General features: G+C 63.1%; 107 protein-coding genes (2 of these 107 cut by a window edge). 82 read left to right on the top strand and 25 right to left on the bottom strand.

The features are described from left to right. The 8 genes in view from tssH to tagF are tightly spaced (at most 34 nt apart) and all read left to right on the top strand, a layout consistent with a single transcriptional unit that may run on beyond the window. A protein-coding gene (gene tssH / locus PQR08_RS09625; RefSeq protein WP_250487328.1) for a type VI secretion system ATPase TssH crosses the window boundary here: on the top strand, window positions 1-203 show its 3' end. 2,392 nt of this gene lie to the left of the window's left edge; the window shows 203 of its 2,595 coding nt (coding positions 2,393-2,595); its start codon lies off the left edge, out of view; it ends in the stop codon at window positions 201-203. A gap of 10 nt (window positions 204-213) precedes the next feature. Then, window positions 214-603 carry a DUF4280 domain-containing protein gene (locus PQR08_RS09630; protein ID WP_250487329.1) on the top strand — a complete coding sequence of 130 codons (390 nt, stop codon included), beginning with the start codon at window positions 214-216 and terminating at the stop codon, window positions 601-603. A gap of 15 nt (window positions 604-618) precedes the next feature. Beyond that, window positions 619-2,625: a type VI secretion system Vgr family protein gene (locus PQR08_RS09635; protein ID WP_250487330.1), complete on the top strand. Its 2,007-nt coding sequence runs from the start codon at window positions 619-621 to the stop codon at window positions 2,623-2,625. A gap of 20 nt (window positions 2,626-2,645) precedes the next feature. Further along, the gene (gene tagH, locus PQR08_RS09640) at window positions 2,646-3,992 is read left to right on the top strand and encodes a type VI secretion system-associated FHA domain protein TagH (protein WP_250487331.1); all 1,347 of its coding nucleotides are present in this window, start codon (window positions 2,646-2,648) and stop codon (window positions 3,990-3,992) included. A gap of 19 nt (window positions 3,993-4,011) precedes the next feature. Continuing rightward, window positions 4,012-5,352, top strand: coding sequence for a type VI secretion system baseplate subunit TssK (gene tssK, locus PQR08_RS09645; RefSeq protein ID WP_250487332.1), 1,341 nt, complete (start codon window positions 4,012-4,014; stop codon window positions 5,350-5,352). A gap of 32 nt (window positions 5,353-5,384) precedes the next feature. Next, a complete protein-coding gene (locus PQR08_RS09650; RefSeq protein ID WP_250487333.1) occupies window positions 5,385-6,686 on the top strand; it encodes a DotU family type VI secretion system protein in 1,302 nt (433 codons plus the stop codon). A 34-nt stretch (window positions 6,687-6,720) separates the two neighbouring features. Continuing rightward, window positions 6,721-10,131, top strand: coding sequence for a type VI secretion system membrane subunit TssM (tssM, locus tag PQR08_RS09655; RefSeq protein WP_250487334.1), 3,411 nt, complete (start codon window positions 6,721-6,723; stop codon window positions 10,129-10,131). Continuing rightward, the gene (gene tagF, locus PQR08_RS09660; RefSeq protein ID WP_250487335.1) at window positions 10,131-10,706 is read left to right on the top strand and encodes a type VI secretion system-associated protein TagF; all 576 of its coding nucleotides are present in this window, start codon (window positions 10,131-10,133) and stop codon (window positions 10,704-10,706) included. The genes tssM and tagF overlap by 1 nt, the downstream gene beginning before the upstream one ends. Here the strand turns inward: tagF and PQR08_RS09665 are convergent. The 6 genes from PQR08_RS09665 to PQR08_RS09690 form a co-directional block, all read right to left on the bottom strand. Further along, the gene (locus PQR08_RS09665) at window positions 10,703-11,530 is read right to left on the bottom strand and encodes a PP2C family protein-serine/threonine phosphatase (RefSeq protein ID WP_250487336.1); all 828 of its coding nucleotides are present in this window, start codon (window positions 11,528-11,530) and stop codon (window positions 10,703-10,705) included. The genes tagF and PQR08_RS09665 overlap by 4 nt on opposite strands. A 40-nt stretch (window positions 11,531-11,570) precedes the next feature. Beyond that, window positions 11,571-12,959 (bottom strand): serine/threonine-protein kinase, encoded by a 1,389-nt coding sequence (locus tag PQR08_RS09670; protein ID WP_250487337.1) that lies wholly within the window; start codon window positions 12,957-12,959, stop codon window positions 11,571-11,573. A 1-nt stretch (window position 12,960) separates the two neighbouring features. Then, on the bottom strand, window positions 12,961-13,839 hold the full coding sequence (locus PQR08_RS09675; protein ID WP_250487338.1) for a Tll0287-like domain-containing protein: 879 nt from the start codon (window positions 13,837-13,839) through the stop codon (window positions 12,961-12,963). Beyond that, window positions 13,836-14,726 (bottom strand): FecR domain-containing protein, encoded by an 891-nt coding sequence (locus PQR08_RS09680; protein WP_250487339.1) that lies wholly within the window; start codon window positions 14,724-14,726, stop codon window positions 13,836-13,838. Before PQR08_RS09680 ends, PQR08_RS09675 begins: the two co-directional genes overlap by 4 nt. Window positions 14,727-14,851: 125 nt before the next feature. Next, entirely contained in the window at window positions 14,852-16,387 is a 1,536-nt protein-coding gene (locus PQR08_RS09685) for a hypothetical protein (protein ID WP_250487340.1), read from the bottom strand. 52 nt (window positions 16,388-16,439) lie between these two features. After that, a complete protein-coding gene (locus PQR08_RS09690; protein ID WP_255503495.1) occupies window positions 16,440-16,574 on the bottom strand; it encodes a hypothetical protein in 135 nt (44 codons plus the stop codon). Window positions 16,575-17,017: 443 nt separating this feature from the next. Here PQR08_RS09690 and PQR08_RS09695 point away from each other — a divergent pair, with 443 nt between their 5' ends. The 4 genes from PQR08_RS09695 (at window position 17,018) to PQR08_RS09710 (ending at window position 21,961) form a co-directional block, all read left to right on the top strand. Continuing rightward, the gene (locus PQR08_RS09695) at window positions 17,018-18,598 is read left to right on the top strand and encodes an isocitrate lyase (protein ID WP_250487341.1); all 1,581 of its coding nucleotides are present in this window, start codon (window positions 17,018-17,020) and stop codon (window positions 18,596-18,598) included. Between the two features lie 278 nt (window positions 18,599-18,876). Then, window positions 18,877-19,974 (top strand): transglutaminase domain-containing protein, encoded by a 1,098-nt coding sequence (locus PQR08_RS09700; RefSeq protein ID WP_250487342.1) that lies wholly within the window; start codon window positions 18,877-18,879, stop codon window positions 19,972-19,974. A gap of 424 nt (window positions 19,975-20,398) precedes the next feature. Continuing rightward, window positions 20,399-20,887: a helix-turn-helix transcriptional regulator gene (locus PQR08_RS09705; protein WP_250487343.1), complete on the top strand. Its 489-nt coding sequence runs from the start codon at window positions 20,399-20,401 to the stop codon at window positions 20,885-20,887. Between the two features lie 258 nt (window positions 20,888-21,145). Next, entirely contained in the window at window positions 21,146-21,961 is an 816-nt protein-coding gene (locus PQR08_RS09710; RefSeq protein ID WP_250487344.1) for an AraC family transcriptional regulator, read from the top strand. Between the two features lie 21 nt (window positions 21,962-21,982). Here PQR08_RS09710 and PQR08_RS09715 read toward each other — a convergent pair whose 3' ends face one another. Together PQR08_RS09715 and PQR08_RS09720 are read right to left on the bottom strand one after the other, a co-directional pair. Further along, entirely contained in the window at window positions 21,983-22,312 is a 330-nt protein-coding gene (locus PQR08_RS09715; RefSeq protein ID WP_250487345.1) for a protease inhibitor I42 family protein, read from the bottom strand. A 48-nt stretch (window positions 22,313-22,360) separates the two neighbouring features. Continuing rightward, a complete protein-coding gene (locus PQR08_RS09720; protein ID WP_238289249.1) occupies window positions 22,361-23,128 on the bottom strand; it encodes a C1 family peptidase in 768 nt (255 codons plus the stop codon). A gap of 264 nt (window positions 23,129-23,392) precedes the next feature. Between PQR08_RS09720 and PQR08_RS09725 the strand changes: the two genes are divergently transcribed. Further along, complete coding sequence (locus PQR08_RS09725) at window positions 23,393-24,910, top strand: P-loop ATPase, Sll1717 family (RefSeq protein WP_250487346.1); 1,518 nt, start codon at window positions 23,393-23,395, stop codon at window positions 24,908-24,910. Between the two features lie 564 nt (window positions 24,911-25,474). Here the strand turns inward: PQR08_RS09725 and PQR08_RS09730 are convergent. Continuing rightward, window positions 25,475-26,161, bottom strand: a complete 687-nt coding sequence (locus PQR08_RS09730) for a helix-turn-helix transcriptional regulator (RefSeq protein ID WP_250487347.1) — start codon at window positions 26,159-26,161, stop codon at window positions 25,475-25,477. 659 nt (window positions 26,162-26,820) lie between these two features. Between PQR08_RS09730 and PQR08_RS09735 the strand changes: the two genes are divergently transcribed. From PQR08_RS09735 to PQR08_RS09745, 3 genes are read left to right on the top strand one after another with little or no spacing between them, the layout of a single operon-like run. Continuing rightward, a complete protein-coding gene (locus tag PQR08_RS09735; protein ID WP_309297513.1) occupies window positions 26,821-28,125 on the top strand; it encodes a M4 family metallopeptidase in 1,305 nt (434 codons plus the stop codon). A gap of 30 nt (window positions 28,126-28,155) precedes the next feature. Then, a complete protein-coding gene (locus tag PQR08_RS09740; RefSeq protein ID WP_222946346.1) occupies window positions 28,156-28,389 on the top strand; it encodes a hypothetical protein in 234 nt (77 codons plus the stop codon). A gap of 46 nt (window positions 28,390-28,435) precedes the next feature. Further along, complete coding sequence (locus PQR08_RS09745) at window positions 28,436-28,780, top strand: hypothetical protein (protein ID WP_250487348.1); 345 nt, start codon at window positions 28,436-28,438, stop codon at window positions 28,778-28,780. A gap of 97 nt (window positions 28,781-28,877) precedes the next feature. Here PQR08_RS09745 and PQR08_RS09750 read toward each other — a convergent pair whose 3' ends face one another. Together PQR08_RS09750 and PQR08_RS09755 are read right to left on the bottom strand one after the other, a co-directional pair. Continuing rightward, window positions 28,878-29,180 (bottom strand): protealysin inhibitor emfourin, encoded by a 303-nt coding sequence (locus tag PQR08_RS09750; protein ID WP_238211749.1) that lies wholly within the window; start codon window positions 29,178-29,180, stop codon window positions 28,878-28,880. A 175-nt stretch (window positions 29,181-29,355) separates the two neighbouring features. Beyond that, window positions 29,356-31,536, bottom strand: coding sequence for a TonB-dependent receptor (locus PQR08_RS09755; protein WP_250487349.1), 2,181 nt, complete (start codon window positions 31,534-31,536; stop codon window positions 29,356-29,358). Between the two features lie 273 nt (window positions 31,537-31,809). On the opposite strand from PQR08_RS09755, the gene PQR08_RS09760 reads away from it, so the two are divergent. From PQR08_RS09760 to PQR08_RS09815, 12 genes are all read left to right on the top strand, one after another. Further along, on the top strand, window positions 31,810-32,088 hold the full coding sequence (locus tag PQR08_RS09760; protein WP_250487350.1) for a DUF3253 domain-containing protein: 279 nt from the start codon (window positions 31,810-31,812) through the stop codon (window positions 32,086-32,088). A gap of 155 nt (window positions 32,089-32,243) precedes the next feature. Beyond that, complete coding sequence (locus PQR08_RS09765; protein WP_086968128.1) at window positions 32,244-32,747, top strand: MaoC family dehydratase; 504 nt, start codon at window positions 32,244-32,246, stop codon at window positions 32,745-32,747. Between the two features lie 175 nt (window positions 32,748-32,922). Continuing rightward, window positions 32,923-34,269, top strand: coding sequence for an MFS transporter (locus PQR08_RS09770; RefSeq protein ID WP_284509228.1), 1,347 nt, complete (start codon window positions 32,923-32,925; stop codon window positions 34,267-34,269). Next, entirely contained in the window at window positions 34,266-35,666 is a 1,401-nt protein-coding gene (locus PQR08_RS09775) for an MmgE/PrpD family protein (RefSeq protein ID WP_187603526.1), read from the top strand. The genes PQR08_RS09770 and PQR08_RS09775 overlap by 4 nt, the downstream gene beginning before the upstream one ends. Window positions 35,667-35,693: 27 nt before the next feature. Then, window positions 35,694-36,878, top strand: coding sequence for an acyl-CoA dehydrogenase family protein (locus PQR08_RS09780; RefSeq protein ID WP_250487352.1), 1,185 nt, complete (start codon window positions 35,694-35,696; stop codon window positions 36,876-36,878). Further along, entirely contained in the window at window positions 36,875-38,065 is a 1,191-nt protein-coding gene (locus PQR08_RS09785; RefSeq protein WP_035498054.1) for a CaiB/BaiF CoA transferase family protein, read from the top strand. Before PQR08_RS09780 ends, PQR08_RS09785 begins: the two co-directional genes overlap by 4 nt. 71 nt (window positions 38,066-38,136) lie before the next feature. Beyond that, window positions 38,137-38,886 (top strand): GntR family transcriptional regulator, encoded by a 750-nt coding sequence (locus tag PQR08_RS09790; protein ID WP_250487423.1) that lies wholly within the window; start codon window positions 38,137-38,139, stop codon window positions 38,884-38,886. Window positions 38,887-38,905: 19 nt separating this feature from the next. Continuing rightward, window positions 38,906-39,715, top strand: a complete 810-nt coding sequence (locus PQR08_RS09795) for an HpcH/HpaI aldolase/citrate lyase family protein (protein WP_250487353.1) — start codon at window positions 38,906-38,908, stop codon at window positions 39,713-39,715. A 24-nt stretch (window positions 39,716-39,739) separates the two neighbouring features. Then, window positions 39,740-40,489 carry an electron transfer flavoprotein subunit beta/FixA family protein gene (locus tag PQR08_RS09800; RefSeq protein ID WP_250487354.1) on the top strand — a complete coding sequence of 250 codons (750 nt, stop codon included), beginning with the start codon at window positions 39,740-39,742 and terminating at the stop codon, window positions 40,487-40,489. Next, window positions 40,489-41,421 (top strand): electron transfer flavoprotein subunit alpha/FixB family protein, encoded by a 933-nt coding sequence (locus PQR08_RS09805; protein ID WP_250487355.1) that lies wholly within the window; start codon window positions 40,489-40,491, stop codon window positions 41,419-41,421. Before PQR08_RS09800 ends, PQR08_RS09805 begins: the two co-directional genes overlap by 1 nt. Beyond that, window positions 41,418-41,948, top strand: a complete 531-nt coding sequence (locus PQR08_RS09810; RefSeq protein ID WP_250487356.1) for a DUF2889 domain-containing protein — start codon at window positions 41,418-41,420, stop codon at window positions 41,946-41,948. Before PQR08_RS09805 ends, PQR08_RS09810 begins: the two co-directional genes overlap by 4 nt. Before the next feature lie 8 nt (window positions 41,949-41,956). Further along, window positions 41,957-42,886, top strand: a complete 930-nt coding sequence (locus PQR08_RS09815; protein WP_250487357.1) for an alpha/beta hydrolase family protein — start codon at window positions 41,957-41,959, stop codon at window positions 42,884-42,886. A gap of 36 nt (window positions 42,887-42,922) precedes the next feature. On the opposite strand, the gene PQR08_RS09820 is transcribed toward PQR08_RS09815, so the two are convergent. From PQR08_RS09820 to PQR08_RS09830, 3 genes are all read right to left on the bottom strand, one after another. Then, entirely contained in the window at window positions 42,923-43,411 is a 489-nt protein-coding gene (locus PQR08_RS09820) for an Hcp family type VI secretion system effector (protein ID WP_035498061.1), read from the bottom strand. 138 nt (window positions 43,412-43,549) lie between these two features. Then, window positions 43,550-45,013: a beta-1,3-glucanase family protein gene (locus PQR08_RS09825; RefSeq protein ID WP_250487358.1), complete on the bottom strand. Its 1,464-nt coding sequence runs from the start codon at window positions 45,011-45,013 to the stop codon at window positions 43,550-43,552. A 263-nt stretch (window positions 45,014-45,276) separates the two neighbouring features. Continuing rightward, window positions 45,277-46,113: a FadR/GntR family transcriptional regulator gene (locus PQR08_RS09830; RefSeq protein ID WP_250487359.1), complete on the bottom strand. Its 837-nt coding sequence runs from the start codon at window positions 46,111-46,113 to the stop codon at window positions 45,277-45,279. A gap of 213 nt (window positions 46,114-46,326) precedes the next feature. Between PQR08_RS09830 and PQR08_RS09835 the strand changes: the two genes are divergently transcribed. From PQR08_RS09835 to PQR08_RS09865, 7 genes are all read left to right on the top strand, one after another. Next, entirely contained in the window at window positions 46,327-47,535 is a 1,209-nt protein-coding gene (locus PQR08_RS09835) for an ABC transporter substrate-binding protein (RefSeq protein WP_250487360.1), read from the top strand. An 84-nt stretch (window positions 47,536-47,619) separates the two neighbouring features. Beyond that, the gene (locus PQR08_RS09840) at window positions 47,620-48,480 is read left to right on the top strand and encodes a branched-chain amino acid ABC transporter permease (RefSeq protein ID WP_062253968.1); all 861 of its coding nucleotides are present in this window, start codon (window positions 47,620-47,622) and stop codon (window positions 48,478-48,480) included. Beyond that, entirely contained in the window at window positions 48,477-49,499 is a 1,023-nt protein-coding gene (locus tag PQR08_RS09845; RefSeq protein ID WP_408161269.1) for a branched-chain amino acid ABC transporter permease, read from the top strand. Before PQR08_RS09840 ends, PQR08_RS09845 begins: the two co-directional genes overlap by 4 nt. Continuing rightward, window positions 49,496-50,263 (top strand): ABC transporter ATP-binding protein, encoded by a 768-nt coding sequence (locus PQR08_RS09850; RefSeq protein ID WP_035498072.1) that lies wholly within the window; start codon window positions 49,496-49,498, stop codon window positions 50,261-50,263. The genes PQR08_RS09845 and PQR08_RS09850 overlap by 4 nt, the downstream gene beginning before the upstream one ends. Further along, window positions 50,260-50,961, top strand: a complete 702-nt coding sequence (locus tag PQR08_RS09855; RefSeq protein WP_250487362.1) for an ABC transporter ATP-binding protein — start codon at window positions 50,260-50,262, stop codon at window positions 50,959-50,961. The genes PQR08_RS09850 and PQR08_RS09855 overlap by 4 nt, the downstream gene beginning before the upstream one ends. Window positions 50,962-50,997: 36 nt before the next feature. Beyond that, entirely contained in the window at window positions 50,998-52,269 is a 1,272-nt protein-coding gene (locus tag PQR08_RS09860; RefSeq protein ID WP_250487363.1) for a Zn-dependent hydrolase, read from the top strand. Further along, window positions 52,266-53,747, top strand: a complete 1,482-nt coding sequence (locus PQR08_RS09865) for a M81 family metallopeptidase (protein WP_250487364.1) — start codon at window positions 52,266-52,268, stop codon at window positions 53,745-53,747. The genes PQR08_RS09860 and PQR08_RS09865 overlap by 4 nt, the downstream gene beginning before the upstream one ends. A gap of 34 nt (window positions 53,748-53,781) precedes the next feature. On the opposite strand, the gene PQR08_RS09870 is transcribed toward PQR08_RS09865, so the two are convergent. The 3 genes from PQR08_RS09870 to PQR08_RS09880 form a co-directional block, all read right to left on the bottom strand. Then, window positions 53,782-54,237: a RidA family protein gene (locus tag PQR08_RS09870; RefSeq protein ID WP_250487365.1), complete on the bottom strand. Its 456-nt coding sequence runs from the start codon at window positions 54,235-54,237 to the stop codon at window positions 53,782-53,784. Between the two features lie 78 nt (window positions 54,238-54,315). Next, entirely contained in the window at window positions 54,316-54,837 is a 522-nt protein-coding gene (locus tag PQR08_RS09875) for an SRPBCC family protein (RefSeq protein WP_250487366.1), read from the bottom strand. Further along, a complete protein-coding gene (locus PQR08_RS09880) occupies window positions 54,815-55,252 on the bottom strand; it encodes an ArsR/SmtB family transcription factor (RefSeq protein ID WP_250487367.1) in 438 nt (145 codons plus the stop codon). Before PQR08_RS09880 ends, PQR08_RS09875 begins: the two co-directional genes overlap by 23 nt. Window positions 55,253-55,362: 110 nt before the next feature. Here PQR08_RS09880 and PQR08_RS09885 point away from each other — a divergent pair, with 110 nt between their 5' ends. From PQR08_RS09885 to PQR08_RS09915, 7 genes are all read left to right on the top strand, one after another. Further along, on the top strand, window positions 55,363-56,169 hold the full coding sequence (locus tag PQR08_RS09885; protein ID WP_187603509.1) for an enoyl-CoA hydratase/isomerase family protein: 807 nt from the start codon (window positions 55,363-55,365) through the stop codon (window positions 56,167-56,169). A 72-nt stretch (window positions 56,170-56,241) separates the two neighbouring features. Next, entirely contained in the window at window positions 56,242-57,114 is an 873-nt protein-coding gene (locus PQR08_RS09890) for an AraC family transcriptional regulator (protein ID WP_061173616.1), read from the top strand. Window positions 57,115-57,395: 281 nt separating this feature from the next. Further along, complete coding sequence (locus PQR08_RS09895; protein ID WP_250487424.1) at window positions 57,396-60,395, top strand: xanthine dehydrogenase family protein molybdopterin-binding subunit; 3,000 nt, start codon at window positions 57,396-57,398, stop codon at window positions 60,393-60,395. Continuing rightward, window positions 60,392-61,207: an FAD binding domain-containing protein gene (locus PQR08_RS09900; RefSeq protein WP_250487368.1), complete on the top strand. Its 816-nt coding sequence runs from the start codon at window positions 60,392-60,394 to the stop codon at window positions 61,205-61,207. Before PQR08_RS09895 ends, PQR08_RS09900 begins: the two co-directional genes overlap by 4 nt. Beyond that, window positions 61,204-61,767 carry a (2Fe-2S)-binding protein gene (locus PQR08_RS09905; RefSeq protein ID WP_408161270.1) on the top strand — a complete coding sequence of 188 codons (564 nt, stop codon included), beginning with the start codon at window positions 61,204-61,206 and terminating at the stop codon, window positions 61,765-61,767. Before PQR08_RS09900 ends, PQR08_RS09905 begins: the two co-directional genes overlap by 4 nt. After that, a complete protein-coding gene (locus PQR08_RS09910; RefSeq protein WP_250487369.1) occupies window positions 61,760-63,283 on the top strand; it encodes an AMP-binding protein in 1,524 nt (507 codons plus the stop codon). The genes PQR08_RS09905 and PQR08_RS09910 overlap by 8 nt, the downstream gene beginning before the upstream one ends. A gap of 90 nt (window positions 63,284-63,373) precedes the next feature. Continuing rightward, complete coding sequence (locus PQR08_RS09915) at window positions 63,374-64,732, top strand: MFS transporter (protein ID WP_035498085.1); 1,359 nt, start codon at window positions 63,374-63,376, stop codon at window positions 64,730-64,732. Between the two features lie 41 nt (window positions 64,733-64,773). Here PQR08_RS09915 and PQR08_RS09920 read toward each other — a convergent pair whose 3' ends face one another. Next, complete coding sequence (locus PQR08_RS09920; RefSeq protein WP_250487370.1) at window positions 64,774-65,442, bottom strand: TetR/AcrR family transcriptional regulator; 669 nt, start codon at window positions 65,440-65,442, stop codon at window positions 64,774-64,776. A gap of 327 nt (window positions 65,443-65,769) precedes the next feature. Here PQR08_RS09920 and PQR08_RS09925 point away from each other — a divergent pair, with 327 nt between their 5' ends. The 28 genes from PQR08_RS09925 (at window position 65,770) to PQR08_RS10060 (ending at window position 94,043) form a co-directional block, all read left to right on the top strand. Continuing rightward, on the top strand, window positions 65,770-66,471 hold the full coding sequence (locus PQR08_RS09925; RefSeq protein ID WP_250487371.1) for an HAD family hydrolase: 702 nt from the start codon (window positions 65,770-65,772) through the stop codon (window positions 66,469-66,471). 13 nt (window positions 66,472-66,484) lie between these two features. Beyond that, window positions 66,485-67,612, top strand: coding sequence for a branched-chain amino acid ABC transporter substrate-binding protein (locus PQR08_RS09930; protein ID WP_238211789.1), 1,128 nt, complete (start codon window positions 66,485-66,487; stop codon window positions 67,610-67,612). Window positions 67,613-67,663: 51 nt separating this feature from the next. Further along, window positions 67,664-68,998, top strand: coding sequence for an aspartate aminotransferase family protein (locus PQR08_RS09935; protein WP_250487372.1), 1,335 nt, complete (start codon window positions 67,664-67,666; stop codon window positions 68,996-68,998). Window positions 68,999-69,005: 7 nt separating this feature from the next. Beyond that, window positions 69,006-70,814 (top strand): IlvD/Edd family dehydratase, encoded by a 1,809-nt coding sequence (locus PQR08_RS09940; protein ID WP_250487373.1) that lies wholly within the window; start codon window positions 69,006-69,008, stop codon window positions 70,812-70,814. A 10-nt stretch (window positions 70,815-70,824) separates the two neighbouring features. Beyond that, window positions 70,825-71,595 carry an SDR family oxidoreductase gene (locus PQR08_RS09945; RefSeq protein WP_250487374.1) on the top strand — a complete coding sequence of 257 codons (771 nt, stop codon included), beginning with the start codon at window positions 70,825-70,827 and terminating at the stop codon, window positions 71,593-71,595. A 135-nt stretch (window positions 71,596-71,730) separates the two neighbouring features. Next, complete coding sequence (locus tag PQR08_RS09950) at window positions 71,731-72,183, top strand: DUF2000 domain-containing protein (protein WP_250487375.1); 453 nt, start codon at window positions 71,731-71,733, stop codon at window positions 72,181-72,183. Beyond that, the gene (locus PQR08_RS09955; RefSeq protein WP_284509234.1) at window positions 72,183-72,914 is read left to right on the top strand and encodes an enoyl-CoA hydratase/isomerase family protein; all 732 of its coding nucleotides are present in this window, start codon (window positions 72,183-72,185) and stop codon (window positions 72,912-72,914) included. Before PQR08_RS09950 ends, PQR08_RS09955 begins: the two co-directional genes overlap by 1 nt. Beyond that, the gene (locus PQR08_RS09960) at window positions 72,907-73,629 is read left to right on the top strand and encodes an NAD(P)H-dependent oxidoreductase (RefSeq protein ID WP_250487377.1); all 723 of its coding nucleotides are present in this window, start codon (window positions 72,907-72,909) and stop codon (window positions 73,627-73,629) included. Before PQR08_RS09955 ends, PQR08_RS09960 begins: the two co-directional genes overlap by 8 nt. Continuing rightward, window positions 73,626-74,459, top strand: coding sequence for an AraC family transcriptional regulator (locus tag PQR08_RS09965; RefSeq protein ID WP_250487378.1), 834 nt, complete (start codon window positions 73,626-73,628; stop codon window positions 74,457-74,459). Before PQR08_RS09960 ends, PQR08_RS09965 begins: the two co-directional genes overlap by 4 nt. A 148-nt stretch (window positions 74,460-74,607) precedes the next feature. Next, window positions 74,608-75,102 (top strand): MOSC domain-containing protein, encoded by a 495-nt coding sequence (locus PQR08_RS09970; protein WP_250487379.1) that lies wholly within the window; start codon window positions 74,608-74,610, stop codon window positions 75,100-75,102. Window positions 75,103-75,219: 117 nt separating this feature from the next. Then, complete coding sequence (locus PQR08_RS09975) at window positions 75,220-76,053, top strand: class II glutamine amidotransferase (protein ID WP_187603492.1); 834 nt, start codon at window positions 75,220-75,222, stop codon at window positions 76,051-76,053. A 163-nt stretch (window positions 76,054-76,216) separates the two neighbouring features. Continuing rightward, on the top strand, window positions 76,217-76,468 hold the full coding sequence (locus PQR08_RS09980) for a DUF3563 domain-containing protein (RefSeq protein WP_250487380.1): 252 nt from the start codon (window positions 76,217-76,219) through the stop codon (window positions 76,466-76,468). A gap of 247 nt (window positions 76,469-76,715) precedes the next feature. After that, a complete protein-coding gene (locus tag PQR08_RS09985) occupies window positions 76,716-77,759 on the top strand; it encodes an NAD(P)-dependent alcohol dehydrogenase (protein ID WP_238289168.1) in 1,044 nt (347 codons plus the stop codon). Between the two features lie 33 nt (window positions 77,760-77,792). Beyond that, window positions 77,793-78,107 (top strand): hypothetical protein, encoded by a 315-nt coding sequence (locus PQR08_RS09990; protein ID WP_250487381.1) that lies wholly within the window; start codon window positions 77,793-77,795, stop codon window positions 78,105-78,107. Between the two features lie 2 nt (window positions 78,108-78,109). Beyond that, complete coding sequence (locus tag PQR08_RS09995; RefSeq protein ID WP_250487382.1) at window positions 78,110-78,286, top strand: hypothetical protein; 177 nt, start codon at window positions 78,110-78,112, stop codon at window positions 78,284-78,286. Window positions 78,287-78,496: 210 nt separating this feature from the next. Beyond that, window positions 78,497-80,167 carry an aromatic/alkene/methane monooxygenase hydroxylase/oxygenase subunit alpha gene (locus PQR08_RS10000; RefSeq protein ID WP_187603488.1) on the top strand — a complete coding sequence of 557 codons (1,671 nt, stop codon included), beginning with the start codon at window positions 78,497-78,499 and terminating at the stop codon, window positions 80,165-80,167. Window positions 80,168-80,227: 60 nt separating this feature from the next. Continuing rightward, complete coding sequence (locus tag PQR08_RS10005) at window positions 80,228-81,271, top strand: NADH:ubiquinone reductase (Na(+)-transporting) subunit F (RefSeq protein ID WP_250487383.1); 1,044 nt, start codon at window positions 80,228-80,230, stop codon at window positions 81,269-81,271. Between the two features lie 41 nt (window positions 81,272-81,312). Continuing rightward, entirely contained in the window at window positions 81,313-82,398 is a 1,086-nt protein-coding gene (locus PQR08_RS10010) for an aromatic/alkene monooxygenase hydroxylase subunit beta (RefSeq protein WP_250487384.1), read from the top strand. Window positions 82,399-82,433: 35 nt separating this feature from the next. Then, window positions 82,434-82,787: an MmoB/DmpM family protein gene (locus tag PQR08_RS10015; RefSeq protein WP_250487385.1), complete on the top strand. Its 354-nt coding sequence runs from the start codon at window positions 82,434-82,436 to the stop codon at window positions 82,785-82,787. Window positions 82,788-82,845: 58 nt separating this feature from the next. After that, entirely contained in the window at window positions 82,846-83,871 is a 1,026-nt protein-coding gene (locus PQR08_RS10020; RefSeq protein ID WP_250487386.1) for an amidohydrolase family protein, read from the top strand. Continuing rightward, entirely contained in the window at window positions 83,868-84,647 is a 780-nt protein-coding gene (locus tag PQR08_RS10025; protein WP_250487387.1) for an iron-sulfur cluster assembly protein, read from the top strand. Before PQR08_RS10020 ends, PQR08_RS10025 begins: the two co-directional genes overlap by 4 nt. After that, a complete protein-coding gene (locus PQR08_RS10030) occupies window positions 84,625-86,262 on the top strand; it encodes a molecular chaperone GroEL (protein ID WP_250487388.1) in 1,638 nt (545 codons plus the stop codon). Before PQR08_RS10025 ends, PQR08_RS10030 begins: the two co-directional genes overlap by 23 nt. Window positions 86,263-86,471: 209 nt before the next feature. Next, window positions 86,472-88,529: a sigma-54-dependent Fis family transcriptional regulator gene (locus PQR08_RS10035; protein ID WP_250487389.1), complete on the top strand. Its 2,058-nt coding sequence runs from the start codon at window positions 86,472-86,474 to the stop codon at window positions 88,527-88,529. A 186-nt stretch (window positions 88,530-88,715) separates the two neighbouring features. Next, window positions 88,716-89,600 carry a LysR substrate-binding domain-containing protein gene (locus PQR08_RS10040; RefSeq protein ID WP_250487390.1) on the top strand — a complete coding sequence of 295 codons (885 nt, stop codon included), beginning with the start codon at window positions 88,716-88,718 and terminating at the stop codon, window positions 89,598-89,600. A 138-nt stretch (window positions 89,601-89,738) separates the two neighbouring features. Next, window positions 89,739-90,980, top strand: coding sequence for a CaiB/BaiF CoA transferase family protein (locus PQR08_RS10045; protein WP_187603479.1), 1,242 nt, complete (start codon window positions 89,739-89,741; stop codon window positions 90,978-90,980). Next, window positions 90,977-91,753 (top strand): enoyl-CoA hydratase-related protein, encoded by a 777-nt coding sequence (locus PQR08_RS10050; RefSeq protein ID WP_250487391.1) that lies wholly within the window; start codon window positions 90,977-90,979, stop codon window positions 91,751-91,753. Before PQR08_RS10045 ends, PQR08_RS10050 begins: the two co-directional genes overlap by 4 nt. A 30-nt stretch (window positions 91,754-91,783) precedes the next feature. After that, window positions 91,784-92,605, top strand: a complete 822-nt coding sequence (locus PQR08_RS10055; protein WP_250487392.1) for an enoyl-CoA hydratase-related protein — start codon at window positions 91,784-91,786, stop codon at window positions 92,603-92,605. A gap of 64 nt (window positions 92,606-92,669) precedes the next feature. Further along, on the top strand, window positions 92,670-94,043 hold the full coding sequence (locus PQR08_RS10060) for an MFS transporter (RefSeq protein ID WP_250487393.1): 1,374 nt from the start codon (window positions 92,670-92,672) through the stop codon (window positions 94,041-94,043). 49 nt (window positions 94,044-94,092) lie between these two features. Here PQR08_RS10060 and PQR08_RS10065 read toward each other — a convergent pair whose 3' ends face one another. Continuing rightward, the gene (locus PQR08_RS10065; RefSeq protein WP_250487394.1) at window positions 94,093-95,469 is read right to left on the bottom strand and encodes an NAD-dependent succinate-semialdehyde dehydrogenase; all 1,377 of its coding nucleotides are present in this window, start codon (window positions 95,467-95,469) and stop codon (window positions 94,093-94,095) included. Between the two features lie 164 nt (window positions 95,470-95,633). On the opposite strand from PQR08_RS10065, the gene PQR08_RS10070 reads away from it, so the two are divergent. After that, complete coding sequence (locus tag PQR08_RS10070) at window positions 95,634-96,620, top strand: AraC family transcriptional regulator (RefSeq protein WP_250487395.1); 987 nt, start codon at window positions 95,634-95,636, stop codon at window positions 96,618-96,620. 132 nt (window positions 96,621-96,752) lie between these two features. On the opposite strand, the gene PQR08_RS10075 is transcribed toward PQR08_RS10070, so the two are convergent. After that, window positions 96,753-97,847 (bottom strand): LacI family DNA-binding transcriptional regulator, encoded by a 1,095-nt coding sequence (locus PQR08_RS10075; RefSeq protein ID WP_250487396.1) that lies wholly within the window; start codon window positions 97,845-97,847, stop codon window positions 96,753-96,755. Between the two features lie 627 nt (window positions 97,848-98,474). On the opposite strand from PQR08_RS10075, the gene PQR08_RS10080 reads away from it, so the two are divergent. The 10 genes from PQR08_RS10080 (at window position 98,475) to PQR08_RS10125 (ending at window position 107,417) form a co-directional block, all read left to right on the top strand. Further along, complete coding sequence (locus tag PQR08_RS10080; RefSeq protein ID WP_238211820.1) at window positions 98,475-99,188, top strand: ABC transporter permease; 714 nt, start codon at window positions 98,475-98,477, stop codon at window positions 99,186-99,188. 133 nt (window positions 99,189-99,321) lie between these two features. Beyond that, a complete protein-coding gene (locus PQR08_RS10085) occupies window positions 99,322-100,266 on the top strand; it encodes an ABC transporter substrate-binding protein (protein ID WP_250487397.1) in 945 nt (314 codons plus the stop codon). 25 nt (window positions 100,267-100,291) lie between these two features. Then, the gene (locus tag PQR08_RS10090; RefSeq protein ID WP_250487398.1) at window positions 100,292-100,816 is read left to right on the top strand and encodes a MaoC/PaaZ C-terminal domain-containing protein; all 525 of its coding nucleotides are present in this window, start codon (window positions 100,292-100,294) and stop codon (window positions 100,814-100,816) included. After that, window positions 100,813-101,664 (top strand): ABC transporter ATP-binding protein, encoded by an 852-nt coding sequence (locus PQR08_RS10095; RefSeq protein WP_250487399.1) that lies wholly within the window; start codon window positions 100,813-100,815, stop codon window positions 101,662-101,664. Before PQR08_RS10090 ends, PQR08_RS10095 begins: the two co-directional genes overlap by 4 nt. A 33-nt stretch (window positions 101,665-101,697) precedes the next feature. Beyond that, on the top strand, window positions 101,698-102,492 hold the full coding sequence (locus tag PQR08_RS10100; protein WP_250487400.1) for an enoyl-CoA hydratase/isomerase family protein: 795 nt from the start codon (window positions 101,698-101,700) through the stop codon (window positions 102,490-102,492). A 15-nt stretch (window positions 102,493-102,507) separates the two neighbouring features. Next, entirely contained in the window at window positions 102,508-103,281 is a 774-nt protein-coding gene (locus PQR08_RS10105) for a hypothetical protein (RefSeq protein ID WP_250487401.1), read from the top strand. Then, on the top strand, window positions 103,278-104,129 hold the full coding sequence (locus PQR08_RS10110) for a fumarylacetoacetate hydrolase family protein (RefSeq protein WP_250487402.1): 852 nt from the start codon (window positions 103,278-103,280) through the stop codon (window positions 104,127-104,129). The genes PQR08_RS10105 and PQR08_RS10110 overlap by 4 nt, the downstream gene beginning before the upstream one ends. 25 nt (window positions 104,130-104,154) lie before the next feature. Next, window positions 104,155-105,777, top strand: a complete 1,623-nt coding sequence (locus tag PQR08_RS10115) for an acyl CoA:acetate/3-ketoacid CoA transferase (RefSeq protein ID WP_250487403.1) — start codon at window positions 104,155-104,157, stop codon at window positions 105,775-105,777. After that, window positions 105,774-106,577 carry a shikimate dehydrogenase family protein gene (locus PQR08_RS10120; protein WP_250487404.1) on the top strand — a complete coding sequence of 268 codons (804 nt, stop codon included), beginning with the start codon at window positions 105,774-105,776 and terminating at the stop codon, window positions 106,575-106,577. The genes PQR08_RS10115 and PQR08_RS10120 overlap by 4 nt, the downstream gene beginning before the upstream one ends. 24 nt (window positions 106,578-106,601) lie before the next feature. Next, complete coding sequence (locus PQR08_RS10125) at window positions 106,602-107,417, top strand: IclR family transcriptional regulator (protein WP_238211829.1); 816 nt, start codon at window positions 106,602-106,604, stop codon at window positions 107,415-107,417. A gap of 57 nt (window positions 107,418-107,474) precedes the next feature. Here the strand turns inward: PQR08_RS10125 and PQR08_RS10130 are convergent, their stop codons facing one another. The 3 genes from PQR08_RS10130 to PQR08_RS10140 all read right to left on the bottom strand — a co-directional run bounded on the left by PQR08_RS10130 (window position 107,475) and on the right by PQR08_RS10140 (window position 112,259). Further along, window positions 107,475-109,082: an acyl CoA:acetate/3-ketoacid CoA transferase gene (locus tag PQR08_RS10130; RefSeq protein WP_250487406.1), complete on the bottom strand. Its 1,608-nt coding sequence runs from the start codon at window positions 109,080-109,082 to the stop codon at window positions 107,475-107,477. A 156-nt stretch (window positions 109,083-109,238) separates the two neighbouring features. Then, window positions 109,239-110,165, bottom strand: a complete 927-nt coding sequence (locus tag PQR08_RS10135) for an aldo/keto reductase (protein ID WP_250487407.1) — start codon at window positions 110,163-110,165, stop codon at window positions 109,239-109,241. Between the two features lie 588 nt (window positions 110,166-110,753). Next, the gene (locus tag PQR08_RS10140; RefSeq protein ID WP_238211832.1) at window positions 110,754-112,259 is read right to left on the bottom strand and encodes a DASS family sodium-coupled anion symporter; all 1,506 of its coding nucleotides are present in this window, start codon (window positions 112,257-112,259) and stop codon (window positions 110,754-110,756) included. Window positions 112,260-112,758: 499 nt separating this feature from the next. Between PQR08_RS10140 and PQR08_RS10145 the strand changes: the two genes are divergently transcribed. Further along, window positions 112,759-113,349 (top strand): BPSL1445 family SYLF domain-containing lipoprotein, encoded by a 591-nt coding sequence (locus PQR08_RS10145; protein WP_187603461.1) that lies wholly within the window; start codon window positions 112,759-112,761, stop codon window positions 113,347-113,349. A gap of 317 nt (window positions 113,350-113,666) precedes the next feature. On the opposite strand, the gene PQR08_RS10150 is transcribed toward PQR08_RS10145, so the two are convergent. Then, entirely contained in the window at window positions 113,667-114,542 is an 876-nt protein-coding gene (locus tag PQR08_RS10150; protein WP_187603460.1) for a lipid A biosynthesis lauroyl acyltransferase, read from the bottom strand. Between the two features lie 624 nt (window positions 114,543-115,166). Further along, on the bottom strand, window positions 115,167-115,343 hold the 3' portion of the coding sequence (locus PQR08_RS10155; RefSeq protein WP_238211834.1) for a hypothetical protein. The gene runs 84 nt beyond the window's last position; 177 of the gene's 261 nt are visible here — the last part of the coding sequence; its start codon lies beyond the right edge, outside the window; the stop codon is at window positions 115,167-115,169.

Genomic DNA, 115,343 nt, shown 5'->3' on the forward strand with positions numbered 1-115,343 from the left:
CCTGGGACGACGCGGTGGTCGCGCAGATTGCGCGGCGCTGCACGGAACTCGCGAGCGGCGGCCGCATGATCGACGCGATTCTCACCAACACCGTGCTGCCGCGCGTGAGCACGGAATTTCTGAGCCGTCTCGTCGATGGCCGCAGCGTGGCGAAAGTCGAAGTCGGCGTATGCGACGGCGAGTTCACCTATTCGTTCGATTGAGGAGCCGGTCATGCCACAACAAGTCGTCATGGGCGCGACGCTGCAATGCTCGTTCGGCATGACGCCGTCCGCGCTCGTCGTGCTGCCCGTCAATCGCGTGCGCTGCGAAGGGTCGATTGCCGCGAACATCATGGATCACGAGCCGCTCGTGAACATCATGCCGTTCGGCATGTGCACCTCGCAGGCGAACCCGCAGGTCGCCGCGGCCACCGCCGCCGCGCTCGGCACGCCGACGCCGATGCCCTGCGTGCCCGCGACACTCGCGCCCTGGGTGCCCGGCGCGGTCACGGTGCTGCTCGGCAATCAGCCGTCGCTCGACAACGTCTCCAAATGCCTCTGCAACTGGGGCGGCGTGGTGACGGTCGTCGATCCGGCGACGTGCGAAACGCAGATTCCCTGAACGACGAGGCCACCGATGATGCTCACCGACAACGATCGCATCGCGCAGGTGACCTGCGCGCTCGGCACGAACGCGCTCGTGCTCTATCGCATGCGCGGACGCGAGGAACTGGGGCGCCTCGCGCAATGGGATCTCGAACTGCTCGCCGATCGCTCGAATCTCGACATCGCGAAGATGCTCGGCAGCGACTTCTCGCTGTCGCTGGCGATTCCGTCGGGCGGCACGCGCGAGTACAACGGCATCGTCACGGCGTTCGAGCTGGCGCGGCCCGCGAGCACGCAGCCGAATCGCCCGGCGCTGTATCGCGCGACGGTGCGCCCGCGCCTGTGGCTGCTCACGCGCGCATCGCATTGCCGCTTCTTTCACCGGATGACCGTGCCCGCGATCATCGGCCGCGTGCTCGCGGACTATCACATCGACTTCGAGAACAAGTGCTCGGCGAGCTATCCGAGCCTCGAACATTGCGCGCAGTACCGCGAGACGGATTTCGATTTCGTGAGCCGGCTCGCCGAGCGCGAAGGCATTTACTACTACGTCGAGCATCGGGGCGGCAAGCATCGGCTGATTCTCACGGATTCGTCGCAGGTGCATGGCGCGACGCCGCATTGCAACGCGCTGCCCTTTCGCGCGCAGACCGCCGCGCCGCACGAGCACGAGTGGGTCTACGCATGGTCCACGGGCGGCGAAGTGGCGACGGGCATCGTCGAGATCAACGATTACGACTTCGAGAAGCCGTCGCAATCGGCGCAGCAAGGTCTCGTCGCGCGTGCGCATCGCGTGAAGCGCTTCGATGAGCCCGTCTACGCGATGCAGGAGCACGCGCCCGGCTACACGCGCCACGAGGATGCCGAGCGTCTCGCACGCGCGCGCGTCGAGGCGCATCAGGCGGGCAATGTCTGCGTGAACGCGCGCACGACTGCGCGCGCCATCTGGCCGGGCGGGGTCGTGCATCTGAGCGATCATCCGCTCGCGCAGCACAACGGCGAGTATCTCGTCGTTTCGGCCGAGTATGAAATCAATTCGGATGACTATATTTCCACTTTCGATGCACGCGACCGGCCGCCCGTGTTCGATTGCGCGTTCACGGCGTTGCCGCGCGACGCCGGATTTCGCGCCGCACGCAGCACGCCGCGCGCGTGCGTCGCGGGACCGCAGACGGCGGTCGTCGTCGGACCGAAGGGCGAAGAGATTCATACCGACAAATACGGCCGCATCAAGGTGCAGTTTCATTGGGAGCAACTCGAACCGGAGGCGTCGCGCGAGTCGCTGCAGCGCTGCTGGGTGCGCGTCGCGCAGCCCTGGGCCGGCAAGGGCTACGGCGCGTTCTTCCTGCCGCGCATCGGACAGGAAGTGCTGGTGCATTTCATCGAAGGCGATCCGGATCAGCCGCTCGTGATCGGCAGCGTCTACAACGCCGCGCAGACGACACCTTACGAACTGCCCGCGAAAATGGCCCGCACCACGCTCAAGAGCAATTCGACGAAAGGCGGCAACGGCTTCAACGAAATGCGTTTCGACGATACGAAGGATGCCGAGCAACTGTTCTTTCACGCCGAGCGCGATCTCGAAACCTGGGTGAAGCACGACGCGCTCACGCGCATCGGTAACGAGCGCCATGTAATCGTCGAGCAGGACGATTACGCGCGCTGCGGCGGAAATCGCAGCGAGGAGGTGCAGGGCGCCCAGCGCACGCGGGTCGGCGGCAAATTTTCCCTCGATATCGGCGGCGATACGCATCACAAAAGCGGGGCGAATATTTCGGTGGGGGCGGGTGTTAACGTCGATGTGAAGGGCGGGGCGAACGTCACCATCGAGGCCGGCGTGACGCTCACGCTCAAGGCGGGCGGCAACACCATCGTGCTCGGACCGTCCGGCATCGCGATCAGCGCGGCCGGGCCGGTGTCGATCGACGGCGTGGTCGTGCAGATCAATTGCGGCGGTGGAGGCGGTGGGGCCGGCGCGGCGAACGCGTCGCCCGATGCGCCCGCCGCGCCCCGCCAGGCCGATGACGGTTCCAGATGAACGAACGCGAAGGAGACTCCATGTATCTCACGCTCACGGTGGAGAGCTATCAGGGCAGCGCGCCCGATGCGCCGCTCGCTTGTCGCTTCGGCGCGGCGGGCGGCACCATCGGACGCGGCCCCGGCAACGTGCTGACGTTGCCGGATGCGGCGAAGACCGTGTCGCGTGTGCATGCTCGGATCGACTGGAGCGAGGACGGCTGGCGGCTCGCCGATCTCGGCAGCAATCCGAGCCGGGTCAACGGCCGGCCGCTCGCGGGCGGCCAGCCCGCGCCGCTCGGCGATGGCGACGTGCTGGAAATCGGCGGCTACCGGCTCGGCGTGCGCACGATGGCGCGCGCACCCGCCGCGGCTTTCGACGCGCCGCTCGGCGTACACGACCGTCGCGGCTTCGATCCGCTGGACGCGGCGAGCGTGCACGAAGCGGGCGCGGTGCAGGCGTTCGCGCACGATCCGCTCGCCTGCGCGGCGGTGCTCGCGGATTCGCCGCTGCCGGGTCCGCGCTTCGATCCGCTCGGCGGTGAACAGGAAGCGCTCCATCGGCTCGACGGCCATGCGGCGTTCGTCGGATCGCAGAGCGATCACGTACCGCCCGAGCAGGTCGCCTACGTGCCGCCCGTGCGCTCGACGCCGCATGCGCCGGCGGGCGGCATTCCGCACGACTACGACCCGCTCGGCGACATCGCGCTTGTGCCTTGCACGAGCGCCCCGGAGCTGCCGATTCACACGACGGTCGCGGCGAACGACGCCATCGCCGAATCGGCCTACGCGGCGCTGCTCGACGGCATGCGCATCGATGCCGCCGCGCTCGGCACACGCGATGCCGCCGAGATCGCGCGTCTCGCGGGCGCGATGCTGCGCACGGCGGTGCGAGGCGTGGTGGACGTGCTGCTGTCGCGCTCGGTGATGAAGCGCGAAATCAGCCTCGACACGACGATGCTCGTCCAGCGCGACAACAACCCGCTCAAGTTCTTCCCCGACGGCGACGGCGCGCTCGGGCAGATGCTGCGTGGCGCGAGCGCCGGCTATCTGCCCGCGCAGACCGCGCTCGAAAGCGCCTTCGACGATATCCGCCGTCACGAACTCGCGGTCCTCGCGGGCACCCGCGCGGCGATGCAACATCTGCTCGGCCGCTTCGATCCTCAAGCGATAGCCGCTGCCGACACCCGACGCGGCTGGTTCGACTGGCTGCCCGCGTGCCGCAAGGCGCGTCAGTGGGAGCGTCTGGTGGCGCTGCATGCCGAACTGACGCGCGCAAGCGCCGACGACCTTCAGGCGCTGTCCGGCAGCGCTTTCAACGACGCATACGAGCGGCAGGCGAACGGTTTCGCCGATGCGAAGCCGCTCGCTCCTTCCATCCTTCATTGAATCCAAGCGCGAGGCGACGATGTCCAGGAACAACAAGGTGATCTGGTCCGAAGGCATGCTGCTTCAGCCGCAGCATCTGCAGCAGCACGACCGCTATGTGCGCGCGCAGATCGACGCGCGCTGCGCCGCCTTGCGGCCCTATGCGTTCGGCTTTTCGGAACTGGAGATCGATGTCGAGCAACTGAAGCTCGGCCGCATCGCGCTGAATGCGTGCGCGGGCGTGCTGCCCGATGGCAGTCCGTTCCGGCTTCCCGCCGACGATGAACTCCCGCTGCCGCTCGCCGTGCCCGAGGACGCGCGCGATCTGACGGTCGTGCTCGCGCTGCCCGTCGCGCGTCACGGCGCGCCCGAAGCGGCGTACGCGGCGCACGCCGGTCACGATGGCTTCGCGCGCCACCGCATCGCGGAAACGGAAGTGCTCGACAGCAACGAGGGCGCGACCGGCGCCGCGCTCGTGCAGGTCGGCAAGCTGCAACTGCGCCTCGCGTTCGAGGAGGACGTGGCGCACGCGCATACGTCGCTCGGGATCGCGCGCATCGTCGAGCGTCGCGCGGACAACAGCATCGTGCTGGATGCCGCCTACGCGCCGCCGTGCCTCGACTATCGCGTGTCGCGCCGGCTGTGCGGATTCGTCGACGAACTCACGGGCCTCATGCATCAGCGCGCCGATGCGCTCGCCGCGCGCCTCGCCCAGCCCGCCGCGACCGGCGCGGCGGAGATCGCCGATTTTCTGCTGCTACAAGTGCTCAACCGGGCCGAGCCGTTGTTTGCGGGGATTGCGTCGACGACCGGTCTGCATCCGCACGACCTGCATCAGCACGCGTTGCAACTGGCGGGCGAGCTCGCCACCTTCAGCCTGTCCGGCAAGCGTCCGGGCGCGTTCCCGGGTTATCGCCACGAACGGCTCGACGAGACCTTTACGCCGATCGTCAACGCGCTGCGCGCCGCGCTCGCAGCCGTGATGGACCCGCACGCCGTGCCGATCGCGCTGGAAGAGCGCAAGTACGGCCTGCGCGTGGCGATCGTGCCGGACCGCGAGCTGTTCCGCTCGGCGAGCTTCGTGCTGGCGGTGAAGGCCGATCTCGCGCCCGCCGCGTTGCTCAACGGCTTTCCGCAGCAGGCCAAGCTCGGGCCGGTCGAGCGCATCCGCGATCTCGTCAATCTGCAATTGCCGGGCATCGCGCTGCGTGCGCTGGCGGTCGCGCCGCGCCAGTTGCCGTTCCATGCCGGCTTCACCTATTTCGAGCTGGAACGCGGCGGCGATCTGTGGCGGCAGTTCGCGACTTCGGCGGGCGTGGCGCTGCACGTCGCGGGGGATTTTCCCGGTATCGAGTTCGAGTTCTGGGCGATCCGCCCGTGAATCCCCCGCTTCATTCGACGAAGGAACGCATCGTGAATGCACCCGCTTTGCCGCAAGCCGGCTTCGACCCGGACGACACCATTCTGATTCCGCAGCCGGGCGGACGCTTTGCAGAGCATGCGCGCACGGAAGACGCACCGCGCGCCCCGGCGCTGCCCGCCGCGAGCGGCCTGAACCCGCTCGTGCGCGCGGCGAATCCGCTCATCGAACTGGCGTTGCCACTGCGTCAACGGGCCGCGATGACCGATATCGAAGCGCTGCGAGGCGAACTCGTGCGCATGGTGCGCGCCTTCGAGCACGAGGCCCGCGCAAGCCGCATCGATACCGAAAAGCTCGCGGCTGCGCGCTATTGCCTGTGCACCTGCATCGACGAGGCGATCTCGGGCACGCCGTGGGGCAGCGGCGTCTGGGCGAGCCGCAGCCTGCTCGTGACCTTTCACAACGAGGCGTCGGGCGGCGAGCGCTTCTTTCTGATCCTGCAGCGGCTCGCGCAGGACCCGGCGCGCAACATCGACGTGCTGGAGCTTCTGTACGTGATCCTGTCGCTCGGTTTCGAAGGACGCTATCGCCTGATCGACGGCGGACGCAGCCAGCTCGACTCCGTGCGCGAGCGGCTCGAACGCATCATCCGCGACCAGCGCGGCGCGTTCGAGAACGAACTATCGGTGCACTGGCGGCCCGCCGAACGCGCGCGCCGGCCGCTCGGCCAGCGCATGCCGCCGTGGGTCTGCGCAGCACTCGCGGGCGTCGTGGTGGTGGCGACGCACATCGCGCTCGCGATGAGCCTGAATCGCACGTCCGACCCCGTGTTCGAAGCGCTCGATCGCATTCGCGTGAGCGAGCGGCCCGCCGCGCCCGCGAGCGTGATCGCGCCCGCCGCGATGCCCGCCGCCGCCGCGAATCTCGCGGCCTTCCTCGCGCCCGAGATTCGCGAAGGTCTGGTTTCGGTGCGCGAGGCGGCCGACCGCTCGATCGTCACGATCAACGGCGACAACCTGTTCGCCTCCGGCAGCGCGACGCTCGATCCCGCCTACGACACGCTGATCGGGCGCATCGCGCAGGCGCTCGCGGGCGTGCCCGGCAAGGTCGTCGTGACCGGCCATACCGACGATCAGCGGCTCGTGTCCGCGCGCTTCCCGTCGAACTGGCATCTGTCGCAGGCTCGCGCCGATAGCGTGCGCGCGATGCTCGCGTCGCTCACCGGCACGCCCGCGCGCTTTTCGGCCGAAGGGCGCGGCGACGCCGAACCGCTCGCGTCGAACGACACGCCCGCAGGCCGCGCAAAAAACCGCCGCGTGGAGATCACGCTGCTCGCGCCCGGCGCGTCGTCGTGACGCGTCCGGGACACAGATCAGCATGGAGACATCGATGAAAAAGATCGCAGGAACGCTCAGGACGCCGCAATGGCTCACGCTCGCGGGCGTGCTCGCGTTGCTCGTCGTCGTGTGGTTCGAAGGGCCGCTGTTCGCGTTCGATGGCCACGCGCCGCTCGAGACGCCACGCAGCCGCTGGATCGCGATGGCCGCGCTCGTCGCCGTGTGGGGGCTCGTCTGGGGCGCGCGCCTCGTCGCCGCGCGGCTCGTCAATCTGCGCTTCATGACCAGCATGGCGGGGCGGGGACAGGCGGCAGCGGCCGGCAGCGCGGAGCTCGCGGTGCTGCGCGAGCGCTTCGAGCAGGCGCTCGCGATCCTGCGGCAGGCGCGCATGAAAGGCGTCAACGGCCGTCAATGGGTCTATCAGTTGCCGTGGTACATGTTCATCGGCGCGCCGGGCACCGGCAAGAGCACGGCGCTCGCGCATTCCGGCCTGCGCTTTCCGCTTCGCGAGACGCTGGGCGAGGACGCGATCGGCGGCGTCGGCGGCACGCGTCACTGCGACTGGTGGTTCACCGACGACGCCGTGCTCGTCGACACGGCCGGCCGCTTCACGACGCAGGACAGCGACGCACAGGCCGACGAATCCGCGTGGACGGGCTTCCTGCAACTGCTGCGCAAGTACCGGCCGCGGCGGCCGCTGAACGGCGTCATCGTCACGCTGTCGGCGGCGGATCTCGTGCGCGAGGACGACGCCGCCCGCGATGCGCACATCCGCACGATCCGCAGCCGTCTCACGGAACTGAGCGAGCGGCTCGGCGTGCGCTTTCCGGTGTATGTGGTCGTGACGAAGTGCGATCTGCTCGCGGGCTTCACCGAGTTCTTCGACGATCTTGGCGAAGCGGAGCGCAACCAGGTCTGGGGCATCACCTTCGCGCTCGACGAATCGCCGGGAGCGAGCGCGGCGCTCGGCGCATTCCCCGCCGAATTCGATGCGCTCGGCACACGGCTGCAGGCGCGCGTGCTGCATCGCATGCAGCGTGAGACGGACGTCGCGCGGCGCGCGCGCATCTATGGCTTCGCGCAGCAGTTCGCGGGGCTGCAACCGGCGCTCGGCCGTTTTCTCGACGGCGCGTTTCGCGGCACGCGCTTCGAGGCGTCGCCGCTTTTGCGCGGGGTCTATTTCACGAGCGGCACGCAGCACGGCCGGCCGATCGACCGCGCGATCAGCAGCATCGCGCAATCGCTCGGCTTGCGTCGCGACGCCGCGTATAACCGCGATGCGTCGGGGCGCGCGTATTTCATCAACCGGATGCTCAAGGACGTGGTGATCGCGGAAGCCGGGCTCGTGGGTGCGAACGCCCGCTTCGAGCGCTGCAGCGCGTGGCTGCGGCGCGGCGCGCTCGCACTGGTCGGCGTGACGCTCGCGCTCGCGCTCGGGTGCATGGCCGTGAGCTATCAGCGCAATCGCGCCTATGTCGCCGAGTTCGAGCGCGCGACGCAGCATGTCGGGCAACTGGCGCGCGAGGCGAACGCGGCCGCCGATCCGCTCGCGGTGCTGCCGCTCCTGGACGCGGCGCGCGCGCTGCCCGGCGGTTATGCGGACGCCGGCAAGCCGGTGCCGTGGCTCACGCGGCTCTGGCTCTATCAGGGCGACAAGCTCGGTCAGGAGGCGCGCGTGACGTACCGGCGACTGCTCGATCAGACCTTGCTGCCGCTCGCAGTCGGCAAACTGACGCAGGAATTGCACGATGGCGCAACGGGAAACGGTTCGTCATCCGAAGCGTATCGATATGAAGCGCTGCGCGCCTATCTGATGCTCGGCGACGCGCGCCATTTCGACGCCGCCGCGCTGCGCGCGCATCTGGTTCCGGCGCTCGCGGGCGACGCGAGTCCCGCGCAGCGCAGCGCGCTCGACGCGCATCTCGCCGCGCTGTTCGACAAGACGCACTTCGATCCGTCGCTTCCGCTCGACGACGCGCTCATCAAGGCGGCGCGTGCGCGCCTGGCGGAGCTGCCGCTGTCGCAGCGCGTCGGCAACCGGGTGGACGGCGAACTCGCGCAGGGCAACATCGCCGCGTTCAGCGTGAGCGCCGCGGCCGGACCCAATGCGCCGCTGTTGCTGCGGCGCACGAGCGGCGCGCCGCTCACGGCGGGCGTCGCGGGCGCGTACACCCGCGCCGGCTACGCACAATACACGCGCTTGCGCGACGCCGCGCTCGCCAATGTCGAGAAGGACGCGTGGGTGCTCGGGCGCGAAGACGTCGCGCTCACGCACGACGGCATCGCCGCGTTGCGCGCCGCACTCGACGAGCGTTACTTCGACGCGTATATCCACGCATGGGACGCACTGCTCGACGATGTGACCGCCGCGCCCGTCACCGGTCTCGCCGATGGCGCGCGTGTCGCGAACGAGCTGTCCGCGCCCGACTCGCCGCTCAGGAAGTTCATCGTCGCGGCGGCGCGCGAGACGACGCTCGGCGCGAATTCGCCGACGCGCGTCGATGACCACTTCCAGCCGCTGCATCAGCTCGCGGGCAAGCCGGGCGACGCCACGGCGCTCGATCGCGCGCTCGCGCCGCTCAAGGACGCGGCCGTCTATCTCGATGCCGCCGACGCCGCGCGCCGAATGGGTCAGCCCGCGCCCGCCGGCGATGCGCTCGGCAAGCTGCGGCTCGCGAGCCAGACGAGCCCGGCGCCGCTCACGCCGGTCGCCGCGTCGATCGCAACGGCGGGCACGGCGCTCCTCGAAGGCGGCGAGCGCGCCCGGCTGGATGCGCAGTGGAACGCGAACGCCGGCCCGCTGTGCCGCCGCGCGCTCGATGGCCGCTATCCTTTCGTGCGCGCGTCGACCCGCGACGTCGCCGCCGACGATTTCGGCAAGCTGTTCGCGCCGGGCGGCCTCATCGACGATTTCTTCCAGAAGAACCTCGCCGCGCTGGTCGATACGAGCGGGCCGGTCTGGCAATGGCGCGCCGGCACGCCGCCGGCGGGCATGCCGCGCGACGCCCTCGCGCAATTCCAGCGCGCCGCGCAGATCCGCGATGCGTTCTTCCACGACGGCAGCCGCGACATGTCGATCCGCTTTCGCGTGAAGGCGCTTGCGTTCGATCCGGCGCTGACGCAACTCAATCTCGACATCGACGGGCAGCAGCTTGCGCTCAGACAGGACGGCCTTCAGTCGATGCTGTTGCAGTGGCCGAGCGGCAAGAACACGGGCCGCGCGAGCGCGCAGTTCGATCCGGCTTCGGCGACGCAAGCCGCGCCGCTCGACGCGAGCGGTCCGTGGGCGCTCCTGCATCTGATCGATGCGGGCAGGCTCGACGCCACCGCCCAGCCGGACCGCTACAAGCTCACGCTCGATTCCGCCGGACGCAAGGCCGTGCTGGAGCTGGACGCGACGAGCGTCGTCAATCCGTTCCGGCGCGCGCCGCTCGAACAGTTTCGCTGTCCGGAGCATCTGTGATGGCATCGCCGGGTGTCGCCGGATGCTTCGGCAAGCTGCGCGGCAACGGCGATTTCGTGACGCGGCGTCTGCCGCAAAGTTTTGTCGGTCCCTGGGACGCGATGTTGCAGGCGGGCCTGCTCGCGGGCCGCGCGGCGCGCGGGCGTGCGTGGCTCAATTCGTATCTGACCGCCCCGCTGTGGTGCTTCGCGCTCGGCGGCGGCGTGCTGGGTGCGGATGGCTGGGCAGGCGTGCTGATGCCGAGCGTCGACAGCGCGGGCCGGCATTTTCCGTTGACGATCGCCGCGCCCGTCGAACCGGGCGCGTGGTCTATCTGGCGTCCGTATGCGCACGCGTGGTTTGCGCGTTGCGGCGCGCTCGCGCTCGCGACGCTCGACAAGGGCGCAAGTCTCGCGGATTTCGATGCCGGATTGCTGGCGCTATCGCCAGAATATGACGCGAATGAGGTTTCGACGCCGTCGCATGCGGGAGGCTGGGGAACGAGTGTCTGGTGGCACGCGGAATCGGCGCGCACGAGCGCAGGTCTGCCTGATCCCGCGTTCGTCGCGGCGCTCTTCGATGACCGTGCCGGTTAGCAACCGTCGAAGCAGGCGATGACCGCCGTGATGTTGTCCTTGCCGCCCGCATCGAGCGCGAGCGCCACCAGTTGCTCGCAGGCGTCGTCGATGGTTTGCGGCGTCGTCGCTGCGAGGACCGTTTCGATTTCGCCATGCGGCACCTCGCCATGCAGCCCGTCGCTGCACAGCAGATAGCGGTCGCCGGGCAGCCACGCATGCGCTTCGACGACGGGCGCGATCGACGGCAGCGGGCCGAGCGCCTGCAGCAACACATTGCGCGGTGGCAAATGTTCGATGACGCCGCGCTCCAGCGCCTGCTGATAGAGCGTCTGGTCGCGCGACAGTTGCGTGAGCGCGCCGTCGCGATAGCGATAGAGGCGGCTGTCGCCGATGTGCAGCGAAATCAGCCGCGCCGAGCCGGACGGCTGCCAGATGCCGGTCAGCGTGGTGCCCATCGAGCGGTGCGCGAGACCTTCGCGCAGGTTCATCGCGTGAAGCGTCGCGTTGGCGTGGTCGAGCGCGTCGGCGGCGGCGCGCATCGCGCATGCCGAGGCATCGTGCACGGTGGCGTCGGGATCGTCGGAGTGCGAGATGCCGGCGTGAGCGCGACAGGTCGTATCGGCGGCGAGCCGCGTGGCGATGCAGTCGAGCGCGGTCGCGCTGGCGCGCGCGCCGCAGGCGTGGCCGCCCATGCCGTCCGCGACCGCGACGAGGTTCAGCGCCGGATCGATCAGAAAGCGGTCCTGGTTCTCGCGGCGTACGCGGCCGGGGTCGGTGAGGCCGGACGCCGTGCATGCGGCAAGGCGGACTGGCGCGCGGCGGATGAGCGTGTCGGGATTCATCGGTCGTGCTCCTTCGGATGCGTGTCGTGGTGAACGGGCGCTACAGTCCGGCGTCGCGCTGGAAACGCGCGCGGTCGTGTTCATCGGAGATCGCCACCGCGAGCCGTTCGTACAGCGCGCGCAGGCTGGCCGCACGAGCGGCCTCGCGTTTCGCGATGATGGTGGCGATCGGCCCGAGATAAACGGCGAGCTTGAGCGCGGCGGCCCGCACCTCTTGCGCATCGAGCGATGAAGAAGGCGATGTCGCCCCTTGCGCCGTGCCCGTCCCCGACCCGTCCGCGAAGGCGGCGACGAACTGCGCGCGGCCGCGATCGGAAGGCACATGCGGCGCGAGCAGCGCGACGAGCGCGGGCAGATCCGGCGCATCCGCGATACGCGCCGCCGCACGCCGTACAAGCAGACGCGCGACCGGCCCGATCTGCGCGGCAAGTCGCGCCTCGACCGAGGCGAGCGTGGCGGCGGGCCACATCGTGAGCGATGGCAACGAATCTCCGCGCCATGAGCCCGTGCCCGATGATGCGAGCGGAGGGGCTGGCGTCGCCGTCGGCGCTTCGAGAATCGTGCAGTCGTCCGGGGTTGCGGGCCTGCCGTCGGAGACATGCTGAAGCGCCTGCCGCAGCGCATCGGCCGTCTGAAAGCGTGCGGCGGGACGACGCGACAGCGCGCGCATCAGCACGTCATCGATTCCGGGCGGCAGCGCCGGGTTGCAGACGGACGGCAAGCGCGGCGTCTCGTGCATGACTTGCCGCATCACTTCCGCCTGCGATGCGCCCGCGAACGGCCGGCATCCGGTGAGCATCTGATAGAGCACGATCGCGGCGGAGAAGAGGTCGGAGCGCCCATCGACGGGCTCTCCCGTGAACTGCTCGGGTGACATATAGCAAGGGGTGCCGATCATCGCGCCCGCCAGCGTCAGCGTCGACGATTCGACATGCGCGACGCCGAAGTCCGCGACCTTCAGCCGGCCTTGCTCGCTGACGAGCAGGTTCGCGGGCTTGATGTCGCGATGCACGACGCCGTGCTCGTGCGCGAAGCCGAGCGCGGCGAGCAGTTGCGCGAACCAGTCGAGCGCGGTCGCGAGTGCGAGCGGACGGCCCGCGTCGAGCAAGGGCTTCAGTGCGTGTCCGCTGACGAGTTCCATCGCGATATAGGCGGTGTCATCGGCTTCGCCATAGTCGTACACGCCGACGATGTTCGGATGCGCGAGCCGTCCGGCGGCCTGCGCCTCGCTGCGCAGGCGCGTCATCAGACTCGCGCGCTCGCCGGTTTCGAACAGTTCGCGGCGCACCGTCTTCAACGCGACATGCCGCTCGATGTGCGGATCGAAGGCGCGATAGACCACGCCCATCGCGCCCGCGCCCAGCACCGCGTCGATGCGGTACTTGCCCAGTTGCGCGATGCGCGGCGGGTCCATCGCGGCGGCTTTCACCTCATGCCTCGATCATCTTGAATGCTTCCACGAGACTCGTCTTCATGCGCGCGAACGACGCGGCGAGCGAGGCGATCTCGTCGCGGCCGCGCTCGGTGAAGTTCGCGCCGTCGAGTTGTCCGAGGCTGGCTTCGTCGGCGGCGCGCGAGAGGGCGCGGATACGCCGCGTGACGAGCAGATGCACCGTTACGTTCAGCGCGATCAGCAACAGCACGAACACGGCGAAGAGCGAGCCGAGGAAGGTGCGCAGGACAGCATCGCTGCGCGCGACGGGCAGCGCCATCGGCACCGAGACGAAATCCGCGCCGATGACATCGTGCATCGCCCAGTTGAAGCCGTTGTTTGGACCGTATTTGTCGATGAGCGTTTTCGGGGCGCGCGAGGGCACGCTGTGACACTCCATGCAGGCGGCGTCATTGATGCGGTTCGGGCGTGCGATATACAGGTTCTGCCCGGTCGGCGTGTCGCGCAGTCCGACGATCTCCTTGAGCTCGGGCTTGTCGTGCAGATGGCGGATGACATCCGTTTCCCAGTCCGAGGGACGATCGCGCGGATTGGTCGGGTTCAGCATCGTCGAGCGATAGGAGTAGCCCGCGAGGCGCTTTTCCAGCGTCATCAGCGTTTCGACCGCCGAGAAGGCCGGCACCGATTGCGGCACGAAGCTGTATTTGAGCTGCGTCTGCAAAAGCGGCGTGACTTGCGTCGCGGTGTAGTTCTGCGCCGCGCTCGCCGCTTCCATGAGGACGCGCGCATTCTGAACGGTCTCGTCGATGGCCGCGCGACGCAGCAACTCGCGCGCGGCGAACCCGGCCGACACGAAGCCGACGACGAAAACCGCGAGGAACACCAGATTGAACTTGATGGCGAGCGACAGTCTCATGACTCCACCTCGGTTGATTGGTTCTGCGCGGGCGAGACCGCGCGCCGGCGCGGCATGGCGGGAGGCGGACACAGCACGCGCCGCCATTCGGGAAGATTGCGCAGGTTCTGCCGCACCTGGGCGCGGAACGGTTCGCCCTGCGCGAGCGGCCGAAAGCGTGCGACGAAGCCACGCCGGATGGGCAGCGGCGCGCTCAGCCAGTCGGCGATATCGGCATACGTTGCCGGGCGGCCCTGCGCGGGCGCGGCGGGCTTCGCCTTCGCGGGCGTCGCCGATAACGCGAGCGGATCGCGGAAAGGCAGCGGCATCGCGGCGATGAACGACGTCGCCGGGCGCGTGCCCACAACGAGCGGCTTGCCGGTCTCGCGTTCGGCGTAGTGCTCGCCGTCGAGTTGCTGATGTGCGTCGGCATGGTCGGGCAGGGCGAGCGTCATGCTGCCCGCTTCGATGAAGAGCGAAGTCATGTCGCGGCTCGCATGCAGCACCGCCGAGCCATCGCGCAGGCTCGCGTGCAGCGCGGGTGTGTCGATCGACAAGGGATCAAACGCGCCCGCGTGCGGACGTGCGATCTTGATCCAGCCTGAAAGAAGCGCGAGTGCATTGCCGTGCGGCGCGGCATCGATGGCGACGCGCGTGTCGGCGCCAAGCGCGATGATCGTGCCGTCGCCGTCTTCGATTTGCGCGCCGCCGTGTACATCGGTGGCGAGCAGATCGCCCGGCTGAAGCGCGATGGGCATATCGACGTTGAACGCGGTCGTCGCGCGGATCAGCGAGACGGTTCCTTCGGGCAACAGCATCGTCTGGTCCGCTTGCGCGTCGTGAAGCGCGCACAGACATGCAAGGGCGACGCTCAAGCGGAGAGTGTGCAGCAGGGTTCGGGCGTTCATCGCGGCGATGCCTCGGAGCGTGAAGGTATTGCGACGAAAACAGCCGTGCGCCGGTTTCTATTCCACATGAATTTCCCCTATATCGATGGAACAAAAACGGCGCCGGTCATTTCATGCGCGAAGGGCTATCCGTTCAGAAAGCCGAGCACGGCCTTGCGCACCTTCAGGTCCCAGGTCTGCTCTTCCGTGTGGCTCGTGGCGAGCGTGAGCAGACCTTTGATCATCGCGTCGTCGGAATTGAACGCGAAGCCCGCATCGCCCAGATAGTCCGATCCCCAGACCTTGAGGCTATCGACGTACTTGCAGCCGGCCGTGAATTCCGCCTGCGTGACGATGTTCTCGTCGTCCTTGAACATCGCGAGGAAGTGCATCTTGTCGCCGCAAATGCCGGAGTTGAGCGCCAGCACCGAGAGCGCCGGAATCGGCACCGCATAGCGCTTGAACCAGCCGTTGAAGGCGATCGGCCGCGTATGCAGCGCGTCGCGTTGCATGCGTGCTTCCCAGTAGCCCTTCGCCTGCTCGCAAAAGCGCTTGATGCGCTTGATCTCCACGATCTTCCAGATGACCTTCGCGAGCGTTTCCATGATGGACACGACCGCATCGATGATGGTCGACGCACCCTGGCTCGCGAACTGCAACCCGAGGCTCGCGCCGCCTTTCACGAGGTCATAGACGCCGGAACCGATGCTCAGCTTCATCGCGCGCCTGATCGCTTCCACGATGGTGCCGGGATGCCCGGTCAGCAGTTGCACGTCGCGGCCTTGCACCCATTCGCGATACTTGGTGATGCTGCTGTCGACGGTATTGGCGATGCCCTTGGCGATATCGAGGCCCGCGCCGATGAACGGCGCGAGCGTGGCGAGCAGCTTGCCGCACAGGAAATCGACGAGCTTGCGCAGGAGCGCGGGCATCGTGTCGAGCGCGAAACCGCCGGGATCGTTACGGATGTCCGCGACCTTTTCGCGAATCATGTCCCACAGTTTTCTCGCCCCTTCCTCGACTTTGGCGCGGATGGCCTCGTACAGCCGCTGCGCCGCGCTGCTCAACGCCGGCAACGTGAGCGTGGCGTTGGTGAGCTGATTCGACTTCGTGAGCGTCGGTTCCTTGTGCCTTCTGATCTTCTTCTGCACCTGTTCGAGCGCGAGCGACGCCGATTTCTGCACGACGCTGTTGTCCAGCACCGCGGATGCGCGCGCCGCCGCGACATTGGTGTCCGGCGCGAATCCGAGGCCGACGTTCGTGATATCGAAAGCGCCTTCCAGCAGCACCTGAAACGTGTCGTCTTCCAGTTCCAGGTTGCCGAAGAGATACAGCACGCCGAGGCGCGCGTTGATGAGCGCCGGCGTCATGAAGTCCTGCGCGCCTGCCGCGGCGTCCGTGTCGCCGTTGCCGTGCAGTTGCTGATCGAGCAGCGTGAAGTACTTCGAGCCGTTGCGCGATGCGCTTCTCCAGGCGTCGTCGGGACCGGCCGAGAGTCGCCAGCGCTCGAACGCCTGCACCAGCGCGTGAAACTGATGAACCGTCCGGTTGCGGTGATACATGAGGATCTGCTGATCCAGATCCTTCAGCGCGGCGCCGCGTACCTGAAGCAGCGCCGAGGTTCCTCTGAGCCATTCATCGTGGGCAACGATGTCGGGCAACTGGGCATAAGCGTAGGGCATGGAGAGGTCTCCTCGAAAACCTGAGGTGGTGATTGACTGTCGGGGAGGCGTCCTAGCACCAGGCGATATCGTTCAGCTTCACGTAGCGGCTTTCGATCAGGCGGCCGCTGCGGCTGCGCAGGTCCACCCGATAGATGCAGCCGAAACTGAAGAAGTTGTGTTCGAGGACAAAGATTTCGCGGTGCATGATGCCTCCTGTCGGGCCGGTTCGCTGAGCGAATCGTGGCGATCGTGGTCGCCGTGGGATGTCGCGACCGTCGAAAGCAAAACAGCGGGGTGGGAGGATTTGTTCCGCGTGCGAGGGGGACTTTATTTGCGGGCGAGAAAGGAATAAACGCGGCGCTGAAGTGTCGCGGCCACCACTCAACATTCGAAAGCACATTTCACATTGCGGGATCTTCCGGCAATTTGCGCAGTCGTGCTTTTTTGCCGCTTGAAAACGGTTTTTGCATCGCAAAAACTGCCGTGTAACCCATTGAAAATTAAGCGTAATTTATGTCTTATGTCTTATATAAGACTTCACTCAGAGCCGATAAACGGCGGTACTATTAAGTCATGCAGTTCGCTTCGACAAACGTCGCGACACGCCAAACCGTTTAGTTAACCGCGCTTTGCTCTCAGGAGAGTCACATGGCCCAATATCAAGAAGACATCAAGGCAGTTGCTGGTCTGAAAGAAACCAACGGCAGCGCCTGGAACGCCATCAACCCCGAGTACGCCGCTCGGATGCGTGCCCAGAACAAGTTCAAGACGGGTTTGGACATCGCCAAGTACACCGCGAAGATCATGCGTGACGACATGGCCGCCTACGATGCCGATCCGTCCAAGTACACGCAGTCGCTGGGCTGCTGGCACGGCTTCATCGGGCAGCAGAAGATGATCTCCATCAAGAAGCACTTCAACAGCACCGAGCGCCGTTACCTTTACCTGTCTGGCTGGATGGTTGCCGCGCTGCGCTCCGAGTTCGGGCCGCTGCCGGATCAGTCGATGCACGAAAAGACTTCCGTCAGCGCGTTGATCCGCGAGCTGTACACGTTCCTGCGTCAGGCCGATGCCCGTGAACTGGGCGGCCTGTTCCGACAGCTCGACGCGGCCGAAGGCTCTGCGAAGGCCGCGATCCAGGAAAAGATCGATAACCACGTCACTCACGTCGTGCCGATCATCGCCGACATCGACGCGGGCTTCGGCAACGCGGAAGCAACGTATCTGCTGGCCAAGCAGTTCATCGAAGCGGGCGCATGCTGCATCCAGATCGAGAACCAGGTGTCCGACGAGAAGCAGTGCGGCCACCAGGATGGCAAGGTCACCGTGCCGCACGAGGACTTCCTGGCCAAGATCCGCGCGATCCGCTACGCGTTCCTGGAACTGGGCGTGGACGACGGCATCATCGTGGCGCGTACCGATTCGCTGGGCGCAGGCCTCACCAAGCAGATCGCCGTGACTCATACGCCGGGCGATCTGGGCGACCAATACAACGCGTTCCTCGATTGCGAGGAACTGTCGGCGGACGAACTGGGCAATGGCGACGTCATCATCAAGCGCGATGGCAAGCTGCTGCGTCCGAAGCGCCTGCCGAGCAACCTTTTCCAGTTCCGCGCCGGTTCGGGCGAAGCGCGCTGCGTGCTGGATTGCGTCACCGCGCTGCAGAACGGCGCCGACCTGCTGTGGATCGAAACCGAAAAACCGCACATCGCGCAGATCAACGGCATGGTGAGCGAGATTCGCAAGGTCGTCCCGAACGCGAAGCTGGTGTACAACAACAGCCCGTCGTTCAACTGGACGCTGAATTTCCGCCAGCAGGCGTTCGACGCGATGAAGGAAGCGGGCAAGGATGTGTCGGCGTACGACCGCGCCCAGTTGATGAGCGTGGAGTACGATCAGACCGAACTGGCGAAGCTCGCCGACGAAAAGATCCGTACCTTCCAGGCCGACGCATCGCGCGAAGCAGGCATCTTCCATCACCTGATTACGCTGCCGACCTATCACACTGCCGCATTGTCGACTGACAACCTCGCCAAGGAATACTTCGGCGATCAGGGCATGCTGGGTTATGTGGCTGGCGTGCAGCGCAAGGAGATCCGTCAGGGCATCGCCTGCGTGAAGCATCAGAACATGTCCGGCTCGGACATCGGCGATGATCACAAGGAGTATTTCAGCGGCGAAGCGGCCCTGAAGGCGGCGGGTAAAGACAACACCATGAACCAGTTCTGATAAGCAGCGACACTTCGAGCAAAACGCCAACCCATGCGGGTTGGCGTTTTTTTTAAGTGTGCGGGTGACGCCAACGGATATCGTGGGTCTGTCGGGTAGCAGGCGTCATGTGCGGCTTGTGGCCCTCGTCCATCAAAGATGATTCCTCGCTTAATCAATGGCATAGAACGACACGGCGAATTGGCACGTCCCATGCAATGTTGGTGTCGAGCCAGCGTTGCCTTGCGCGGAATGACGTAGTACGGCATCGGGAGGCTTCGAAACACCGGAGTCAACCCATGCTGCTCGCCCGACTGCTTCTCTGCTTTCTCCGATGCACGTTCGCTGCGGCAGTGCTTTTGCCGTTCGTCGCGGGCGCCGCGAGTCTGCCAGCCGCATCCCACAGTTACGAACCCGGAACGCGCGAAGAGGATTCCAGCGCTTCGGCCATGCCTCACGCGCTGAAGACCGGCATCGAGCGTCTGCGTACCGGGACGTGGTGGGAAGCCAACCGGAAGATCCGCCCGGAACTCGCGCAAGTCGGCGACCTGATGTTTCTCTTGCCGCTTGCCGACAAGAAGCTCGAACCGTCGTCGGATGCGATCGGCCGCGTGCAGCGCCTGCGCGAAGCGATGCGCAGCCACCAGACGCGCCAGCCTGCCGGCTGGAGCCGCCTCGTTGCACAGGTGCGGGCCGAGCGCGCGAAGGCCGGCGATGCGTCGGCCGCGCTGCTCGCCGATGCGCTCGTCAACGAGGTGCGCTACCGCGACGGAACCGATGGCAGCTACTACGCGCCGGCACGGTTCTTTGCCGAAAGCGGCGTATGCAAGGACTTCGCCGTCGCCAAGTATCTGCTGCTGCGTGACGCGGGTTTCGATATCGCGCGACTGCGTCTCGTGTCGCTCGCGCCGCGCTACAACAACACGCCGGACGACTGGCACGTCATTCTCGTCGTGCAGATCGACGGCGCGAGCGAACCGCTCGCACTCGATTCACCGAGCGCGCCGACCGTGAAGCGATCCGACGATACGGCCAACGGTCCGTCCATGCTGCTCGGTGCGATCCTCGCCGGCCGCAAGCCCGCCGACGCGGTGTTGCGCGCGCCCGCCGGACCGCTCGCTACGCCGCTCAGTCTGTCAGGCCAGGCGCGGCGGCCCATTGCGACCGTGTTCAACGAAGAGGGCAGCCGTTCGTTCGAACGTGCCGCGCCGGGCGCGCTGCGACACGCGTCGGCGGTTGGGCGAAGCGCGAGCGCGATGTATGTCGATGAAATGGGCGATCCGTGGAAAGTCGATAGGTCTGGGGTGTTTCCGAAATGGCGCGTTGCTGTTGAGCAGGTTGAAGCGGTGGAGAAGGCGGAGCAGGCGGCAAGGTTGATACGTGTGGCGGGGCGTTGAGTGAGGCGTCGAGGTGATTTTGTATCGGCTTGAGCGCAGGCTCTTGTCGCGAGCGTGACTCGCATACCGAGACGGGGGGCGGGCTTATGCAAAGCATCGCATGAGGCGATGTGGTGCTCGGAATAATCGCGAAGACGTCATGCCTTGCGTCCGCTACGGGCGGCTTTAAGTCGACGTCTCGTGCCTCCTCATTGAGCGCATACATGAGCGGCCTTCAGTCCATATCGGCAGCACGAATTCAAATTCCTGGATTCCAGTCGTCTTTTGATCGCGATGTACGTCTGCGCGACCCTCTCCCGGCGACCGGCTCGTTTTCGATCCTGCTTCCGTTCGATCGAACTGCTTCGCGCATGGTTCGTCGTGGCCGCGCGTCGACGCTGCCATCACCCTCATAGCCCGTTCACCCGTTTGTTGAAGGTGCTTCATGAGCACGACTACGCGACAGGAAAGCACCGATGACCTCTTGTCCGACGACGACATCGGACCGGCATTGTCCGATCTCCGGTTGTCCTGTCAGAAGCCGGTCTGGTTCGCGCAGATCGAGCAAGAACAGGAAAGCCAGAAGCGCACCTCACCCGCGATCCGGCATGTTCGGGAGAACTTCTCCCGCAGGATCGCGCTCAAGGAGGTGGCGGATCTGTGCCGGCTCAGTCCGTCTCAGTTTTCGAGAACATTCAAGGTGGAACAGCATCTGAGCTTCGGGGAATTCGTGCTTCGATTCCGGCTCTGGATGGCGCTGCATCGCCTGACATCGAACCGGGAGCTGGTGAAGGAAGTCGCTTATGCGGTGGGATTCAACGATATGTCGTATTTCGCGCGCTCATTCAAGCGCTATTTCGGCACATGCCCTAGCGAACTGAAGACGATGTCGATGCATCGCGTCGATGACTCGCACGGCGCTCAGGACGGGTAGCCTTCCCGCCGATACGTCACGACTGGTAGTCTAGCGTAAGGATAACTAAATTATTATCGACAGTACTCCATTGAAGAAAACCATGCGGTGGTTGAAAAGAACCCTGCGCAAGTGGGGACCGCAGTCCCGCGAAGCGCGGGTTTCAAGAAACGCCCCGAACGTTCAAAGTACGGATCAGGCAGTGGTTTGATCCATTGCATATCGGGCCAGTCCGAGGACGGAAAGTTCTCTCGACGGCTCAACGAAGGGGCGGCAATCATGCGGCAAATGCAGCAGCAGATTCGCGTTTCTGACGGACACGCGTTCGTCTGGATCGACCTCACGAAAGAACCATCCTCGTCCGTCGCGCATTCGATAGCCGGTGAATTCGAGTTCAGAACGGTGCGCGAACCGCAGCATATCGTCGGAGCTATCGAACACTGCGCGCCGCCCTTCATCTGCGTGGAACTCGCGGAAGAGAGCGGCGGCGACGCCGGTCCGAAGAGCATCGACATGCTCAAGCGTGTTAGCGAGGCCTGTCCCGATCTGCCCGCACTCATCGTCGTCGGGCACGGCTCGTCGATGGCGGCGCTGTGTGCCATACGCCTGCGCGTGTGGAACGTGATCATCAAGCCGGTCAGCGCAACGGAATTGCACAGGACGATTCGTGCGATGGTCGCGACGTTTCAGCCGGGCGGGTCACGGGAAGCGTGGCCCGCGGTCGCCGGGAAAGCCGATGAGCGACCGGGCATCGTGCGTACATCGTCGGCGATCTCTTACGTGGCGAGCCACTACATGGGCAGGATCACGATCAACGATGTCGCCGCGCAATGCAGGCTCAGTCCTTCGCAGTTTTGCAGGACGTTCAAGAAGGAGCATCACATGAGCTTCGGGCGTTACCTGCTTCGCTATCGCATGGATCGTGCGCGCGAGCGGCTCAGCCTCGCCGATGTGCTCGTCGGAGAAGTCGCCTTTGAAGTCGGCTTCAATGATCTCTCGTACTTCACGCGATCATTTCGCCGGGAGTTCGGATTGTGTCCGACCGAGTTTCAGGCCGGCGCGATCCGACAGCAGGCATCACCGATGCCTGCGTAAAAGGGCGGCGCGGCCGCGATCTCAGGGGCGAGGAGAAACATCGACGTCAAGCTCGAAGGTCGAGCAGGGCGAAGGATCCTTTTCCCATGCGCGTACGCAGTTCAGCACGATCCGCGCGTTGCCCGCGCCGCTCGCAACGAAAACCCATCTCGCCATGCCGCCCGCACCGGGCGGACCCTGCCCCGCGATGTAGCCGGACCCGCGCGACGTCAGCACGCCGTCGGCGCTTCTGGCGAGCGTCCAGCGAAAGCCCGTGGCCGGCGTCTCATCGAGCTCGACGATGAGTTCATCATCGAACTCGAGTTCGACGGTACGGCCCGAGTCCGTTTGCGTGACAGTCGTGCTGCGCATGGGCGTGCTTGCTCCGGATCTCGATGCGTGATCTACGGACGCGACCGTTCAGGCCGCGACGAGGCGAATCGTCCAGAAATCGGACGACAGGTCCGTATCGGTGAGGTAAGCATAGGGCATCGTGCAGTATCCGTTCTTGCCCCAGCTCTCGCCCCATGAATTGCGGACGATGAAGCGCTGCTGCGCGTCGTCATAACCGACGGCGACGACGCAGTGCCCGCCGAGCAGCTGTTCCTGAGGCGAGGGCATCGGAACGATGCCGGTCTGCGCCACCTCGGCGCTCTCGAAGCTCTCGTAGACGCTGAATCCGAACACGATCGGATAGCCGTCGGCGAGACATCCCTTCATCTGGTTCAGGTTCTGCACCAGGCGCGAGTACTGCACGACCTTGTATTTCAGCGCTTCCGTGTAGCAGTTTTTCGGCGGCTTCGATCTGAACTGGCCGATGTCATAGGGCCAGCTGGTTTCGGGGCAATCGCCTTGCTTCGCCACGGACTTGAATCCGTCGCGGATCATTGCGCCGCTGTCCGAGTCGACCGTGTGCTCGATGACGCGCTCGTTGTAGTAGATGAAGAGCCGCGAGGGATTGAAGGGCGGCTGGAGGTTCTGCTTCATGCGGTCGAACTGCAGCGCCGCGGCGATACCGTTGGCCGTGCAACTGCCGAGGCTGCCCTGGTCATAGACCGGCGGACATTGGGCGGTCAGGTCGACCTTGGCGGGCAGCGCCGCGAGCCGCGTGACGGGCGCAGCGTAAAGATGGTCCCGGTGGTCGGGCAGGTCTCGCACCCATCCGTAGTGCTTGGTCTTGAATGCCATGTCAGTCTCCTTTGGAAGTCGATCATTCGAGGTCGCGCGCACGCGGTCGACGGTTCGCGTGCGATGTTCATCGCGACCGTCCGGCGGCTGCACGGCAAAGAATACGGCGGCACGCGCGGGCCGCGTTAGTACGATCCTGCTGGATGAATAGGAGAATCGTGCTGCCGATGCGATGTCGGGTGAATCGCCACGTTGCCGGGGACAAGTGCGTGGCGTATGCTGCGTGAACGGGCCGGTTCACATCCGAGCGGGGCGCATGAAGTCATGAGCAATTCGACGCCTTCAAGCGGCAGCGACACCACCGAGGTTCAGATCAGGCTGAACGACAGGACGTTGTTCGGCAATGACGCGGGTGAAGACGAAAACATCGATGTCCTCACTTCGTATTTCGTGAACCAGCCTGCCTTCGGTGAGTTCCTCGACCCGAACGTTCGTCTTCAGGTGGCGCGGGCGCGTAAAGGCATGGGCAAATCGGCGCTGCTCGCCAAGTTCGCGCACGACCTCGCTGCACTGCCGTGCAAGCCGCTCATCGTCAATGTGGTGCCGTCCACGCTCGCCGGCATGCTGGCACCGCCGGACAGCGACACTGCGGTGATGCTCGAGAACTATTGGAAACAGGTGATTTGCCGCGCGATCAATTTCGAAATCGCCAAGTCGATCGGATTCGCCTGGCGCGACGACGACATCACGCTCGTCGAGACCGCCGAGCTGGCGGGGTTCAGAGGCAAGAGCCTCGTCGGGGCGCTCACGAGCCGTCTGCTCGGCAAGATCAGCCTCTTCGGCGCGATCGAGATCACGCAGAAGTCCATCCCGGTGCAGAACCATGACCAGATGCTCAAGCGCATGCAGGATGCGGAGCGCGATGCGCGGGATGTCTGGTTCCTGCTCGACGACATCGACACCCGGTTCAGAAACGTGCCCGCTCAGCAGGCTTATGTTGCTTCGTTCTTTTCCGCGTGCAGGAGCCTGATTCGTGAGATCAACGGCATCTCGATTCGCGCCACGGTCAGGAGCGACGTATGGTCGGGTCTGACCAGCGTGGAAGATCTCGACAAGTTCGAGCAGTACATTTGCGACATTGCGTGGACCACGAACCAGCAGAAGGATATCGTCGTCAAACGGATTCATGCCTATGTGCAGCGCGAGTATCCCGCCTGCAGCATCGCGAAGAACTGGACCATTGCGGCCGACGCCGACGCGCTCACCGAACTCGTCTTTGCCCGCAGATTCAAGTGGGGCAGCGAAGGTGTTCCGCCTATCAACGTGCTGCGAATTTTCGCCGGTGGCAGACCGCGATGGATGGCTCAGCTCTGCCGGCTCGCCGGCAACAGGGCTGTGGTGAATAACAGCGCCCGGATCGGCGTCAATGAGATCAACGAGATCATGCCGGAGTTCGGGAAACGGCGGCTCGCTGATCTTTACAACGAGCACGGACACCAGTTCGCGGACCTGCGAAAGCTGATCGAGATTTTCAGCAATGGCGAGCGCAGTTACACCACAACGGAACTCGGCCGCAAGATCACGCAGGCGTACGTCCGCACGAAGAGCGCCAAGTCCATTCCCGACATCGACGGCGCTCCTTACCGGCATTCGATGCAGATCTCCCAGTTCCTCTTCCGATGCGGCTTTCTCGTGGGCCGTGCGGCGGAGGTCGGTCCTGACGGCGTCGCGTTCGTGACCTACGAGATGCGCCCTGATCTGCTGCAGGTGGACGCCAATCCCGACGACGGCATGGACTGGGAAATACAGGCGCCGTACAGAAGGGCGTTGCGCATCCGCTGAACCGCAGGTTCGCGATATGCGCGGCCCGGTGTGAAATAACTTCAATGCGCATCGCATATGTTCGGCTGCCGACCGAGCAGGCGTAGCCTCATATCGTGCGCAACGCGGGCGAACATATGGCACTTCCCCACGCGCCGCGGATGCGTGATGATAGTCCCCATTGTCGAGATGACCTCGCGATCAAAACGTGCGACGAGTCGGGAGACAGAGTTTTAAGGAGAGCAAAATGTTTGCGACACGAGTCTTGCTAAGGCCTAATTCGAGCCGACTGCATGAAACCGATGGCGCCCGTGAAGGAATTCGGGCAGGGCGCCATGTCGGCACCCAATGGCCCGGCAGTTTTGCAAAGATGCAGAGCAGTTGACAGATGGCGCCCCGTGCCGCCATCTTTTCTGTAGCCATCTCAATGGCCTGAGGAAGGAACATTAAAGACGGTGGCATGCGTGCCTGAGAAGGTCACGAAGAAGTTGTCGGCCATATCGGCGGCGACATTTGTCAATTCACACACGCGGCAAGCAGGACACTCGAAGCGACGAGAGCCTCATGCTCTCGTCGCTTTCTTGTTTATCCCGCGCACTTCTCCACTTCCTTCTCCGCGAGTTCATTCACGCGGATCGCGGCCTCGGTGCGGTTGCGCACACCCAGCTTGTCGTAGATCGCACATGAGACCTGCCTGACGTGGCCTGGGCTGATGTCGAGCTCACGCGCGATTTCCTTTCCCGACAGGCCGCGCCCGATACGACGCGCGACCTCCCATTCGCGCGGCGACAGTCCGTGCGGATTGCGCATGCGCTCGTCGAGGCGGGTGCATGTGAGGCGACGCAGGACGGCATCGGGAATCCAGAGGTCGCCGGCGAGGATGCGTCGCAGGCCGTTCAGCGTATGCCGATGATCGTTGCGTCCCACCAGAATGCCTTGCGCCGCGTGATCGCCGAGGCACGTGCGTATGGTTTCGACGGCCTGATCGTCGATATGCCCGTGCGTCATCCACGCGGCGACGGGAACATTGTGCCGGTTGTGAGCCTGAAGTTGTTCGAGGGTGCGGGCGCCACGCGGCGCGTCGTCGAGATCGAGATCGAGAAACACGAAGTCGGGGGGTGGATCGCGGGTCAGTTCTTCGATCGCACGCGCAAATGTGAAGACCGGCACGACCTTGATGCACGCCATGCCGAGCTCTTCCGCGTTCAGTTCAAGATAGTGCGCGAGCGCGATGCAGTGAAGCTCGTGACTGTCTGCCCACACGATTTTCATTGCCGTTTCTCCTGCCTTCCATGTGCTGCGAAAGAACTGCGAAATCCGTAGCGCAAGCAACGCGCCGGTTTCAGGCAAGCCTGGCCGAATGCACGTGATAGCGATCATAAAGTCGCCGACCAAAAACGCAATCCCTTCTGAAAGAGGGAGCCAGATCGAGGGGGCAAGGTGCGAAAGTCGATTATCCATAGCTTTTCAGTCTGCACATACCGAAAATTGAGGCATTGGCACTCAAAGAGATAAAAGCACAATAGTCATAGCGAGTAGCATGATTGTTATAACGGAACCGCAAACGCTTCCATTACACTGCGCTTAAGCAGAGTCCAGATGAAAGCGTTTAGTCATCCCAACGAGATTCCAGATATACGAGTGAAACGACGAGATCCGGAGGAATAATGCCGGGGCCGAGATACGTGCGCGTTCGGAAGCACCTGAAGGGCTGCCGCACGTTCAAACACCAAGCTTATTTCCCAAGGCGTGTGGCACGCCCTGGAGTAATGCGCTGTTTCATTCCAATTTGAATATTGAAAAAGCAAGCACGAGGGAGCATTAGCCGGGCCGGCACTCCAGCGCGTTCGTCGCAAGGGGAGTTGAGTTCCGAAAAATGTCGGCAGTTTCGTTCAGGTCCATTTGCACTACCGCTCGACCAAGGAGGCAGTATGAAATGCGATGACCCAGTGGCCCACGGCCAATATCGATGCAGATGCGGCATTGTTCCGCCTCATATGCTCGAGGCGATTATAAAGAACGGCGATGCGGAGCAGCGCATTGCCGCCGCGCAAACATTGCATCTGACCGAGCAAATGCGGCTGGAGCGCCTGAGTCTGGTAGGCGAAGCGGGCCCCGCTCAGGCTGCCGATGAAACTGCCGGCGCCGCGCATAAAAGCCGGAAAATCTATACCGCCGCCAATGGCACGGGTCTCCCCGGAAACCTCGTCCGAAGCGAAGGACAGGGAGCATCCGGCGATGCGGAAATCGACGAGGCATATAACGGTCTCGGCGCCACGTTCGATTTATATAACAACATCTTCCAGCGCAACTCGATCGACAATGCCGGAATGGATCTGATCGGAACGACCCATTACGGAGTCAAATATAACAATGCGTTCTGGAACGGTTCGCAAATGGTTTTCGGCGACGGCGACGGCAAGCTGTTCAACCGATTTACCATCGCCATCGATGTGATGGGGCACGAGCTTACGCATGGCGTGACGCAATACACCGCGAAGCTCGTTTATAGCAACCAGTCAGGCGCCTTGAACGAATCGGTCTCGGACGTCTTTGGCTCGATGGTGAAGCAATACGCGCTCGGGCAGACATCGGCGCAGGCCGACTGGCTCATCGGAGCGGGTCTGCTGGCCGCGGGCGTGAAGGGCGTTGCGTTGCGGTCGATGAAGGCTCCCGGCACGGCTTACGACGATCCGGTTCTGGGGAAAGATCCTCAGCCGGATCACATGAGCAAGTATGTCAATACGACGTCGGATAACGGCGGGGTGCATATCAATTCCGGCATTCCGAACAAGGCGTTTTATCTTACGTCGATTGCACTGGGTGGAAACTCGTGGGATAGGGCAGGCCATATCTGGTACAACACGCTGCTCGATAGCCGGCTTTCCGCCTCCGCGCAATTTCAGGATTTCGCGAATCTCACCGTCGACAACGCGAACAAGCTTTACGGCGCGACCGTTGGCAATGCTGTCGTGCAGGCGTGGCAGCAAGTCGGCATTAATGTCGCGGCGATCGTGTCATGGCAAAACAATAAAGCGGTTTTGTCGACCTATACCAGCCCGCACTCCATGAACGCCTGGGCATACATCCAGGACAACGGCTGGAGAAAGGTTCAATCCCTGACGCCGGACGGTGTCACGAATACCTTCGCCTTGCTGGTCGATGCGCAAAGCGTCAACGCCAGGGTGAACGTGTACCTCGATGGCACGACCATCTATCAGGCTTATTCCGTGTAAGTAACGAGTATAGTGAAAGGAGGATTTATCATGGCATACGTGAACTTTTCCAACGTCAAGGTCAGCATGACTTTTTGCAGCCCGCATTCGATGAACGCATGGGCTTTGATCGAAACGCAGCCCTGGAGAAAGCCCCAGCCGATCAGCACGGACGGCGTTTCCAATATGTTCGTCATGCTGAATGCGGCGAAAATCAGCGGACGAACGGTGTCGGGTTCATACGACGACGCCACGGGGCAGCTCTATACGCTATATCTGAACTGAACCCGTAAAGACGCTCGCAGCGTTGCATGAAAAGGAACCCATTCTCATGAACCCATCATCCATTACGATCAAGATTGAATTTGGTCAGGACGGGAGTGGCACGACTGTCAAGGATATTTTCGGGGGAGATGCCGCTCCGACTCCTTCTTCCGACGCAGTCATGCATACCGGCTTGAACAGTTCGATTCCTTTCCCGGATATGAAGTCGCGCGCGGCCGGTGCGCACGAGGAAATCCCGACTCCATTTTCTGGCGGCGCTGGATTTCTGGAAGCAACGTCGGCTCCGCCGACCCCGGATTTGAATCCGGCGGGGCTTTCAGGAGGCAGTGATGAAGCGCCGCCGCCCCATCCTGAGGAGGCGCAAACGGCTGGAAAGAAAGGCGCGAAATAAGATCGCGTTTCAAGAAACTGGCGCCTGGATCAGGCGCCAGTTTTATTTTGATTCGAGCCGAGCTGTCGATGCTTTAAACCGGCTGTCGCTTCCATCCTTATCGATGCCCGTGCTCCCTGATGAAATGCATCAGCGCGCAAAATTCAGGCGGCGGCGACGGATCGGCCGCGCTGAGCACGGTTCGCGCATCTCCATCGACGATCACGATTTGGTGGTTTTGGCCGTCCGGGATCTTCGTGCTTTCTGTCGCGATCGATCTCTCTGCGCGGGCAGCCGCGACCAGCCTGGCGAACGCGTCGTTTTCGCCAGCCGAAAGCTCTGTCTCGTTCAAAACCATCGGCTTCGCCAGGCCGGGAACGCCGGCAGTCCAGCCACCGTCGGTTGTCAGTTCCGCGTGCATCGCGTGCTCCCTTCAGGTTCACTTGTGCGTTTGAAAAGCTCCTTTCCAGTATAGAAATGCCGGGCGCGTTTTGTCGGGTATCGGGGCCCTTTGCTGTTTGCGGCCCTCGTCGCCCGCTTTTTGGTTGGCCGCCACCTTCGCGTCATGACGGCGAACCGCAATACACAGATCGCAATCAGAAATCAATCTGCGCGGAAAGCAGCAACGTGCGCGGCGCGGCATTCATCACGTACGTGCCTTGCTGAATCCAGTATCGGCTACCGAAAAGATTCTCGATGTTCGCGCGGAACACGACGTCCTTCTGCGCGATCCGCATTCCGTAACGCACACCGACGTCGTAACGCGTCCACGCCGGCAGGCGCAACGTGTCGCTCGAATCGTAGTACTGCGCGCCCGTATGGATGATCCGGCCATTGACGCTCAGCCCCGCAACCCACGGCAGGTCGTAGTCTGCGCCGAGGTTGAAGGCGAATTTCGGCACGCCGCCCGGATCGTTGCCGTCCTGCGTGCCGCCCGCCGTGCCTGAGACCTTCGGATCGTAGAACGTCGCGCTCGCCATCATGCGAAGGCCGCGATATACCTCGCCGTAAGCGGCCAGTTCGAGCCCGCGCACGCGCGTCTTGCCGTTGTAGCCGTAGATGTTCGTCGTCGGATCGGTGACGGCGTTCGGCTGCGAGATCTGGAAGATCGCGGCCGACGTCATCACGCGGCCCCAGTCCGCCTTCACGCCCGCTTCGTACTGATTCGACTTGTACGGCGCGAATGCCTGTCCTGCATTCGCGGTGCCGGCCGGCGCGGTGCCGCCATTGCTGAGACCCGACGTGAAGTTGCCGTACACCGAAATGTTCGACAGCGGCTTCACCACGATGCCCGCGAGCGGCGTGATCGCCTGCTGATCGATCGAGCTTTGCTGCGTGCCCGTGGTCGGATCGTAGTTGTCCTGCCCGATGGTCTGACGGCGGAAGCCGCCCGTGATCAGCACGCGATCGTTGAGGAACGACATCGTATCGATGATCTGCTGACTGTTCAGGCGCGTCTGGCTGCTGCGCTGCATGTCGCCGCGCGGGATGCCCACCGGTGCGAGCGGCGTCGGACTGTAGAGATTGGACGCCACCGAATCCGACGACAGCGCATAGAAATAGCCGATCTCCTGGTTCAGGCTCGTGACGCCGGTGACGAGCGTGTGCTTGACGCCGAAGGTATCGAAGTGAAAGCGCAGGCCCGCGTCGACGGTCTTCGTGCGGGTGTACTGATCGTAGTAACCGTTCGCGACGTCGAAGGCGCCCGCGGCCGTCATGCCGCTCGCGAACGGGAAGTTCTGCTCGGACGTGCCGTAGTGTTCGCCTGCCGCGCCGTACACGGTCACGTACTTGTTGATGTCGTACTCGGCGCGCGTCATGACGGCCGAATCGCGCAGCTTCAGCTTCGAGCCCGGATAGAGGTTGTTGTACGCCGACGGCACCGCCGGCACGGCCGTCGCTGTGCCGAAGCCGATTTGCGAACGGAACTCGTCGGTGTTTTCGGAGACGTTGTAGGCGTCGAATGACCAGCGCAGTTGCTTGCCGCGATAGTCCAGCCCGATGGCGCTGTCGCCCTGAAGCTGATTGCCGTGCGCGATGCCCGTCTGTCCGTCCTTGATCTGTCCGTTGAAGCGGATGCCCCACTGGCCTTCGTCGCCGAAGCGGCGGCCGACATCGGCGGCGATGCCGAACTGGCCTTTGGTCTGAAACAGCGCCGTCAGACGCGTGAGCGGGGTATCGTCGGCGCGCTTGGTGACGATGTTGATCGCGCCGCCGACGCTGCCGCCCGGTCCCATGCCGTACATCAGCGAACCCGGGCCTTCGAGCACTTCCACGCGCTCGAGCAGATTCACGGGCACGCGCGCCGCCGAGACCATGCCGTACAAACCGTTGAGCGCGACATCGGTCGGTTGCACATCGAAGCCGCGAATCTGGAAGACATCGCCGAAACCGCCGCTGCTCTGTTCCGCGCGCACCGAGGCATTGCTGGTGACGACATCGGCGATGGTGCGCGCCTGTGTGTCACGGATCATCTGCTCGGTGTAGTTGGTGGTGTCGAACGGCTGGTTCATCACGTTCGATGTCCCGAGAACCCCGATGCTGCCGCCTCGCGCAACTTGTCCGCCCGCGTAGGGCGCGGGCAGGTCGCCAGCCTCGGCGGTGCCCTTCACCACGATGGCGGGCAGCGCCGTCGATTGCGATGCGGTACCGTCGGTGCCGTCGGCCGGGCTCTGCGCGTAGGCGTTCGCCTGCAGTGCGGTTGCGGCGATCAATCCGACGAACAGGCGGTCGACCGCCCATGACACCGCAGTGCGCCGATGAGTTTCTTGGTGCATTCCCCGTTGCGACATAAGGCCAGACTCTTCTTGGTTGGGTTGTAAGCGAAAATATGTAAATGCGAATTATTCGCGATTGTAGGCCAAGAAATTAAACGAACGGTACATATATCGATTTGTCGTATCAGAAAGTGTTGTGGCGAGGCGACGGGTGCAAAGCAGTGCCCAAAGAACTGATGTCGACCCTCGCGATTGACTCGATCATTTCAAACGGCCATGTTCCTGGACGGTGCTGTAGAACAGGACCGTCAGTCACGAGAGCACGAGACAGCCATGACCGTAACGAACGTCGACATCGAGAAATGCATGCTGGAGCTGCTCGGCAGGCGCGCTACGACGGCCTCGATTTGTCCATCGGATGTCGCGCGTGCTTTAGTTCGCGATGAAGACGGATGGCGAGCATTGATGCCGTCGATAAGGCAAGTCGCTGCGAGGCTTGCGCTTGAGGAGCGGATCCTGATCACGCAAAGAGGAACGCGATTGAACCCCGAGTCGAGGATTCATGGCCCGATCCGGTTGCGACGTGGACCGAAATTCATTGCGCCGGAATGAACGCGATCGTTGCTGACTACGTCCACCACTGGCCGAGCCGTCGCCGTTCCGATCGCAGGAAGGGTTTACCGCTACACATTCCAACTTGACGCTACCGCCGTCACAAACGATACTTTGTCCGTACAAAGCAACGTTTAAGACAGGAGGCGTGAAGCATGCATTCGGACAGAGTGGGCAAACAGCGTTACCGGGCCAGCTACGGTCGTTATCTGGAAGAGTTCACCGTCGGCGATATCTACGAGCATCGCCCGGGCCGCACCATCACGGATGCGGACAACATCCAGTTCTCGCTGCTGACGATGAACTTCCACCCGATGCACTGCGACGCGCATCACGCTTCGAAGAGCGAGTTCGGCAAGCTCCTCGTGAGCAGCGGCCTGACCGTCGCGATCGTGCTGGGCATGTCGGTGAACGACGTGAGCGGCAAGGCGATCGCCAATCTCGGCTGGAAGGAAATCCGCCTGACGGGTCCCGTTTTTGCGGGCGACACGCTGTATGCGGAGTCGGAAGTGCTCGAAGTGCGCGAATCGAAATCACGCCCGACGCAGGGCGTCGTCACGGTGCATACGCGTGCATTCAATCAGGACGGCAAGCCCGTCATGGACTTCATCCGTACCGCGCTGATCGCAAAGCGCGGCCACGGCACCGCCGAAGACTGAGTTCGCAGACCTGGCCCATTCCGCCGGCGCCATGCCGCCGGCGTTCCGTTTCCGTTTCGCCTACAAGACCGCTCGGCAACGACGACACGCGGCGGCGCGACGGTTCATCGTCACAGTACTGGAGACAACTGTGAGTCATTACGTAAGCTCGGGCGCCCGGCTAGACCGGCTGCCGATGTCGCGTTTTCACTGGAAGATTCTCGGTCTCATCAGCGCGGGCGCGTGCCTCGACGCATTCGATGTCTATCTCGCGGGCGGCGTGTCCGCCGCGATGCTGAAATCGGGCTTCTCGACGCTGCAACTCAACGCGCTGTTCGTCTCGTCGGGCTTTCTCGGCATGGTGATCGGCGCGGGCCTGTCCGGCTATCTCGGCGACCGCTTCGGCCGCCGCTCTTCGTATCAGTTCAATCTCGCGCTCTTCGGCTTGATGTCGTTCGTCGCCGCATTCGCGCCGAACATCCAATGGCTGATCGGCGCGCGCTTCGTCATGGGCATCGGGCTCGGCGCGGAACTGGTCGTGGCGGCGGGCACCTTGTGCGAATTCATTCCGCCCGCGTATCGCGGACGCTGGATCTCGCTGCTCGGCCTCATCGTCAACTCGGGCCTCGTGATCGCGACGAGCGTGGGCTATGTGGTCATTCCGCATCTCGGCTGGCGCTGGATGTTCGGCATCGCGGGCATCGGTGCGGTGATCGTGTGGGCGCTGCGTCATCGCATGCCCGAGTCGCCGCGCTGGCTCGAATCGGTCGGACGCACGCAGGAAGCGGAAGAAACCGTGAGCGCCATCGAAGCCGAAGTCGCCGCGCGCAAAGGCCCGCTGTCCGATGTCCCGCGCACGCAGAACCTTCAGGTGCCGAGCGTGCCGCTGTCGGCGCTGTTTCGCCGCGGGATGATCGGCCGCACGCTCACGGCGGCGTTGACGGCGGTCGCGGTGAACGTCGCGGTGTACGGCTTCGTCGCGTGGCTGCCGACCTTCTTCGTGCGCGAAGGTCGCGACATCGTGACTTCGCTCGGCTTCACGACGCTGATGTCCTTCGGTGCGCCCTTCGGCGCGGTGCTCGGCTACGTGACCGCCGATCGGCTGGGCCGCGCGAAAGGACTCGTGTTCTTTAGCGTCATCACCATCGTGCTGGGCTTCGTCTATCCGCAGATGACGGCCAATGCCGCGATCGCCGTCGTGGGCTTCACGCTCGTGAGTTGCATCTTCGGCATCGTCACGCTGGGTCTGTTCGGCTATGTGCCCGAACTGTTCCCGACCGCGCTGCGTCTGCGCGGCACGGGCGTGGCGGGCGTATGTGGACGCGTCGCGTCGATGCTCACTTCGTATGCGGCGGTCATCCTGTACGCGCAACTCGGGCTGTTCGGCGTGCTCGGCATGGTCGCGGGCGTCCTGATCCTGCTCGTGATCGCCGTGCTGAGTCTCGGCGTGGACGCGAACCAGTTCTCGCTGGAAGACGTCTCGCCCGATGAGGAGCCCGCCGCCAACGATCTGTCGCTCAACCATCAGGGAGCCGCGCGATGAATGCACGCAACGAGATTCAGCAGCAGGCACAAACGGTGTCGCAGCGCCTGGCTTCCTTTACGACGCATCTGCAACTGAGCGACGTGCCAGAGCGCGTGCGCGAACGCGCGAAGCATCTGATCCTCGACAGCATCGGCCTCGCCTATGCGACGCTGAAGCTGCCGTACGCAAGCTCGACGCTCGCCGCGATGCAGGAACTCGGCAGCGGCGAAGCGACGGTCTTCGGACACGAGCAAAAGCTCGCCCTGCGCGATGCGATGCTGCTCAACGGCCTGCTGATTCACAGCCTCGATTTCGACGACACCCACGCACGCGGCGTGATTCATTCGACGGCGAGCGCGTTGCCCGTCGCCTTCAATCTCGCCGAGCGGGAGAACGCGAGCGGCGCGGATCTGCTCACCGCCTATCTCTGCGCGATGGAGGTATCGACGCGCGTAGGCTCCGCCGCGAAGAGCGGCTTCCATAACGCGGGCTTTCATCCGACGGGACTCGTAGGCGCGTTCGGCTGCGCGCTGGGCGCGGCGCGTCTGCTCGGTTTGTCGGTCGAGAAGGCGCAGCATGCGCAAGGCATCGTGCTGTCGATGGCATCGGGCAATCTGGAATTTCTGCAAGACGGCGCATGGACCAAGCGTCTGCATCCGGGATGGGCCGCGGTCGCGGGCGCAACTTCCGCGACGCTCGCGAAGCATGGTTATATCGGTCCGGGCGCGGCGTATGAAGGCCGCTTCGGTCTCTATGCGCTCTATATGAAGCAGTCGCTCGAAGCGGGCGATATCGACATCGCGACGGCGGGACTCGGTGAAACATGGGAAATCGACGGCGTTGCGCTGAAGCCGATTCCCGCGTGCCACTTCACGCATGCATCGTCGGATGCGGCGATCGCGCTGCATCGCGCGCATGGTTTGAAGGCGAGCGATATCGAGCGCGTGATCGTGCGCGTGCCCGGCCCGACGATCCCGATCGTCTGCGAGCCGGTCGCGCCGAAGCAGAACCCTTCGAATAGTTACGACGCGCAGTTCAGCATTCCGTACATCGTCGCGACCGGGCTGCTGCATGGCCGCTTCACGCTCGACGATCTCGAACCCGCAGCGCTCTCCGATGAAACCGTGCGCGCACTCGCGGCGCGCGTCGTGCACGAGGCGGACCCGGACTCGACGTACCCGCGTCACTACACGGGCGAGGTGATCGTGCATACGCGCGACGGCCGCACGCTGACGCATCGCGAGTCGATCAATCGCGGCTCGTCGGACAAGCCGCTCACCAACGACGACATCGTCGCGAAGTTTTTCGACAACGCGCAGCGCAATGTTTCGCGCGATGCCGCCGAACGCATCTGCGAAGCGGTGCTTTCGCTCGACGCGCATCCGGCACGCACGCTGGCGCACGCGCTCGCGTAAGACGTACACACGAATACAGGAGAAGCAATGGCCACCATCGACACCGATCAACAGCAGGACATGAGCGACTACGCAGAGAACGAGACGCTCATTCTCGACATGCTCGACCGCTTCCTCAAGACGGAAGTCAAACCGTATGTGCACGAGCTCGACGCGAAGGACGAGTATCCGCATGAGATCGTCGAGAAGATGAAGGACATGGGGCTGTTCGGTTGCCTGATCTCGCCCGAGTACGGCGGCCTCGGTCTGACGACGGCGACCTACGCGAAGATCGTCGATCGCATTTCGGCGGTGTGGATGTCTGTGAGCGGCATCATCAACTCGCACCTCATCATGGCGATGACGATCCAGCGTAACGGCACCGAAGCCCAGAAACGCGAGTTCCTGCCGCGCATGGCGACCGGCGAACTGCGCGGCGGCATCGGCCTGACCGAGCCGGATTGCGGCACGGACCTTCAGGCGATCCGCACCGTCGCGCGCCGCGAAGGCGACGAGTATGTCGTCAACGGCAACAAGACATGGATCACGAACAGCAAGTACGGCAACGTGCTCGCGCTGCTCGTGAAGACCGATCCGGACGCGCAGCCGCGTCATAAAGGCATGAGCCTCTTGATCGTCGAGAAGGGACCGGGTTATGAAGTGAGCCGCCAGTTGCAGAAGCTCGGCTACAAGGGCATCGATACCTGTGAGCTAACCTTCACCGATTTCCGCGTTCCGGTGTCGCGCGTGATCGGCGGTCAGGAAGGGCTCGGGCTCAAGCAGATCCTGAGCGGTCTGGAACTCGGCCGCATCAATGTGGCGGCGCGTGGCGTCGGCGTCGCGCAGGCCGCGCTCGATGAAGCGGTCGCATATTCGCAGCAGCGCAAGACCTTCGGCAAGCCTATCTGCGAGCATCAGGCGATCGCGCTCAAGCTCGGCGAGATGGCGACGCGCGTGGAAGCCGCGCGCCTTCTGACCGACTCGGCCGCGCGCGCCTATGACAAGGGCCTGCGTTGCGACATGGAAGCGGGCATGGCGAAGTACTTCGCCACCGAAGCGGCTGTCGAGAACAGCATGGAAGCGATGCGCATCCACGGCGCGTACGGCTATTCGAAGGAATACAACGTCGAGCGGCTGTATCGCGATGCGCCGCTCCTGACCATCGGCGAGGGCACCAACGAGATGCAACGCCTGATCATCGCCAAGATGCTGATTGCGAGGAACCCTGCATGAGCCTGCCTCTTTCCGGCGTACGTATCGTCGCCATCGAACAATACGGTGCGGGTCCGTTCGCGACGCAGCATCTCGCCGATCTCGGCGCCGAAGTCATCAAGATCGAGAACTTCCGCGAAGGCGGCGATGTCGGCCGCAACGTGGGCCCTTATTTTTTCGGCGAGGGCGACAGCCATTTCTTCGAGGCGTTCAATCGCAACAAGTGCAGTCTGACGCTCGATCTGAAGAAGCCCGAGGGGCGTGAAGTGCTGCTCGATCTCGTGAAGACGAGCGATGCGGTGTTCAACAATCTGCGCGGCGATCTGCCCGTGAAACTGGGGCTTACCTACGACCAGCTGAAGGACGCGAATCCGGCGATCGTCTGCGCGCATCTGTCGGCTTATGGACGCACCGGCAGCCGCGCATCGTGGCCCGGCTACGATTATCTGATGCAGGCGGAAGCGGGGTATCTGTCCGTGACCGGCGAGCCTGACGCGCCGCCCGCGCGCTTCGGCCTCTCGATCATCGATCTGATGACCGGGACCACGGCCGCGATGGCGCTGCTCGCGGGTCTCGTGCAGGCGCGCACGACGGGCATCGGCCGCGACATGGACACGAGCCTCTTCGATGTCGCGCTGCATAACCTCGCGTATGTCGGCACATGGTATTTGAACGGCGGCACGGTGACCGGGCGCGACCGTCGATCGGCGCATCCATCGCTCACGCCGAGCCAGTTGTACAAGACGAAGGACGGCTGGATCTTCCTGATGTGCAACAAGGAAAAGTTCTGGGGCGTGCTGGCCGAGATACTCGACAAGCCGTCGTGGATCACCGATGAACGCTTCTGCAATTTCAAGGCGCGGCTCGCGAATCGTGATCTCGTGGAACAGGAACTGGATGCGGCGCTCTCGCGCGCGACGACGGCCGAATGGCTCGAACGCCTGGGTGGCCGCGTGCCTGCCGCGCCGGTCTACGACGTCAAGCAGGCGCTCGACAATCCGTTCGTCGCGGAGCGTCAGAGCGTGACGGAAGCGGAGCATCCGCGCTTCGGCAAGGTCCGCAACGTGGCCGCGCCTGTGCGCGTGAACGAGACGCTGGCGGCGCGCGCCGCGCCCGAACTCGGGCAGGACAACGCGAGGCTTCTGGCCGAACTCGGTTACGATGCTGGACGGATCGCTCATTTGCGCGAAAGCGGCGCGGTGCAATGATGATGCTTGCACCGGATGATGTCGCGCGAATGGCGGGTCCGTCCGTCAATCCTTCATCGTGCGTGCAAAAGATGGTCAACGTGCTCGGTCAGCAACCGCGTTATCTGCAACTGGCGCAGACGCTCATCAACGAAATTCAGGCCGGACGCTTTCCGGTGGGTTCCACCATTCCCACCGAATTCGAATTGTGCGAGCAGTTCGGCGCAAGCCGCTCGACCGTGCGCGAAGCGGTCAAGCAGCTCGTGCAACTCGGCATGGTGGTGCGGCAGGCGGGCATCGGCACCACCGTCAAGGCGTTGAATTCGGAAGGCAGTTATCGGCAGGTCATGCAGCAACTGAGCGATCTGCATCGCTATTCCGCGGACACCGCGCTTCAGGTCCTGAAGAAGGAGACCGTCGAAGTGAGCGATGCCTCGCTGTGCGCGATGTTGCAGGCGAAGCCTGGCGAAACGTGGCTGCGTCTGGAAGGCATCCGGCGCTCGCCGGAGAGTGTCGATCCGATCTGTCATACCGAAGTCTATATACAGCCCGCGTTCCGTTCGCTGACGGGCATCGAGGACGAGCCGCATACGCCGATCTTCACGATGATCGAGCGTCAGTTCGGCGAGCAGATCGCACGCGTGGAGCAGGAGATTCGCGCGATGGCTTTGCCCGCGGACATCGCGCGCCTCGTCAATGCGAAGGCGCGTTCGCCCGCACTGTGGCTGTCGCGCCGGTATTTCAACAAGCGCGGGGAGATCGTCGAAGCGGCGGTCAGCATCCATCCCGCCGACCGCTTCAGCTATTCGGAGACGTTCCAGCGCGGCTGGAGCGGGGCCTGAAGCATTCGAGGAATTGCGCATGATTGCACGCAGTTATCTGTTCGTTCCGGGCGATCGTCCGGAGCGTTTCGACAAGGCATTGGCGACAGCGGCGCATCGCGTCGTCATCGATCTGGAGGATGCGGTCGCCATCGACGCGAAAGCACAGGCTCGCACGCAGATCGCGCAATGGTTGCAATCGCCGCTATCGGACGAGGTGCGCGAGCGCGTCGTGATACGCGTGAATGCGTATGGCACGCCGTGGCACGAGGAAGATGTGTCGATGGTGCGCGCGGCTAACGTGCGCGCCGTCATGGCGCCGAAGGCCGAGGACGCGGCGCAACTCGCCGATATCGCGGCGCGCTGTGTCGAGGGTGTCGAGCTGATCGCGCTGGTGGAAAGCGTCGCGGGCGTGGTGCGCATGCGCGCGATCGCGCAGAGCGGACGCGTCGCGCGGCTCGCCTTCGGTTCGTTCGATTTCGGCGTGGACGCGGGCATCGATGGCACCGCGCGCGAGCTGGATTACGTGCGCTCGCAGTTCGTCATCGAGTCGCGCTTTGCGGGACTGCCGCCGCCGGTCGACGGCGTGACGCTCGCCACCGGCGATATCGATGCGATCAACGCCGACGTGCTCGATGCGCGCCGTTTCGGTTTCGGCGGCAAGTTATGCATCCATCCGAAGCAGGTCGAGGCGGTGAACACGGGTTTCGCGCCGAGCGGGGCGGAACGCGATTGGGCGGCGCGTGTTCTGGCCGCGCTCGAAGCCAATCCGCGCGGCGCGATTTCGGTGGACGGGAAGCTCGTAGACAAGCCGATCGTCGATCGTGCCCGACGAATTCAGGCCGCGTGAAGCGGACATGAGGAGATAAGAGGAATGAAGGTTCTGGTGCCGGTCAAGCGTGTGGTCGATTACAACGTCAAGGTCCGGGTGAAGTCGGATAACACGGGCGTCGATATCGCCAACGTGAAGATGTCGATGAATCCGTTTGATGAGATTGCTGTTGAAGAAGCAGTGCGATTGAAGGAAGCGGGCGTTGCGACGGAAGTGATCGCTGTGTCGTGCGGTGTGACGCAGTGTCAGGAGACGTTGCGCACCGCGCTGGCCATCGGCGCGGATCGCGCTGTGTTGGTGGAAACGTCGGAAGACTTGCAGCCTTTGGCCGTCGCGAAGTTGTTGAAGGCGCTCGTCGATCAGGAGAAGCCCGAACTCGTGATTCTCGGCAAGCAGGCTATCGACGACGATTCGAATCAGACTGGTCAGATGCTTGCTGCATTGGCAGGTCTGCCGCAGGCGACGTTCGCATCGAAAGTCGTGGTCGCGGATGGCAAGGCGACTGTATCGCGTGAAGTCGATGGCGGCGCGGAAACGCTTTCTTTGAAGCTTCCCGCTGTGGTCACGACTGACCTGCGCCTGAACGAGCCGCGCTATGTGACGCTGCCGAACATCATGAAGGCGAAGAAGAAGACTTTGTCGACGGTGAAGCCCGCCGATCTGGGCGTCGATGTTACGCCGCGTCTGAAGACGCTGAAAGTCGTCGAGCCGCCGAAGCGCAGCGCGGGCATTACGGTTCCCGACGTGAAGGCATTGGTCGAAAAGCTGAAGAACGAAGCGAAGGTAATCTGATGACGACTCTCGTAATTGCGGAACACGACAACGCATCGATCAAGGCAGCGACGTTGAATACGATTGCGGCTGCGGCGAAGATCGGCGGCGATGTGCATGTGCTGATCGCGGGTTCGAACGCGCAGGGCGCGGCGGATGCGGCGGCGAAGATCGCGGGCGTTTCGAAAGTGCTGCTCGCCGATGCGCCTCAACTCGCGGAAGGTCTCGCGGAAAATGTCGAAGCGACGGTACTGAACATCGCGAAAGATTATTCGCACATCTTCGCGCCCGCGACGGCTTACGGTAAGAACATCGCGCCGCGTATCGCCGCACATCTCGACGTCGCGCAAATCAGCGATATCACCGCCGTCGATAGCGCCGACACGTTCGAGCGCCCAATCTACGCGGGCAATGCCATCGCAACGGTTCAATCGAGCGATCCGATCAAGGTGATCACGGTTCGCACGACGGGTTTCGATCCGGTTGCCGCAGACGGCGGAAATGCTGCGATTGAAAAGATTGAAGCCGCAGCCGACGCAGGCATCTCGCAGTTCGTGAGCCGCGAAGTGACGAAGCTCGATCGTCCGGAACTGACGAGCGCACGTATCATCGTGTCCGGTGGACGTGGGCTGGGCAGCGGCGAGAACTATACGAAAACGCTCGAACCGCTCGCCGACAAACTCAACGCGGCGCTGGGCGCATCGCGCGCGGCAGTCGATGCAGGTTATGTCCCGAACGATTATCAGGTCGGTCAAACTGGCAAGATCGTCGCGCCGCAACTGTACGTGGCAGTCGGCATCTCTGGCGCGATTCAGCATCTCGCGGGCATGAAGGACTCGAAGGTCATCGTCGCGATCAACAAAGACTCGGAAGCGCCGATCTTCAGCGTGGCCGATTACGGTCTCGTCGGCGATCTCTTCACGGTCGTACCGGAACTCGCGAGCACGCTGTGACGACGGATCGCGTGCCGCTGCACACGCGGCAGATCACACTGCAAGGCTTCAAACGCGCGGACGGTCTCTACGACATCGAAGGCCGTCTGCGCGATACGAAGTCATACGACCGCGCGTCGCACGGCGTGGTGGTCAAGGCAGGCGATCCCGTACACGAAATGATGCTGCGCATTACGATAGGCGTCGACTTCGTGATTCACGATGCGCATGCCGAGTCGATTACCGTGCCCTATGTCGGCCATTGCGACACGATCGCGCCGGAGTATCGGAAGCTGCAAGGCATGACACTCGCGTCGGGTTTCATGCGCGAGATCAGAAGCCTGTTCGGCGGTGTGCAGGGCTGCACGCATCTGACGGAGCTGATCGGTGCAGTGGCGACGGCCGCGTTCCAGACCATGAGCGAAGAGATCAACGCGAGCGGCGCCACGCGGCCGTTTCAAATCGACGGATGCCATGCGCTGCGTAGCGACGGCCCGCTCGTCGAAGCATTTCATCCGAAGTGGTACAGAGCGCGACCGCGCGCCTGAGCCTTGGTATGACCGCGATGAATCGTCGAAAAGGGATTTTGATCTGGCTGGCATGGTCGATGACGTTGGGCGCATCGATCTGGGGTATCGCCGGCGTCGCATTGGCTGGTGACGACATGGACACACGCGCTACCGATCTGCACGAAACCGTCGTCAAGGTGCCGGTGATCGAGCGCGGGCTCTTCGGCGAACACGAACGCGACATCGTCGCGACCACCTATATGCCCGACGGCGACGGACCTTTTCCGTTGATCGTGTTGAGCCACGGCAGTCCGCCTGATCCGAGGGACCGCCCGAAGGTCGGCCGCTACCGTGAATTGCCGCAAATCCGCACATTCGTCGAGCTCGGCTTCGCAGTCATCGTGCCGATTCGCCGGGGCTTCGGCGCTACGGGCGGGACTTATGAAGAGGGCTTCGGTTCATGCAAGAACCCCGACTATCTTCAGGCAGGCAAGGACGCGGCGCAGGATGTGCTCGCAGCCATCGCCTATGCCGCGACGTTGCCCCAGGTCGATAGGGATCACGTCGTCCTGGTGGGTCAGTCGGCAGGCGGATTCGCGTCTCTTGCAGCGGCGAGCTATGCGCCGAAGGGGCTGGTCGCGGTCGTGAACTTCTCGGGTGGTCGCGGTGGCGACCCGGCGAAACATCCGGGCATACCCTGCGGCCCGCAACAGATGGCCGACGCGATCCGGCATTTTTCATCGACGATAAAAGTGCCGGTCCTTTGGCACTATGTCGAAAACGATTTGTACTTTGCGCCCCAGATCGTGGCGACCTGGTTTGCAGCGTTTCAGGCGGCTGGCGGTCAGGGAGAGATGATCGTCGAGCCGCCTTTTGGAAGGAACGGTCACGGGATGTTTGCCGTCACCGATTCCATTCCCATCTGGTTGCCGCACGTCGAGCAGTTCCTTTCCCCTCTGGTGTCGATGAAGCCGTAACCAGAGCGGAACCACTGTGCACCGATCAATCCAACATCAGGCCTTCGGCGCAAGCCACGAATCTTCGGCTTCGATACCGTCCGGTTCGTAGGTCCACGTGATCTTCTCGTACGTGAACGCGAGGTCTTCCATGTGGCCCATTTGCTTGTTGTTCGGGTCCAGCGCGTTCGGCGTCCACGACTTCATGTTCGTCAGAATCGCGTTCGACAGCTTCACGGTGTAGTACTTCTCTTCCGTGCCCTTCGGCGAGATGCGATAGAACTCCAGCGACACGTCCTTCATCTGCTCGCCCGAGGTCAGCGCCTGAAACAGCTTGGGCGAGGACTTGTCGATTTCCTTGGTGATCGTCATCGCGCCATGCACGCGCTTGCCGGTGGGCAGACCCGTTTGCGGGCTCTTCGGGATTTCGATGGTGTGATCGACGGCCTGGACGAGAATCTTTCCTTCGTGACCCTGGACTTTGTTCGAGCCTTCGATCTTGCCTTGATTTTGGCCTTCGAGGGTGAGGTAGCACGGCATCGGCATGATTTGTTCTCCGGTTTGATTGGCGCGTTTCGTTTAGCGCATGAGATGTATTCTGTGGACGCGCCGTTACCGCCGAGTTTCAGAAAAGCGGATTCAGGTTAAGAATGAAACATGAGGCTCATCCCACTTTGTCGAAACTCAGCTGAAGAACTTTCCGAGCGTGATCGTGACCGACTGCGTCGCCGTCAGTCCGATGGACGGATTCTGGTTGCAGACGTCGTCGTACGGGAAGGCGTAGGCGAGCGAGTTCGTGCTCAGTCGATGGAACAACTGCGCCCACGGATTGAAGACGAGCGTGTTCGGGTTCGCGATCTGATAGAAGGTGGCTGCATCGTTCTTGCAGGTCGCATCGGCGAGCGTGTTCGACATCACGCCTCGGTTGAACGCGGCGGCCAGCATCTTCTGCACGTTCTTGGCGGCGTCGCTGCCGGTCGCGAGGCTGTTCGCGCACTGCCAGACGTCATAGCTGGAGATGCCGGGCGTGCCCGCGCCGCCGACCGTGAACGCCGCGGTGCCGCTCGCGGTCGATCCGGCGTAGAACGTCAGGCCGACACCGGATTGCACGATGCCGGTGTAGGTGCCCGTCGCGAGATCGGTGACCGACAGCGGCGTGGTGGTCCACGTCTGATACCAGTTTTCGATGGTCTGATCGAAATACGTCAGCAGCGAGCCGCTGTACTGGTTCTGCGCCGAGATGCTCTTGGGCGAGAGCGCACGCAAGGTGACGCTGCCATTGACCGCGAGTGCCGCCGGAAACGCGGACGGCGCGGGCACGCTCTGCGGCAGGTAGAACGCGGCGGGCAGCTTCGACACCGCATCCAGGATAGCCGGACGCGACGAATCGTACTGACCTTGCTGTGCGCCGCCCGGCGTACCGTTCAGCAATAGCGGAAAGCCGAACTGATCGACCTGCGTCGTGTTGCCGTTGAAATTGCCGTCGCTGTCGAAGGAGAATTCGATCCAGTCGAACAACGTAAGTGAGCCGGGACCGTCGACGGTCACCGGGGCCGTGTATGCGCTGCTGCTGAGCGCCGTGAACGGCAGTTTCGGCACACCGACGGACAGATAAATGCGGCCGCTGAACGCCGCTGTGCCGGTGCCCAGACCCGGAATGCTCGTTGCGTTGAGCTTCGACAGATCCAGTACGAAGCTGGAACCGACAGTGAGCGGAATGCTGTAATCGGCCCATGCGAGCGGATACGTTTGGGCAAGCGCCGCGGCTTCGCTGCCGGGTAGCGCGGACGAGCCGGGGAACGTCTTCGCGGCGATCGTGTTGTCGGCGGCGCTCATCACGTGGGGCGTGCCGGTCGAGTCCACCCAGTACTGCGTCACGCCGGAGGCGAGACTCGTCTCGCCGATCACGTAGGCATAGACGGCCGTACCGGTCGGCAGATCGGTGTGCGTGAGATCGAGCGTCAGCGGCGTCTTCGCGGTGGATTGCCCGCCTCCTGCCTGCGGCCCGGACGGCGAAGCGGGACCGGATGACGACGCCGTGGATCCCGATGCCGGATTCGAACCCGAACCGCCTCCGCATGCCGCGAGGAGGCCCGATGCCCCCATGCCGAGAAGAAAAGTGCGTCGGCTGATGGATTTGGTCGTCATCTTCGGGTCCTTCGTCGGAGCATACGGTTAAAGGCGGCAGGGTAGATAACCCGCGCCAGGGGATACGCGTGCGAGGGCTTCCTGGCACAACGCAGGTTTCGGGAACTGATCGGGTTATCGGCAAGCGAAGGCGGTGGCTTGAGGCTAAGCGGCGCCCAATCCTCTCGGGCGGCGCGTCACGACGGGGCTGAAGATGGGAGATTCGAGAATAGTTTCGCTGGACCCCGGGCTGGTGCCTTAAGGTCTCTGGCGAACCCCCACGATCAATTTCCGCGTGCGCCCATGCGCTTGCGAATCTCCGAGTCGAGAATCAGCCGCCCCCGCAACTTGCCCTTCATGCGCTTCACATAGCGCGGCGCCTCGGTCATATGGATCACCATCAGTTCGCGCACCTTGTCCGCGTCCCGTGCGCGCGCCGCTTCCGTGATCGCCTTATGAATCTTCACATTCGCGCGGCCGAAGCGCTCATGCTCGGCTGGCGGCGTGTCGTTCCTGAACTCGATGAGCTGCCGGATCATCTCGTTGATGAGCTCGCACGTGAAGCGCAAAAAGGGATTGGGGTTTGCCGCGGCGAGAATGTCGTGGAAGTTCACGTCTTCCTGACGTTGCCGCACGATGTCGCGATCCGGATGCTTCGAAGCAGGTTCGTCGCAACATGCGATGTTCGTTTCCAGCGCCGCGAAATCCTCGTCGGTGAGATGCGGCACCGCGCCCGCCGCAAGTTCGGGTTCGAGTAACTGACGCACCGTGTAGATGTCGTCGATGGTCACGTCCTTGAAGAACAGATAGTTCTGCAGCAGTTGCAAGGTGCGATCGAGCGGCACCTCGACGATCGTGCCGCCGCCCGAAGGCCCTGTCGTCACCTTGATGAGCCCTTGCACTTCGAGCGACTTGAGCGCCTCGCGCGTCGTGCTCTTGCTTACGGAAAAGAGCTGCTGCAATTCGACCTCGCGCGGCAGCTTGTCGCCGGGCTTGAGGTTCTTTTCCGTGATCAGCCGTTTGATCTCCTCCGCGACCAGGTCGGCGCGCTTCGGCTGCTTGATCGGCTGCTGCGCGATCTCGATTGCTGCGCCCGCGCGTTTTGCACGCTCCATCACCATGTCGATGCTCCCTGTCTTTGTCTGCTTTATACGCGCGCACGGCCCGCTCGTCAGACTTGGAATTTTGCCTTATTGACACGCGAATTTATTGTTTCTAGCATCAGGTTCATTCTATTTATCATGATAAATAGAATGAACCGGGCCGAGGCTTGAAGCTACCACGAAAATAAAGCGTAGCGGCTGCGCGGGTCATCTTCTCAAGGAGCGTCAATTTTGAATCGCCGAAACATGTTGAAGCTGGCCGCGCTGTCGGCCATCCCGGGATCGTTCGAAGCGCTCGTCGCAAGAAGCGCCTTCGCGCAGGGCTCGCCGATCCAGTTTGCGTGCCCGGTGCCCATGTCCGGTCCGTTCGCGGCAAACGGCAAGTACGCCGATCTCGGCATGAAGCTCGCGATCGAGCAATACGGCAAGGTGCTCGGCCAGCCGCTCGCCTACACGACGCTCGATACCGAGGGAAAACCCGCAACCGCCGTTCGGCGCGTGCAGGAAATCGCACAGCAAAAGAACGCGCGCTATTTCGCGGGCGGCATTCTTTCTTCGGAAGCGCTCGCGATGGGCAAGGAAGCCGAAAAGGCCGACGGCATTTTCATCACGACAGCAGGCGCGGATGAACTCACCGGCAAGGACTGCAACAGCGCGACGTTCCGCTGGTCGGTGCCGACTTTCGGTGCGATCGAGCAGACGGTGCGCCCGCTGATCGAATCGGTGCCCAAGGCGAAGCGCTGGTACACGATCACGCCGCAATATGTGTTCGGCGACGGCCTACTGTCCGCGGCGAAGAACATCTTCAAGGAGAAGGGCATCGAGCATGTGGGCAACAGCTATCACTCGCTCAATGAAAAGGAGTTCAGCGGCTATCTGACCAATGCGGTCGCCGCGAAGCCCGACGTTCTTCTCATTCTCAACTTCGGCTCGCAATCGTCGGACACGTTGCGCCAGGCGGTGAGCTTCGGCATGAAGAACAACTGCACGATCCTGATGGCATGGGCGTCGGGCCTGGAGCAGTTCGAAGCGCTCGGGCCGGATATCTGCGAAGGCGTGTATTTCGGCGCGCAATACTGGCATGCGATCGACGCACCGCTCAACCACGATCTCGTCAAGCGCGTGAGCGCGGCTTATAAGTCGAACCCGAACTACAGCCTCGCCGGATCGTATATCTGCACGAAAATTCTTCTCGATGGCATCGTGAAGGCGGGCACCGCCGATCCGAAGAAAGTCATCGCCGCGCTCCAGGGTATGAAGTACGCGGGCCTGACCGGTCCCGAAGAGATTCGCGCGGGCGATCATCAGGTGCTGAAGAATTACTATCTGCTGAAGGGCAAGCCCAAGAGCAAGATGAAAGACAAGGACGATTACGCCGACATCGTGAGTTCGGGTCAGTCGTTCCTGCCGCTCGACAAGACGCAGTGCAAGCTCGCCTGATCGCGTGATGTACTGACGCAGATCATTCTCACGCGAATGCGGGCGAGACCTGCATTCGCGCCGACACCTTTCTGATGCAAGGCCATGAACGTTTATCTGTTGCAGGTCGTGAACGGCATCGGCGTGGGCATGCTGTATTTTCTGCTCGCGGTCGGTTTGTCGATCGTGTTCGGGCTGCTGCGCTTCGTGAACTTCGCCCACGGCGCGTTCTATCTGTTGGGCGCGTACTTCTGCTATCAGGCGATGCAGTGGTCGATGAGCTTTTGGGCCGCGCTCGTCGTCGTGCCCATCGTCGTCGGCGCGTGCGCGTGGATCGTCGAGAAACTCGTGCTGCGGCATGTCTATGCGCAGCAGCATGAGTTCCATATTCTCGCGACGGTGGGTCTTGCGCTCGTGATACAGGAGTGCGCGATCATCGTGTGGGGACCGCTCGGCGATAACGTGGCCGTGCCCGACATCCTGAACGGCGTCGTGATGTGGGGCAGCTTCATCTACCCGAAGTACCGCCTCTTCGTGATCGCGTTCACGGCCGTGCTGGCGGGCGTTCTATGGTGGGTGCTCGAAGGCACGCGCCTGGGCAGCGCAGTGCGCGCGGGCAGTGAATCGAGCGAGATGGTGTCGCTGCTCGGCATCAACGTGACGCGCATCTTCAGTCTCGTGTTCGCGCTCGGCGCGGGCACGGCGGCGCTGGCGGGCGTGCTCGCCGCGCCGATACGCGGCGTCGATCCGTTCATGGGCATCGAGGCGCTCGGCGTTGCGTTCGTGGTCGTCGTGGTGGGCGGCATGGGCAACTTTCTCGGCGCGCTTGTCGGCGGATTGCTGGTCGGCATCGTGCAAAGCGTGATGAGCACGCTATGGCCCGAAGGCGCGCGTCTCATGATCTATGTCGCGATGGCGGCAGTGCTGCTGCTGCGTCCGAACGGATTGCTCGGGAGGACCGCGTGAATTCCAAGCTCGATTCGAATACATTGGACGTGAGCGTGCCCCAACGATCCCTCAGGCATTCGCTGCATCGATATCGGTTCCTGGTGCTCGCGGCGATCGTCGTCTGCATTCTGCCGATGACGATGCGTTCCGGATCGCTCGCCACCGAAGTGCTCGTCTATGCGCTCGCCGCGCTCGGCTGCAATCTGTTGCTCGGGCATACGGGCCTGCTGTCCTTCGGGCAAGGCATCTTCTTTGGCCTCGGCAGTTATAGCGCCGGCCTGATACTCACGAAGTCAGGACTGCAAGTACCCGTGGCGTTGCTCGGTGCGATCGTCGTGGGTGCGGTCGCGGCGGCCATCGTAGGATGGTTCTCGATCCGTCAGCGCGGCGCGTACTTCGTGATGCTCACGCTGGCATTCGGGCAGATGTTCTACTTTCTCGCCTACACGACGCCCGATCTCACCGGCGGCGACAACGGCCTGCTCGATATTCCGCGTCCTGCCTTGTCGATCTTCGGTCAGCCGCTCGTATCGATCGCATCGCCGTGGCAGTACTACGCGTTCGTGGCGGTGCTGTTCCTGATCGCGTTCTGGCTGATGCTGCGCGTGTCGCATTCGGTCTTCGGCCGCACCTTGCTCGCGATCCGCGACAACGAAGCGCGCGCCGCTGCCGTTGGTTACGACGTCAGGCGCTTCAAGCTCGTGGCGTTCGTGGTATCGGGCGCGGTCACGGGGCTCGCCGGCGCACTGCACGCGATGATGACGGGTATCGCGCCGCTCTCGAACATCGACTATCACACGAGCGAGATGATTCTCGTGATGACGGTGATCGGCGGCACGGGCAATCTCTTTTCCTCCGTGCTCGGCGCGGCGTTCTATGTGCTTTTCGCCGACTGGCTATCGACGCTCTGGCCGCGCTGGCTGCTGTTGCTCGGTCTCGTGCTGGTCGCGGTGAGCCTCTTCATGCAGCGCGGTTTGTGGGGACTGGGAGAACGCATCTGGCGCATGGTGAAGCGCGATCGGGGAGAGCCGGCATGAGCGTGTCGATACTGGAAGCGAAGGGCGTCGCGAAACGCTACGGCAAGTTCGCGGCACTCACCGATGTGCATCTGCGCATCGCGAGGAACACGGTGCATTCCGTCATCGGCCCGAACGGCGCGGGCAAGACCACGCTCTTTCATGTGCTGACGGGCACGGTGCCGATCACCGCGGGCAGTATCGTGTTCGATGGTCACGATGTGACGCACGAACCCGATCACCGGCGCGTGAAGCGCGGAATTGCGCGTTCGTTTCAGGTGACGAGTCTGTTTGCGAATCTTCCGGTGCGCGAGAATCTGCGGCTCGCCGCGCAAGGGGTGGATTCGAAGCGCGCGCTCGATGCATGGACGCCGCCGCGTGGCGCGCTCGAACATCGCGATACGGTCGATGGCATTCTGGAGCGCCTCGCGCTGCAACGTTTCGCATCGACGCAGGCGAGCGCGCTGTCGCATGGTCAGCAACGACGCCTCGAAGTAGGCATGGCGCTCGCCGCGCGGCCGAAGGCGATCTTTCTCGACGAGCCGACCTCGGGCATGGGCATCGACGATCTCGACGACATGAAGCATCTGATCCGCAGTCTGCGCGAGGACTACACGGTCGTTCTGATCGAGCACAACATGGATATCGTGATGGACATCTCGGACACGATCACGGTGATGCAGCAAGGCCGCGTGCTCGTCGAGGGCAAGCCCGCCGATATTCGCGGCGACGAGCGCGTGCGCAGCGCCTATCTCGGCAACATGATCACCGGAGGCCGCGCATGATGCTCGACGTCGATAACATCCACGGCTATTACGGCAAGAGCCATATCCTGCAAGGTGTTTCGCTGAAGATAGGCGACGGCGAGACCGTCACTCTGCTCGGGCGCAATGGCGCGGGCAAATCGACGACGCTCAAGAGCATCGCGGGCGTCGTGACGGTGCAGCAGGGCAGCGTGAAATTCAAGGGAGCCGAGCTTTCGAAGTTGCCGCCTCACAAGATCGCTGCGCGCGGCGTGTGCTTCGTGCCGGAGCATCGCGGCATCTTCAGGCTGTTATCGGTGGAAGAGAACTTGCGCCTCGGCGCGCGCAAGGACTCGCCGTGGCAGCTCGCGGACATCTATCGCATCTTTCCGCGTTTGCACGAGCGGCGCACGAACGGCGGCGGACAGCTTTCCGGCGGCGAACAGCAAATGCTCGCGATCGGACGCGCGCTGATGAATCATCCGCGTCTGCTGATGCTCGACGAGCCGGTGGAAGGACTCGCGCCGGTGATCGTCGAGGAAATCGTCGCGCAACTGAAGCTGATCCGCAAAGCGGGCGTGGCGATTCTTCTCGTCGAGCAAAATCTCGAAGTGTGCACGCAACTCGCCGATCGTCACTACATCATCGAGCAGGGGCGCATCGTGTACGAAGGCGCGAATGACGCATTCATCGCCGATGAATCGATCAAGGATCGTTATCTCGGCGTTGGCGTCGTCTGAAGGGCGTATCAGCAACACTCAGCTCAGGAACTCTGCATGCAAGCTCATGATCTGCCGGCGCTGGCCGGCTTGCGCATCGACGGTGCGCGTCTCTGGAACAGCCTGATGGAGCTCGCGCGCATCGGCGCGACGCCAAAGGGCGGCGTATGCCGACTGGCGCTTACCCCGCTCGACAAGCAGGGCCGCGATCTTTTCGTCGCGTGGGCGAAGGAAATCGGCTGCACGGTGCGCGTGGATGCGATCGGCAATATCTTCGCGCGCCGCGCGGGCACGCGCGACGATCTGCCGCCCGTGATGACGGGCAGCCACATCGATACGCAACCGACCGGCGGCAAGTTCGACGGCAACTACGGCGTTCTGGCGGGCCTCGAAGTCTTGCGCACGCTGAACGACAACAACGTGCGCACGAAAGCGCCGCTCGAAGTCGCCGTATGGACCAATGAGGAAGGCTCGCGTTTCGTGCCGGTGATGATGGGCTCAGGCGTGTTCGCGGGCGCATTCACGCTCGATCATGCGCTGGCGCAGACGGATCGCGAAGGCGTATCGGTGCGCGATGCGCTCGCATCCATCGGTTATGCGGGCGAACGCGTTGCGGCGCATGAAGTGGGTGCGTATTTCGAAGCGCATATCGAGCAGGGGCCGGTGCTGGAGGCGAACGACACGGTGATCGGCGTCGTGCAGGGCGCGCTCGGCCAGCGCTGGTACGACGTGACGATCGACGGCATGGAAGCGCACGCGGGCCCGACGCCCATGGAGTTGCGCCGCGATGCGCTGCTGGCCGCCGCCGATCTGATTCGCACGGTCAATCGCATCGCGCTCGATCACGCGCCGCATGGACGCGGCACGGTCGGCTGGGTGGACGTGCATCCGAATTCGCGCAACGTGATTCCGGGGCGCGTGAAGCTGAGCGTCGATCTGCGCGCCGCAGACGATGCCGCGCTCCTCGCGATGGACCGTGCATTGCGCGAAGCGTGCGCGCAAGCGGACTTGCCGGTGCAGGTAGACGAAGTTGTCTACTTCGCGCCGCAGCCGTTCGAAGCATCGCTGGTTGCTTCGGTGCGAGAGAGCGCGCAGGCGCTCGACCTGAACTCGATGAATATCGTGAGCGGCGCGGGACACGACGCCGTGTATCTCGCGCGTGTGGCGCCTGCGGCAATGATCTTCGTGCCGTGCAAGGACGGCATCAGTCACAATGAAATCGAGGATGCGCGCGCCGATCATCTCGAAGCGGGCTGCAACGTGCTCCTGCAAGCGATGCTGCGCGCGGCGAATGCGTCTGCCGAAGGCGTCGAAGGAGAGGCCGCATGAAGATTCTCATCGCGCGGATGAATCACGAAACCAATACCTTTTCGCCGGTCGCGACGCCGCTCGAGGCCTTTGGGCGCGAAGGCCCCTGCTATGGCGACGACGCGTATCGCGAGAATGCGGGCATGCGCACGGCGATGTCCGCGTTCATCGATGCCGCGAAGCGCGAGCATGCCGAGGTCCTCACGCCGATATCGGCATCGGCGAATCCGAGCGGGCGCGTGGCCGCTGCGGCTTATGACGCGATCTGCCAGGCGATCGTGGATGCCGCAGCAGGTTGCGATGCGGTGATGCTCGATCTGCACGGCGCGATGGTCGCGGAAAACTCGTCGGACGGCGAAGGCGATCTGCTCGAACGCGTGCGGCGCGCGCTGCCTCATGCGCCGATCGCCGTGTCGCTCGATCTGCACGCGAACGTCACGCAGAAGATGATCGACAACGCGGATGTGATAACGAGCTTCAAGACTTATCCGCACGTCGACATGTACGAGAGCGGCGAGCATGCGGCGCGGCTCTTGCTCGATCTCATTCATGGCAAGGCGAGGCCCGTGATCGCATGGGCGCAGCCGCCGCTGCTCACGCACACGCTCAGGAGTTCGACCGCCGGGGGTGCGATGAAGCGCGCCGTCGATGCCGCTCGCGCTGCCGAAGGCGAGGATGACGTGCTGGCCGTGTCGGTACTGTCGGGCTTCTCGCTTGCGGATATCGACGCGCCTTGCATCAGCGTCGTCGTCGTGGCGAATGGTGCGCGCACGAAGGCGCAGGAAATCGCGGACCGTATCGCGCGGCAGATCTGGGACGAGCGCGATGACTTCGTGTATCGCAGCGCGCCGCTTGCGCAATCGATAAGCGAAGGCGCCGCACTCGCGCGCGAGACCGACAAGCCCGTGCTGCTCCTCGATCACGGCGACAACTGCATGTCGGGCGGAACATGCGACACGACCGATGCATTCGAAGAAGCGTTGCAGCAAGGTCTCGATGGCATCGTCGTCGGGCCCTTGTGCGATCCCGAAGCGGTGGCCACGCTTTTCGAAGCAGGCGAGGGCGCGACGGTCACGGTCGGCATCGGCAACAAGCTTGCAAGCGTGGCATCACGCGGAAAGCCGCCGCTCGAAGTGACGGGTATCGTGCGTGCGCTGACCGATGGCGAGTACATCATCAGCGGCCCGACCTACACGGGACAACGCGCGTACATGGGTCGCGCCGCGGTGCTGGAAACGCCGGTTGCGCGCATCCTGGTCACGGAGCGGACGCACGAACCGTGGGATCTGGGCGTGTTCGAGAGCGTTGGTATCGATCCGCGCGGTGCGAGGTTTCTGATACTCAAGTCGCGCATGTATTGCCGCCCGGTGTTCGTGCCGATTTCGGGCGGACTCGTCGAATGTGATAGCCGTGGCGTCACGAGCTCCGACTATGGCCTTTTCTCGTTCGAGAAGCTGAAGCGGCCTGTCTATCCGCTGGATTCGGGCATCGGGTATTGATCGCGGGCGGGGTATAGCGTGACTCGGCACATCTTCATCGCTTCAATTCGAAGATGCTGTCGATCTCGACCGGGATACCCATCGGCAACGTGTATACCCCTAGCGCGCTTCGAGCAGGAAGCTTGTCTTGCCCAAACAATGTCAGCAAGAGGTCACTGGCACCATTGGCTACTTGCGGATGCCGGGTGAACGACTGATCGGCGCGCACGTACACGGTCAGCCGGCTGCATCTGTCGATGTTGTCGAGCCCGCATGCCTGATCGACGCACGCCAGGATCATGAGCATCGTCAGACGTGCAGCGTGCTGAGCCCTTTCCAGAGACACATCGCCGCCGACTATTCCGACGATCGGCTTGCCATTCTCGAAGGGCCCGAGACCGGAGACATAGAGCTGACTCCCCGAAATGGAGACCGTTCGATAGGAGCCGAGCGGGTCGATGGGCGGCGGCAATTCGAGGCCCGCTTGTGCAAGGCGTTCGGATACGTTCATGTTCGGCTCAGAGTGACGTGATGGAACCATAGAGTAACTCGGTCGATTCTGTTCGATGCAGCGGTACGAACGACGACTTCAGCTCCGTTCCGCCCCCGCGCCACGGGCAATCAGGAATTGATCCAACTGCTCGAACGTCTCCGGCATCGCCTCGTCCATTCCTTCGATGGCGATGTCGAGTGCTTCCTTCGACGGATAGAGTTCGCGCATCACCAGCAGCGTCTTGCCATCCTTCTCCTCGAAGGTCACCGTCGTGACGGCGCCGTCCTCGCTTTCCTCGTTGGTCCAGACGAGGCGGGCATTCGGCACGACTTCGAGGTATCTGCCGAAGAACGCCATGGGCGCCGCCGCCCTGGGATGCGCAAACTCCAGACGATAGCCGCCGCCGACACGGACATCCTGTTCGCAAGAAAGCAGTGTCGCGCCGCTCGACTTCGGCACCCACCACTGCCTGAACAACTCGGGCGTGGTCCACGCTTCGAACACGAGCCGCGGCGGCGCGTCGAACATTCGCGTGATGACCATCTCGCGATCGGACTTTCGCTCCGTCGTAGTACGGTTGTTCGCGCCGCCGGGCTCATTCTCTCTGCTTGCGACCATCGCGTTTCTCCTTGCGTTTGAGTTCCTCGATGACGGTGTCCAGCGCGTCGAAGCGCGCGGCCCACGTCTGACGGTAGTTCTCGATCCAGGCCGACTCTTCCTCGAGGCGGCGCGAGCCCAGCCTGCAGGTGCGCACGCGCCCCACTTTCTCCGTGGTGACGAGCTCCGCCTGCTCCAGTATGCCGATGTGTTTCCTCATACCGGTCAGGGTCATGTGAAACCGCTCGGCGAGGTCGGTGACGGACGCATCGGCGCGCATCAACTGCTCCAGCACGCCGCGCCGGGTGGGATCGGCCAACGCGGCGAACGAAACGTCGATTCGGGTTCTTTCAGAATACTGAGCCATATGGTTCAGTATTGCATGTCTGTCGAAGGCAGGCAAGGGGACGCTCTCGTGACGCAAAATCAGACTCATGGGTAACTCGCCGGAATCAGGGGTAAGCAGGATGTCAGCGAGGCGCGGATACTTGAACCGTGGCTTAAGCAACGGATCTCGTTCAGGCATCGCTCATCGAAGGACAATTCATGACCCAGCTCGCTCACCCAGCTCATTCGCTGCTCGCTGAACTCGACGGCTTTCACGTCGAGTTCAATTCCGCCGATTCGCGCGCCGACATCGTTTTGGACCGGCCGCCGTTCAATATCGTGTCGATGCATCAGCGCGAGCAATTGCGTCTGACGTTCGAAGCGCTCGACGCCAACGACGCCGTGCGGGTGATCGTCGTGCGCGCCAAGGGCGAGCATTTTTCCAGCGGCGGCGATATCAAGGGCTTCATCGAGGCATCGCCCGAGCATGTGGCGAAGCTCGCGTGGAATATCGCGTCGCCGGCGCGTTGCAGCAAACCGGTCATCGCGGCGAATCGCGGCTATTGCTTCGGCGTCGGCTTCGAGCTGTCGCTTGCCTGCGATTTCCGCATCGCAACAGAAACCACGCTCTACGCGCTACCCGAACAGAAGCTCGGGCAGATTCCCGGCTCGGGAGGCTCCGCGCGCCTGCAGAAGATGGTGGGCATCGGCCGCACGAAGGACATCGTGATGCGTTCGCGCCGCATCACGGGATCGCAGGCTTATGAATGGGGCATCGCGACGGAGTTCGTCGCCGACGCCGAACTGGAAAGCGCCACGGATTCGCTCGTGCGCGAACTGCTCGCGTTCTCGCCGCTCGCGCAGCGCACCGCGAAGAAGCTTCTGAACGACACGGAAGATGCGCCGCTGTCGGTCGCCATCGAACTGGAAGGGCTCAACTACAGTCGCTTGCGCAGTTCCGACGACTTCCGCGAGGGCGTGGAAGCGTTTCATGAAAAACGCAGGGCCGCGTTCAAGGGCTCCTGAACCGGAGCGGGTTTAAACTCGACCGAAAATAAGCCGCGCAAAGCGGCAGCGGCATGGAGTGAGGCAAAACGAGTGTCTAGTGCGATCAAGATCTATCAGGGACGTTTTGGACGAGTGGCGCTGCTCGACATGGATGCGCCGCTCATTCAGCACGCGCATCATCACTGCCATCTTCTGATCAAGGCGGCAGGACCGGACACGTTCTTCGCCGTTCACGATGAACTCCAGCCGCTGACCGGCGACACCGCGGTGCTGATCAATCCGTGGGAGCCGCACGCGTATCGTCATATCGAACATGCCGAGCAGCGCACGGTGATTCTCGCGATGTATATCGAGCCGGACTGGCTGACCGCCATTCAGCATCCGCTCGTGAGCGGCGGTCATCCGCGCTTCTTTCCGCAGTCGTGCGTGCGCATGTCCAACCATGCGAAGAAGCGCGCCGAAGAGCTCGCGATGGAGATGTGGTGGGCGGACAGCGTCGCCGCCGAGCGTCTGGAGGGGCTCCTCTTCGAGCTGATGCTCTCGGTGATCGATCCGAGCCGAAGCTGGCACGAGTCGTCGCGGCAGATGGAGTTGGCGGGCCGGCGTCCGAACGATCCGCGCATCCGCAAGGCCATCGCGTATCTGCGTGAGAACACGGGTGCGGAACCGGACATGAATCGGCTGGCGGAACATTGCGGGCTGTCGCGCGCGCATTTCTTCGCGCTGTTTCATCGTTGCACGGGCGTGACGCCCAACGTGTATCTGAACGTGCTGCGCATGGAAACGGCGATCAACGATTTATCCGCGGGCGCGCATTCGCTGACGGACATCTCATACGATCTTGGGTTTTCGGCGCCCGCGCATTTCACGCGCTTCTTCAAGCAGAACCTGGGTATCACGCCGAGCGAGTATCGCCGTGTGGTGCAGTTGTACGAAGCGGATTCCAGGCAAGTACAGATCTGAGCGATGACACATCCTCGCGCACGCGATCTCACGCGTGCGTTGAACTGTCGCGTCTGTCACTAACGCTTGCCTCGCGAAAAAGCATCGGACTGTAAGGTAATTCGCCCGACAGCTTGGTAAGCGGTTTTGCGCAGTCGGGCAGTACATTGAATCGACGATGCGATGTGTCTCGCCGCAAGTGCGAGACACGCTCTTACTGAACATCGCGCACAGCCATGCAGGAGACACGTGTGAGCGACACCGATACCGACATCGCCCTGAAGGAACGCCAGACGCCCGCGATCGCTTCCGGTCGCGACGAAGCGCAAGCGTCCACTCGCCCGTTTGTGGGCCGCCCGATGCAACGCCTGGAAGACCCCGCGATTCTCACGGGCCGCGGCCGCTACGGCGACGACATCGCCATCAAGACAGGCACGCTGCACGCCGCCGTGCTGCGCTCGCCTTATGCGCATGCGGAGATCAGAAGCATCGACGTGAGCGCCGCGCTCGCGCACAAGGGCATTCGCGCCGTGCTCACGCGCGACGATGTGCGCGCATGGTCGCAGCCGTTCGTCGTCGGCGTGAAGTCGCCGATGGAGCACTGGGCGCTCGCGATGGATCGCGCGCGCTATAGCGGCGAGCCGGTGGCCGTGGTGATCGGCGAAACGCGCGCCATCGCCGAGGACGGGCTCGATCTCGTCAAGGTCGACTATGCGCCGCTGCCGCCGGTGGTATCGATCGAAGCGGCAGTCGCCGACGATGCGCCGGTGCTTCACGAGAAGATCGGCAGCAACGTGGTCAGCGACCGCAGCTTTCGTTATGGCGAGCCGGAAGCGGCGTTCGACAACGCGCCGCATCGCGTGTCGATCACCACGCACTATCCGCGCAACACGTGTGCGCCGATCGAATGCGGCGTCGTGATCGCGGAATGCCTGCCGGGCAACGAAGGCTATGACGTGACCTCGAATTTCATGGGGCCGTTCTCGCTGCACGCGGTCATGTCGATGGCGCTTAAAGTGCCCGCCAATCGTCTGCGTCACAAGGCGCCGCGCGATTCGGGCGGAAGCTTCGGCGTGAAGCAGGCGGTGTTTCCGTATGTCGTGCTCATGTGCCTCGCGTCGAGAAAATGCGGCGCGCCGGTGAAGTGGGTGGAGGACCGCCTCGAACATCTGAGCGCGGCGACCTCCGCGACGGCGCGCTTGGCGACCCTCGAGGCCGCCGTCGAACGCGACGGGCGCATCACCGCGCTGTCCTACGATCAGATCGAGGATTGCGGCGGCTATCTGCGCGCGCCGGAGCCCGCCACGTTCTATCGCATGCATGGATGTCTGACGGGCGCATACGACATTGCGAACCTGCTCGTGCGCAATCGCGTCGCGCTGACGACGAAGACGCCGACCGGACTCGTGCGCGGCTTCGGCGGCCCGCAGGTGTATTTCTCGCTGGAGCGTCTGATTCAGCGCATCGCGGACGAATTGAAGCTCGATGTGCTCGATGTCTATCGCCGCAACTTCGTCAGGGCCGATGCGTTTCCGTATCGCGCGGCAGCGGGCGCGTTGCTCGATTCGGGCAACTATCAGGAAGCGCTGCGGCGTGCCTTGGCGCAGGGCGACCATGACGAACTGAAGGCGCGCCGCGAGATCGCGCGCAGCGAAGGGCGGCTGTATGGCATCGGTTTCGCGGCGATCGTCGAGCCGTCCGTATCGAACATGGGTTACATCACGACGGTCATGCCCGCCGAAGCGCGTCGCAAGGCCGGCCCGAAGAGCGGTGCGATCGCGAGCGCGACCGTGAGCGTCGATCTGATGGGCGGCGTGATCGTCACCATTGCATCGACGCCGGCGGGGCAAGGGCATATGACCGTGTGCGCGCAGGTCGTCGCGGATGTGCTCGGTCTCGATCCGGCGGATATCGTCGTGAACGTCGAATTCGACACGCAGAAGGACGCGTGGTCCGTCGCGGCCGGCAACTATTCGAGCCGGTTCGCCGGTGCGGTCGCGGGCACGGTTCATCTCGCCGCGACGCGCGTGAAGGACAAGCTCGCGCGCATTCTCGCGAAGCAGTTTTCTTGCACGGAGCGGGACGTGTGTTTCGAAGGCGGACGCGTGTACATGCGGCAGGCACCCGAAAAAGCGTTGCCGTTCGCACGCGCCGCGAGCAACGCGCCGCATTGGTCGCCCGCGCTCCTGCCCGAAGGCGAGGAGCCGGGGCTGCGCGAAACCGTGTTCTGGAATCCGCCCAACATGACCCCGCCCGATGACGAGGATCGCATCAACACGTCCGCGTGCTACGGCTTCGCGTTCGACATGTGCGGCGTCGAGATCGATCGCGCGACGGGACGCGTGCGTATCGACCGCTATGTGACCGCACACGATGCGGGCACGCTGCTCAATCCCGCGCTCGCGGATGGCCAGATTCGCGGCGCGTTCGCGCAGGGCCTGGGCGCGGCGCTGATGGAAGAGTTTCGTTATGGCGCGGACGGCAGCTTTCAGTCGGGCACGCTCGCCGACTATCTGATGCCGACGACATGCGAGGTACCCGATCCAGTCATCGTCCATCTGGAAACGCCTTCGCCATTTACGCCGCTCGGCGCGAAGGGACTCGGCGAAGGCAACAACATGAGCACGCCGGCCTGCATCGCGAATGCAGTGGCCGATGCGCTCGGCGTGGCGGACATTCGCCTGCCGCTCACGCCGGCGAAGGTCATGGCGATGATCGGCATCGACGATCCGCCGCCGTCGCGGCCCGAGTATCGCGAGGCCGCGCCGGCGAAGAAGCCGGTGAGCGGCGGCGGCAAGGCGCTCACCGCGCAGGGCACCGTCGAACTCGAAGCGACGCCCGAGGCCATCTTCGCGGTCTTGATGAACCCCGAGGCGCTCGCGAAGGTCGTGCCGGGCTGTCATGCGCTGGAGACCATCGGACCGAATCAGTATCGCGCCGATGTGACGGTTGGCGTCGGCATGATCAAGGCGCGCTTCGAGGCGAAGATCGGTCTCTCCGACATCGATGCACCGCGTAGCCTGCGTCTCGCGGGCGCGGGCATATCGCCGCTCGGCAGCGCGCAAGGCGAAGGCCTCGTCAGGCTGGAGCCGACCGCGAAAGGCACGCTGCTCGCGTACGACTACGAAGCGCAGGTGTCGGGCAAGGTCGCGGCGGTCGGCGCACGCATGCTCGAAGGCGCGGCGCAGGTGGTATTGCGGCAACTCTTCGAATCGCTTGGCAGACAGGCATCGGGCGAGGCCGTGCGCACGAATGCATCGTGGCTCGGACGCATGCTCGCGAAACTGCGGAGGTCGTCATGAAGCCCGCGCCGTTTGCCTATCTGCGCGCGCAGGATACGCGCCACGCGCTCGACGCGCTTGCGCAGGCCGGCGCCGACGCGCGCGTGCTCGCGGGCGGCCAGTCGCTCATGGCGGTGCTCAACATGCGGCTGGCGCAGCCGCGCTGGCTCATCGACATTTCGCGCACCGCGGAACTGAACACGGTGCGCGTGGAGTCGGGCCATCTCGTCGTGGGCGCGGCGGCGACGCAAGGCAGCGTCGAATGGCGCAAGACGCTCGACGATGAAGTGCCGCTCCTGCGCATGACGTTCCCCCTTATTTCGCATTTTCAGATCAAAAATCGCGGCACCGTATGCGGCTCCATCGCGCATGCGGATCCGAGCGCGGAACTGCCGCTCGCGCTGCTCACGCTCGGCGGCGACGTCACGCTACGTTCCGCGAAGCGCAAGCGCACGTTGAGCGCGGCCGATTTCTTTCAAGGCATGCTGATGACCGCGCGCGAGCCGGATGAACTCGTCGAGTCCGTGCGTTTTCCGCTGAAGAAGCCTGGGCAACGCTTCGGCTTCACGGAATTCTCGGCGCGTCATGGCGATTTCGCGCTGGTCTCGTGCGCGGCCCTCGTCACGGACGATTCGATCCGCATCGGCGTGGGCGGCGTCGCCGACAGGCCCGTGCTCGAGTGCCTGCCGCGTCTCGAAGGCGACGATCTGCGCGGCGCACTGAACGATTTCAGTTGGAAGCTCGGCGCGCGCGACGACGCGAATGTCAGCGCGTCATATCGACGTCATCTCGTGCGCCAGCTCGGATGGCAAGTCATACAGGAGGCGAAGTGAGAAAGACCCAACACGCAGGTTCCGGCGATGCATTGCGCTTCGCGCTTGCAGAAGACACATCATGCGCCGTGACGCTGGAGCTCAATGGCGTCACGCGTCGCGGCGCATGCGAAACGCGCGAGCTGTTGTCCGATTTTCTGCGTCATGAGCTGGGCGCGACCGGCACGCATGTCGGGTGCGAGCATGGCGTGTGCGGCGCGTGCACGGTGCTCGTCGATGGCGTCGCGGCGCGTTCGTGCCTCATGCTCGCGGTGCAGGCGGACGGACGGCGCATCGACACCGTGGAAGGACTGTCCGCGTCGGCGCAGACGCTCGGCGATCTTCAGGAAGCGTTCGCGCGTCATCATGCGTTGCAGTGCGGCTTTTGCACGGCGGGCATCCTGATGTCGTGCACGGACTTCCTGCAGCGCGTGCCGAATCCCGATGAACACGAGGTGCGCGAGATGTTGTCCGGCCATCTGTGCCGATGTACGGGCTATACGCCGATCGTCGCGGCGGTGCTCGACGTGGCGAAGCGGCGGCAGGCGCATTCGCGTGAAGAGGAGGCGAGCCATGTTTGATCTCGGCCGCACGTTCATGCAATCGGTGGAGCGCAGCCCGCATGCGCTCGCGCTCGTCGACGGCGATATCGCGTTCACCTATGCGCAATGGTTCGACGAAATCGCCAGGGTCGGGACAGGTCTCCGGGCGCTCGGCCTGACGCGCGGCGATCGCCTGCTGGTCGCGCTGCAGAATCGCTGGGAGATGGCGACGCTGCACTGGGCGTGTCAGTTCACGGGCATCGTCATCGTGCCGTTGAACTGGCGTATCAAGCCCGAGGAGCTCAACTACAGCGTGACCGATGCGGGCGCGCGCGCGATCGTCTATGAAGGCGTTTCCGCGCAAGCCGTGACGCAGAGCGCGGCGGCGCAGGATATCGCGCGCATCGGCCTCGACGACGTCGAGGGTGCGACGCATGCGTTCGATGTGCTTCGAGCGTGCGCGCCTGCGCAGCTTGCCACGGAAGCGTCGGCCGACGACTACTCGGTGATGCTCTACACCTCCGGCACGACCGGCATGGGCAAGGGCGTGCCGCGCAGGCATCGGCATGAGCGAGCCGCCGCGCTCGCGCACGTCGCGCAGAATCTCTATCGGCACGGCGAACGCACGCTCGGCGTGATGCCGCTCTATCACACGATGGGCGTGCGCTCGCTGCTCGCGATGGCGCTCGTTGACGGACTCTTCGTCTGCGTGCGGCGATGGAATGCGCAACTCGCGCTCGACTCGATCGAAGCGCATGCGTTGACCTGCCTCTATCTCGTGCCGACGCTATATCACGATCTGCTCGCCGTGCCCGGCTTTTCGAGCGCGCGCACGCGTTCCGTCACGAAGCTGGGATTCGCGGGCGCGCCGATGAACGACGGCCTGCTCAAGCGCTGCTCGGCCGCGTTCGAGCCCGAGCTCTTCGTGAATCATTACGGGTCGTCCGAGGTGTACACGTTCAGCATCGATCAGGACGCGACGAAGAAACCCGGAAGCGCGGGACGCGCGGGCCTCAACACGCGCCTGCGCGTCGTGAAGCTCGACGCCGCATCGCCCGGGCAGCTTGCATCGCGCGGCGAGGAAGGGCAGATCATCGTCGAACTGCTTGGCGATGAAGCCTTCGAAGGCTATTGGAACCGTCCCGATGCGAACACGAAGTCGTTACGCGACGGTTGGTACTTCACCGGCGATACCGGCTATCTCGATGCGGACGGCGATCTCTACGTCACCGGCCGCGTCGACGACATGATCATCAGCGGCGGCGAGAACATATCGCCGGTGGATATCGAATCGGTACTGTCGCTGCATCCCGCCGTCGATGAAGTCGCCGTCGCGGGCGTGAAGGACGAGCGCTGGGGCCAGAAAGTAGTCGCGTTCGTCAAGCGGTCACATTACGTCGACGAGCGCGCGCTCGACGAGTTTTGCCGCACCTCGGACCTCGTCAACTTCAAGCGTCCGCGTGAATACGTGTTTGTCGATCAGATACCGAAATCGCCCGTCGGAAAGATACTGCGACGCAAGCTTTCCAGCGGCGAATACGAGCCGGAGCGATAGGAAACGCCCGTCGCGAGGCATCCCGGCAGGCGAGACGTAAAAATCATATAGATAGGTATCCAAATTAAAATTTGGACATGGAGATCGGAAATGGACGAAGTATACCGGCGCGATGAAGTCGCGCAAGATGTGAAGGGAAGTCAGGTGGCGGTCGCCGTGATGGCATCGTGCCTCGGTTGGGCGCTCGATCTGTTCGACCTGTTCGTCGTGCTGTTCGTGGCACCGGTGGTGGGGCATCTGTTCTTTCCATCGTCCAATCCGATGCTTTCGCTCGCGGCTGTTTATGCATCGTTCGCCGTCACGTTGTTGATGAGGCCGCTCGGCTCCGCGATCTTCGGTTCCTTTGCCGATCAACACGGACGCAAGCGCGCAATGGTGGTGTCCGTCGTCGGCGTTGGTGTTTCGACGGCCGCATTCGGCATGTTGCCGACCGTCGCACAGGTAGGCATCGTCGCGCCCGCGCTGTTTCTCTTGCTGCGTCTCGTGCAGGGCGTGTTCGTCGGAGGCGTGGTTGCATCGACGCATACGATCGGGACGGAGACGGTCAGTCTCAAGTGGCGCGGTGCGGTGTCCGGGTTCGTCGGCGGCGGTGGCGCGGGACTTGGCGCGTTGCTCGCATCGCTCGTCTATCTGGCGACGACCGCGATCTTTCCGGGCGCGGCGTTCGAAGTGTGGGGCTGGCGCTGCATGTTCTTCGCGGGCATCGTGAGTTCCGTGCTCGGCGTGTTCGTCTTCAACAGGCTCGAGGAATCGCCGCTGTGGGCCGAACTCGCTGCACGAAAGAAGGCGGCCGCGCGCGCGAAAGGTGCCGCGCAGGAAGGACCGGTCGCTTCGCCGTTACGCGTTTTGTTCTCGAAGAAGTATCGCTCGATCCTTTTCGTGAACCTGTTGCTGACTGTCGGCGGAGGCAGTGGCTATTACCTGACGTCAGGATACTTACCGACGTTCCTGAAGGTCGTCACGCATACGTCGGCGACGAGCGCGGGATGGATTCTGATGTGGTCGAGCGTCGCCGTGGTGATCGCATCGACGGCGGCGGGACATCTGAGCACGCTGATCGGACGCAAGCGCAGCTTCATCTGGCTCGGCGTCGCGCGTCTGATCTGCTTTCCGCTGCTCTATCTCGCGATGCCGCATGCGGACGGCGTGTGGCTCATCGGCTTCTATGCGATCGTGTTGAGCGCGCTCGGCAGTGCAGGCTATGCGCCGATCCTCATATTCCTGAACGAACGCTTTCCTACGTCGATACGCGCGTCAGGAACGGGCTTGTCGTGGAATCTGGGCTTTGCAGTGGGTGGCATCATGCCGACGGTGGTTTCCGTGGTCGCGAAGTCACCCGTCGATTTGCCGGTCGTGCTCGCGGTCGCGCTTGTCGTGATCAGCGTGCTGTTTCTCATCGGTGCGTTCATCGTGCCTGAAACGATGGGTCGTCTGAACGAAGAAGACTGAAAGATTCGACCCGACTGCCGCGGATTGCGCGGCAGTCGGGTTCATTGCTTCTGCGTATCGGCATCGCCCGCCAGTTGTCTCTGCAATCCATCCAGTACGACATCGGTATATCGATCGAAGCTCTGTTCGAGCGCGCGATTCGTTCCTCCCTTCCATCGCACGATGAACGCCTGATTCGACATGCGCGTCATGTTCGCGGTCAACAGCGGAAACTCATCGCGATCGAGCTCCTCGAAGCGCACGCGCAGCCTGTCCTCCCATTCGTCGCGCTCATCGGCGCCGTGGCCGGCGAATTCGAGCGTGACGAATCCGACCATCGCGGTGATCACGGTGTTGTAGACGTGAATCAGTTCCTCCGATTTGAAGCCCGCGGACAACAGCGTTCGAAGCACCGCCTCGACCATCACGGGATTCATACTCGCGTTCGAGATGATCTGCGAACCGAGCAGCGGCGCGACGTTCGGATGCCGCGCGACCGCGCGACGGTAGCGATGAAACAGTTCTTTCAGCCAGTCGCGCCAGCGCCCGGCGGGAAGCGGCCCGGGAATGAGATCGCCTAGCGCGCGCGTGATGACTTCGACCAGCAGTTCGTCGCGGCTCGTGACGTACCAGTAGATGGCGGTGGGATAGACGCCGAGCTCGCGCGCCACATCGCGCAGGCTGAAGTTTGCATAGCCCTTCGCGTCGATCAGCGCGAGCGCCGCCTCCACGACGCGTTCCCGCGAAAGCCCCTGGTCGCGCGCGGAGCGCCCCCGTCGCTTCTTTTCCGGGGCTGCCTCTTCCTTTTTCCTCAACGTGACTTCCCGAGTTTGAGTTCGATCGAGCGTCACTCTACTGCAATCGGTGGCGACATGCGACAGGTGCGGGAAAACCCGGCAATTCGCTCGCTTGCACGATTTAATTGTACGGCGTACAGTAAATGCAAATCGACGGCACGGACATCGCGGGCGTACCCGCTTTCTGTCCGGAGAGGGTGACGCTCATGCGAGCGGCGCGACATTCATTTTGATTAGTCATACTACATAAAGGATTGGTCCATGAAGCCCAAGGCTCTTACCTTTGATTACTTCGGCACGCTCGTAGACGTGACGACGGGAGGCATACGCGGCATCGAAGCGGTGTTGCAGCAGCTCTCTCTCGATCCGGCGAAGTCCGCCGCCGATGTCTATCTCGACTGGGACATGCGCGCGGTCCAAACCTACAGGAGCCACGCGTATATGCGATATCGCGTGGTCGCGCAGCATGCGCTCACGGGCTGTCTGGAAGCGCTTGCGGAGGGATGCACCGACGGCCGGGACATGGCGGCGCTGACCGAACTGCTGCTCACGCATCTGGTGGAGTCCTCGCCGCCTTTCGACGACGCCGTCGCTTTCCTCGACTGGGCCCGTGAACATTTTGCGCTGATGCCCATCACGAACATGGATACGGACCTATGGAAACGTAGCCGCCTCGTGCGCTACTTCCCGCAGGTGACGACGGCCGAGATGGCGCGGGCCTACAAGCCTTCCGAGACGATCTTCAAGACCGGGCTCGCGACGCTCGGCCTGAATGCCGACGAGATCTTCCATTGCTCGATCGGCACCTGGGCGGACATCGACGGCGCGAAACCGCTCGGCATCCGGGTCGCGTGGATCAATCGCGGCAACGAGCGTCTGGGCGACTGGCAGGCGCGTCCGGATCACGAATTCGCCACGCTCGAACCGGTGCGCGGCGTGCTCGAACGTCTCATCGACCGGTGACAGGAGCACGATCATGCAAATACCAGCAATCAAGACCCTCGTTCTATGTCTGAGCGTGGCGTGCGCGGCGCCGGCCGTCCATGCGGACACGCTCGTGAAGATCGGAGTGGCAGGACCGTTGACGGGCTCGCAGGCCGCGAGCGGCAAGGACAATGAACGCGGCGCCAGGCTGGCGATTGATGACCTGAACGCGAAACATATGACGCTCGGCGGCCAGCCGCTCAGGTTCGAGCTCATTTCGGTGGACGACGAGTCGGACCCGAAAGCCGGCGTGACCGCCGCGCAAAAGCTCGTGGACAGCGGGGTGATCGCGGTCATCGGCCACTGGAATTCGGGCGTGACGATTCCCGCGTCGAAGATCTACAACGACGCCAAAGTGATCATGATCACGCCCGCGGCGTCGAACCCGGCGTTGACCGTTCCGGGCTATCCGTACGTGTTTCGCCTCACCACCGACGACAACGTCCTCGGCGCGAGGATGGCCGATTACGCGGCCAATACGCTGCATCTGAAGCGCGTCGCCGTGATAGACGATCGCACTGCCTATGGCTCCGGCGTCGCGGATGTGTTCGTCGCCACGGCGAAGAAGCTCGGCATCGACATCGTGACGCGCGAGTACTCGACCGATCACACGGTGGACTTCAAGGCCGTGCTGTCGAAGATCAAGCCGGCGAAACCGGACGGCATCTTCTACGGCGGCTACTACGGTCAGGCCGCCTATCTCGCCCGGCAAATGCGCGATCTCGCGGTCAGCGGCGTACTGATGGGCGGCGACGGGCTGTGCGTAGGCGAATTTCCGCGTCTCGCGGACGGCGCGCTCGACAAGAAAATGTACTGTCCGCAGGGCGGCACGCCGCTCGGCGCGTTACCGGAAGGAAAGCGTTTCGAGACGCGCTTCAAGGCCGCTTACGGCGTGAATCCGGATCAGAAGGGACCGTCGTTCTATGCAGCGACGATGATGATCGGCGACGCGATCTCGTCGGCGCAGTCGCTGTCTCCGGAAGCGCTCGACAAGACGCTGCATCAGACCACCTTCAATACGCTGTTCGGTCAGGTGCGGTTCGATCAGCGCGGCGAATGGATCAAGGCGCCGATGACGGTGTACTGGTCAGCAGGCGGATCGATCGTGCCGGTCGATTGAACGCGGGAGGGAAACCGATCATGAACGAACCTCGAACAATCCAGGAAGCGTATGTCCACTGAAAACGCAGTATCGCCACAACTCGACGTGGAAGGTCTCGGCCGTGCCGCGGAGCGCGCCGCCGGCGTCTTCGCGGAGTCGAACCCGAAAAGCGCCGCCGCCCATCTCGATGCGCTCGATGTCATGCCCGGCGGCAACACGCGCTCGGTGCTGTTCTATGCGCCTTTCCCGCTGACGATCGCGCGCGGCGAAGGCAAGCGCCTGTGGGATCTCGACGGCCACGCCTATACCGATTTCCTCGCCGAATACACGACGGCGATGTACGGCCACAGCCATCCCGTGATACGCGCGGCGATCGTGGAAGCACTCGACAACGGCCTTAACCTGACGGGACACAACACGCTGGAAGTGCCGCTCGCGCGCCTGTTGCGCGAACGCTTCGAATCGGTCGAGTCCTTGCGCTTCACGAACTCGGGAACCGAATCGAACCTGATGGCCATCGCGGCATCGCTCATCTTCACGGGGCGCAGGAAAGTCGTCGCGTTCACGGGCGGATATCACGGCGGCGTGCTGACCTTCGGCGGCGGCAACAGTCCCGTGAACGTGCCGCACGAGTTCATCGTCGCGTCGTACAACGATCTGGCCGGCGCGCAACGGATCTTCGCCGCGCATGGCGACGAAATCGCCGCGGTCATCGTCGAACCGATGCAGGTCGCGGGCGGATGCATCGTCGGCGAACCGGCCTTTCTCGAAGGCCTGCGCGATCTGACGCAGCGTCACGGCGCGCTGCTGATCTTCGATGAAGTCGTGACCTCGCGGCTGTCGGGCGGCGGGCGGCAGGCGCTGCTCGGGATCAGGCCCGACCTCACGACGTTCGGCAAGTACATCGGCGGCGGCATGTCGTTCGGCGCGTTCGGCGGCCGGGCGGACGTGATGGCGCAATTCGATCCGCGCAGGCCCGGCGCGACGCCGCACGCGGGCACGTTCAACAACAACGTGCTGTCGATGTCGGCGGGTCACGCGGGTCTGTCGCGGCTCTATACGCCGGGCGCTGCCGCCGCGCTCAGCGAAAAGGGCGAGCGCTTGCGCGCGCGACTGAACGGACTGTGCCGCGAGCGCGGCGTGGCGATGCAGTTCACGGGTATCGGATCGTTGATGAACCTGCATGCCGGCGTGCATCCGATCCATTCGGTGGAGGACTTCATCGAAGGCGAATCGCCGCTCAAGGACCTGTTCTTCTTTCACATGCTGGAGCGCGGCTGCTATGTCGCACGGCGCGGCTTCATCGTGCTGACACTCGCGCACGACGAAGGCGATCTCGAGCGCTTCGCGCAAGCGGTGGCGTCGTTCGTCGAACGTCATGAAGCGCTGTTGCGCGCACGCTAGATCATTCATGGAGACATCGTTGAATTCCGCTCAGTCACCGGCCGAACCGAAGCGTCTGCGCAGCCGCCGCTGGTTCGACGACCCGTCGAATCCCGGCATGACCGCGCTCTATCTCGAGCGCTACATGAACTTCGGCATCACGCGTGAGGAGTTGCAGTCGGGCAAGCCGATCGTCGGCATTGCGCAGACCGGCTCGGATCTCGCGCCGTGCAACCGGCACCATCTCGAACTGGCGAAGCGCGTGCGCGACGGCATTCGCGACGCAGGCGGCATTCCGCTCGAGTTTCCCGTGCATCCGATCCAGGAAACCGGCAAGCGTCCGACGGCCGCGCTCGACCGCAATCTCGCGTATCTCGGTCTCGTCGAAGTGCTGCACGGTTATCCGCTCGATGGCGTCGTGCTCACGACCGGTTGCGACAAGACCACGCCCGCCTGCCTGATGGCGGCGGCGACGGTCAACATTCCGTCGATCGTGCTGTCGGGCGGACCGATGCTCGACGGCTGGCATCGCGGCAAGCTGGCGGGGTCGGGCACGGTCGTGTGGGAGGCGCGCAAGGAACTCGCGACCGGCCAGATCGACTACGACACGTTCATGGAGAAAGTGGCTTCGTCCGCGCCATCCGCCGGGCATTGCAATTCGATGGGCACCGCGCTTTCGATGAACGCGCTCGCCGAGGCGCTCGGCATGTCGCTGCCCGGTTGCGCGTCGGTGCCCGCGCCGTACCGCGAGCGCGGCTGGTTCGCCTACGAGACGGGCAGGCGCATCGTGCCGATGATCGCCGAGAACCTGCGGCCGTCGGAGATCATGACGCACGAGGCGTTCGAGAATGCGGTCGCGCTCGCGGCGGCGATCGGCGCGTCGTCGAATTGCCCGATTCACATGATCGCGATTGCGCGTCACATCGGCGTGCCCCATACGCTCGACGACTGGCAACGCGTAGGCGCGCAGATTCCGTTGCTGGTCGATTGCCAGCCGGCCGGGCGCTTTCTCGGCGAGGCGTTTCATCGCGCCGGGGGCGTGCCTGGCGTGATGCGCGAGCTGCTGCACGCGGGCCGGCTTCATCGCGATGCGATGACCGTGACGGGACGCACCCTCGCGGAGAATCTCGCCAACATCGCGGTGCCCGACCGCGAGGTGATTCGCGCCTTCGATACACCGCTGAAAGCAGCGGGCGGTCACGTCGTGCTGAGCGGCAATCTGTTCGATAACGCCGTGATGAAAGTCAGCGTGATCGACGCGCGCTTTCGCGAGCGCTTTCTCTCGAACGCCGCCGATCCGGACGCGTTCGAGGTGAAGGCAGTCGTCTTCGAAGGCCCGGAGGACTATCACGCGCGCATCGACGATCCTGCGCTCGACATCGACGAACACTCGATCCTGGTCATGCGCAATTGCGGCCCGGTGGGTTATCCGGGCGGCGCGGAAGTGGTCAACATGCAGCCGCCCGCCGCGCTGATCCGGCGCGGCATCGACACGCTTCCGACCATGGGCGATGGCCGTCAGAGCGGGACGTCGGGCAGTCCGTCGATTCTGAACGTGTCGCCGGAAAGTGCGGTGGGCGGCGGCCTCGCGCTGCTCAGGACCGGCGATCGCCTGCGTATCGATCTCGGCGCGCGGCGTGTCGATCTGCTCGTATCCGCCGATGAACTCGCCGCGCGACGTGCCGCGTGGAGGCCTCCAGAACTCGCGAACCAGACGCCGTGGGAAGCCATCTATCGAAGCATGGTGGGGCAGCAGGGCAGCGGCGCGTGTCTCGAACCGGCGACGCTGTTTCTGAACATCGTCGAGGCGCGCGGCGAAGCGCGCGACAACCATTGACGGAGAGCGCATGAATCGACTGGACGGCGCGCAAGGGCCGCGCGTGGGCATCGTGACGGGCGCGGGCTCGGGCATCGGCCGTGCGGCTGCAATCGAATTGCTGCGCGACGGCTGGTCCATCGCGCTGCTCGGCAGGCGGCGCGAGCCGCTCTTCGAGATCGCGCAAGCCCACGAGTTCGCGGGCCGCGCGCTCGCGCTATCGTGCGACGTGTCGGATGCGACGGCGGTGGCTTCGTCGTTCGATGCCGTCGTCGCGCATTTCGGCCGGCTCGACCTGCTGTTCAACAATGCGGGCGTCGGCAATCCGCCCGGGCCTTTCGATGCGTGGACAGCGGAGCAATGGCGCGCGGTCGTCGACGTGAACCTCAACGGCATGTTCTTTTGCCTGCAACGCGCGTTCCGGATCATGTCGGCGCAGATGCCGCGCGGCGGCCGCATCATCAATAACGGCTCGCTGTCGGCCTGGGCGCCGCGGCCCAATTCGACGGCCTACACGGCGACCAAGCACGCCGTCACGGGCCTCACGCGCTGCGCGTCGCTCGACGGCCGCGCGCATGACATCGCCGTCGGTCAGATCGATGTCGGCAATGCGCATAGCGCGCTGGCATCGCAGATGGCGCACGGCGTGCCGCAAGCGAACGGCGAGCTCGCAGCCGAGCCGCTGATCGACGCGGCGACAGTCGGGCGCTCGGTCGCGTATCTCGCGAGTCTGCCGCTCGATGCCAACGTGTTGTTCCATACGATCATGGCGACAAAGATGCCGTTCGTCGGCAGAGGCTGATCCGGCTGTGTGCGCGCTGCGCCGGTCCGCGCCGACCTCAACTCGATAGGCTCGGCTCGCTGCAAAATCGTCCAATACTTTTCGCAATGGAATGCCTAGCATGCTCTCCAGGGTCGATTTTTCAGGAGAGAGACATTGCTGTTGCATACCGAAGCAATCGCGGCGGACGCGCAGAAAGTGCCGCCGAAGCTGGAGCGTTGTGTGATCGTCGTCGATGAAGCGTTGCCGCCGGGCAAGGCGTCGAACGCTGCGGCGGTCGTGGCGTTCACCCTGGGCCAGCGCCACAGCCGTCTCGTCGGTGCGCCTTTGGTCGAGCGGGACGGCACGGCGCATCCGGGCCTCATTCCCATCGGCATTCCGGTACTGAAGGCAACCGCTCTTCAACTGAGCGAGCTTCGCCGGAAATCGCTCGCCCAGTGTGACGTTGTGGACTTTCCCGTACAAGGGCAGGCCACCACGGATTACGCCATGTTCCTCGAAGCCGTCGAGGGGCACGCCGGCGAATCGCTTCAATATCTGGCGGTCGGACTGGTCGGCCCCAGGAACCGTGTCAGCAAACTGGTCGGCGGTTTTTCGCTGTTTGCATGATGGAAGCGCGGATTACATCGGAGCGCATCGGTCAGATCTGGTGTGTGAGTTTGAACCGCCCCGACAAGCGAAACGCGCTCGACGGTCTGATGTTCGATGCGCTGGCGAACTCGCTGCGCCTCGCACAGGGCGACGAACGCGTGCACTGCGTACTGCTGCAAGGAGCCGGCGAGAGCTTCTGCGCGGGGCACGACACCGCTGCGTTCCACACACTGTGGCCGCAAGCCGACGACGGTTCGGTCCGGCGATGCATCGCGGCGTTCGCCGAGCAGCCCAAGCCGCTGATTGCCGCTGTCAATGGCGCGGCTGTTGGATTCGGCGCCACGATGCTGTTACACGCGGACTGGGTGGCCGCCGGCGAAAGCGCGACCTTCCGGTTTCCGTTTTCCGATCTCGGTATCGTGCCCGAAGCGGGAGCGACAGCGTTGCTGGCTCGCAGGGTAGGCGATCTCGCGGCACGCGACTGGCTGATGAGCGGCCGTGCGGTAACGGCATCGGAAGCCTTGCGGCACGGCTTTGTGTCCCGCGTAGTACCTGACGCGGACGTGCGCGCCGTTGCAAACGAATACGCCCAGCGCCTCGGCGCTAAACCGCCGGGTGCTTTGCAGACCACGCGGCGTTTGATTCTGGAAGGCGCTACGTTACCGGCGCGAGAGGCGATCGAGCGGGAGTTCTTCCATCTCAATGCCTTCATTCCGGCGTGCATCTGGAGATCGATTCCTCATGGCTAAAGTTCACCTTGTTCACGCTCACCCCGAACCGCACTCGTTCTGCTCGGCAATGGCCCGCGAGGCCGAACGCGTACTGAAGTCGCGCAATCACGATGTGAGCTTCTCTGACCTGTATGCGCTCAACTTCGATCCCGTGGTTCGCGCCAGCGAGTTCACCGATCGCGCCAACAAGGACTATCTGGTCTATGCACTGGAGCAACGGCACGCGCTCGAGCACGATGCGCTTGCACCCGACGTGCGGCGAGAGGTCGAGGCACTGTTGGCCAGCGACACGCTCATGCTCGTGTTCCCGCTTTACTGGTTCTCGGTGCCCGCGCTCATCAAGGGCTGGATCGACCGCTGCTTTCTGTCGGGCGCGATGTATGGCGGCAAGCGCATCTACGGGCGCGGCGGCATGGTCGGCAAGCGCGCCGTGATCGGCGTGACACTCGGTGGCCGGGAACACATGTTCGGCGCGCAAGGCATTCATGGTGAACTGGCGAGCGGCATGCTGCGTCATCTGCTGCAAGGCACGTTGGGATATGTGGGCTATGAAGTGGTTGAGCCGTTCTTCGCCTGGCACGTTCCCTATTGCTCGGACGCCGAGCGGGCCGACACATTGGCGCGCTGGTGCGATTTCATCGATAGTCACGGCACGCGACCGCGCATCACGATGCCGCTGCTCCAGGATTATGATGACGTGTTCAGAGCACTTCCACGGACGGTTTCATCATGAAAGCTGCATCGGCGATTCGTTCGGTCAAGGTCTGGCGCGCACCCGACGTCATGGACGCCGTCATGCTGAAGGGCCAGTTCGTCGGCCACCGGTATCCGCCGCACGCACACGATACGCATTGCCTCGCGGTCATTACCGGCGGGGAATTGGCGGTCGAGGTTCGGGGACAGCGGCGCATATGCCGGCGCGGTGACGTCATCGTCATCGATGCCGACGTGGTGCATTCAGGCGCCGCTGCCGGTGACGGTCAATGGAAGATGCGCGTCGAACATGTGCAGCCTGCGGAACTGGCCGCCTACTGTGACCGGCTTGGCATTCCGCGGCGCGAGCGATTCGAACTGGAGAGCCCGTTTGTCGTCGACAATGCGTTGTCGCGGCACCTCTACGGCGTGAACTGGTGTTCCGAGAAAAACGACGATCCTTTCAAGCGCAGCGAGGCCCTGGCCTGCGCTATCGTTGGCTTGTACGCGCGCTACCCTGGGCGCTCCGGCGACCTGCCTACAGTGCGAAGCGAGCCTGCTCTGGTACGTGCAATAAGGCGTCGCTTGCGCGAAGACTTTCATGCGAGGGTGACGTTGTCGACGCTTGCGTCGGAGTTCGGCGTTACGCCGTTCGTGCTGTTACGCGCTTTCGTGCGCGAGGCGGGACTGAGCCCTCATGCCTTTCAGCAGCAGGAGCGCTTGCGCGCAGCGATGCCGATGCTGCGCGACGGCAGGCCTATTGCAGAAGTCGGCGCCCGAACCGGCTTTGCGGACCAGTCACACTTCACGCGCGTCTTCAAGCAGCAGACGGGCGTGACACCGAAGATCTATCAGGCTGCGTTTTCTTGAATCGTTCGACGAATATTCGGTCATAGCAAGCGTGTGACGATCATCGCGCGGCCAATGCCGCCGCCAGGCCATTTCCGCTTTAAACCCCCTTCGAACCCACCGCATGGCATGACCGATAAAATCGTGCGAATCACTCACGGTTAATGCCATGCCGCTCAATCCCGATTCCCCTCTCGCACGTCTCATGAATGCTCCGGTGAGGCCGGGCAAAGTCGTATGGATAGGCTTGCGCGGCACGCGGCGTCGACCGCTCGACGTGGTCGAATTCGCACTCGCGCTGACGGACGGCGGTCTCGAAGGCGATCACAACAGCCGCAAGGGCGGCAACCGGCAAGTGACGCTGATTCAGGCGGAGAGCCTGCGCGCGATAGCGAGCCACCTCGGTCTCGATGACGTTTCGCCCCTGGATTTGCGGCGCAATATCGTCACGGTGGGCTTGAATCTTCACGCGCTGAAGGACCGGCGCTTTCGTATCGGCGGCGCGGTGCTGGAAGCGAGCGGGGAATGTCATCCGTGCTCGCGCATGGAAGAGGCGTTCGGCGTGGGTGGCTATAACGCGGTGCGTGGATTCGGCGGTATCACGGCGCGCGTCGTCGAAGGCGGCAGGATCGATCTTTCGAGCGTGATCGAGCCTCTGCGCTGATCGCGATACAGGCGAACAGCGTTTTCGAGGTCGAGCGGGATTACGTGTATCGTCGTTCCTGCTACCGTGCGTCGGCGCGCGCAAGTCATGCCGACCCGCTTCTCCAGGAGACATCTCATGTGCCGCTGGCTCGCCTATTCCGGCAAACCGCTTCAGCTCGAAACCGTACTGTTCAACGCGAAGCACTCGCTGATCGATCAGAGCCTGCATTCGCGGCTTGGCCACACGACGACCAACGGCGATGGCTTCGGAATCGGCTGGTACGGGCATCCGACCGACATTCCGTTTCGCTATCGCTGTATCCAGCCGGCATGGAGCGATCGCAATCTGCGTGAAGCCGCGCGCGCGATTCACGCGCCGCTGTTCGTTGCGCATATTCGCGCGGCGACCGGCACGCCGTCGCAGGAAACCAACTGTCATCCGTTTCGTCACGGCCGGTGGCTGTTTGCACACAACGGCCTCGTGCGCAACTTTCCGGTGATGCGCCGCGATCTCATGGTTGCGATCGCACCGGAGCTATTCCCGTCGATCGAAGGATCGACCGATTCCGAAGTGCTGTTCTTCCTCGCGCTCACATTCGGTCTGGAACTGGCGCCTGTCAGCGCGCTCAAGCGAATGGTGGCGTTTGTCGAGGAAACCGGCCGCCGCCACGGCGTGGAGAATCCGCTGAACATGACCATCTGCGCAACCGACGGCGAGCAGATCGTCGCGGTGCGCTATTCGAGCGAAAGAGAGTCGCGCTCGCTGTTTCACAACACGTCGTTCCGTCATCTGCACGAGTTGTATCCCGACGATCCACGCATCGCGATGGCCGGGGAAGATGCGTTTCTGGTTCTGTCGGAGCCGCTCGGCGATTTGCCGGGATGGTGGCAGGAGATTCCGGAGAGCACGGTAGTCGTGGCGCAAGGCGGCGAGATCGAGCAGTTTCCTTTCGAGCCGCAAGCAGCATGAGTGCCTCGCGCGGGATCTCGAGTCAGCTCGCCGGCCCGCTCATTCCAGGCTAATTCACCGGTTGTAACCTGCTTTGCATCGGCGGTGCATGCAAGGCAGCCTCAGAAACGAGACGACATATGCGCTGCGGCAAACGCCGAACTAACCCGACAAGGAGCACATCATGTCCGCACTCTTTTCTCGCCTGGTCGGCTGGCTGATTTCCCGCTACAGCGTGTCTGCGCATCGCGCCCGTTACGCTCGTTACGCAGCGGCGGATGATCGCGGCGATCTTCAACATCGCATGCGCCAGATCGAAGAAGAGGTCCGCGCGAACGGCATGCCGCTGCGCGGCGCGGTATCGCGTGACAGGCATGCGTTTGCTCGCATCGTGATCGACCAGGACGACAGCGCGCGGCGAAAAGAGCCGGTCTGATCGCCTGCGCTGGCCGTCGCAAGTTGCGACATCCTCATACGACAAAGCTTCGTCAAAGTGTCCGAAACTGCGACACGTCTCCCCAAAACCCGCCCGGAGTCATGCGCGTATCGCGTAGCCGATTGCCGCGAAGACGTGCAGGTATCCGGGTTCTCCGCGCATCGGTCTTCATTGGCGTAATCCTTGCTCCAGAGGCTCCGCGGGCAGCGCCGCGCTGACTCGACGATAACGACCAAGGAGACATAACGTGAAGGCTGCCGTGCTGCATGAGTACGACGAAACCTTGTCCCGCGACGAATTCGTTCGCTATGAAGACGTCGAAACGCCCGACATCGTCAGGCCGACCGACGTGATCGTCCGCATCGGCGGAGCAGGCGTGTGCCGCACCGACCTGCACGTCGTCGAGGGAATCTGGCGCAGCAAGGTCGATGTCGCGCTGCCCTACATCATGGGCCACGAGAACGCCGGCTGGGTCGAGGCCGTCGGGCGCGCCGTCGAAAGCGTCAAGGTCGGCGATCCGGTCGTCTGTCATCCGCTCGTCACGAGCGGCCACTGTCTCGCGTGCCGGCGCGGCGACGACATGCACGCGACCGAGAGCCGCTTTCCCGGCATCAACGCGAATGGCGGTTACGCCGAATATCTGTCGACCGGCGAACGCTCGCTGATCCGTCTGCCATCCACGCTCGCGCCGAAGGACGTCGCGCCCTACACCGATGCCGGCCTCACCGCATATCGCGCCGCGAAGAAGGCGTCGCGTCACTTGCTGCCCGGCCAGTTCGCCGTGGTGATCGGTGCGGGCGGACTGGGGCATATCGGCATTCAGGTGCTCAATGCATTGTGCGCGGCGGAGATCATCGTCGTCGATCGTTCGGAAACCGCGCTGGCGCTGGCGAAAGAGTGCGGCGCGCATCACACCGTGCAAGGCGGTGAAGGCGACCTGGAACGCGTGCTCGAACTGACGCACGGCAACGGCGCGGAAGCCGTGATCGATTTCGTCGGCGAAGGCGATGCCATCGCGAAAGGTCTCGCGATGACGCGCAACGCGGGCTTCTACTACATCGTCGGCTATGGCGGGAAGATCGAGATCCCGACCATCGACATGATCACGAGCGAAAAGACCATCGTCGGCAATCTGGTCGGCACCTATCCCGAACTCGTCGAGCTGATGGCGCTCGCGGATCGCGGGCTCGTGCATCTGGCCACGCGCGAATACCGGCTGAGCGACGCGAATCAGGCGCTCAAGGATCTGCATCACGGCAGGATCAAGGGACGCGCGGTCCTCATTCCCTAGCAGCCGGTCAACAGGACTCGAACGGAGAGCGTCATGGCGGCGCAAGGCAATGTCACGCCCATCTCGGAGCGCGTGCGGCTCGTGATCGCGCTGACGCAGATCAATTCGGATCATCTGCGCAGCAAGAGCCGCGTCGCGGGCGTCGAGATCGAGCTGGAGGGCGCGCTGGCGGCGAGTCCGCCCGAAGCGCGCACGTCGCAGCAATGTCTGAACATCGAGATGCTGCGCGAACGGCTGCACGAGGCGAACGAATCGATGCGCGCGCTCGAGGAAGAACGCGCGCGTCTCACGGCTGCGCTGGCGGACTTGGAAGCGGCGGCGCGCCGGATCTCGGAACCAGGGAGATGAACATGACGACCGATGCAACCACGAAAGAAGCGTTCTTCGAACGGCTGGGCGCGCTGTCCGACGAGATGATCGGCGTGTTCGGCCGCGACTTCGCGATGGGCGCGCTGATCGTCGCCGCGCGCTGCATCGCGCAAGGTCAGCCGGTTCAGAACGAATCCACGCCTGCGAACGGCCCGTGAACGATGTCGCAGATTAGTACACCGTATGAACGCGCACGTCGCGTTCCACGACACGATGGCGAGCGCAGCCTTGCCGAATGGGCCCGAAGCGCATGGCACGCTTGTCGCTCTATATCGGGCCGTGCCGACGAAAGCGGCGCATGTGTTGGTGATCACGGATCTGCGCGCGAGAAGCCGCCGGTCCCCCTGTAACCGGACAAGGAGAGCTCGATGTCAGATGCATTAACGCTCAACAAGATCACGTCCCAGCGAGGAATCAGCATCGGCGAGGCGGCCAAACGCGTCGCGGATCTCGGCTGGACACCCAGTTACGTTCAGGAAGCGATGACCTTCCCGACCGACTACAAGATCAGCAAGGCGCCGCGCGATCCCATGAAGCAGGTGCTGCGCTCGTATTTCCCGATGCAGGAGGAGAAGGACAACCGCGTCTACGGCGCGCTCGACGCGGCGCTGCGCGGCGACATGTTCCGTAATGTCGAGCCGCGCTGGGTCGAGTGGATGAAGCTGTTCCTCGCGATCATCCCGTTTCCGGAAATCTCAGCCGCACGCTCGATGGCGATGCTCGGCCGTCTCGCGCCCGGAGAAGAACTGCGCACCGGCTTCACGATGCAGATGGTCGATGAGTTTCGCCACTCGACGATCCAGATGAACCTGAAGAAGTGGTACATGGAGAACTACATCGACCCGGCGGGCTTCGATATCACCGAAGCCGCGTTCGGCAAGTGCTACGCGACGACCATCGGCCGCCAGTTCGCGGAAGGCTTTCTGACGGGCGATGCCGTGACGGCCGCCAACGTGTTCCTGCAGGTGGTCGCGGAAACCGCCTTCACCAACACGCTGTTCGTGGCGATGCCATCGGAAGCGGCGCGCAACGGCGACTATGCGTTGCCGACCGTGTTCCTCTCCGTGCAGTCGGATGAGAGCCGGCACATCGGCAATGGTCACTCGCTGATGATGTCGGTCATCAACGATCCGGACAATCACCTGCTGCTCGAACGCGATCTGCGCTATGCGTTCTGGCAGAACCACGCCATCGTCGATGCGGCCATCGGCACGTTCATCGAGTACGGCACGACCGATCGCGACAAGAAGAAGGAGTCGTATGCGGAGTTGTGGCACCGGTGGATCTACGAGGATTACTACCGCACCTACATGCTGCCGCTCGAAAAGTACGGCATCAAGATTCATCACGACGATGTCGCCGCCGCGTGGGATCGCCTCGTCAAGAAGAACTACGTGCACAAGGTCGCGCAATTCTTCTCGGTCGGCTGGCCGGTGAACTTCTGGCGCATCGAGGCGCAGACCGAGAAGGACTTCGAGTGGTTCGAGCATAAGTATCCGGGCTGGTATGCGGAGTTCGGCGACTACTGGAAGTGGTATGCGAAGAAGAGCGTGCCGGGCGAAACCAACATGCTGTTTGATCAGGAGAACGGCTATGTGTATCCGCATCGGTGCTGGAGCTGCCTCGTGCCGTGTCTGATCCGCGAGGACTTCTGCGTCGATGAAGTCGACGGCAAGCTCTACACGTATTGCTCGGAGCTGTGCCGCTGGACGCACAAGGTCGCGTTCGCGTCGGAATACGAAGGCCGTCCGACGCCCGCGATGGGCCGCTTCAGCGGCCGCCGCGAATGGGAAGAGGTCTATCACGGCTGGGATCTCGCGGATTGCATCAAGGATCTCGGCTTCGTTCGCAGCGACGGCAGGACGCTCGTGCCGCAACCGCATCTGCGCTTCGACAACCGCGACATGTGGACGCTCGATCATGTTCGCGGCCACACCATCCAGAGTCCGATCGTGCTGTTGCGGGAGATGACGCCGGAGCAGCGCGAGAAGCACATCGCGGAATATCGCGCGGGCTTCACGATCAATCCGTGCAGTTGAGACGGGCCTGCGGCCCGCTGCGTTCGTGCGCAGCGGGCCGCGACGAGCATGGGAAAACCTATGAGCGATTCGAATCAGACGCATACGGTCCGCTTCGAGCCGGTCGGCGTCGAGATGTCCGTCGCGGAGGGCGAGACGGTGCTGGAGGCGGCGTTCCGGCAGGGCATCGCCGTCATGCACGGATGCAAGGAAGGGCAGTGCAGCAGTTGCAAGTCGCTGCTCGTCGAGGGCGACGTCGAGCTGAAGAAGTATTCGACCTTCGCGTTGCCGGACTACGAAAAGGAGTCGGGTCATATTCTGCTGTGCAGGACGCTCGCCTACAGCGACCTGACCGTCGAGCTGCTGAACTACGACGAAGACCTGATGCGCCGCTCGATACCCGTAGCCGAATACGACGCGACGGTCACGAGCATCGCGCCGCTCACGCACGACATCCGTCTGCTCGAAGTCGAACTGAGCCGTCCGTTGCGCTTCTGGGCCGGCCAGTACGTCGATCTGACGATCCCGTCCGCGGGCATCACGCGCTCGTTCTCGATGGCCAATCCGCCGGATGGCGAAAGGCGGCTGCGCTTCATCATCAAGAAGTATCCGAACGGCGCGTTCTCTTCGCTGCTCGACGATGGCCTGAAGCCCGGCGACCGGCTCGTTGCCAAAGGCCCTTACGGCACGTGTTTTCGGCGCGAGGATCAGCCCGGTCCGATGGTGCTGGTCGGCGGCGGTTCGGGCATGTCGCCGTTGTGGTCGATCCTGCAGGATCACGTGCAAAGCGGCGAAGAACGGCCCGTGCGCTTCTTCTACGGCGCGCGCACCCGCCGCGACCTGTTCTATCTCGACGAGTTCGCGGACTTCGCCGAGCGGCTGCCGGACTTCCGCTTCATTGCGGCGCTGTCGAATGCCGAACCCGGCGACGACTGGACGGGCGACACGGGTTTCATCCATGAAGTCGTGAGCCGAACGTTGCGCGAGGAATCGCTCGCGGGCGACATCGACGCCTACGCATGCGGTCCCACGGCGATGATCGACGCCGTGATTCCCGCGTTGCAGATGGCGCGCGTGGAACCGGAGCGGCTCTTCTTCGACAAGTTCACTCAGGCGGTCCGATGATCGATTCATCGGTGCACAAGGCTAAGTAAAGGAGACGCGACATGAGTACAGTGACGGAGCATTCGGCAGCGCTCAAGTCGGGCGCCGCGGGCGCGGCGCAATTCGTGGGCTGGGACAGCCGCAAGTACAACTATTTCGAGCCGAAGGGCCGCAAGGCGAGCCATTACGAGGACATGACCGTCGATGTGCAGCCGGACCCGAAGCGTTATCTGATTCAGGACTGGATCCTTCAGTTCGCCGACGGCACGCCGACCTACTCGGAAACGTGGACCGCGGCGAAAAGCTCGGACTGGCACACGTTCCGCGCGGTCGATGAGGAATGGGAGCGCACGCATTATCAGCGTCAGTCGACCATCGTCGGGATGGTTACGAATGCGATCGCCAATGCGCGGCGCACGGGCGCGGTCAAGCGTTTCGACAAGGCGTGGGTGAAGGTGCTGGAGCAGCATCTGGGCGCCTACAAGCATGCGGAATTCGGGCTCGGCACCGCGACCATGCACGCGCAACGCTACGGCTACACGCAGATGATCAACAGCGCGATCCTGACGAACGCTTCGTACAAGCTGCGTTTCGCACAGGACCTGACGCTGTATCTCGGCGAGATCGCGCTCGACCTGCCCGGCTTCGATCTCGATGCCGGCAAGAAGCACTGGCTCGAAGATCCGCTCTGGCAGCCGACGCGCCTCGCCATCGAGACGATCGGCGGCGCGACCGATTACCTTGAAAAGTATTTCGCCGTCAATGTGGTCTTCGAGCCGCTCGTGGGAGATCTGTTCCGCAGCGGTTTCATCATGCAGATCGCGGCCGCGCAGAACGACTTCGTGACGCCGACCGTCGTATCCGCCGCCGAAGGGGACTACGAGCGCAATCTCGCCAACGCGGTCGAGCTGTTCCATATGCTCGCGAACGATCCGGCGCACGGCGAAGCGAACCGCGCGCTGTTCGGAGCGTGGCTCGAAAAGCACGGCGCGCTCGCCGCAGACGCGGCCAGGCACTTGCAGCCGGTCTGGTCGATTCCCCATGCGAAGGCGGCGCAATTCACCGATTGCCTGAACAGTTCCATCGAGCGTGCGGAACTGATCGCCAAGGAGATCGGCATTCCGTCTTCACTCGCGATCGAAGCCTGAGACTCGTTTGAATCCACCGCGAACAGGAGCAGCTCATGTCAGTGCATACCGACAACATCTTCAAGTCGATCAAGGATCTTCGCTTCGAGCAGACCATCTCGCATCAGTGCGGCGTGACGATGAACGACAGCGTCGAGGCTCGCGCGATCGCCGAGCTCATGGGAAGCAAGCCGGGCATCACGGTCACGTATCTGCCGGCGATGATCCGCATCGACGGGCAGGACAAGATCGAGTTCAGGATGGGCGAAATCAGCGAAGTGCTGGGCCGCGAGATGACGCCTCATCTGTTCGAGATATCGACGTCGACGCATTACGGCCGCATGGTGATGGTCGATGACGACACCGTCGTGCTGTTCGGCAATATGGAAGACGCGATGGCCTACGAATGAAAACGCGCGACGGCGCGCAGCGCGCGCCGCTGTCCGGCAACCCCACGGAGACACACACATGTTCAGAACTCAGGACGGCGAGGAGATTTTCATCATCGACGGGCACGTTCATCTATGGGACGGCAGCAAGGCGAATCTGAAGAACGTGCACGGCCAGCAGTTCATCGACTGCTTCTATGCGTATCACAAGAATCTGAGCCCGAAGGATTATCTGTGGCCGAAGGAGAAGTTCGACAAGTACGGCGAAGAAGTCATGTATGAAGACCTGTTCGTCACCGGCTACGACGACATGGCGATCTGCCAGCCGACCTATCTCACCGATTTCTACAAGAACGGCTTCAACACCACCGAGGCGAACTACGTGGTGAAGAAGAAGTATCCGCACCGTTTCATCGTGAACGGCGCGTTCGATCCGCGCGATGGCGAAGCGGGCCTGGAGCGCCTGAACGAGCTTGCCGAGCTATACAAGATTCAAGGCGTGAAGCTCTATACGGCGGAATGGCGCGGCGACAGCAAGGGCTACAAGCTGTCCGATCCGGGCGCGTATCGCTTTCTGGAGCGATGCGAGCAACTTGGCATCAGGAACATCCACGTGCATAAGGGCCCGACGATTCTGCCGCTCAACCGCGATGCCTTCGACGTCGCGGATATCGACGATGTCGCGACGAGCTTCCAGGGACTGAACTTCATCGTCGAGCATTGCGGGCTGCCGCGCCTGGACGATTTCTGCTGGATCGCCACGCAGGAAACGAACGTCTATGGCGGGCTCGCCGTCGTGCTGCCGTTCATCCACACGCGGCCCGAATACTTCGCGCATGTGATTTCGGAGTTGCTGTTCTGGATCGGCGAGGACCGCATTCTCTACGGCAGCGATTACGCGATCTGGTCGCCGAAATGGCTGATCGAAAAGTTCATGGCGTTCGAGCTGCCGGAATCGGTCAGCAAGGAAACGGGCGTGAAGCTGACGCTGGAGGCGAAGAGAAAGATCCTCGGGCTGAATGCGGCGCGCCTGTACGGCATCGATATCGACGCGCAGAAGAAGCTGCTCGAAGAGGCGCCGCGCGCTGCGGTGGCGCACGCATGAGCGGCGATCGCGCGCAGCAGGTCTGGGCGCGACTCGCATCCGTCGTCGATCCGGAACTCGACGAGCCGGTGACGGAGCTCGGCTTCGTCACCACCGTCGAGGTCGATGCCGAAGGCGGCGTGGACATCGCGTATCGTCTGCCGACTTACTGGTGCGCGGCGAACTTCGCGTATCTGATGGCGTCGGACATGCGCGCGGCCGTCGCGGGCCTGCCGTGGGTGACGCGCATCGGCCTCACGCTCGACGAGCACATGTACGCGGACGAGATCAATCGCGGCATGGCGCAGAACCTGACGTTCCAGCGAGCCTTCGGAGACGCCGCCAGCGACGATCTCGACGAGGTGCGCCGGACGTTTCTCGTCAAGGCGTTCCAGCGCAGGCAGGAGGCGCTGCTGTCGCATTTGCTCGCCAAAGGGCACGAAGGGGCGAAGCTGCTCGCGCTCGCCACGGACGAGCTTGCCGCGCTCGGCGACGATCCCGAAACCGGGCGTCTCATCCGGCGATACCTCGAGCGCCGTGATGTCTGCACGCACGAACTCGCCTTCGTCGATACCAACAGCGCGCCCATCGATCCCGCGACACTCGGCGCTTATCTGCGCGCGCTGCGGCGCGTGGGCGTGAATGCCGAATTCAACAGCGCGCTCTGCCGTGGCCTGCTCGCGGCCCGCTATGGCGATGTAGAGGAGCAGCCGATTCATTTTTTCCCGCGACCGCTCGAACCAGACAACCATAAACCGGAGACAGGAGCACACGATGCCCAACATCATGCTGCATGACGAAGAAGCGCGCGCGGCGCTCGGACGCGGCGTCGGCAAGCTCGCGCGCGCGGTCAGCGCCACGCTCGGGCCGAAAGGCATGAACGCGATCATCGACCGGCCGATCGGCTCGCCGATCATCTCGCGCGACGGCGTGAGCATCGCGAGCGAGATCGAGCTGGAAGATCCGTTCGAGAACATCGGCGCACAGGTCGTGCGCGAAGTCTCGAAGCAAACAAACGAAGTCGCCGGCGATGGCACGACCACGGCCACCGTGCTCGCGGATACGCTCGTGCAGCAAGGTCTCGAATGTCTCGCGGACGGCGCGAACCCGGTCGAGCTCGTGCAGGGGCTCGACGCGGCGGTGAACGAAGTCATCGCTGCGCTCAGGCGCGCGGCCACGCCGCTGCGCGGGCCGGAGGAAGTGCGCGCGGTCGCCGTCGTCGCGGCCAACGACGACTTCACCGGCGGTCTCGTCGCCGAGGCGCTGGAGCGCGTGGGGCCGGACGGCATCGTCGATGTCGAGTACGGCACGACCGTGGAGACGCGGCTCGAAGTGGTCGACGGCATGGCGTTCGATCGCGGCTATCTCTCGCATCACATGGTCACGGACATCGAACGCATGCAGGTGGTGCTCGACAGCCCGCTCATCCTGATGACCGACCAGCGCCTGCAAAACCAGGCCGAAGTGACGGCGCTGCTCGCGCTCGCGAACGCAAGCAAGCGGCCGCTGCTGATCATCGCGGAAGAGGTCGCGCCCGCGTGCGTCGTCACGCTGCTCGCGAGCCGCGACAACGGCGGCCCCGCGGTCGCGGCGATTCATCCGCCCGAATACGGCCACTGGCGCAAGGCCATGCTGGAGGACATCGCGATCGTCACCGGCGGGCGCGTCATCGCGCGCGATCTCGGCGGCAGGCTCGAAGCCGTCGAAATGCGTGATCTCGGCAGCGCGCGGCAGGTCCGCATATCGTCCAACCAGACCATCATCACCGCGGGTGGCGGCGATCCGGCGGCCGTGGCGGCGCGCCGCCAGCAGGTCGCGCGTCAGTACGAGATGGCGCCGGAAAACGTCGAGCGCGACAAGTTCGAAGTCCGGATGGCGAAGCTTTCGGGCGGCACCGCGATGATCCTCGCCGGCGGCGCGACACCCGTCGAGCAGAAGCGCCGTCTGCATCTGATCGAGGATTCGATCAACGCGGCGCGCGCGGCGATCGCGGAGGGGATCGTGCCTGGAGGGGGCACGGCGTTGCTGCGCGCATCGGCGCAACTGGATGACCTGATCGGACGCACGCGCGGCGCGGCGCAGCTGGGCGCGCTGCTGCTCAAGCGGGCGCTGGAGAAGCCGCTCTTCACGATCGCGTCGAATTGCGGACTGGACGGCCATGCGATCGTCGCGCAGGTGGCGGCGGCCGGCCGCGGTGTCGGACTCGATGCGCGCACCGGCGAGATCGTCGATCTGCTGGAGCGCGGCATCATCGATCCGGTGAAGGTGACGTATAGCGCGGTGCGCAATGCGGCATCCGTCGCCGGACTGATTCTGACGACCCAGACGCTGATCGCCAAAAAGCCCGATCTCGCCGATCCGACAGCCGGGCCGGCGCTCGGCGCGGGCGCCGAACTGCTCGGGAGAAAATAGGCCGCCGGCCTTGTGCGTCGCGGCATGCTGCCGGCCGCCGGAAGCGTTTCCCCAAAAGGGCGCGGCGCACGCGTGAGGTCTATACTCAGCGGACGATGCCGCGCAGCCGCCGGGCCCTTTGCCCGGGGCTAGCCGGCACGTCCTCGCGAGTCGCGCCGAGGTCCGCCGCAGAGCGGGCCGCGCGTCCCCACCTCGTACGGAGGAGACACATGACGAGGCGCCTCATCGGCATGCCGGCTGATGACGATTCCGCAAGCGAACGCGGTATCGCCGGCCGGACACGACCCGACGTGAACGCTGGATTTCATTCGGACAGCAGCACCATGCTCGCGTGGGAACGCTTTCTGGCGGGCGAAATCACGACCGCCGCACCGACCGAACTGATCGCGTCGTGGAAGCGGAGTCTGCAATCGGGCGTCAATCCGACCTCGGGCGCGGCGCCGTTCGCGGTGCATGGCGATGCAATCGACGCGCTGCGCTGGCGTCATCGCGAACTGCTGGCGGCATCGGACCGGCTGTTCATGGCGACGGCGGACCTCTTCGCGGATTCGTCCTCGATTCTGCTGCTCACCAATGCCGACGGCGTCATTCTCAAGGCCGCCGGCGACCTGCGCACGCTCGACGCCGGCGAAAAAATCCATTTGATGACGGGCGGCGACTGGCGCGAGGCGACGGCCGGGACCAACGGCATCGGCACGGCGCTGGCGACGCGCCAGCCGACCTATATCCACGCCTCCGAGCATTTCTGCGAAGGCATCAAGGCGTGGAGCTGCGCCGCCGCGCCGATCTGCGAGCCGGGAACGGGCGCGGTGCTCGGCGTGCTGGACATTTCGGGGCCGCCATCGACGTATCAGATCAACAATCTGACGCTCGCCGTGACGGCCGCGCGGCAGATCGAAATGGTGCTCGCGGAGCAGGTGGCGCGCGAGCAGATGCGCCTGCTTGCGTATTGCCTGCAACGGCTGTCGTCGGCGGATGCGGCGGGGCTCATCGCCATCGACCGGCGCGGGCGGCTCGTGCACACCACCGCGCGCATTGCGCTGCCCATCAACCTGGGCGAGCGGTTTCCCGGCATGAGCGAGCATTGCCCGATCGAAGACTGGCCGAATCATCTTCCGCAAGGCCTGCGGCCGGAATGGTTCGATCCGGTCGTCGCGGACGGCGAAGCGATCGGGGCGATGCTCATCGTGCCGGCGCCTTCCGGGCTTGCGGGCGCGTCGCGTCTGACGAGCGGTGCGCGGCGCGTCGGCGTGCAGGTTCAGGGGCGCAGCGAGGCCGATCCCAAACGCAACTGCTTCGCGCAGATCATCTGTCAGAGCGTGGCGATGCAGCGCGCCATCGAGCGCGGACGGCAGCTTGCGCGGCGCCGGGTGCCGGTGCTGATCGAAGGGCAGACGGGCGTCGGCAAGGAGCTTTTCGCGCGCGCGATCCACGGCGAGGAGTCGGGCGAGGGTCCGTTCGTGGCATACAACTGCGGGGCGGCGTCGAAGGAGCTGATCGGCGCGGAACTGTTCGGGCACGTGCGCGGCGCCTATACGGGCGCGACGGCGGAAGGGCGGCCCGGGCGCTTCGAACTCGCGCACGGCGGAACGCTGTGCCTCGACGAAATCGGCGAGTTGCCGCTCGATCTTCAGCCCATCCTGCTGCGCGCGCTTGAAGAAGGCGTGATCTACCGACTCGGCGATACCCAGCCGCGCCGCGTCGATGTGCGGCTTCTCGCCATGACGAACCGGAACCTGCGCGAAGAGGTCGAGTGCGGGCGTTTTCGCGCGGACCTCTACTATCGCGTCGGTGTGACGCGGATCTGCATTCCGAGCCTGCGCGAGCGCGACGGCGACGTCGATCTGCTGATCGAGCACTTCAATCGCGCGATCGCGCTACGGCATGGCGTGCCGGCGAGAGAGTTCGCGGACATCGTGATGGAAGTGCTGCGCGCTTATTCGTGGCCTGGCAATGTGCGCGAACTGCGCAATCTCGTCGAGAACCTGCTGCTCACGTCCAATGACAAGCGCGTGATGCTGGCCGAATTGCCCGCCGAGGTGCTCGATGAATCTCCCGCCGCGCGCGACAGCGTGACATCCGGCGCCGCGCCGGGCACGGGAAGTCTTGAGGAAACCGAGCGATTCGCCATTGCGCGGGCGCTGCGGCAGGCGCAGGGCAACATGGCACAGGCCGCGCGTGCGCTGGGCGTGTCGCGCAGCACGCTGTATCGAAAGATGGAGCAGTACCGGATTCGCGCCGAGGCTTCGGTGGTCTCGTCGCATTAGTTCTTTTCCAGTCTCCGCGTATTACGAGCGCGCCGGTTCCGAGGCACTTGCTTTCTGACCGGTGGGGGTAGCCTCCCGCTCCGTCCTCGCTCTTCCGTGCTTCACGATCTGGCGAGTCGCCACGTGCCGAACCGTCTTTCGGGCATTTCGAGCCACAATCTCGATATGCTTCTACACGGATAGGCCATGGAACGTCGAGCACAGCTTCCCCCGTTGAATCCCGCCCGGGCGTTCGAGGCGACCGGACGCCTGCTGAGCATTTCCAAGGCCGCTGACGAGCTGGCCGTCACGCCCGCCGCCGTCAGCCGGCAGGTACGTACGCTCGAAACTTACCTGGGCGTCGATCTGTTCGAGCGGGTGAGAGGGCGGCTGGAGCTGACGTCGGCGGGCGCGCGGTATCTGGCGGAACTCATGCCGCTCTTCGCATCCCTGCGCGAAGCCACCGACAGCCTGCGATCGTCCGAGCGGCGTGCCCGCGTGCTCAAGATCCGCTCGCCCGCGACCTTCGCGGTGCGCTGGCTGATTCCGCGTCTCGCGAGCTTTCATCGGCTGCACGAAAACATCGACGTGCAACTCACGACATCCCCGGCTCCGCTGAATTTTGCGCGTGAGGACATCGACGGCGGCATTCAGCTAGGCGACGGCAAGTGGCCCGGCCTGCGCGTGCAACGTCTGATCGCGAACGAGCTGGTGCCTGTCGCAGCGCCTTCCAGACAGGTCAAGGCACGCTCGCAGTTGCAGGGCGAGACGCTTCTGCACACGCTCGCGCGCCCGGAAGACTGGACCTTGTGGCTGAAGGCGGCGGGCCTTCCCTTGAACGCGCGACGCCGCGAGATGCGCTACGAAACGTCGCTGCTCGCGTACCAGGCGGCGATAGAAGGGCACGGTGTCGCGATCGCGCAAAAGGCGCTGGTGCGTGGCGAACTGGAAAGCGGCCTGCTCGTCACACCGTTTTCATTCGAGCTCGATCGCGGGCATCACACTTACTACTTCGCGTGGCCGACGGAGCGTGCGCAATCGGATGCATTGAAGATTTTTCGCCGATGGCTGCTTACGTTGCTCAGCGAATAGGTCCGACCAGCCGCCGACCTTTTAACAAAAAGTCAACGACTCGTTTCCAAATTGTAGATTGTCCGACAGGCCGGTGAGTACCTATTCTCGTCGGCATGATTCGTCACTGTGGCGAGTCACGAGACAGGACAATCACAAATGCCAAGAGACAGCCTCAACGGCGTGCGGGTGATCGATTTCTCGCACGTCCTCGCCGGGCCGGTCTGCTCGATGACGCTCGCCGATCTCGGCGCGCACGTCGTCAAGATCGAGCCGCCCGACGGCGAGATCGGGCGGCGCATCGGGCCGCCGTGGATAAGCGGTGAAAGCCCGGCCTTCATCAGCGTCAACCGCAACAAGTACAGCGTCGCGATCGATCTGAAAACCGATGCAGGGCGCGAGGCCGTTCGCCGCATGCTGCTGGAGGCGGATGTGCTGGTCGAAAACTTCCGGCCCGGCGTGATGGCGTCGATGGGACTCGACTTCGACGCATTGCGGCAACTGAATCCCCGGCTCGTCTACTGCTCGATCTCCGCGTTCGGCCAGACGGGCGCGAATCGCAAGCGGCCTGGCGTCGATGGCGTGATCCAGGCCGTCAGCGGTCTGATGAGCACGCTCGGCACGACGAGCGCCGAGCCGCTCAAAGTCCCGATCCCCGTCGCCGACATGATGGGCGGCTATCTCGCGTCGATCGCGATTCTCGGCGCGCTGCATCAGGTTCGCACGGGCGGCGGCGGGCAGCATCTCGACGTGAGTCTCTACAACGCGACGCTGATGCTGCAGCAGATCGGCTTCGCCGCGTTCTTCGCGTCCGGAAGCGAACCGGAAAAGACCGGCAGTGCTGCGCCTTACGCGTGCCCGAACGAAGCGTTCCCAACGCGGGACGGCTGGATGATGGTCGTCGCCTACCATCCGGAACGATGGCACGCGCTATGTGAGGTGCTCGCTTCGCCGTCACTCGAAGCGGATCCGCGATTCGCCACCAACGACGATCGCGTGCGCCATCGCGCGACGCTGCATCACATACTCGCCGCGCGCTTCGTCGAACGCACGACTGCGGACTGGATGGAACGGCTCGCGGCGCGCGACATTCTGTGCGCGCCCGTCGCAACTTACGGCGATGTCGTCGAAACAGCGGAGTACGCCGAGTGCGGACTGGCGCAGACGATCGATCATCCGGTCGCGGGCGCGATGCGCACGCACGGTTTCGCGCTCGGTCCATCCGATCGCCCGAGCGCGCCGGATTTGCCCGCGCCGCTGACGGGCCAGCACACGCTGCAGATGCTGGAGCGATACGGCTTCGCCGAAAGCGAGATCGCGGGCCTGCTGAACGCGGGCGTCATCCGCGTGGGCCGCGCATCGCGCGAAACCAGCGATGAAGACCGCAAGGTGAGCGCATGAGCGCCGCGATGATCCGGCACGAACGACGCGGACAGGTCGCGCTCGTGCGTCTCGCGTCGGACAACCCGCTCAATCCACTGACCGACGCGTTGATGGATCAGCTGATCGACGTCCTGCTGCGCAACGAAGCCGACCCGCAGATTCACGCGACCGTTCTGACAGGGTCCGACAGAGCTTTCGCCGCCGGCGCGGACATCGTCGCGATGTCGAAGCTCGATTACGCAAACGCATTCTCGGATGACTACATCGGCCGTAGCTGGGACCGCATCCGCGCGGCCCGCAAACCCATCATCGCGGCGGTAGGCGGCTATGCGCTCGGCGGCGGTTGCGAACTGGCGATGATGTGCGACATCGTCATCGCCGCGGACGACGCGCTCTTCGGTCAGCCGGAGATCAAGCTCGGCATCGTGCCGGGCGCGGGCGGCACGCAGCGTCTGCCGCGCGCGGTTGGCAAATCGACCGCGATGCTCGCGTGTCTGACCGGCGAGCCGCTCAGCGCCCGCGAGGCTCTGGCTTACGGACTCGTGTCGAAGGTCGTCGCCCGCGAACGGTTGATCGACGAAGCGATGCGCGTCGGCGAACAGATCGCGCGTCATTCGCTGCCGGTGATCGTCGCGATCAAGGAAGCCGTCAATCGCGCGTTCGAGTCGTCGCTATCGGAAGGACTTCTGTTCGAGCGGCGGCTATTTCACGCGGGCTTTTCGCTCGCCGATCAGAAAGAAGGCATGGCCGCGTTTCTGGAACGCCGTCAGGCGGCATTCCAGAACCGGTAGCGGCCGGGAAAACAATCAGGAGACTTCTTCGTGTCAACACATGCAAACGATGCCGGTTCACTGGTCGAATCGTCCGTCGATGACGGCGTGCTCACGCTCACGCTCAACAGCCCGAGCGACGGCAACGCGCTGAACGTCGCGATGACGGAGGCGCTGTCGGACGCACTCGAGCAGATCAACGACCGGCGCGACGTGCAGTGCGTGCTGCTGCGTTCGTCGTCGCCGCACTTCTGCACGGGCGGCAACGTGAAGGACATGCAAAGCGGCAGCGATCTCATGAGCGGCAGTGTCGAGGATGTACGCGACCGCCTGCATCGCAGCCTGCACAGAATCACGCGCGCGCTGAGCGGTCTCGATGTGCCGTCGATATGCGCGGTGAATGGCGCCGCGGTCGGAGCGGGCTGCGACCTTGCGTTGATGTGCGATATCCGCGTGGCGAGCACGAAAGCCGTGTTCGCGGAGAGTTTCCTGCGGCTCGGACTGGTGTCGGGCATCGGCGGATCGTGGTTCCTCGCGCGGATCGTGGGCTATGCGAAGGCGCTGGAACTGACGCTGACGAGCGAGTTCATCGACGCCGAAGCGGCGCTGGGCCTCGGCATCGTGTCGAAGGTGGTGCCCGGGGACGCGCTCGACATCGATGCCCGGTCGCTGGCGAAGCGCATCGCGCAGAACCCGCCGACGGCGCTGCGCATGGCGAAGCGGCTCGTGCGCGAAGCGGCCGATGCATCCCTTGCGACGACGCTCGAAATGGCGGCAAGCATGCAGGCCATTCTGTTGTGCGGTCGCGAGCACAAGGAGGCCGTCGGCCGGTTTCTGGAGCAGCAGGCGGCGAAGAAGCGCACACACATGTGATGCGCCGATACGGCCATCGCGTCGATCGCGCGGGGCCTCACAAAACGAATCACAGGAGACGACCATGTCCACGACTTCCGGAGCACGCAATCCAAAGCCCGGCATGCTGCGGATCATCGCGACATCGAGCCTCGGCACGATGCTCGAGTACTACGATTTCTTCGTCTATGTCGCACTGACATCGACCTTGACGCACCTGTTTCTTCCATCGACGGACCGGACCGTCGCCGCAATGGCGGGCGTTGCCACCTTCGGCATCGCGTATGTCGCGCGGCCGTTGGGCACGATCATTTTCAGCCCGATGGCCGACCGCATCGGACGCAAGAAGACATTCGTCATCACGCTCGCGATCATGGGCGTCGCGACAGTGGGTATCGGCTGTCTGCCGACCTACGCGATGGCCGGCTTGCTCGCGCCCATAGGACTGATCGCACTGCGCGTGGTGCAGGGCATCGCGCTCGGCGGCGAATACGGCTCTGCGGTCGTCTACGTGATGGAGCATGCGCCCGCAGACCGAAAGGGCATGGCGACGAGCGTGCTGCAAGGTACCGCGAGCCTCGGACTGTTGCTGGCGCTGGCGATCGTGTCGGCGCTGAAGTTCGCGCTCGATGCATCGGCATTCGAATCGTGGGGCTGGCGCGTCCCGTTCCTGATCTCGGCGCCGATCGTCGCGGTGGCGACATGGATTCGCCTCGGCATGACGGAAACGCCGGTGTTCGCGGAGATGAAGCAGGCGGGCCGTCTGTCGAAATCGCCGCTGCAGGACACCTTGTCGAGCGCGACGTCGTGGAAAGCGATTCTTGTCGCGATGTTCGGCGCGCAAGGCGGAACGTCGGTGTCGCTCTATACGTCGATCGTCTACATGCTGTACTTCCTGCAAAACGTGTTGAAGGTCGATCCTGCGCGCGCCAATCTGTGCCTCGGTATCGCTATCGTCGTGGCTGCGCCGTTTTATCCCGCATTCGGCCGTTTGTCCGATGCGATCGGCCGCGCGCGTGTGATGCTGATCGGCATCGTGCTGTGGATACTTGCGGTATATCCTGCGTTCGCGGGCATCAGGACGAATGCACTCGCGGGCGGCTGGGCCACGGTGACAATGCTCGTCGCGCTGCTGGCCGTGTTGACGGCGATGATCATGGCGCCGCTGCCCGCGTTCATCGCCGAATGTTTTCCGCCGCAAAGCAGGACCACGGGCTTCGGATTGTCGCAACAACTCGGCAATGTGCTGTTCGGCGGGTTTCTTCCGTTGATCAGTCTTTCGCTCGTCAATCTGACAGGCAACCCGCTTGCCGGCGTCGGATACTCGATCGCGTCGCTGTTGCCCTGTCTTGCCGTCACGTTCTTCTGGGGACTGCGGCAGGATAGGCTCATCCGTCAGCGCAATCGCGAAGTACAGTGCGCAAGCCCTGCGGACGCGGGACAGTTGCCGGTACGCTGAGTCGACCGTGACACGAGGCGCGGCATCGTGATGCCGCGCCTCGCATCGTTCAGGCGAGACCGCTCATGAGCGTGTATTTGACGTGCACATATTCTTCGATTCCATGATGACTACCTTCGCGCCCGTAACCGGATTGCTTCACGCCGCCGAACGGCACCGAAGCCGTGCCGACCGAGCCGGAGTTCAGGATCACCATGCCCGCCTCGAGGTTGCGCGACAGCCGGAACGAGAGGCCCAGCTGGCGCGTGAACGCATAGGCGACGAGACCATATTCGCTGTCGTTGCTGCGTGCAATGACTTCGGCTTCGGTGGAGAAGCGGTAGATCGGGAAGACAGGTCCGAATATTTCGGACGAGGCGATCGGCATATCGTCCGCGACATCGACGAGGATCGTGGGCGCATAGAAAAGTCCGCCTTTCGCGTGCGGATGTCCGCCGAGCACGACCCTGGCGCCGCGTTCGCGCGAATCGTCGACGAGCCTGGCGACCTTGTCGATGGCCGCACGATTGATCAGCGGACCGACGACGAACCCCTCCTGCAGCCCCTGATCGACCGGAATCGCTTCGACGAGCGCCTTCACGCGCTGAACGAACGCGTCATGCACGCTGGCCTGAACATACACGCGGTTCGGCGAGATGCAGACCTGCCCGCTGTTGCGCAGCTTCGCGGACACGAGCGCCTTTGCGGCTTCGTCGAGATCGGCGTCGTCGAAGACGATGAACGGTGCGTTGCCGCCCAGTTCCATCGTCATCTTCTTGAGCGTGCCGGCGCACTGCGCGGCGAGCAACTTGCCGACCGCGGTCGAACCGGTGAACGAGATCTTGCGGATGCGCGGATCGTCGGTGATGAGCTTGCCGATCTGCACGGGGTCGCCCGTGACCATCTCGAACACGCCTTCCGGAATGCCGGCGCGGCGCGCGTATTCGAGCAGCTTGTACGCGGTCAGGGGCGTTTCCTCTGCAGGCTTCAGGAGGATCGTGCAACCTGCTGCGAGCGCGGTCGCGACCTTGCGCGTGATCATCATGAACGGGAAATTCCATGGCGTGATCGACGCGACCGGCCCGACAGGTTCTTTCGTGACGATCACCGCCGCGTCTTTCGCGTGAGTGGGGATGGTATCGCCGTACATGCGTTTCGCTTCCTCCGCATACCATTCGACGAAGCCCAACCCATATTCGATTTCGCCGATGGCTTCCGACACGCACTTGCCGTTCTCGCGGCAAATCAGCTCGGCGAACGCGGTCTTGTCGGCGCTGACGAGGTCGAACCATTTGCGCAGCAGTTCGCTCCGTTCGCGTGCCAGAGTGCGCGACCAGGCCGGAAAGGCCGCGCATGTGCGGTCGATGGCGGCGCGCACCTGCGCTTCCGAATGATGTTCGACTTGCCCGACACGCGTGCCGTCGGCGGGATTGATTACATCGATCATGCTTTATTCTCCGAAGTGAGTGAGCCTTCTCGGCGCATCGACGCGTCGTGATTCGCGTGTGCGATGCATGATCGAATGTTAGGAATGTTGCGACGAGACGAGAACGCATGATCGTCTGCGAAGCTTGCCCGATTCTATGAACGCACTGTTATCGAATTCGAAGTATGGAAACGCACCGCTCTCCCAAGTTGCCGACGATGGAAACCGAAGCCGCTGCGCTGGCTCGCGTGCACGCTTCGATGGTGAGCCGCCTGCTGGAGCTCGCGCCGAACGAAGGCTATAACGCGACGCCGATGCCGGACATTCGCCTGTTGCGATCGAATCGTCCGCTCACGCGCACGCCGGTGCTCTACGAGCCGGGTATCGTGGTCATCGCGCAAGGCCGCAAGCGCGGTTATCTCGGCAGCAAGGTGTATGTCTACGATGCGCAGCATTATCTTGCCGTCGCCTTGCCGCTGCCGTTCTCGATGGAAACCGACGCCACCGCGGACGAACCATTGCTCGCGGTGTACGTGCGCCTCGAACCGACGCTTGCCGCCGATGTGTTGCTGCAGATCGACGAGCGCAACGGCGTGGTGCCGGGCGAGCCGGGTGGCATGGCCACGACGAGGCTCGATGTGGCGCTCGGCGAAACCATGCTGCGGTTCCTCGATGCGATGCGCGATCCGCTCGAAGCCGCGCTTCTGGGGCCGACCCTCGTGCGGGAGATCTACTTTCGCGTGTTCATCGGAGAGCAGGGCGCTTCGATGCGCGCGGCGCTCAACCTCGATGGCAACTTCGGGCGCATATCGAAAGTGCTGCGCATGATTCATTCGAGTTATGCCGAGGCGCTGACGATCGAAGCGCTCGCAAGGGAAGCGGCAATGAGCGTGCCGTCGTTTCATCTGCACTTCAAGGCGGCCACGAACACTTCTCCGCTGCAGTACATCAAGTCGACGCGACTCCATCAGGCGAGGCTATTGATGGCGCGGCAAGGCATGACGGCGGCTGCGGCGAGCGCGCGGGTGGGCTATGAGAGCGCGTCACAGTTCAGCCGCGAGTTCAAGCGGCTCTTTGGTGGCACGCCTTCGGAAGAATTGCGGCGAATGAAACGGAATTTTGCAATCCCGGAGGCGGCGTCGGGGTCCGCGCTATATGTTTCGTCGCATTGATTCGGCGGGTGAAGGGGGTCGACTATCGTCTTCGTGGAATCTGGACGATAGAGCTTCGAGCGATGTCGAGTTCCTCGGGCCTCGATCCGCTGACTGGCCGAGCGCACCAACGAAGAGGCGAAGCAGCAGCGCTCAGGTACGCTTCTTCTGGGCCTTCGGTGGCGCGCCCGATGACGCTCTCACGATCAACTCGGCTTCCAGTTCAACGCTTCGGGCGGTACCCGGTTCTGAAAGCTCGGAAAGAATCATCTTTGCAGCATTGGTTCCGATTGCAGCGCTCGGAACACGGACGGTAGTAATCGGTATGGGTAGCTCGGACATGAGCTCGAAATCGTCGAATCCGGCAATGCTCAGGTCGCCGGGAACCTTGTAGCCTTGCTGCATCGCTTCGAGCATTGCGCCCATTGCAAACGAACCGTTGCCGCAAATCACCACGGTCGGCGGCTGCGGCGTGTTCATCACTTTCGAAAAGAGTTGTCGTCCGACGCGCGCGCCCCACACGCCGTCGACCATGTGAGCGGCGGATATGCCCAATCCGTGCTCTGCAAGCGCATCGCGCACCCCTTCACGTCGGGCCTGCGCGCGATCGTTGGTATCGGTGTGCTGCGACAGCATCGCAAAACGGCGATGCCCCAGACCGACGAGATAAGTCGCGAAGTCGAAGAATGCGCGGTGGTTATCTACACCCACGCAAAGCGCATCGCTGTTTTCTCGATAAACGAATGTGTTGACGAACGGAATCCGACGCTGCAATAGAAGGGGTTGCAGATCTCGATGATGAGCTTCGCCCACCAGTACGACAGCATCGACTCCGCGTTCGAGCATGGTTCTGACTTGTCGATATTCGCGATCGAGGTCGTACTCCGAGCAACCGAGCAGAAGCGTGTATCCAGCCTGTTCGAGCGATTCCTGGAGCGCCTGTATGGCTGAAGCGAAATGCTCATTCGCCAGCGTCGGGAAGACTGCACCGATTGTTCCGGTCCGGTGAGTTGCAAGTGCTCGCGCTGCGGCGTGCGGCACCCAGCCGAGATGATCGATCGCGACCATGATGCGGGAGCGCAACTCGTCCGAGACGACCGTCGGATTGTTCATCACTCTGGAAACGGTCGCCGATGACACGCCGGCAAAGCGAGCGACGTCCCGCAAGGTCACCCCCGAGGTGCGCGACCGTTTGCCGGGCGCGTGCGGTTCGGCCGCTTCTGCTGATATTGGTTTGCTCTTCGCCATGCGTGGGGATGGTCGGATTCGCGCGAGGTGATCGATTATATCAACGCCTTTCCTCGTCACGCCGCTCCTAAGCGAAGATGTTTACGTAGTAGACCTACAGATATGGTTGTAATCACGAGAACCAGGAAACGTCCGTTCGGCCGCCTCGCGGCAAACAGAACGGTTTGCGCGCCGCGGTGTCCGCATCAGGCCTACGGCAGGTTGAGACGCCTCATTCAAATGGATCCAAAAGCCGGATTCGATAACCGGGTATACCCGCGTAAAGGACGTCAATTCCAGTGCTGGCGCGGCTCACACCCACGATCCGGGAAATTCCCTACATAGCTTTCACTCAAGATTGAATAGAGTTCAATCAACGAACGTCGTAAGATCTTGATGTCTTTTCAGGCACCAGACGCAGCTCGGATCGGCGCGCCCGTGCTTTCAAAAAACGCTTGAACGATCGCTGCACTTCACTCGCGGAAGGAGACACAGATGTCAATGAAGTTATCGTCGCGGCAGGTCGATGGCCTGCAAAGCGGGAACGGAGGGCAACCGGGAGCGGCCGAACGCCCCAAGCCACGTCCGTCCGCCGGAATGCGCAAGATCAGGCGGCTCGGCTGGAATCTGCTTCCGCCGTTGACCTTCGTGGCCATCATCGCGATCTGGGCGGCGGCGGTGCGCCTCTTCGACATCCCAGCGTACGTCATGCCGGGTCCCGGGCTGGTCTTCTCACGGCTCGTCGAGGAATTTCCGCAGCTCTGGAGCAACTCGATCGTCACCGTGACGGAAATCGTCTGGGGCTTCGGATTGACGATCGTGACTGCGATCCCGGTGGGGCTCGTCATCGCGCTGTCGCCGCTTGCAAAACAGGTCGTTTATCCGCCGCTCATGTTTCTCCAGCTCGTGCCGAAGATCGCGGTGGCGCCGCTGTTCCTGGTCTGGCTTGGCTTCGGCATCGAGTCGAAGGTGCTGCTCACCGTCCTGATGACCTTCTTCCCGTTGCTGCTGGCCAGCGTCAGCGGCTTTCAGATTCTGGACAATCGTCTGCTCTATCTGACGCAATCCATGGGCGCGAGCTCGTGGCAAACCTTCCGTTATCTGCGCCTTCCCTCAGCGCTTCCGGTCATCTTCTCCGGCATCAAGACGTCCGCCACCATCGCCGCCACGGCCGCGATCGTCGCCGAGTTCGTCGGCGCGAACAAGGGCTTGGGCTACGTGCTGCTCCGGGGGACCAGCACGATGGACATCGGCCTGACCTTCGCGGTGATCGCCGTGCTGACCTTCATCGGCATTGCCATCAACTACATCGTCGAATTCGCCGAATGGGCGATGACACCCTGGCAGCGCGATAAAAACTGACGTCGAGAACGACAGAGCGATTGGCCCGATGTCGCCGTGGCCGATACCAACACCTTTGGAGACTAAGAAGATGCTTCGTTTTATCAGCCGTACGCTGGCCGCGAGCGCTGTGTCGTCAGCGTTGGCTTTTGGAGTGAGTGCCACCGCCGTCGCAGCGACGCCTGTCACCTTCCAGCTGAATTGGGTCGCAGGGGGATCGAATGCGGGGTTCGCCGCGGCGCTGACCGAGGGTTACTACAAGGAAGCGGGCCTCGACGTCACGTTGATCGAAGGCAATGGATCGGGCAATACGGCTCAACTCGTGGCCGCGAATCGCGTGCAGCTGGCCTACGCCGATGCCGTCGCGGTGAGTCAGCTCATCGCGAAGGGCGCGCCGATGAAGGTCATCTCGACGGTCTATCAATCCAATCCCAACGAAGTCTCGGCGTTGAAGAAGACGAATATCAACTCGATCAACGACCTCAAAGGCAAGAAGGTTGGCGTTCCGTCCGGTTCGTCTCAAACGACGATGCTGCCGCTTTTCCTGAAGGCGAACGGGCTGAAGGAATCGGAAGTGAATCTGATCAACATGCCGTTGACGTCCATGGTCCCGACCTTGTTGCAGGGACAAGTCGACGCAATTCTCGGATCGATCGATTCGTATCAGATCCAGCTGGAAGCGCAAGGCGCGCAGCTGACCAACTTTCGCTTCGCGGATTACGGCGTGCCGACCGTCAGCACGTCGATCTTCGCGAACGATACCTATCTCAAGGACAACAGCGATGTCGTCAAGAAGTTCGTTGCCGCGAGCCTGAAAGGCTGGAGCTTCGCGCTCGATAACCCGGCCAAGGCAATCAAGGATCTGAAGGCGGTCTTCCCGAATTTGTCGGAGAAGACGGCAACGGCGGAGCTTGCGGCCATCACGCCGCTCTTCTGCAGCGGCGGCGCGAAGTACGTGGGCAAGGCGGAAGACGCGCAATGGGTGAAGACGCAGGATCTGTTGTCGCAGGTCGGCTTGTTGCCCGCGGGTCGCGACCCGAAGTCGTATTACACGAACGACTTCCTTCCGCCGACGTCGGCCATGCGTGTTTGCAAGTGACTAAAGAAGTGACTAAAGGACTGTCATGACTGAACAGCGAAACATGGGACTGCGTTACTCGGACCTCGAAGTCGGATTGAAATTTCGCAGCCCCGGACGAACGATCACCGATGCGGACCTGGTCGGGTTCGCAGGTCTCACGGGTGACTTCTCCGAACTTCATACGAGCGATGTGTACGCGAAAGCCAGCCAGTTCGGCCGCCGCGTCGCGCACGGCATGCTCGGGCTCGCCTATGCGCACGGCCTGATGTGGGCGCGCACGGGCGAGCTGCGCGAAACCGCGATCGCGTTTCTCGGGATCAACGAATGGAAGTTCCTCAATCCCATCTTTGTCGGCGACACGATCTTCGTCGACTACGAGATCAGTGAGCTTCGCGAGAGCAAGTCGAGGCCGACGCAAGCCATCGCGACCTTCGATGTCTCGGTCGTGGATCAGGACAACCGGGTCGTTCAGAAAGGCAAAAAAGCCTTGCTGGTGTCCAAGGTTCCCCTTTCTGCTGTCGCAGCAAGTAGTTCGTCCGCCGCGAGCGGCGAGGAGCGGAAGTCATGAGTAGTCAGATTGCGGAACAGCGGGACGTTGCGACGAAGTCCGGCGTGCCGATCAGTATTCGACGCATCGCCAAGACCTTCGGCGAAGACAGCGACAAGCCGTTTCAGGCGCTCAAGGAAGTCAATATCGACATTCAGCCGGGCGAGTTCGTCTCCATCGTCGGTGCGTCCGGATGCGGCAAGAGCACCTTGATGCTGATGGTCGCGGGTCTGCTCAAGCAGAGTCAGGGCGAGATTCTGGTCAACGGCAAGCCGGTGACGAAGCCGATCACCGATGTCGGGATCGCGTTTCAGGATCACTTGCTGCTCGAATTCAGAACGGCGCTCGAAAACGTGATGCTGCAGGCCGACATTCGCGGTTTGCCGAAGAAGAAGATCGAGGCACGTGCAAAAGAACTGTTCGAGCAATTGCGTCTGACGCACGCGATGCAGAAGTATCCGCGGCAGTTGTCGGGCGGCATGCGGCAGCGCGTCTCGCTCGTCAGGACGCTGGTTCACGATCCGTCCGTCATTCTGATGGATGAACCATTCGGCGCACTCGACGCGCTGACCCGGCTTCAGGTCCGGATGGATCTCGAGGCGCTGTGGCTGCGTCGCCGCCCGACCGTCGTGTTCATTACGCACAGCGTGGAAGAAGCGGTGGGTTTGTCGGACCGCATCTTCGTGATGAGCCCGAATCCCGGTGAGGTGGTCGATGAAATCAAGGTCGATCTGCCGCGTCCGCGCCCCATCGTGCTCGGCGACGCGCCGGAATTTTCGGCTTACGTCGACCGCATCTACGGGCATTTCGAACGCATGGGCGTGCTGCATGGCATCGAGGTGCCCAAGGCCACGTCGGCGGCATCGTAAATCTGGTAATCGAAGGCAAAGCGACAGGACGACATGAGCACAGCAACGGAACACTTTAGCCGCCTGGTCACGACCGAGGTGAACGGTTTTATCGCCACCGTGGGGATCAGTCACGGGCCGCTGAATCTGGTCACGACCGACCTGTTGCGCGAGTTGAACGAGGCGTTCTCGGCTGTGTCCGCGATGCGCGATATCCGTTGTGTGATTCTGCATGGAAGTCAGTCGCGCGCCTTTTGCGCGGGCAGCGACATCAAGGAATTTGCGCGCATTCGCGAGCAGGCCAGCGAAAAGAAGATCCTTTTCGAAGACATGGTGCTGCGTCAACTGGCGCGCCTGCCGATGCCGACCATCGCGGCGATCGACGGCGCAGCGCTCGGCGGCGGTCTCGAACTCGCCCTGGCCTGCGATCTGCGCGTGGCGCGAAACGGCGTGGCGATGGGCCTCACCGAATCGCGTCTGGGCGGGCTCGCCGGTAGCGGTTCGCTGAGACTCACGCGCCTTGTCGGCCCGGCGCGAGCCAAGCTGATGTTGTTCACCGGCGAAACGATCGATTGCGCGCAGGCGCTGTCGTGGGGTCTGGTCGATCGCGTGACGGATGACGGAACCGCGCTCGATGCCGCGCTCGAACTTGCCGGAACCATCGCCGCTCGCGGGCCGGTGTCGAATCGCCTCGCCAAGGAACTCGTCGATGCCGCGCAGGATTTCCCGCTCGATGCGGGCTTGTCGATGTCGACCGTGGCGCTCCAGAAGATATTCGACAGCCGCGACCTGCATGAAGGTGTGGATGCGTTCTTCTCCAGGCGCCCACCTTCGTTCAAGGGCCATTAAGGGTAAGCCAAGATCATGAGTGAAATGAATCTGGAAATCGGCATGACCGGAAACGCGCAAGCGGCTGACTCGGCCTTGCTCGGCGACGGCGCGGTTCTCGTCTGGAACGATGTGGTATCCGAAGGCCGCGACAAGTTCTATGAATGGCATGACAAGGAGCACATCCCCGAACGGCTTGCGATTCCGGGCTTCCGGCGCGGACGCCGATATGTCCGCTCGGGTCACTCGCCCGAGTGGCTGACCATGTACGAGGCGGTCGATCTGAACGTGGTGGTGTCGCCGGCTTATCTCGAACGCCTGAACACGCCGACGCCCGCAACGGTCGATACGCTGCAGTACTTCCGCAATACCTCGAGAGCGGTATGCCGGATCGTGCATTCGGTCGGGTCGAGTAGCGGCGGTCACGTGCTCGCATTGCGTCTGGATGTTCCCGCGGCGCGGGCCGAAGCGATGAAGACATATCTGTGCACAGACGTGTTTCCGCGTGCCGCTGCGTTGACGAGTGTTGTCGCCTGCCATCTCTACATGGCCGATCAATCCGGCAGCCATATCGACACCGCCGAGTCGAGCACGCGTGAGTTCGACGTGCCCGCGTGGGTCGTACTCGTCGAAACCACCACACCGGAAGCGGCCGAAAGCGCCCGTGATCTGCTCGACGTACGGAAGCTCGAATCGCTCGGTGTGACGGTGCGTCCCGACGGCACAACGTATTCGATGGAAATCTGCCGGCTGGCCAATGCTCCCGGCGGACATTTGAACGCTGGACCACTCAAGAGAGACTGCGAATGAAACTCGTAAGACACGGGCAACCCGGCCAGGAGCGCCCGGGCATCATCGACGCGCAAGGTCAGATTCGCGACCTCGGCGACCATTGCAAGGATTTCGATCCCGCGTTTTTCGCGGCCGATGGCCTTCAGCAGTTGAAAGCGATCGACCTGCAGAGCCTTCCGGTCGTGTCAGCCGATACGCGTCTTGGGGCCTGCGTCGCGCAACCCGGGACGTTCCTCGCCATCGGGCTGAATTACGTGCAGCACGCCATCGAAACGAACGCGCCGATCCCGACGGATCCCATCATCTTCAGCAAGGCGCCGTCATGCGTGTCCGGCCCGAACGATCCGGTGCTCCTTCCCAAAGGGTCAACCAAGACCGACTGGGAAGTGGAGCTTGCCTTCGTCGTCGGCAAGCGCGCTCATTATGTCGACGAGTCCGAGGCGCTCGATTACATCGCGGGCTATTTCATCTGCAACGATGTGTCGGAGCGCGAGTTCCAGCTCGAACGAAGCGGCCAGTGGCAGAAAGGAAAGATGTTCCCTACCTTCGGACCCATTGGTCCGTGGCTCGTCACATCCGATGAAATCGCCGACGTGCAGAACCTCGGGCTCTGGCTCGAACTGAACGGCAAGCGCATCCAGAACTCGTCGACCAGCGACATGATTTTTTCGATCGCGAAGATTCTTTCCGACGTGAGTCAGTACGTGGCCCTGCTGCCGGGCGACATCATCACCACCGGCACGCCGCCGGGCGTCGGTCTGGGCATGAAGCCGGAGGCTTATCTGAAGCCCGGCGATGTCATGCGGCTCGGCGTGGACGGGCTCGGTGTGCAGGAACAGCGCGTTCTGCGTTGGGGCGAACAGTGATCGATCACGAAAGACTGGGCGGATCATGGAACGAATAACTGCAGACGAAGCGGCGAAGCTGATCGAGGACGGAGACGCGATCCTCATCAGCGGATCGGGCGGGGGACATTCGGTGCCGGAGGCGTTGCTTGCGGCCGTGGAGCGGCGCTTTCTCGAAGAAAGCAAGCCACAGGGACTCACGTCCGTCAGCGTAGTGGGCGTGGGAGACCGCGCGGCGCTGGGCGCAAGCCATCTGGCGCACGAGGGCCTGTTGCATCGTGCGATCACGAGCGCGCTGGTCGACTCGCCCGGTCTGGTGCGTCTGGCCGCCGAAAACAAGATCGAAGCCTACACGTTTCCTCAAGGCGTCCTTTCGCAATTGATGCGCGACATGGCCGCCGGGCGTCCCGGTCTCCTGACAAAGACGGGACTCCATACGTTTGTCGATCCGCGTCAGCAAGGTGCGCGACAGAGCCCGTGTACGCCAGAGGGTTTCGTCGAAGTCGTCGATCTCGCGGGCGAGGAGTGGCTCTTCTTCAAGCCGGTGCCTGTCAACGTCGCATTCCTTCGCGGGACGACGGCAGATGAAGATGGCAATGTCACGATGGAAGAAGAAGCGGTCCTGGGCGAAATGCTCGCGATGGCGCAGGCGACGCGCCGCGCGGGCGGCATCGTCATCGTTCAGGTCAAGCGGATGGCCAGGCGCGGAACCTTGCCGGCCAAGCAGGTGAAGATCCCCGGCATTCTGGTGGATTTCGTGGTCGTGGATGCCGAGCAGCGTCAGACCTACGCGACGTACTATGACCCGAGCTACTCCGGCGAACTGCGGATTCCGGTGGAAGGCATCAAGCCTTTGCCATTCAGTGCCCGCAAGGTCATCGTCAGACGTGCAGCGATGGAGCTTTTTCCGGGCGCGATCTGCAATCTCGGCGCGGGAATTTCGACGGGCCTGTCAACGATAGCCGCAGAAGAGGGTTTGCTCGACGCGGTCTATCTGACCAACGAACAGGGGATCATCGGCGGCGCGCCGATTACCGGAAGAGATTCCGGAGGCGGCCAGAATTTCGCCGCCATGATCGAGCAGCCCGCGCAGTTCGATTTCTACGATGGCGGCGGACTCGACGTCGCGTTCCTGTCGTTTGCCGAAGTCGATGCAGAAGGCAATGTCAACGTGTCCCGATTCGGCGACAAGATCATCGGCGTGGGCGGCTTCATCAATATCAGCTCGAACGCCCGATGCATGGTCTTCAGCGGGACCTTGACGGCAGGAGATCTCGACGTGGGCTGGGAGCAGGGCCGCACGATCATCAGGCAAGAGGGGCGGCACCGGAAATTCGTGCCGAAGCTCGAGCAGATCTGCTACAGCGCGTCGATGGCGCGCGCGAAGGGTCAATCTGCTTTCTTCGTCACCGAACGCGCGGTATTCACGATCGGCGAGCATGGGCTCGAATTGATCGAGATCGCACCGGGCGTCGATGTGGAACGCGACGTGATTGCGCACATGGGATTCAGACCGGCTGTGTCGAAGGCGCTCAAGGAAATGGATGCGCGAATCTTCAATCCCGCTCTCATGGGGCTTGGCGCGGACGTGCATGGCAAGGCACGGCGCTACCGATCCGAGCGCGTTGCGAAGTGGCATAATTCCCGCGATGGAGGCGCCCGGCGATGAGCGCGCTCACCATCACGGGAAAGACCCGGTTGTTTTGCATCGTCGGGGACCCGATTGTTCAAGTGCGATCGCCGCAGGTGTACACCGAACAGTTCGCGGCCGCCGGCATCGATGCCGTTCTGGTCCCGATGCAAGTGCCCGCCGACCGATGTGCGGAGATCATTCCGGCGTTGATGGCCCTGGGCAATCTCGATGGCTTGCTTGTCACGGCGCCCTTGAAAGCGCGCGTGGCGGCATTCGCGGATCGCCTCGGCCCGACGGCCTCCTGCATTGGCGCCGTCAATGCGTTGCGGCGCGAGGCCGACGGTTCCTGGACAGGCGACATGTTCGACGGCGAAGGCTTCGTTCGCGGTCTTCTTGCGAAGGGCGCGCGTGTTCGCGGCCGGCGCGTGCTGCAGTTTGGCGCGGGCGGCGCGGGAAGCGCTATCGCATGCGCGCTTGCAAACGCCGGCGTGCAATCGATTCGTATCGTCAATCCGGACCCGCGGCAGACGCAATCGCTCATTGCGTCGCTGGCGAAGGCGTTTCCCGAGTGCGATGTGCAGGCCGCAAGCGACGATCGCAGTGATATCGACATGATCGTCAATGCGTCGCCCGTGGGCATGCGTTCTGGTGACGGACTGCCGGGCGATCCGGGTGCGGTGACGTCAGACACGTTGTTCGGCGATGTCGTCCTGTCCTCGACGCCGACCGCCTTCATTCAGGCGGCGCTCGATCATGGATGTCGGTGGGCGGATGGCCGCGACATGCACTCCGGCCAGATCGACGCCATCATGAACTTCTTCGTCGCACGCACGTAGTTTCTTTTTTTGACCGGTAATCTTATGGCTCATATTCCCGCAGAGCGCTGCCTCGACATCATCGAATTGCTCGCGGACGGTGCTGTTACGATGCCGCTCGGTGAGATCGCAACGCGACTGGATCTGCCGAAGAGTGGTGCCCATCGATTGCTCGCGACTCTGGTCGATCTCGGATGGGCCGAACAGGACGCGGAGACCGGTTTTTATCGACTCTCGATGCGGCTGGCCATCCTGGGGCAGCGATTTTTCGTCGCCACCGGCATTCCGGATATTTGCCAGCCGCTGGTCGATCGTCTGGCAGGCCAGTCCCGCGAGTTTGTGCGGTTGGCGGTGGTCGACGGATCGTCGTTGACATGGGTCGCGCACGCGCAGGGCGCAACGGGCGGGCTGCTCTATCAACCCACGCTGGGCAGCAACACCGTTCCGCTGCACGCGACGGCCACGGGCAAGGCGTGGCTCGCTACCCTGGCCACCGAACAAGCGGCGGAGAATGTGCTGCGTGTCGGATTCGGCGATGCCGAGAAGTACGGCCCGAACGTCATCCGTTCGCTGGACGCGCTTCTGCAAGAGATCGAGGCGACGAGGAATCGCGGATACGGAATCGCGGTGAACGAAGGCGAGCCGGGCGTGAGCGCGATAGCGGCGGCGATTCGTCCACCGAGCGGCGGCCCCGCGCTGGGCGTCGTCAGCGTGGCGGGACCGAGCGCGCGCATGACGGAAAGCCGTATCGCCGAGATGGCCCCGTTGGTCATGCAGGCCGCGACGGAACTCGCGTCTTTCTGGCCGCTGCGTACGCGTCCCAGCAAGTTGGCGACCGCGAGCAATATGATCGCTGCGTGAGGTAGCGGAAGCTGTCTCATCGAAGCGTTCGCTAAAGCGTGAAACTTGGCGAACGTGTCAGCCATATGTGCGAGACCATTCGGCGACTCGCTCGGAGCGATAGCGTCGCTCCTTGCGCGACATGTCCTCGACGAGACCCATGAGGCCAGTGCCGAAGAGTCGCACGTCCATCTCCCGCACATCGGAAGCAACGGGCGTCCTGAATGCCATTTGCCCGAAGATATCGCGCTCGAGATCGATGCCCGGCGCGATCTCGATCAGTTCAAGGCCCGCCTCTCCAGCCCGGAACACGGCCCGCTCCGTCACGAACAAAGCGGAGTTGCCGCGTTGTCTAGCGAATGCAGCGCTATAGGAAATTTGCTCGAGCGCGCTGACGAACTTGCGATGCTGTCCTTCCTGAACGACAGTCGCGCGGCCATGCGTCCATTGCACATCCAGCCCGCCGGCCGTGAACGTGCCGCTGAAAATCACGCGTTTCGCGTTTTGACTGATATTGACGAAGCCGCCGACCCCGACGATCTTGTCGCCGAAGCGGCTGATATTGACGTTGCCTTGCGCGTCGACTTCCGCAAAGGAGAGAAAGGCGAGGTCGAGGCCACCGCCATCGTAGAAATCGAACTGTGATGTCTGCTCGATCATGGCGGCGAAATTCTGCGCGCCGCCCGAGTCACGGCCCGTGATGGGCGCGCCGCCAATCAGCCCTTGTTCATTCGTCAGCACGACGGCATCGAGCAAGCCTTCTTCGGCCGCGACGGTCGATAGGCCTGTCGAGACTCCGGCGCCGAGATTGCAGATAGCGGACGGATACAGTTCCATCGCTGCCCGTCTCACGATCACTTTGCGCGGACCGAACGCAATAGGCTTGATCTCGGCAACCGGCACGCGCAATTCGCCCGAATAACTCGGATCGTAGTAGGTGGCGTAGGTCTGTCGCTGTTCCGCCTCGACCACGACGAAATCCACCAGAATGCCCGGGATCTTTACTTGCTTCGGCGGCAACGTGCCGCTGCGTGCCATTCGTTTCACCTGCACGACGACCACGCCTCCGGCACGGCGCGTGGCCTGTGCCATCGCGAGCATTTCGCCCAGCACGGCCTCCTGTTCCATGGTGATATTGCCGTCCTCGTCGGCTGTCGTGCCACGGAGAAACGCAACATCGATGGGAAGCGGTTTGAAGCGAAGCCACTCTTCGCCGTCGAGATGAATGAGTTCGACGAGTTGTTCTTCCGTCCTCGGACTTTGCCGGCCACCTCGCTGGCGAGGATCGATGAAGGTATGCAAGCCCGTCTTCGTGATCAATCCAGGCCGTCCCCCGGCCATTTCGCGCATGAGTTGCGAGAGGACGCCTTGCGGCAGCGTGTAGGCCTCGATCAGATCGTTTGCAGCCATCTTCAACAGGCCCGGCGAGTCGATGAGCGCGCCCGATATGGCGCGCCTGATCAGCCCGACCTGTGCGAGATGATCGGCGCCCAGCGAAATGCGGTCTCCGATGCCTACTACGCTGATCGATGTCAGGTCGCGCGGCTGTTGTTCGTTCCGGAATCGCTGTCCGACTGCCGCGAGCAATGCTTCGGGTACGGCATGTCCTGCGCCCGATCCGCTGATCAGTAGAGTGTCGCCCGTACGCACCAGGCTCGCGGCTTCGTCGGAGGTGATTCGTTGCATGGCGTTTCTCGGATTCGGACTGAGGGCGGGGCGTGCCTGCCCATTATAATGTAACCGGTCTCATTATGACTTCACAGTTGATGACGCTCCATCAGGGTAATCTCGGAAAAAGTGCATTACTTGTCGGGAATGTAACGGCTTCCGCGCACCGATGTCTCATGGAACAGGTTTCCCGCGAGCGGCTTCAAGGATTGCGTACCAGTCTTCGCGACTCAACGTGATGCGAAGACCGTCGAGCGCCTGCTGCAACGACTCCACGCGTCGGCTACCCACGAGCAGGTAGGGCGCACAGGGAAGCGTGAAGATCCACGCATAGACGATCGAAACCCAGGAGGATGCGTTGTATTTCTCCGCCAGCGTGATCAGCTCGCGGCGCAGCAGGAGCGCGAGTTCGTCGGTCTCGGAGAAAAGACGTCCGCCTCCGAGAGCAGACCAGATCATCGGCGACACCGCCGCCGATGACAGCGCGGTGAAAACGTCATCGTCCAGTGCCTGAAGTTCAAAAGGGGAGAACTCGATCTGATTGGTCGCGAGCGGTACTTTGGCGCGAAGGGAATCGAACTGTTGCGTCGTGAAATTCGAAACACCGAACGCGCGAATTTTGCCCTGCCGTATAAGGCTTTCTGCCGCGTCGGCGATCTCGTCGTTGTTCGCCAGATGGTCCGGGCGATGAATGAGAAACAGATCGAGATGATCGGTCTTCAAACGCTGCAAGGAGCGCTCGACTGACGCTTGCAGATAGGCGCGACTCGTATCGTAGTGCTTGACCCCGACGGCACCCGCAGATGAACCGCGCGGCCTGATTCCCGCTTTGCTGACGATCTGCATGCTGTCGCGTAACGACGGTGTCTGCGTCAGCGCATCGCCGAACAGCGCTTCGACCTCGCCGCCGCCGTAGATGTCGGCGTGATCGAATGTCGTGACGCCCAGCGCCATGCTTTGCTGCACGTAGCGATTAAGCTCCGCGGCGGACATGGTCCACTCGCGAACGCGCCACATTCCGGCTACAACCTTTGAGCAGCCGATAGCGGCTAATGTGTCCGGGCTTCGCTTCTCGGCAGGTGCGCTTGCCTCGTCATTCATTTGACCTCCTGGTGTATGCATGCGGTTTCAGGATGAAGCTGGGTAAGCGTTACTCTAAGGTTGCTCACACAACGCTGGAAAAATTGGCAGCGTAGGGAGATTCCTTGGGGATGGATGTTCCGTATTATGTCGTAAAATGATACCGGTTACATTTTGCCGTCTGTCTTGTCGGATCTGAGGTAGAAAGCATGCATTCTGAAGTTGTCGGATCTCCCGAATCCAGCGGACCGTGGTATCGAGACATCACGGCGTCGCAATGGCGAGTGCTCGTGGCGGCGTGGGCGTGTGGGTGAACGACGCGCTGGATTTTTTCTGGCGATCACGTTCGTCCTCAGCGACATTGCACGCACACGCGGTGTGTCGCTGGATCGGCGGCCTTGCATTCGGCGGATTGAGCTATTGAAGGCTCGCCGCGACGAACGACAGTTGTGGCTCGACTGCTGACCAACACGGAAGCGTTAATGACGCAAACCGTTCAGCGACGCACCATCAGACCGGGGTCGGTCAGAGCCGGACCCAAGCCGTCTGGCTATTCCAGACCCCTCGCCTCATCGCAGTCAGCACGCAGAAGCATGACAGCCCACTTCTTCACCAGAAGCCGAGCAACTTCCACCAAAGGCTGCCGACCACCGCGAAGATCAGCAACTCCACCACACACATCACAAAACCGACGCGCCACCACGTTCCCATCGTGACATAGCCGCTACCGAAGATGATCGGCGACGTGCCCGTCGCATAGTGGGTCAGCGTCATCATGATCGCCGAGCCGGCCGCCATCATCAGCATGAACGGCGCCACATATCCGGGTGGTATCAGATGGACCCCGACCGTCAGGAAGGCGAGCATCATCGCACTGATGTGCGCCGTCGTGCTGGCGAACAGGTAGTGTGAAAAAACGAAGGCCAGTACCAGGATCGTGGCAGTCGCGCCCCAGCCGATGCCACTGGCAACGATCGCGCTCTTCATGGCTTCCGAGAACCAGGTGATCACGCCTTGCTTGTTCAGTTGTTCGGCCAGCATGATCAGCGCACCGAACCACACGAGCGTGTCCCAGGCGCTCTTCTCCGACAGCACATCGTCCCAGTCAATGGTGCCGGTGATGATCAGCAGAAACAGGCCCACGAAGGCGACCACGGTCGGATCCAGGATGAACGACGGACCGAACACCATCGCCGGAACGTCGGCCCACAGCAGCAGTAGCAGCGCGAAGGTCCCCAGCATGACTCTTTCCTTCGGTGACATGGGGCCCATCTTCGCCAGTTCGCCGCGTGCATACGCTACCGCGTTCGGTGTGGCATGGAGCTGCGGCGGCGCGAGCGCATAGATCACGAGTGGCATGACGAGCAGGCATAGCACGCCGGGCAACAGCATGCACAGCGCCCAGCTCGTCCAGGTCAGATGCAGGCTCTGGTTGGTCGCCTTGGCGATGTAGTCCACCACCAGCGGATTGGGCGCGGTGGCGGTCAGGAACATGGCCGAGGTGATAGGGTTGGCGTGATAGTTGACCATCGCGAGGTAGGTGCCGACCTTGCCCTCGGTGCCCTTGGCCGGATCCGAGTCGAACGCGTTGGCGATCGACTTCATGACCGGATGCACGATACCCCCGCCGCGCGCGGTATTGCTTGGTGTGAACGGCGCCAGCACCAGTTCACAGACGGCCAGGCCATAGCCGATGCCTACCGTGCGCTTGCCGAGCAGCGAGATGAATATCAGACCGATGCGGCTGCCCAGCCCGGTCTTCTTCAGCCCGCGGGAGATCAGGATGGCCACCACGATCAGCCAGATCAGCGGGCTGTCGAAGGCGGTCAGCGCATCGGCGATGGCCCCCTTGGACGAGGTCGACGTCACCTGTGACAACGAGAGAACTACGATCGCCATCACCGCCATGACCCCGATCGGCATGACCTTCAAAATAATCGCGACGATTGTTGTCAGAAATATGGCGACGAGACCCCACGCCTTGGGCTTCAGTCCCTCGGGCACGGGTAGCAGCAGCAGGGTTACCAACACGGCCGTTGTGATCAGCGCGGGACCAAGCCGGAACGGCACAACGCTGTTGAAATAGCGGAACGTCGCTTTTAGTCTCGTGAACATTCTGCGATCCTTCCCGGAATAGTTGGCGCGTCCGCTGGAACATAGTTTAGAGAGGACCGTTTGGCAATGAGCAGCTTGCCTTTCCGATGCTGCTGTGGCGGGGACCGGACCACATCCAGATCTGCAACGATGCTTACGCGCTCATCCTGGGCGCCATGCATCCCCGATGTGCCTGGTCCGCCAGTGGACGTGCTGTTTAGTGGTGGGCAAGCCACCTGGATGGACGATATCGAGCTGATCGTTCGGCGGCACGGCTTTGCTGGACGATGTGAGCCGAGCTTAACGAAGCATTCCTTTACGGTTAGTATCAGGTTCGTTAAGGTTTCGATATGTCGCACATTCGTCTTACTCTTTCGCTATTGGCGTGCACTGCAAGGCGAGTTTTTCCCGCCTCAGTTTTTCGCGTCGCGAAACTCCCATCCGCTACGCTGTGTTATAAGTGGTCGTGCCCTTCGCTCCAGATCTATGCGTTTCCCGTATTTCAACGTGGAGAACTACGATGCAACGACGGAACTTCGTGCTCAAGTCGACCGCCGTCCTGGCGCTGGGCGGCCTCGCGCTCGCCGGCTGCACGGCGAACAGAAACACAGGAGCCGAACAGGCTGCTGGCGCTGCTGATCTGCGCCGCTCCATCGACGCCGACGCCGATGGCACCTTGCAGCGTCTCTATTCCACGGTAGGCGGCTCGCGCGAACTGGTCGCGAAAGCGAGCGGCGTACTCGTATTCCCGTCCGTGCTCCAGGCCGGCCTCGTGGTCGGCGCGCAGTATGGCAAAGGCGCGCTGCGCGTGGGCGGTCATACCGTCGGCTATTACAGCACCACTTCAGGCTCGCTCGGCCTGCAGGCGGGCGCGCAATCGAAGGCGCTCATCTTTTTGTTCATGACGCAGGACGCGCTCAGCAAATTCCGCAACTCCGACGGCTGGTCGGCCGGTGCGGATGCATCCGTGGCGCTCGTCAGGATGGGTGCGAACGGCATGGTCGACACCACCACTGCAACCAAGCCGGTCCAGGCGTTCGTGCTGACCAATGCCGGGCTGATGGCCGACGCCTCGCTTCAAGGCACGAAGATATCGCGCCTGACCGAGTGACGCGTTGCGCAGGCTGCGGCGGCATGTGACGTAACCCTTCGGTTACGTCGCATCCGTTGCGCGAAATCTTTTACGGCTTTCGAGTTCTCTCGTGACTGGAGAGCTTGCTCGCGTCGATATCCTGCGAAGCGAGACGCAACTCGAAGCGTCTCAGTGCGCGACGACGAAGGACTTATGCATGGCCGTCGCGTAGCGTCCCGGCTCTAGCTTCAATGACAGGCGCTTCGTCGTATGCGCTCCATCACGCTCGATGCCTCGGGCAAGCGAAACCGATGGCGAATGTTATGGGCGCGACGGCGAATTCACCGCACCGTTCATCAATATACTGCGGGCATGCCTGCAGGACGATGTTTGAAGCGTCGATGCACCCAGTAGTACTGGGCAGGGAATTTGAGTATCTGGCTCTCGAGAAACGCATTCATGCACCGCGCATCATTCGTGTCGCTTCCCGATGGGAAATCACTCAGCGCTGCAAAAACGGTCAGCTTATAGCCTTCGAAATTCGGTAGTACTTCAGTGACGAATGGCACTACGCGCGCACCGCCCATTTTTGCCAATCGCGAAACAGAAGTCAGGGTGCACGCAGGGATGCCGAAAAATGGCACAAACACGGAGTTTTCGATGCCGTGGTCCATGTCTGCGGCAAGCATGACGGGTTTGCCTCCCTGGAGGAGTCGCACGATCTTCTTCGCGCTCGTCGAACGTTCGATCATCTCGGCGCCGAATCGGCCGCGCTGCCGCCGGGCCAAATCGCAAAGACGCTTATTCGACATGTGCGTATATAACGAAGCAGCGGGCATCTTCAGTGAGTAATGCAGGCATCCGACTTCGATACCGACGAAATGGAATCCCATGAAGATCGTAGGCGGGGCATTCACGTCGTCGAGATCGATCGCGCTTTCGATCTGAACGAGTTTGTTGATTTTTTCGGCGCTACCAAACCATTGAACGCCGCGTTCGAGATAGCTCCGGACAACATGCCGAAAGTGATCTTTTGCAAGCTCATCGCGCTCATGTTCCGACCTTGCGGGAAAGCACAAGTGCAGGTTGACAAGAACGATATGTTTGCGGCGGCTGGGAAGCGCATACAAGGCCGCGCCGACAGCGCTTCCCAGCCTCGCGACCCACTTGTAGGGAAGTATCGCAAGCGTTCGAAGTAGCGCGACGACGATAAGATGACCGAAATGTTTCACTACCAGCTCCAATGCGGCGAACGGCACATATCTGGGCGGGTGTCCGAAGACGATTGCCTTCCCAGCGGCACGTGCTGTGATTTAGTCGGCGCCTAACAGGTGTACCCATCTCCCTGCGGCGACCGTGCGTGACTCGTTACTGACTTTGACTCGTCGGGTTGAGCTGATGAGCCGACGAAGCCTGTCGATCGTGGGGCTCAGGGCGTGGCCTGATCTGATTCGATGAGGAATCGCTATTGCGATATTGGAGCGACGGATGTTCCGTCCGTTGGCGTCTGCGGAGGCGGAACTGCTGTTGCCGTATCGTTCGCGTTTGTCCAGGACGGCCCCGATGCGGACTGCGTGCTAGCGGTGGGGTGCTCACCACCAGCGGCCGCGTTAGCGAATGCTCGACGAAATGAAACGTATCGAACGAATGGTGGCGAATATGCTGCTAATAACGGCTGAACTCGCCTGCGCAGAGCCCTCGTCCCGAATCAACGTCATGCGAACGACCTTGAGGAGTTTAACGGTAATCGTCGGGAAGACCGCCTCGGATGTGGTTACAGTGTGTTACGCGATATAAGCGATTGATGAATTCCACCAGTTGGTCCGCTCATGCGTTTTACGCCCTTGCCCTGACGGTCATCTTCTCGAAGCATTGGCATGTGACCGCTGAGGGGCTGAAGCGATCCGGTCCAAACGGTTCAGAAGCTCGGTGGCGTGCTTCTCGAGCGGGTAGGGCAGATCTGGATCGACGAGAATCGTCGCAATACGCTCTCGCCAATAGTCCGGTTGCAACACCGCATTATGCTGAGTGCG

Source organism: Caballeronia jiangsuensis (assembly GCF_046030135.1).
GTDB lineage: Bacteria > Pseudomonadota > Gammaproteobacteria > Burkholderiales > Burkholderiaceae > Caballeronia > Caballeronia jiangsuensis.

Bases quoted from the DNA above. Each gene is read 5' to 3' on its own strand.
- PQR08_RS09715 (WP_250487345.1), bottom strand. From the start codon at position 22,312: ATGCGCAGCACGACTGTCACGCAAACGGACTCGGGCCGTACCGTCGAA.
- PQR08_RS09765 (WP_086968128.1), top strand. From the start codon at position 32,244: ATGCATTCGGACAGAGTGGGCAAACAGCGTTACCGGGCCAGCTACGGT.
- PQR08_RS10075 (WP_250487396.1), bottom strand. From the start codon at position 97,847: ATGGCGAAGAGCAAACCAATATCAGCAGAAGCGGCCGAACCGCACGCG.
- PQR08_RS09955 (WP_284509234.1), top strand. From the start codon at position 72,183: ATGGAAGCGCGGATTACATCGGAGCGCATCGGTCAGATCTGGTGTGTG.
- PQR08_RS10045 (WP_187603479.1), top strand. From the start codon at position 89,739: ATGCCAAGAGACAGCCTCAACGGCGTGCGGGTGATCGATTTCTCGCAC.
- PQR08_RS09910 (WP_250487369.1), top strand. From the start codon at position 61,760: ATGTTTGATCTCGGCCGCACGTTCATGCAATCGGTGGAGCGCAGCCCG.
- PQR08_RS09730 (WP_250487347.1), bottom strand. From the start codon at position 26,161: ATGAAAATCGTGTGGGCAGACAGTCACGAGCTTCACTGCATCGCGCTC.
- PQR08_RS09935 (WP_250487372.1), top strand. From the start codon at position 67,664: ATGTCCACTGAAAACGCAGTATCGCCACAACTCGACGTGGAAGGTCTC.
- PQR08_RS09960 (WP_250487377.1), top strand. From the start codon at position 72,907: ATGGCTAAAGTTCACCTTGTTCACGCTCACCCCGAACCGCACTCGTTC.
- PQR08_RS09860 (WP_250487363.1), top strand. From the start codon at position 50,998: ATGCAAGCTCATGATCTGCCGGCGCTGGCCGGCTTGCGCATCGACGGT.
- PQR08_RS10115 (WP_250487403.1), top strand. From the start codon at position 104,155: ATGGAACGAATAACTGCAGACGAAGCGGCGAAGCTGATCGAGGACGGA.
- PQR08_RS09940 (WP_250487373.1), top strand. From the start codon at position 69,006: ATGGAGACATCGTTGAATTCCGCTCAGTCACCGGCCGAACCGAAGCGT.
- PQR08_RS10110 (WP_250487402.1), top strand. From the start codon at position 103,278: ATGAAACTCGTAAGACACGGGCAACCCGGCCAGGAGCGCCCGGGCATC.
- PQR08_RS09900 (WP_250487368.1), top strand. From the start codon at position 60,392: ATGAAGCCCGCGCCGTTTGCCTATCTGCGCGCGCAGGATACGCGCCAC.
- PQR08_RS10130 (WP_250487406.1), bottom strand. From the start codon at position 109,082: ATGCAACGAATCACCTCCGACGAAGCCGCGAGCCTGGTGCGTACGGGC.
- PQR08_RS09710 (WP_250487344.1), top strand. From the start codon at position 21,146: ATGCGGCAAATGCAGCAGCAGATTCGCGTTTCTGACGGACACGCGTTC.
- PQR08_RS09880 (WP_250487367.1), bottom strand. From the start codon at position 55,252: ATGAGTCTGATTTTGCGTCACGAGAGCGTCCCCTTGCCTGCCTTCGAC.
- PQR08_RS09995 (WP_250487382.1), top strand. From the start codon at position 78,110: ATGACGACCGATGCAACCACGAAAGAAGCGTTCTTCGAACGGCTGGGC.
- PQR08_RS09825 (WP_250487358.1), bottom strand. From the start codon at position 45,013: ATGACGACCAAATCCATCAGCCGACGCACTTTTCTTCTCGGCATGGGG.
- PQR08_RS09725 (WP_250487346.1), top strand. From the start codon at position 23,393: ATGAGCAATTCGACGCCTTCAAGCGGCAGCGACACCACCGAGGTTCAG.
- PQR08_RS09695 (WP_250487341.1), top strand. From the start codon at position 17,018: ATGGCCCAATATCAAGAAGACATCAAGGCAGTTGCTGGTCTGAAAGAA.
- PQR08_RS09775 (WP_187603526.1), top strand. From the start codon at position 34,266: ATGAATGCACGCAACGAGATTCAGCAGCAGGCACAAACGGTGTCGCAG.
- PQR08_RS09930 (WP_238211789.1), top strand. From the start codon at position 66,485: ATGCAAATACCAGCAATCAAGACCCTCGTTCTATGTCTGAGCGTGGCG.
- PQR08_RS09915 (WP_035498085.1), top strand. From the start codon at position 63,374: ATGGACGAAGTATACCGGCGCGATGAAGTCGCGCAAGATGTGAAGGGA.
- PQR08_RS10120 (WP_250487404.1), top strand. From the start codon at position 105,774: ATGAGCGCGCTCACCATCACGGGAAAGACCCGGTTGTTTTGCATCGTC.
- PQR08_RS09965 (WP_250487378.1), top strand. From the start codon at position 73,626: ATGAAAGCTGCATCGGCGATTCGTTCGGTCAAGGTCTGGCGCGCACCC.
- PQR08_RS09975 (WP_187603492.1), top strand. From the start codon at position 75,220: ATGTGCCGCTGGCTCGCCTATTCCGGCAAACCGCTTCAGCTCGAAACC.
- PQR08_RS10010 (WP_250487384.1), top strand. From the start codon at position 81,313: ATGAGTACAGTGACGGAGCATTCGGCAGCGCTCAAGTCGGGCGCCGCG.
- PQR08_RS09685 (WP_250487340.1), bottom strand. From the start codon at position 16,387: ATGCCCTACGCTTATGCCCAGTTGCCCGACATCGTTGCCCACGATGAA.
- PQR08_RS09735 (WP_309297513.1), top strand. From the start codon at position 26,821: ATGAAATGCGATGACCCAGTGGCCCACGGCCAATATCGATGCAGATGC.
- PQR08_RS09990 (WP_250487381.1), top strand. From the start codon at position 77,793: ATGGCGGCGCAAGGCAATGTCACGCCCATCTCGGAGCGCGTGCGGCTC.
- PQR08_RS10145 (WP_187603461.1), top strand. From the start codon at position 112,759: ATGCAACGACGGAACTTCGTGCTCAAGTCGACCGCCGTCCTGGCGCTG.
- PQR08_RS09760 (WP_250487350.1), top strand. From the start codon at position 31,810: ATGACCGTAACGAACGTCGACATCGAGAAATGCATGCTGGAGCTGCTC.
- PQR08_RS09635 (WP_250487330.1), top strand. From the start codon at position 619: ATGATGCTCACCGACAACGATCGCATCGCGCAGGTGACCTGCGCGCTC.
- PQR08_RS09795 (WP_250487353.1), top strand. From the start codon at position 38,906: ATGATTGCACGCAGTTATCTGTTCGTTCCGGGCGATCGTCCGGAGCGT.
- PQR08_RS09875 (WP_250487366.1), bottom strand. From the start codon at position 54,837: ATGGTCGCAAGCAGAGAGAATGAGCCCGGCGGCGCGAACAACCGTACT.
- PQR08_RS09885 (WP_187603509.1), top strand. From the start codon at position 55,363: ATGACCCAGCTCGCTCACCCAGCTCATTCGCTGCTCGCTGAACTCGAC.
- PQR08_RS09800 (WP_250487354.1), top strand. From the start codon at position 39,740: ATGAAGGTTCTGGTGCCGGTCAAGCGTGTGGTCGATTACAACGTCAAG.
- tssK (WP_250487332.1), top strand. From the start codon at position 4,012: ATGTCCAGGAACAACAAGGTGATCTGGTCCGAAGGCATGCTGCTTCAG.
- PQR08_RS10105 (WP_250487401.1), top strand. From the start codon at position 102,508: ATGAGTGAAATGAATCTGGAAATCGGCATGACCGGAAACGCGCAAGCG.
- PQR08_RS10135 (WP_250487407.1), bottom strand. From the start codon at position 110,165: ATGAATGACGAGGCAAGCGCACCTGCCGAGAAGCGAAGCCCGGACACA.
- PQR08_RS10035 (WP_250487389.1), top strand. From the start codon at position 86,472: ATGACGAGGCGCCTCATCGGCATGCCGGCTGATGACGATTCCGCAAGC.
- PQR08_RS10015 (WP_250487385.1), top strand. From the start codon at position 82,434: ATGTCAGTGCATACCGACAACATCTTCAAGTCGATCAAGGATCTTCGC.
- PQR08_RS09820 (WP_035498061.1), bottom strand. From the start codon at position 43,411: ATGCCGATGCCGTGCTACCTCACCCTCGAAGGCCAAAATCAAGGCAAG.
- PQR08_RS09705 (WP_250487343.1), top strand. From the start codon at position 20,399: ATGAGCACGACTACGCGACAGGAAAGCACCGATGACCTCTTGTCCGAC.
- PQR08_RS09755 (WP_250487349.1), bottom strand. From the start codon at position 31,536: ATGCACCAAGAAACTCATCGGCGCACTGCGGTGTCATGGGCGGTCGAC.
- PQR08_RS09665 (WP_250487336.1), bottom strand. From the start codon at position 11,530: ATGAATCCCGACACGCTCATCCGCCGCGCGCCAGTCCGCCTTGCCGCA.
- PQR08_RS10050 (WP_250487391.1), top strand. From the start codon at position 90,977: ATGAGCGCCGCGATGATCCGGCACGAACGACGCGGACAGGTCGCGCTC.
- PQR08_RS10065 (WP_250487394.1), bottom strand. From the start codon at position 95,469: ATGATCGATGTAATCAATCCCGCCGACGGCACGCGTGTCGGGCAAGTC.
- PQR08_RS10030 (WP_250487388.1), top strand. From the start codon at position 84,625: ATGCCCAACATCATGCTGCATGACGAAGAAGCGCGCGCGGCGCTCGGA.
- PQR08_RS10070 (WP_250487395.1), top strand. From the start codon at position 95,634: ATGGAAACGCACCGCTCTCCCAAGTTGCCGACGATGGAAACCGAAGCC.
- PQR08_RS10000 (WP_187603488.1), top strand. From the start codon at position 78,497: ATGTCAGATGCATTAACGCTCAACAAGATCACGTCCCAGCGAGGAATC.
- PQR08_RS09750 (WP_238211749.1), bottom strand. From the start codon at position 29,180: ATGCACGCGGAACTGACAACCGACGGTGGCTGGACTGCCGGCGTTCCC.
- PQR08_RS10095 (WP_250487399.1), top strand. From the start codon at position 100,813: ATGAGTAGTCAGATTGCGGAACAGCGGGACGTTGCGACGAAGTCCGGC.
- PQR08_RS09815 (WP_250487357.1), top strand. From the start codon at position 41,957: ATGACCGCGATGAATCGTCGAAAAGGGATTTTGATCTGGCTGGCATGG.
- PQR08_RS09700 (WP_250487342.1), top strand. From the start codon at position 18,877: ATGCTGCTCGCCCGACTGCTTCTCTGCTTTCTCCGATGCACGTTCGCT.
- PQR08_RS09830 (WP_250487359.1), bottom strand. From the start codon at position 46,113: ATGGTGATGGAGCGTGCAAAACGCGCGGGCGCAGCAATCGAGATCGCG.
- PQR08_RS09790 (WP_250487423.1), top strand. From the start codon at position 38,137: ATGGTCAACGTGCTCGGTCAGCAACCGCGTTATCTGCAACTGGCGCAG.
- tagF (WP_250487335.1), top strand. From the start codon at position 10,131: ATGGCATCGCCGGGTGTCGCCGGATGCTTCGGCAAGCTGCGCGGCAAC.
- PQR08_RS09850 (WP_035498072.1), top strand. From the start codon at position 49,496: ATGAGCGTGTCGATACTGGAAGCGAAGGGCGTCGCGAAACGCTACGGC.
- PQR08_RS09630 (WP_250487329.1), top strand. From the start codon at position 214: ATGCCACAACAAGTCGTCATGGGCGCGACGCTGCAATGCTCGTTCGGC.
- PQR08_RS10040 (WP_250487390.1), top strand. From the start codon at position 88,716: ATGGAACGTCGAGCACAGCTTCCCCCGTTGAATCCCGCCCGGGCGTTC.
- PQR08_RS09770 (WP_284509228.1), top strand. From the start codon at position 32,923: ATGTCGCGTTTTCACTGGAAGATTCTCGGTCTCATCAGCGCGGGCGCG.
- PQR08_RS09675 (WP_250487338.1), bottom strand. From the start codon at position 13,839: ATGAGACTGTCGCTCGCCATCAAGTTCAATCTGGTGTTCCTCGCGGTT.
- PQR08_RS09970 (WP_250487379.1), top strand. From the start codon at position 74,608: ATGCCGCTCAATCCCGATTCCCCTCTCGCACGTCTCATGAATGCTCCG.
- PQR08_RS10060 (WP_250487393.1), top strand. From the start codon at position 92,670: ATGTCCACGACTTCCGGAGCACGCAATCCAAAGCCCGGCATGCTGCGG.
- PQR08_RS09785 (WP_035498054.1), top strand. From the start codon at position 36,875: ATGAGCCTGCCTCTTTCCGGCGTACGTATCGTCGCCATCGAACAATAC.
- PQR08_RS09745 (WP_250487348.1), top strand. From the start codon at position 28,436: ATGAACCCATCATCCATTACGATCAAGATTGAATTTGGTCAGGACGGG.
- tssM (WP_250487334.1), top strand. From the start codon at position 6,721: ATGAAAAAGATCGCAGGAACGCTCAGGACGCCGCAATGGCTCACGCTC.
- PQR08_RS09780 (WP_250487352.1), top strand. From the start codon at position 35,694: ATGGCCACCATCGACACCGATCAACAGCAGGACATGAGCGACTACGCA.
- PQR08_RS09945 (WP_250487374.1), top strand. From the start codon at position 70,825: ATGAATCGACTGGACGGCGCGCAAGGGCCGCGCGTGGGCATCGTGACG.
- PQR08_RS09690 (WP_255503495.1), bottom strand. From the start codon at position 16,574: ATGCACCGCGAAATCTTTGTCCTCGAACACAACTTCTTCAGTTTCGGC.
- PQR08_RS09855 (WP_250487362.1), top strand. From the start codon at position 50,260: ATGATGCTCGACGTCGATAACATCCACGGCTATTACGGCAAGAGCCAT.
- PQR08_RS09980 (WP_250487380.1), top strand. From the start codon at position 76,217: ATGTCCGCACTCTTTTCTCGCCTGGTCGGCTGGCTGATTTCCCGCTAC.
- PQR08_RS10090 (WP_250487398.1), top strand. From the start codon at position 100,292: ATGACTGAACAGCGAAACATGGGACTGCGTTACTCGGACCTCGAAGTC.
- PQR08_RS09680 (WP_250487339.1), bottom strand. From the start codon at position 14,726: ATGAACGCCCGAACCCTGCTGCACACTCTCCGCTTGAGCGTCGCCCTT.
- PQR08_RS10025 (WP_250487387.1), top strand. From the start codon at position 83,868: ATGAGCGGCGATCGCGCGCAGCAGGTCTGGGCGCGACTCGCATCCGTC.
- PQR08_RS09865 (WP_250487364.1), top strand. From the start codon at position 52,266: ATGAAGATTCTCATCGCGCGGATGAATCACGAAACCAATACCTTTTCG.
- PQR08_RS09740 (WP_222946346.1), top strand. From the start codon at position 28,156: ATGGCATACGTGAACTTTTCCAACGTCAAGGTCAGCATGACTTTTTGC.
- PQR08_RS09870 (WP_250487365.1), bottom strand. From the start codon at position 54,237: ATGAACGTATCCGAACGCCTTGCACAAGCGGGCCTCGAATTGCCGCCG.
- PQR08_RS09720 (WP_238289249.1), bottom strand. From the start codon at position 23,128: ATGGCATTCAAGACCAAGCACTACGGATGGGTGCGAGACCTGCCCGAC.
- PQR08_RS10020 (WP_250487386.1), top strand. From the start codon at position 82,846: ATGTTCAGAACTCAGGACGGCGAGGAGATTTTCATCATCGACGGGCAC.
- tagH (WP_250487331.1), top strand. From the start codon at position 2,646: ATGTATCTCACGCTCACGGTGGAGAGCTATCAGGGCAGCGCGCCCGAT.
- PQR08_RS10100 (WP_250487400.1), top strand. From the start codon at position 101,698: ATGAGCACAGCAACGGAACACTTTAGCCGCCTGGTCACGACCGAGGTG.
- PQR08_RS09925 (WP_250487371.1), top strand. From the start codon at position 65,770: ATGAAGCCCAAGGCTCTTACCTTTGATTACTTCGGCACGCTCGTAGAC.
- PQR08_RS09840 (WP_062253968.1), top strand. From the start codon at position 47,620: ATGAACGTTTATCTGTTGCAGGTCGTGAACGGCATCGGCGTGGGCATG.
- PQR08_RS10140 (WP_238211832.1), bottom strand. From the start codon at position 112,259: ATGTTCACGAGACTAAAAGCGACGTTCCGCTATTTCAACAGCGTTGTG.
- PQR08_RS10125 (WP_238211829.1), top strand. From the start codon at position 106,602: ATGGCTCATATTCCCGCAGAGCGCTGCCTCGACATCATCGAATTGCTC.
- PQR08_RS09805 (WP_250487355.1), top strand. From the start codon at position 40,489: ATGACGACTCTCGTAATTGCGGAACACGACAACGCATCGATCAAGGCA.
- PQR08_RS10005 (WP_250487383.1), top strand. From the start codon at position 80,228: ATGAGCGATTCGAATCAGACGCATACGGTCCGCTTCGAGCCGGTCGGC.